The organism is Chitinophaga caseinilytica, from assembly GCF_038396765.1.
Lineage (GTDB): Bacteria > Bacteroidota > Bacteroidia > Chitinophagales > Chitinophagaceae > Chitinophaga > Chitinophaga caseinilytica.
Window position 1 is genome coordinate 5,066,834 of record NZ_CP150096.1, and the last position, 115,343, is coordinate 5,182,176.

Genomic DNA, 115,343 nt, shown 5'->3' on the forward strand with positions numbered 1-115,343 from the left:
GCCCAATCGGGCGAACTGAAGCTGGAAGACTGTTTCCGCATCGCCCGGCATAAAAACCTGGCCGTGGAGCAGGCCCGCCGCTCGCTGAATGCCCGGCAATATCAACTGGAAGCCGAACAGGCCACCTATTTCCCGAAAGTAGACCTGCTGGCGGGGTATAATTATCTCAGCAAACCGCTGGAAATCAATCTTCAGCAGGTAAAAGGCGGGATCGTGGAAGGCTCCTCGCGCCAAAGCGTCAACGCCGCCAATACGGTCTTCAAAGAGATCACCGGCAACGATCTGCCGCAAAATGTGCAGGACGTCATTTTCAAATCGTCCGAAAATATCATCAACGCCGTTTACCCCGACTACAACCCGGCCCTGGCCAAACAAAGCTATTTCGTGGCCGCGCTCGCGTTGCGCCAACCCATCTACCTCGGCGGCAAGCTCGCCACTGCCCGCAACATCGCCAAAGCGCAGTACGACGCCGGGATCGTGAACCTGGAACTGGTGGAAAAACAGATGGACTTCGCGCTGGCCGCGGCTTACCTCAAAATTCTCTGGGTCAACGGCATGATGGCTTCGCAGGAACGCATCGTGGCCGCCATGGAACGTAACGAACGGTTCGCCATTTCGCTGGTAAAAAACGAGATCATCCCGCCCTACCAGCGAAACTGGGCCACCGTGGCACTGACGTACGCCCGCAGCCGTATGCATAACCTGGAACTGGAAAAGATCAACGGCATGGTGGAACTGAAACGTTTGATGCAACTGCCGCAGGATACGGTCCTCATCCTCACCGACACCCTCCGCTACCAACGCCTCCCCGACCCTGCGCCGCCGCCGGGCTTCTGGCGCGGCAACCCGGCGTGGAAAGCCGTAGACACCAAAACCGCCCTCGCCGAAACCACCGTCAAAGCCAGCAAATCGCTGCAACTGCCCAATATTTTCGGCATCGCCAGCCTGAACCTCTATCAGCGCGACCTCCCCGTAACCACGCCGCCATGGCTCGTGGGCGTGGAAATGCAGTGGAACCTCTTCAGCGGGTTCTCCCGCGAAAAACGCGTGAAAGCCACCCGGCAACTCGTGGAAGAAGCCAAAATCGCGTCGGAGAACACACAGGCCCTCCTGGAAGCCGCCGCCACGGTAGTCCGCAATAAAGTCACCGTGCTGGAGCGCGACCTCCAAAGCCTCCTCCAGGCCCGCGACCAGGCGCAACTCACCACCACACAGGTCCAGGAGCGCCTGGCCGAACAGCTTTCCTCCGTCAAAGACGTGAACGAAGCCCTGCTGGTAGAAGAAGAGCTCGGGAAAGCCTATTACACCGCACTTTTCGGCTACATGCTCGCAGCCGCCGAATATTATAACATTCTTGGAACGCCTCAACAAATCTCCGCTTTGATACAATGAAAAAATTCATCACGCAATACTGGGCCCTCCTCATACCCGTGATCATCCTCCTGATCGCCGTACTGTTCCTCGTTCGCCAGTCGCCCGCGGCCGGCGATCAATTCCTCGGCATGGTAGACGCGAAGTATGTTGACGTAGCCGCAGAATTCCCCGGCCGGCTGGATTCGCTTTTCGTGGAACAGGGGGATACGGTGCGGGAAGGCCAGCTCCTCGGCGTACTGCGCACCACCGAGATCAACGCCATCCGCAATCAGGCCGAAGCGGCCATTGAAGCGGCGCAGTCGCAGGTGAAGCTCCTGGAAAAGGGCGCCCGGCCGGAGATCATCAAGAACGCCGGCAATTTGTACAAGATCGCGCAGGACCAGTACGACCTGGCCCGCAAAACCTACGAGCGGATGGAAAGGCTCTACAACGACAGCGTGGTTTCCGGCACCGAGCGCGACGTGATCCATTTCCGGTTCCAGGCCGCCAAGAAAGAAATGGAGATCGCCCGGCTGAACCAGCAGATGCTGGAAAAAGGCACCCAACCAGAGATCATCCAAACCGCCACCGCCATTCTCAAACAGGCGGAACAGGGTTATGAACTGACGAAAGCCCTGACCGACAATACCCGCATCCATGCACCGGCCGACGGCATCATTTCCAACCTGGTCATCCACCAGGGCGAGATCGTGAGCATCGGCTACCCCATGATGACGCTCCAGAAGAATATGTCGTATTTCATCCGGTTCAACATCCGGCAGGATAAGGCCGCGGCTTACCCGCTCGGCGCCAAAGCCAGGGTGAAAGTACCCGGCTGCGACCCGGAAACATTCGATGTGCAGGTGTCTGCCGTGGCGCCATCCCTCGAGTTCGCCAATTGGGTACCTACCAAGGAGAAAGGGGCGTTCGAACTGCGGACCTTCACCATCGAGATGAAACCCGTTACCGTCAACACCATACAGGGCCTGCGGCCGGGTATGACAGCCTCGCTCCTCACGCCATGATTCGCGCCACCGCACAGATAGCACTCCGGGAATGGAAACGCATCCTCACGCGGAAAGACCATTACATCGTTCTCCTCGTACTGCCAGCGTTCCTGTTCTTCTTCTACGCCTTCATCTTCGACAAGCAACAGGCGGAAGACCTTCCCGTGGCGATTTGGGACGACGACCGGTCGGCCGTGTCCCGCCAGATCACTTTCCTGCTCGAACAAACGGCCAGCATCCACATCACCGCTTCCGTTTCCAGCGAAACCGAATTGCGGCAGCTGATGCAGGAAAAGAAGATCATCGGCGCGGTGCATTTCCCGAAGAACATGGAGAAAGACATCAAGAGCCGTCACCCCGTGAAAGTGGCCGTGTACACGAATGCGTCGGCCCTCATCCCCAGCAAACTGGTGTACAAGGATGCCGCCGGGGTCATCATCACGGCGGGGTCGGGCGTCAACCTGCAGAAATTCATGAAAACCGGGATGACGGAAGGAAAGGCCATGGCGCTCATCATGCCCGTCAAACTGCAACTTTTCACCTTATACAATCCAACATACAACTATCAAAACTACCTCGTTCCCGGACTGGTGACCGTGGCCATGATGATGATGATCATTATGGTGACGGTGCTTATTTTCAACAAGGAATGGGAAGAAGGGACGGAACAGGAACTGGCTGAAATAGGGAGAGGCAATGCCGGCGTGGTTTTCACAGGAAAGGCACTCGCGCACCTCACTGCGTCGTGGATCAATTTCGCGCTGGTGTTCGGGATCATTTTCCCTATTTTTTCCATGTATCATGCCGGAACGTGGTGGAGCCTTTTCGTGATGTTCAACCTCATGTCGCTCGCCTGTATCGGGATCGGCGCGATGGTTTCGGTGATCATGCTGGATGTGATGCTGGCGCTGGATTTCGGGATATTCTATACCTCCCCGGCCTTTGTGTTCAGCGGGTTCACTTTTCCGAGATGGGGCATGCCGTGGTACGACCAGTATTACGCCGCCATCATGCCCTACACGCCTTTCCTGGACGCGTTCTTCAAACTGTATTTCATGGAGCTGCCGCTGCGGTACGCCGGCCCGGAAGCGTTGCGGCTCCTGCTGTTCATAGGGTTTACATTCTTCATCGCCGTGTTCTTCCTCCAGAAACGGCTGGATAAAACGCAAACGCATGCTGCTCCGGTTACTGCTTCGTGAAGTGAAAAGAATTGCGGCAGACCATAGCCTCGTGCTGACGCTGCTGCTCGCGCCGCTGGTGTACGTATTTTTCTACGGCAGTATTTACCAGTACAAAGCCGAAGAAGAAGTGCCCATCGCCGTGGTGGACGATGACCGTACGGGCCTTTCGCAAACGCTCATCACGCAGATCGACAATTCGCAGATGGTGAACGTAGCCCTCCGCACCACGCTCGAAGGCGCGAAGGAAAGCATGTACCAGGGCCACACACAGGGATTTTTGTACATCGAAAAAGGCATGGAACAAAAGGTGCTGTCGCTCCAGCAGGCGGATATGGTCCTGGCCGTGAATGCCGCGCGCTTCCTCCCTTCCAGCGAAGTGGCGGGCGCCATTACGCAGATCGGGCTCACGGTGGGCGCGGGCGTGCGGTTGCAGTACCTGCAGAAAAAGGGGATGAACACGGAGATGAGCATGCAGGAAGTGATGCCGGTCAACGTCGACTACAGGCCCATGTTCAACAGCCGGTCGGATTACGGCACGTTCCTGCTGCCGGGCCTCATCGCCATGATATTGCAGCAAACCCTGCTCATCGGCCTGGCCGGCGGTTCCGCGGCCGAAAGGCAGCGCGGCTCCATCTCCGAATGGATGCAGATGGCCGGCGGCAATGCTTCCGTGGCGCTGTGGGGAAAGGGGCTGTTTTACTTTCTGCTGTTCTGCGCCTATGCTTATTTCTTCCTGACCGTCAATTTCCGCGTGCTGGAGCTGGAGATCCTCGGCAGCGGCTGGGAACTGGCCATCATCACGGTGATCTTCCTGCTGTCGCTCATCCCCATGGGCATTTTCACCGGCCTGCTCTTCAAATCGCAATTGCTGGCCACGCAGCTCATGGTGTTTTCGACCTATCCCATCTTCCTCATTACCGGGTATAGCTGGCCGCTTTCGGAAATGCCGCCATTCGTCAAAGCCGTATCGTACCTGTTGCCCATCACGCCGTTTTTGGGATTGTACCAGGGCGTTGTGCAACAGGGCGCGCATATTACCGACAGGCTGCCCGACCTCTACCACCTCCTGGGGCTCTGGTGCTTCTATGCCGCCATCTGCCTCTGGAAAATGCGTTCCCTTTATAAACCCAACGCCGTAGCCCATGCGGTCTAAGGCCGGCATACTCGTTACCCTCATGCTGGGCACCATCATGGCTTCGCTGGACAGTTCCATCGTGAACATCTCCCTGCCCATCATGCAGGAGCAGTTCGGCAGCCGGATGGACGAAGTGCAATGGGTGGTAACGGCTTACATGATGGCTTTTTCCGTGTTCATGCCGCTGACCAACTGGTTGAAGAACCGCATCGGGTTCTTTAACTTATATGTGGCCAGTCTGAGTATTTTCACGATCGGGTCGTTGCTGTGCAGTTTATCGCATTCGCTGGAAGACCTGGTGGTGAGCCGGGTGATCCAGGCCATTGGCGGCGGCGCCCTGCAACCTACGGTGCTGGCCATGCTGACGTATATCTTCCCGCCGGAAATAAGGGGAAAGATGATGGGCTGGTGGGGATTCGGCGTCGTGATCGGGCCGGCGCTCGGGCCTACGCTGGGCGGCGTGCTCACGGAGCACCTGGGCTGGCCGTCTATCTTCTGGATCAACGTGCCCATCGGCATCCTCACCCTGGCGATGTGTTATGTGTATCTCGGTTTCATGCGGCACCAGGAAAAGGTGAAGCAGCGGTTCGATACGCCGGGATTCCTGTTGTTGACCACCTTCCTCGTGACGCTGCAGCTGGGGATTTCGCGGCTGGAAAAGGATAGTACCACGGTATACGGGTTCGTGCTGTATTTCGCGGTGGCGGTGCTGGCGCTGGTGTTTTTTATTTTGTGGGAAAAGGGCCGGCGGGACGGGATTTACGACATCCGTATTTTCCGCAACTGGACGTTCGTTTCCGCTTTGATGGTGACCGGCGTGCGATCGGCGGCGCTTTTCGGCGGGGTGTTCCTGTTGCCATTCCTGCTGCAGCGGCATATGCATTTTTCCGAAATGAACGCCGGGCTGCTGCTCCTCCCCGCCTCCCTCACGCTGGCGGCGATGATGCCCCTGGCCGGCAATTGGGTAGACCATCATAGTCCACGGGGCATTGCCATTGCAGGATTATTGCTTTTATCGCTGACGATGGTGCTTTTCGGGCGGATGGACGTGGGCAGCAGCGTAACGTTTATCGTGATCACGATGCTCATCCGCGGGATGGGGCTGGGCTGCCTGATGACGCCGGTGACGGTGGCCACGGTGAACGCGGTGCCGCGCCCCCTCATCACCCAGGCTTCTTCGCTGAACAACCTGGTGCTGCAGGTATCGGGCGCTATTGGCGTGGCGGTGCTGTCTGTTGTGCACCAGCAAGCCGGCGATCACTTCCTGGGCCGGGGGTATACCGAACCCGCGGCCGAGCATCTGGCGTTGCAATACAGTTTCAGCGTATCGGCTGCGTTGCTGATAGTTGCCATCATTCCCGCGCTTTTCATTTCCAACCGCCGGGCGCAGCACCATCCGCAGGCCGCAACGGCAAAAATTCCGTAAATTGGCGCATGCAGAAAAAACCAGGGCCCATCGGCGTTTTTGATTCGGGATATGGAGGATTGACCGTTCTGAAGGAGATCGTTAAATCATTGCCGGAATACGATTACATCTACCTGGGCGACAATGGGCGGGCGCCCTACGGCGGCCGGTCTTACGAAACCGTTTACCATTATACCCTCGAATGCGTGCAGCACCTGTTCCGGATGGGATGCCACCTGGTGGTGCTGGCCTGCAATACCGCGTCTGCCAAGGCGCTGCGCACCATCCAGCAGAACGATCTGCCGAAGATCGACCCGGAGCGCCGCGTGCTGGGCATTATCCGGCCTACCACCGAGATCGTGGGCGATTATTCCAAAAGCCGCAGCGTGGGGATCTTCGGGACGGCAGGCACCGTCAATTCCCAAAGCTATCCCATCGAGATCGAGAAATTCTTCCCCGATATCACCGTATTCCAGCAGGCCTGCCCCATGTGGGTGCCGCTGGTGGAAAATGCGGAGTACGAAAGCGAAGGGGCCGATTTCTTCATCAAAAAATACATCCGGCAGCTCATGGTGCAGTCGGAAGACATCGATACCATCGTACTGGGATGCACCCATTACCCGCTGCTGGCCGACAAGATCAGGAAGTACCTCCCGCCCGACGTGACCCTGCTTTCCCAGGGTACCATCGCCGCGGCGAGCCTGGCCGATTACCTGGCGCGGCACCCCGAAATCCGGGAGAAATGCAGTACTGGGGGAACGCGTGTGTTTTATACGACAGACGATACGCAGACCTTCGACCGCGCCGCCGGAATTTTTTTCGAGCAACCGGTGGAGAGCCGTCATCTCGCATTGTAGGGTTGTAAAAATTCCGTACATTGGAATCAGTACTTTTCATCTAAATTCACTTCACTATGCTAAGTAAAACCATTCAGGAAGCACTGAACAAACAAGTGACGCTGGAAGCGGCGTCTTCGCAGGCGTATCTGGCGATGGCTTCCTGGGCAGATATCCAGCCGGGGCTCCAGGGTGTGGCCGACTTTTTCTACCAGCAGTCCGACGAGGAAAGGGTGCATATGCTGAAGCTCCTCAAGTTCGTGAACGAGCGTGGCGGGTTCGGTGTGGTGCCGGAGTTGAAGCAGCCCATCATCACCTTCCTGTCGCTCAAGCGCGCGTTCGAAGAATTCCTGGCCCATGAGATCAAGGTGTCTGAAAGCATCAACGACCTGGTGCACCAGGCGCTGCAGGAAAAAGACTATGCCACCCATAACTTTCTGCAATGGTACGTTTCTGAACAGATCGAGGAAGAGCGCCTCGCCCGTACGCTGAACGATAAGCTAGAGCTCATCGGTGAAGACAAGAGCGGCCTCTACCTGTTCGACCGCGACATTATGAACTATCGCGCCCAGATTTCCAAGGGCTGATAAGGGAGCACATAAAATCATGTTGGGGCCGGCAATGCGACCGGCCCCTTTTTTATGTCTGGAGGTAAATGAAAAAACCACGCAGACGCGTGGTTTCGCTGTTCTACCCGGCGTAGAAGCTCGCCGGGGTAATGCTAACTATTTCGCGGTTAGCGTGCATTTTAGATGCAAGACGAATGATAAACGGCGGACAGAAGTGGATAAGCTGAAACGCGGAGTGGATGGGATGCTCCGCGGAATACCCGATTTCCCATGCAAACGTTTTCTTAATCTTCTTCCTCTTCTTCGACGGTTTCGGCGACTTCCCGGTTCTTTTGGGCGCGGATGGTTTTGAGGTGGCCGGTGGGTGTTTTTCCGAAGTGGCGGTTGAAGATGCGGGAGAAGTGCGTTTGGTCGGAGAAGCCCGTCATATAGGCGATTTCGGTGAGTGAATATTTTTCTTCTTCCATGAGCTCGAGTGCTTTTTCGATCCGTTTTTTGCGGATGTATTCGCCGAAGGTCATGTCTTCGAATTCGCGGGAGAACTCGTTGGACAGGTATTCGGGGTTGGCGTTGAGCTTGCGCGACAGTTCGGGCAGGCTCAGGGCGAGGTTGGTATCGATCTGGTCTTGCACGATGGCGGCGATTTCCTGTACCCACATGGGTTTGCGGACGCGGTCGGAATATTTCTGGGTGACGAATTTGTGGAACACTTCCATGAGCACGTGCTCGGAATATTCGGGCGGCTGGCTGATGCCGGGGAGCTGGGAGGCCCAGGCATGGAGGGCTTCGAAGAGGATGATGCCCTGGCGGGTAAGCTCATCGCCCGGAGGGATAGAGATCGCGAGGCCTTCGGCCACGGCGCGGAACCCGGCGGCGTACGGCGAGGGGTCGGGTTTATTGAGGGCCATGCTGCGGATGATGGGCGACATAACGGCCAGTGCGGGATCTGGCAGGCGGTGTTTGCGCAGGAATACATCGAAGAGACATTGTTCTCCCCAGGCGAAGTAATCGGAGCCGGACATGTCGAACGCGATGGCCCCTTCGTTCCTGGAAATGGGGATGACGCGGTGTTCGGGAACGTATTGTATATCTGCTTGTTGGTCGATCAGCTTACGGATGAGCCAGATACAGGCGATCCGGTCCAGCTTCGGATGTAATCGGGTGACCCATTTCATAATAAGACGCGGTTTATGATATGATTTGAATATGGTTGATGGGTAGAAAATGGAACTTTTCCTGCAGAATCCCTGTTAAGCGATTCCTAATCCAGGAAATTCTTCCCGGAAGCGGCCACGATGCAGGGGTTGGGCGACTTATTGTCTTTGGAACACAATCCCACACAGCTAATTTTCTGTAAAAAAAATTTGGGAATCCGGGATTAATTTTATTATTTGGCCTAAAATGCAAACGATTGCACTTTTTCCGTGCAAACGATTGCATCCTGAAAGGGGTCAACCAAAATTACACGTTATCTGAAAAGTTAAAAAAGCATCAGGACAGCTGAATTCCATACCAATGTTGTGACGATCTCCGACGTAGCGTTATGAAGAAGAGTTCCCGGTAAAATACACTTTCAGGAATCTATGAAATATACGCCGGTACCGCGTTCCGGCCCAACAAGCTATACAATGCAATCACAATCACCAGTCAAAACTGATTATTGATGAGAAAATTTCACGTTAGAAAGCTGCTGCTGCTACCCGGCGCAGGCTTCCTGGCTGCCGGCCTCTGGGCCTTCCCCGCAACGGCGGTCCCTAACAGCCCCGGCACCCCCTCTGGCTCCAGCGCCCGGTGGGCCGCCATCAAGGGCTCCGTTATCGACGACTTCGGTAAACCTGTAGCCGGCGTGCTCGTTCGCCGCAAATCCGGCGCAGGGAACGCCATCACAGACGCCAACGGGAATTTCTCCCTTTCCGCAGACCCGGGCGAAACGCTCGTGTTCTCCCATCCCGGGTTCCGCGCCGTAGAAGCCACCGCAGGTGAAGATCTCCGCGTCAGGATGCTCCCTTCCCTGCAAGACAGCGATTCCCTTTACCACATCCTTTACGGACAGCAACGGAAAGCCACATCGGTAGCCGCCATCGCCCAGATCGGGCAACGCAGCCTCAACCGCACCTTTTCCACCAGCCTCCACGGAATGATGGCCGGCAGGCTCGCCGGGTTCAACCTCAGTTATGTGCCCGGCATCCCGGGAGATGAATCCTTCTCCCCCGAAATGCGCGGCTCATCTCCCATGATCATGATCGACGGCGCACCGGCCCGGAACATGACCAACATCAACCCGGAACAGATCGAGTCCGTCACCCTGCTCAAAGACGCGCTTTCCACCGCCATGTACGGTATGCGCGCTTCCAACGGCATCCTGCTCATCACCACCCGCAAGGGCGAGCAAACTTCCGGCCAGCGCATCTCCTTCACCGCCGGCGTCGGCACGTCGCAGATGCTCAAAAGCTACAAAGAGCTCAGCGCCTACGATTACGCCAGGTTGTATAACGAAGCACAGGCCAACGACGGCATTCCAGCCACCTACTCCCAGCAGGACCTCGATCATTACCGCAACGGCACCGATCCCATCGGCCACCCGGACGTAGACTGGCGCAATGAAGTGCTGAAGAAAAACGCCCTCATGCAGCGGTACGACCTCAATATCTCGGGCGCCCGCGGCAATGCGCGCTATTTCGTAGACCTGAACTATACCAACCAGGCCGGCCCTTTCAAAACCGACGCCGTCAATAAATACAATACCAACGCCGACATGCAGCGTTACCTCGTACGCTCCAACGTAGACGTGCAGATCAACCGCAGCATTTCCGCCTCGCTGAACCTTTCCGGCCGTATCCAGAACAACAACGAGCCGGGCGGCTTCGGCCCCAATATCATGCAGGAGATCCGCAATACGCCGCGCAACGCGTACCCCGTGTTCAACCCCGACGGTTCCCTGGGCGGCAACAGCACCTACTCCGAAAACATCTACGGCATCACCATGAGAAGCGGCTACGCCAACCGGTATGCCCGTGAAGTGAACGCAGAACTGAACATCCGTGCAGACCTCAGCGATATCACCCCCGGCATGTGGTTCCGCGTGGGCGGTTCGTATTATACCAACTTCGCCGAGTACATCGTCCGCATCAAGCGGAACGCCGTGTACCAGCAGTACACCGATCCCGTGACCGGAGAAACTTCCTATCTCAAAACCGGTGAAGATACCGATATGAGCAACTCACGCGAATCCAGCAGCACCGAGCGCTTCTTCAATACAGACGCGCAACTGGGCTGGACGCGCGGCTTCGGGCAGCATCACTTCAACGCCATGCTGGGCCTCAATTACGACAACCGTATCCTCGGATCGCAACTGGCGCAGTTCTTCCTCGGAGGGGCCGCACGCCTGCAATACGATTACGCGGAAAAATATATGTTCGAAGCCGTCGTGGGCCGCAACGGCACCAACCGTTACCACCCCGACCGCCGCTATGGCACCTTCCCCGCGTTCGGCATCGGATGGAACCTCGCCAAAGAGGATTTCCTGTCCGCCGCCAACTGGCTCAATATGCTGAAACTGCGCGCCACCTACGGTCTTACCGGAGACGCGTTCAACTCCACCCGGACTTCCGGCTCCGGGGAATCGTACTTCGTGTATAACCAATACTACGTAGGCGGCACCGGATACAGCTTCGGCACATCGCACTCGGCCGTTTCCGGCGTTCGGGAAGGCACGCTCAACAATCCTTTCATTTCCTGGGAGAAAGCGCGCAAATTCAATGTAGGCCTGGATGTAGAGGCGCTCGACAATCGCGTTGCATTTACCGCCGACTTCTACAACGACCTCTACACCGATCTGCTGCTGACCCGCGGTACCGCCACCGCCCTGCTGGGCATCGGTTACCCGCAGGAGAACCTGGGCAAGTCGCGCGTGAAAGGCATGGAATTCACCGCCACCTACCGCGGAACGGCCGGCGCGCTGAGCTATTATGTAACCGGCGTACTGTCTGCGCAGCATGGCATCAACGTATATCTCGACGAAACCGCCCGTCCTTATCCCTGGCTCGTGCGCACCGGCAATTACGCCGGCATGCAGTACGGCTACCAGGCCGATGGTTTGTACCGGTCGGAAGATGAGATCGAGCGGGGCACCTGGATCGACGGGTACCGTCCCAAGCCCGGTGATATCCGGTATAAAGACCTGAACGGCGACGGTCGCATCAACCAGTTCGACCAGTCGCTCATCACGCCCGAGAAACCGCGTGTGAACTATGGCCTGAACCTGGGCTTCGGCTGGAAAGGGCTCGACCTTTCCATATTGTTCCAGGGAACGGGGAACCGTTACAGCAGCGTGGCCATTTACGAGTTCGCTGAAAACGGCAAGGGCAACGCCTTCGAGCACCACCTCGGCCGCTGGACGCCGGAAACGGCCGCTACCGCCACCTATCCCCGTCTCACCATCGGTTCCAACTTCAACAACTCGCAGGCATCCAGCTACTGGATCAGGAATACTTCCTACCTGCGGTTGCGGAATGCGGAGCTGGGGTACAATGTGCCGGAGCGCTTCGCCCGTCGGTTCCGCCTCGCATCCGCCCGCTTCTTCCTGAACGGCACCAACCTGCTGACATGGTCGAAGTTCAAGGATACCGATCCCGAGAACCTGAACGGCAACTACCCCGTATCCCGTGTCATGTACGCCGGTATCAACATCAAACTCTAACGCGCATCATCATGAAAAAACTCATCTATATCATACCCGCATTTGCACTGTTCGCCACAGTGGGATGCAACAAGAACATGGAAGAAGGGCCGCTGGAAAACCTCGACTCGTCTTTCATCTTCGACCCGGTAGACAAGAACGGTTCGTATGCCGACCAGTTCCTGAACGATATTTACGGCAACATGCCCAACGGCTGGAACCGGATCGGCAACTCCATGCTCGACGCCGCCACGGATGACGCGGTACCGTCTATGCGCGGCAGCTCCATCGAAGACCTCCGCTTCGGCCGCATCGACGCCTTCGGCAATCCGGACGATGTATGGACTTCCCGCTACACCGTTATCCGCAAGGTGAACGTGTTCCTCGCCAATGTAGACCGCGTGCCGATCGAGAACGAAGTGAAAGGATATTGGAAAGCGGAAGCCCGGTTCCTCCGCGCCTTTGCCTATTTCGAACTGATGAAACGCTACGGTGGCGTGCCTTTGATGGGTGAAAGGATCGGTACCCTGGCCGAAGACCTCCAGGTTCCCCGCAGCTCTTTCGAAGCCTGCGTGAACTACGTTTCCGGTGAACTGGACGCCATCAAACCCCTCCTGCGCACCGGCCCCGCCGCCGGCGGCGATTTCGGCCGCATCACCAATACCGCGGCGCTTGCCCTCCAGGCCAGGTTGCACCTCTACGCCGCCAGCCCCCTGTTCAACGCCGGCAACCTCGGCACGCAAAACAAGGAACTTACCGGCTACACGGACGTTTCCGCAGCCGCCGTGAAAGCCCGCTGGCAGAAAGCCGCAGACGTGGCCAAGGAGCTCATCGATCTGAACACCCACATCATCGAGCCCAATAACCGTTATATCAACATCTTCATCACGCGCGACAGCAAGGAGATCATCCTTTCCTACCTACGCGCCAACACGAGCGATGTGGAGCAGAACAACGGGCCCGTGGGCTTTACCAAGTTCAGCCACAGAGGGTATACCAGTCCTACCCAGGACCTCGCCGAAGCGTTCCTCATGACCAACGGCAAGCCCATCACCGATCCTACTTCCGGGTACGATCCGGACAAACCCAACGTGAACCGCGACGCCCGTTTCAACCTCGTGTTCTTCTTCAACGGCAGCAAATGGCTGAAAAGGACCGTGGAAACGTTTGATGGCGGCCTCGACCGGCCGGGCGGCAACATCACGCAGACGCAGACCGGCTATTACCTCCGGAAATTCATGTACAACGCCGAAACCGCCAGCTCGCTGGGCGCACAGCCGCACAACTTCCCCCTGTTCCGGTTTGCGGAAGTGTACCTCAATTACGCCGAAGCATTGACGGAAGCCAGCGATGCCACCCAGGCCGATGCCGTGGCGGCGCTCAACAAAATCCGTTCCCGCGGGGGCATGAAAACCGCCGTACCGAATTCCGTACCGAAAGATGAGCTGCTGACGCTGATCCGCAACGAGCGCCGTGTGGAACTGTGCTTCGAGGAGCACCGTTTCTGGGACATCCGCCGATGGATGATCGCCAAGCAACTGTTCACCGGCGACCTCCACGGACAGAAAATCGTTCGCGCAGACGACGGTTCGGTTTCATATACCAAAGTTGCCGTAGGAAAAGTAGCATTCAACGACCGGATGCACCTCTATCCTATCCCCCAGACTGAGTTATACAGAAACCGCAACCTGGTACAAAATCCCCTTTGGTAATCCGATAAAGCCTCCGTTATGAAAAAAATATTTTCCACCCTTATATTGATCTGCCTGCTGATCCCGGCCATGGCCCAGGAAGTGCGCAGAAACGTGAGGGGCACCGTCAGGGACGCCAACGGGGCGGTTCCCGGGGTAGTCATTTTCGAAAAAGACGTGCCGAGCAACGGCACCGTTTCCAACGAAACGGGCGGTTTCAACCTGACCGTCCGCGGGAAAGCCAATACACTCGTTTTCAAATTCGTGGGATACCTGCAACAGGAAGTGGTGGTTACCGGCAAAAGCGAGATCAACGTCATCATGCAGCAGGACGTGAAAGGCCTGGAAGAAGTGATGGTAGTGGGATACGGCCGCACCACCAAACTGAGCAACACCGTAGCAACCAGCTCCGTGACCGGAGATGAGATCCGCCGCGTGCCGACCGCCAGCCTGCAGAACGCCCTCGTGGGCAAACTGCCCGGCTTCCTCGCCATGCAGCGTAGCGGCCAGCCCGGTAAAGACGGGGCGGAATTCCTCATCCGCGGCGCTTCTACCTTTTCCAACAACCGGAACCTCACGCCGCTCATCATCGTGGACGACGTCGAATTTACCGGTAACTTTTCCGATATCGATCCCGAACAGGTGGCCAACGTGACCATCCTGAAAGATGCGGCTTCCGCCGCCGTGTACGGGATCAAGGGCGCCAACGGCGTAATCGTGGTAACCACCATCCGCGGCCAGAGCGGCAAGGCGCAGATCCGCCTCACGAGCAACTACGGCCGCCAGGGCAACAGCATCCGCCCGGAATTCCTCAGTGCATACGACCATGCCCGCCTCCGCAACGCCGCACTGGTGAGCGACGGCCTGCCGAAAGAATATTCTGATGAAGACCTCGAAGCCTGGCGAACCGGCAGCGATCCCTACGGCCATCCGGACATCGACTGGTGGGACGTGCTCATGCGCAAATCCACCACGCAGACCAAGAACAACCTCAGCATCACCGGCGGTTCCGACAAGATGAAATACTTCGTATCGGTAGGCCATCTGTTCCAGAACGGTATCCTGAAAGATTTCCGCGAGCCCGGCTCCTCCGTAAACCCGAACTACTACCTGAAACGCTATAACTACCGCTCCAACCTCGACTTCCAGGTGACGCCTTCGCTGGACCTGGGGCTCGACGTATCGGGGTATTTCGGGGAAGAAAATGAGCCCAACACCCGCGGCCGCGCCAACCGTAACCGGATCTGGTTCGAGCTGTACGATTACAAGGCATTGCCGCCCATGGCCTATCCCATCTACAACCCCGACGGTACTTTCGGCGCTGCGCCCGAAACCGTGGTGACCGGTAACGGTGCGGGGAACAACATCGTGGGCAGGCTCATGAAAGGTGGCTACCGCCGGGATTTCGAGAACGATATGCAGGTGAACATCCGCGCCTCTCAGAAACTGAACTTCATCGCCAGCGGCCTCAAACTCTCCGCCCTCGTGAGCTATTCCAGCAACCAGGGCTTCGGCCGCGACCTCGGCAGGACCAACTTCCTGTCGTTCATCTACAACAGCAAAACGCAAACCTACACCCCGCTGCTGCCCAATACTTACCGCGACGAAAAGTATACACTCGGCAGCACCACCACTACCGTTGAGAAACGACTCAACACGCAGTTGTCCCTCAACTACGACAGCACTTTCGGCCAAAAACACCACGTTTACGCCCTGGTGCTGCTGAACCAGTTCTCCGAAACGGAAGGCGCGGCATTGCCGGAAAACTTCCGCGGCTACACGTTCCGCCTCGGATACGACTACCGCAAGAAATACCTCATCGAGTTCAACGGCGCCTATAACGGGACGGACCGCTTCAAGGCCAGCAACCGCTACGGCTTCTTCCCCGCAGTGTCTGGCGGCTGGAACATCGCAGAGGAGCCGTTCTTCAAGGAAAATGTCAAATTCATGGACCTCCTCAAGATCAGGGGCTCCGTGGGTATGACCGGCACCGATGATATCGACAATACTTATCAATACCTCTACGAGCACGTATACCTGGAAGGCCTTGGTTATAATTTCGGCGAAAACCAGAAAGCGTTCTCCGGCATTTACGAAGGTATCCTCGGCAACGAGAACGTTAGCTGGGAAAAGGAGCTGCAATGGAACGTGGGAACGGACATGAACTTCTTCCGCAACAAACTTTCATTCACCGCGGAAGTCTTCAAAAGGAAAAGGACCGACATCCTGCTGCCGCGCCAGAGCCTCAGCGCCATCATCGGCATCGGCCTGCCGCCGTCTAACCTCGCGCAGGTTTCCAACCGCGGGTTCGAGATGAACCTCAATTACAGCAACAAGCTCAACAAGTTCAACTATCGCATCAACGCGAACATGTCTGTCGCCAAAAACCGGATCGAATATATGGACGAAGGGAATCCCCCTTACGCCTGGCTCCGCCAGACCGGCGGGCCTACCAACCGTGAACTGGGTTACGTGACGGAAGGTTTTTATTATGACGACGAAGATATCGCCAAAAGCCCCCTGCCCGTGGGCCCCAAACCGAAGCCCGGCGACCTGAAGTACAAAGACCTGAACGGTGACAACAAAATCGACCCGTACGACATGGCTTACAACAAATATTCTAACACGCCCACCACGCAATACGCCATGACCCTGGGCGGGGATTGGAAAGGACTGAGCTTCTCCATCACGTTCCAGTCGGCCACCAACTTCGTGCTCAGCCAGTTCGCCGAAGCGGTGACGCCGTTCTTCGGGAACCTCCGCCAGGTGCACCTGGACGCGTGGACGCCTGAAAACCGCGACAACGCCAAGTTCCCGCGGATTTCCACCATGGACAATATCAGCAACGCGCTCAGCAACCCGTCAGACTTCTGGACCGTGAAAGGCGATTACATCAAGCTGCGCAACGCCGAGATCGGCTATACGCTGCCCCGCCGGATGGTGAGCTCGCTGCACCTGCAACAGGTGCGCGTGTACCTGAACGGCTCCAACCTGCACACCTGGATGCTCGGCCCGAACCTGTACGACCTGGACCCCGAGGTAAGCTCGCGGACCGAAGGCGGGGTGTACCCGACACAGCGCGTATTCAACGTAGGCCTGAACGTTAACTTTTAAAACACCGGAAGCACATGAAAAGCATTTATAAATACTGTTTCGCCGCCGTGGCCAGCGCGGGCCTGCTTGCATCCTGCGCGAAGAAAGACCTGCTCGACCCCACGGTAGTGCGTTCCCTGAACGAAGAACTGACCTTCGGCGACAGCGTAAGGACGATGGCGTTCGTGACGTCTATCTACAGCGAGCTGGGCGCCAATTCCTTCAACAGCCGGTATGGCAACGGGGGAAGCCTCGCCGAGGGGTCTGACGAGTCCGTTTCCCGCCTCTTCGGCGCTACGCAGGCCTGGGTGCCGCTCATGATCGGCACGCTCAACGCCACGCGCACCACGCCTTACGAGAAAGTCTACAACAACGGATGGAACAACATCCGCCGCGTCAATACCTTCCTGAAGAATTTCGGCAAGCTGCCGCTGGCCGGAGAAACCAAAAACCAATTGCTCGGTGAAGTGAAATTCCTCCGCGCCTGGTACTTCTGGACGATGGTGCAACACTTCGGCGGCCTGCCGCTCATCGGCGACAAGCTCTATACCCTCGACGATACCATCCTGGAGCCCCGCGCTTCGTACGCAGACTGTATCGATTACCTGGTGAAAGAGCTGGATGAAGCGGCCGATCTCGTGGTAGCGCCCACCGAACAACGCCCGGAAGATTATGGCCGGGTGAACAAAGGCTTCTGCATGGGCCTCAAGGCCCGCATCCTCCTCAATGCGGCCAGCAAGCTGTATAACGGCGGACAGGAATCCATCGCCTCCGCAGCGCAGAAACCGCTGGTGGGTTATATGGACAACAAGCCCGAACGCTGGACGACCGCACGCGAAGCGGCCGAAGCGCTCATCAACACCGGATGGTATTCTCTGGTGGAAAACGGTACGGCAGGAAAGGGTTTCTACGACCTGTTCATCGAACGTAAAAACAGCGAATTCATTTTCCCTGCGATGGCCGGTCAGAACCGCACCATGGAAGCCAACTTCCTCCCCCGCTCCCGCAACGGCAACGTGAACGGATGCCCCAGCCTCAACGCCGCCAAGCGTTTCGGGATGAACAACGGTTTGCCCATCACCGATCAGAATTCCGGGTACGACCCCGCCAATCCTTTCAAAGACCGCGATCCCCGGTTCAAATACACGATCCTCAACAACGGCGATAAATGGCGCACCAACGCCAGCAGCACCGCCGTCCCCATCTGGACCCACATCGGCGCGGAAACCGATGGCGTAGACGCCAGCCTCGTGTACACCGGCATGTTCTTCCGCAAGTTCTGCAGCGAAGCCACCACCGGCAACGGCGGGTCGCAGACAGACCGCGTGATGCCCATCATCCGGTATGCAGACATCCTGCTCATGTATGCGGAAGCATCCATCGAAGAAGGACAGTTCGAGAAAGCCGCGGAAAAGATCATCATGGTCCGCAAACGCGCCGGCATCAAGCCCGGCGGCGATGGACGGTACGGCCTCAAAGCCTCGGGCGACAAAGCCTACTGGACCAGTGTGATCCAGAACGAGCGCGCAGTGGAACTTTGCCTGGAAGACTCCCGCTTCTGGGACGTGCGCCGCTGGAAAACGGCACCGGTAGACCTCAACACCACCATCTACCGCCTCATGATCACCAAGGTGGCAGACAATCAGTGGACGTATGCGGAGCTGCCTGTAGACAAGAACCCCATTCGGGTGTTCCAGTCGCTCCACTACTTCTTCCCGCTGCCCATGGCCGAAGTCATGAAAAACACCGCCATGGTCCAGAACCCGGGATACTAGCAGTTTCCCTTCCAACATAAAAAAAGACCGGCCTCCGAAAGGGAGCCGGTCTTTTTTCGTTATTCAGTTTCGTTATTTGGATTTTGATTGCAACCGCCTGTGCGCGAGGCCCCATGCTTCCAGGGCTTCCGTGATCGTTTTGAGCTGCTTTCCGATGGCCGTCATTTCGTATTCCACGCGCGGCGGCACTTCCGGATACACCTTCCGCGTCACCACCCCGTTTTCTTCCAACCGCCGCAGCTGGATGGTGAGCATCCGTTCGGTAATGCCTGGCATCTTCTTGCGGAGCTCGCTGAACCGCATCTTGCCGTTAATGAGGAAGCAGCAGATCGCCAGCGACCACTGATTGCCGATGATGCTCGCGGCATACACCTCCGGGCACCAGTCTTCCATCATTTTCTTGTTGGCGTAATTGGTCGAAGTTTCCTTGATCCTGGTCATTACTTACTTTTTTTATAGTACCGCACAATTGGATTGCAATATACATAATCATCGCTACCTGCTTTAGTTTTGTAATCACAAATCAACAGTAACATGAAAACACTCGTGATCGTAACCCACCCCACCATCGAAAAATCCGTCATCAACAAAAGATGGACCGCCGAACTGGAAAAACACCCGGAAAAATACCATGTGCATTCGCTGTACGAAGTGTACCCGGACGGCAAGATCGACGTCAACAAAGAACAGGAACTGCTCGAACGGTTCGACCATATCGTATTCCAGTTCCCTTTTTACTGGTTCAACTGTCCGCCGCTGCTGAAACAATGGCTGGACGAAGTGCTGACCTACGGCTGGGCCTATGGTAAATCCAGCGGGTACAAACTGGGCGGCAAGAAAATGGCGCTGGCCATCACGGCGGGCATCGGAGAAGAAGGCTATCGCCCGGAGGGCAAATACAAATACACCATGGAAACGCTCACCACCCCGTTCGAGCTCACCTTCCAGTACATCCACGCCGATTACAAGGGCATTTACGTGTACTACGACATGGAACAAAATGCGTCCGACGAATGGGTGGAAGCCAGTGTGGCGCCTTTCCTGGGGTTCCTGGAATCGCTGAAAGCAGAATGCCCGTCCCCGGCAGTGCAGGAACGGGCATGAAGATAAAATTACAGCCGGCTCAGGATGCGGGCGGAACTTTCACGGCCTGCCGGCCGATCAGTTTCCACTGCTTGCCGGATTTGGCCCACACCAGCATCACGTAGAGGTTCACTTTACCGGGCTTTCCGCCATCTGCCGTATCGCCCTGGAGCGTATGCCGAACGATAGCGGTATTGCCGTTCATGATGATGGTCTGGTTGGAAAGGTCTATCGTGACGAAGTCGCCTTTGCCGCTCACGAGGTAATCCACGAACTCGGCCTGGTTTTCGATCCGGCCGTTGGAATGGCCGTAGGTGAGCGTGGGCGCGGTGAGCGATTCCAGGGCCGACTTATCGGCCGAAACCATCGCTTCCCGCAGCTTCAGCACGGCAGCAGCTACGTCTTGTTCGTCTTTGGATTGCGCCTGGCTCAATTGGCTGAAAGCCACGAGCGCCAGCAGGGATACAATTTTTTTCATCGTTTTCATATTGGTGGAAGTCCCATCAAAATACGAATTCTCCGATTAAAAATTTACTGCGGCGGGAAGTTGTACGGCATCCATCCGGGGAGGGAAGCCAGTTCCTTTTCCACGTCGTCGCTGATGGGAATGCCCCATTTCTCGAAAAATGGTGCGATGTTGCGGCCGCTTACTTTCGAGAAGGTTTTGGCCCAGAGGTCGCGCTTCTTCTGATCGCCGCGCGCATATTCCCCGGAAGGGTCGGCGATGGCGAGGGCCTGGTATTCGCGGAAGAATTTTTTATATGTTTCCCATCCAAATGCTTCCTGCAGCTGGCGGAACATGATGAGCCCCAGGAAAGGGCTTTGCTGCCACTTCTGGTAAGCCGGCCCCTCCGCGAAATAATTTTTCATGGCTTTCTGGGTTTCGTCGTTCGAAACACCGGTATGCGCATCGTCGCGGCCACCGAGCAGGCGGTCGAACATATACAGCGAAAAGAAATTGCAGCTTACTTCGGTGGTGCCGCCGAATACCCAGTCGTTATTCTGCATGTTGTGCCCGATCTCGTGGAAGAAACCCCAGTTGGCGCCGCCTTTGCTGCCTTTCATGAGCTTCGCCGGATCGGCGATCACGTCGGCGGAAAGCATCCTGCTCGAAGGCGAATGATGGATCATGATCGGATATCCGCTGTGCATGAACCCTCCGCCAATGTGCTCGTCTATCACCATGCGCTGCGGCCGGTAATAGGGTTGCGGGATCTGCGCGAGCTCCATTTCGCCGCCCACGATCAGATCCCAGAGCTTCAGCACATTTTCAGGATCGTTCACCTGCCGGAGGATGGAATCGGGAATGGTGAGGATGACCTTATCGGTGGCCAGTTCTCCCCAGGGCGCCTTGCTGGCGGCGAGTTGCTGCTTCCACTGCTCCGCGGTCGTTTTTCCGGCGATGAAGAGCGGGGCTTTCACGGCCCGGGCGATTTTCACGTCGGCCGTCCACGAATCGGATTTGGGCGATGCGGTGATGTAAATGAGGCCGCCGAAAGGAGATGCGATGCGGGTCGTCTTTTTGCGGACCGTGTCTACCCGCACGATGTCGGGCATCCGGCGCCAGTCTTCCCCACCGGCCACCCAGCGCGTGAGGTTGTCTGAATGCGCGCCGATCTGGATGCTCACGTCTTTACCGATAAGCGATTCGGGAACGGTTACCTCGATGTATTCCCCCGCCACGGCGTATAATCCGGTGCTGTACATGTTGTTGCGCCAGGGTTGGGAATAATGCAGCGTGGCCACCACGGGCGCCAGCGCGTCGCTGATCCTGTTGTGCGTGATGGAAACGGTTTCCGTTACCCGCGCCGCGCTTTTGTCTACGCTACCGGGAAACACCGCAGCCGAAGGGTGCGCAACGATCTTCGCGTAGTTGGTGGAAGCGAGTTGCTCCCTGCTCCAGTCGCGGATCGCATTGCGCATGTCTTTGTCCTTTACGGAAAGCCGGTTTTCGGGTGTAATGAGGATGTTGCCGGGCGCGAGCTGTTGCGCCCCGGCCGTCAGCGCGGCCAGCATAAGGGCGCAGCTGATAGTGGATTGCCTGATCATAAGAGTAGTCATCTTTCAGGTAATATACATTGCCGGCCATTTCCATTCCGGATTTTCCGGATGAACGGCAAAAAAAAGCCGGCCACTTTTCGGCGGCCGGACTTTCCTTGTTTGTATTACAGCTAGATTTTTGCGAATGCCTGCGCCAGGTCGGCCTTGATATCGTCGATATGCTCGATACCGAGGGAAATGCGCAACAGGCCGGGCTCAACGCCTGCCTTGCGTTGTTCTTCCTCACTGAGCTGCTGGTGCGTGGTGGTGGAGGGATGGATGATGAGCGTTTTGCTGTCGCCCACATTGGCCAGGTGATAGATGAGCTCCAGGCTTTGCACGAGCGTGTCTGCCGCTTCCTTTCCGCCTTTCACCTTGAACGACAATACCCCGCCGGCGCCTCTTTTCAGGTATTTCTTCGCCAGCTCGTTGTATTTGTTGCCGGGCAGGCCGGGATAGTTCACGAATTCCACCTGGGGCTGCTGCTGGAGCCATTCCGCCAGCGCCTGGGTGTTCTGGATGGTGCGGTCTACCCGCAGGCTGAGGGATTCCAGGCCCTGCAGGAACAGCCAGGCGTTCTGCGGCGACAGCGAGGGTCCCCAGCTGCGGAGGCCCGTCACCCTTGCGCGGATGATGTAGGCGATGTTGCCGAAGCGGCTGTGCGAGCCGAACACTTCCCAGAACTTCATGCCGTGGTAGGCTTCGTCCGGCTCGGAGAACTGCTGGAATTTGCCGTTGCCCCAGTTGTAATTCCCGCCGTCTACGATCACGCCGCCGATGCTGTTGCCATGGCCGCCGATCCATTTGGTGGCGGCTTCCACCACGATGTTGGCACCATGCTCCAGGGGGCGGAAAAGGTATCCGCCTGCGCCGAAGGTATTGTCTACCACCAGCGGGAGGTCGTGTTTCTTCGCGATGGCGCTGATTTTTTCGAAATCGGGAATGGCAAAGCCGGGGTTGCCGATCGTTTCCACGTAAATGGCTTTGGTACGGCCGTCTATGAGGGCTTCGAAGCTGGAGGGATTGTCGAGGTCCGCGAAACGCGCTTCCACACCGATCCTTTTAAAGCTCACTTTGAACTGGTTATAGGTACCGCCGTAGAGGTACGAAGAGGTCACGAAGTTATCGCCCGGGAGCAGGATGTTGTGCAGGGCGATGAATTGCGCCGCCTGGCCGGAAGCCACCGCCAGCGCGCCCACACCACCTTCCAGCGCGGCGATGCGCTTCTCGAAGACGTCGGTGGTGGGGTTCATGATACGCGTATAGATATTGCCGAACTGTTTCAGCTGGAAGAGGTCTGCCGCATGGCCCGCATCTTCGAACGTATAGGAAGTAGTCTGGTAAATGGGAACGGCTGCCGAATGGGTAACGGGGTCTGGCTGGTAGCCTGCGTGGACTTGAAGCGTCTCAAATCGTAAGGAGTTGTTTGACATGATGTATGCTTTTTGTAGTCTACAAAGTAGCTAGACTATTTCTAATATCAAAATAAAACAACCATAAAAATAACGGTTCGTCAAGCCGATGGAACGGTACATCAAAGGCTTTTGCGCGACTGGCGTGGATTTGCGTGTTTTGGGGCAACGATATTTCCTCATTCTAAAATCCTACCCATGCAACACAAATTCCTGTTCAGCGCCCTTGCCACCCTGGCCGGCCTGTTTACCATCGCCTCGCTGTACGCCGGTGGCGGGTCAGATTCGTTCAAAGTGTATCTCAACAACAAGTTGATCGTTGAAAAGTGGCTCAGCGAGAAGATCACGATCGATGAATTACCGCTGGATGAAAGCAATCTGAACGATAAGCTGACATTCCATTACAGCCATTGCGGCCGTATCGGGACAGACCGTAAGGTGGTGGTGCGCGATGCGAAGGGGAAAACCCTGCGCGAGTGGGCCTTCGCCAATGCCGAAGGCAAGCAGTCGGGCATGGTGATCCCCGTGAAGGAGATCCTCCAGCTCCGCCAGCAGAACGTTTCATTCGTCTATTCCGCCAACGAGCTGCCGAAGGGGCAGCTGATGGCCTCCTTCCGCCTGCATGCGTCCACCACTTCCTGGGTCCCCGGGCAATCGGTTTTGACGTTATTGTGTTAGATTTACGGTATGTCGCGCACATACCGCATCCGTAAATCGCAATTATTACCGGTAAGCCTGGACGCCGCCTGGGATTTTTTCAGCGACCCGTCCAACCTCCGGCGCATCACGCCGCCCCAAATGGGGTTCACCGTCACCAGTGAGCCTCACCAGGGGCGGATTTATGCAGGGCAGATCATCGAATACCGCCTCAAACCCGTTCTCGGCATTCCCGTCTACTGGATGACCGAAATCACGCGGGTAGAACAGGGCCGCATGTTCATCGACGAGCAGCGTTTCGGCCCCTACAGTTTCTGGCACCACCAGCACCATTTCGAGCAACAGGGCAATGGCACGCTCATGACCGACATCGTACATTACCGCATTCCCCTCGGCTGGCTGGGCGACGTGGCCAATTCCCTCTTCGTGCAACGCCAGCTGGAAGGCCTTTTCCGCTTCAGGACCACCGCCGTGGACACGCTCTTCGGAAACAACGGGGCATAATGCTGGCATTTTCCCGAGATATTGCCTATTTTCATGGGTCTTAGTTCATGAAAACTGATCGTATGTTCCGTTCCCTACTGGCCTTGTCCCTCCTCGCCTGCTCCGCGGCCCGCGCCCAGGAGAAGGAATTGGTGCCGCAGATGCACACCCGCATTTTTATCATGGAAAATCCCCCCGTGCCCGAAGTCCACGCGTCCACCATCGTGGAGCTCGACAAAGGAAGGCTCATGGCAGCCTGGTTCGGCGGCACCGAGGAAGGTAAAAAAGACGTCGGCATTTGGACGTCCATCTATCAGCACGGCGAATGGAGCCAACCGAAAGAACTGGTGAACGGCGTGGTCGACGCATCTACCCGCTACCCTTCCTGGAACCCCGTGCTGTTCCGCACCAAAGCCGGAAAACTGTTCCTGTATTACAAAGTAGGCCCCAATCCGCGTGAATGGTGGGGAATGATGATGAGCTCGTCCAACAACGGAAAAACCTGGTCTGCACCGCAACGGCTGCCCGATGGCATGCTCGGCCCCATCAAAAACAAACCTTTCCAACTGGAGAACGGCGACATCCTCTACCCTACCAGTACCGAAAGCGTAGATAAAAACATCTGGAAAATACATCTCGAAAAATCGGATAAGAACGGCGGCAACTGGTCGCGCATCGAAATACCGAACGATACTTTCCAGGCGATACAGCCCAGTATTTTACGGTATCCGCACGATAGCCTGCAACTCCTCTGCCGCAGCAAAAACGATCATGTGGTGCAGAGCTGGTCGGCCGACAACGGTAAAACCTGGAGCCCCGTAACCGCCACGAAGCTGCCGAATCCCAATTCCGGGACGGATGCGCTGACGCTGGACAACGGGTACAAGCTCATCGTGTACAACCCCGCCGTGCGCGGCGGCAATTGGTCTGCAGGGCGCGCCAAACTGTATGTGGCCATCAGCCGCGACGGCATCAACTGGAAAGATGCGGCCGTGCTCGAAAACGGCGACAAAGGCGAATTCAGCTACCCCGCGGTGATCCAGGGGAAAGACGGGCTCATCCATATCACCTACACCGCCGACCGGAAAAACATCCGCTACTGCATGATGCGGATCGCCCCGCTCACTGCGGAATAAACCGGGCTTCACGTAAAAAAATGGCAGCGCCGGGAACGGCGCCGCCTTCGATATTCTGCTATATCAACTTTCAACTGTTAGTTATTTTCAGGCTGCGGTGCTTTTTTAATGCCCGCGGCCGCAACGATCGCGCCGGCGAAACTGATCACCGCCGCCACGAGGAACGCCGTTTGGAAACCGCCGTTCAATGCCGCAACATCCCCTTCTCCAGACAATTTCAGGCTGCCCGTTTTCGCAGAAGAAATGGCGACGATCACCGCCAGGCCCAATGCCGACCCGATCTGGTAACTGGTGTTGACCAGGCCGGATGCCAGGCCCGACTCCTCGGGCCGCGCGCCCGAAATCGATGCCACCGTTCCCGGAATATACGCCAGCGACATCCCGATGGCGCCCAGCAACGACGCCGGCAGCACATGCATAATAAAGCTCCCGTCCACCGGCGCCACGCTGAAAATGAGCAACGAAAGGCTCAATACCAGCAAACCCGCTACCAGATTCGGCTTGATCCCGAACCTGCCCATCAGTTTCCCGGTAATGACCATCATGAAAATCATGATCGTAACCGTCATGGGCAGCAATGCCAGTCCACTGTTGAACGCCGGCAACTGCAACACCTGCTGTAAATAAAGATTGAGGAAAAACCACAATGGGATCCAGGCCGCGGCCATCAACGCCATTACGATGTTGCCGGCCGAAAGGTTGAACGCTTTAAAAATGGACAGCGGCATGAGCGGTTCTTTCTTCGTTTTCTGCAAAACGATGAACGCGATCAGCAGCAGCACGGAAAACGCGAGCAGCCCCCAGGTTTTCGCGGAGCTCCAGCCATTCCCTTCCGCCGCCACGATGGCGTAAACCATGATAACGAACGCCGCCGTGGCCAGGATGGCGCCTGAAAAATCGATGCTCCCTTTGCGGTGGGCGCCTTTCAGCAACAGCGACGGACTTAATACCAGCACGATCAGCCCCACGGGAATGTTGATGAGGAACACCCATTCCCACGACAGCCATTGCGTGATGGCGCCACCCAGGAACACGCCCGCCGAGCCGCCCGCTGCGGCCGCTGCGCCCCAGAACCCCAGGGCCTTGTTCAGCTCTTTGGGATCGGTGAATTTGGTGAGCAATAATGTGAGCGCCGATGGCGCGATCAGCGCGGAACCCAGGCCCTGCAAAGCCCTGCCGATGTTCAGCGAAGCTTCCGACCAGGCCATGCCCGCCAGCAAGGACGCGGCAGACAGTACGGCGAATCCCCACATAAAAATCTTCCGCGCGCCGAACAGGTCAGACAGCCGGCCGCCCAGCAGCAGGAACCCACCGAACACGATCACGTACGCATTGAAGATCCATTGAAGGCCGGACTGCGAATAGCCCAGGTCGCTTTTGATGGCAGGCAACGCCACGCCGATGATCGAAGTGTCCATGATGACGATGAACTGGGCGGTGCAAAGCAATGCGAGGGCAGACCAGCGTTTTTTATAGGGAAGCGCCTGTTTGGGCGATTGTACGGTTTCAGTAAGCATATTTCGTATTTGAGTGGTAAAGGATTATTGTAATTGCAGCAGGCCCTGCGCGCGGCGCAGTTGTACCTGGACCACCTTGTGCCGGTAGATCGCCTGCAGGTAGTTGATTTTCGACTGTGTGAGGGCAAGCTCCGCGTCGGTGAGCTCCAGCCGCGTGCCGAGCCCGTTGCGGTAACGCTCGTCCATCATCGCATAACTGACTTCCGCCAGCTCCACCGTTCGCTGCTGTATGGCCAATTGCCGCACCGCTTCCTGCCGCTGCGAAACGAGCGCCGCGATTTCCGCCTTCACGGAACGATGCAGATCGTCGAGCCCGATGCTTTCCTGTTTGGCGCGGATGGCCGCCTGGCTGATCTGCGATTTGACGCGGTTGCCGTTGAATACCGGCACCGCTACCTGCACGCCGATGAACGACGTCCGCGGCCACACATATTGACCCAGTTTCACATTATCTGCCTGCGCCTGCAATTGGTATTGCCCGATCGCCATCACTTTGGGGATACGTTCCGATTTTGCGACGGCAAGCGCCACCTGGCTTTTTTCGACAGTCAGCTTACGGATGGCGATATCGTTGCGGCTTTGCGCGGCCGTTGCCTGCGCCTGCGCCAGTTCGGAAGCGCCCGCATCTTCACCGGAAATACCGAGATTGTCGGTAAGGGCGATGACGTCTGCCTCATCGAGCCCGATGAGCCGCTTCAGCCGGATGCCCGTTACTTCGACCTGATTATCGAGATAGGAAATGGAGGACCTGAGATTCTCAACGGAGATGAAAGCCCGCAGGGTATCGGCTTTCAGGCTTCTGCCCTGTGCATAGAGCGAGCGGGTATCAGCCAGCGCCTTCTCGTTCCTGGCGAGGCTTTGCCGCTGCAATCCGATCTGCGACTGCATGAACAGCATATCGAGATAAGTGATGGAAATCTGTTCGCCGAGGGCGCTTTGCAGTTCGGCGGATTTTTCCTGCTGGATGCGCTCGTCGTACAGCGCGGCTTTCGTTTGCCGCCTCGCTGTTTCGTTCAGCAAAGGCTGGCTGGCGGAAATGAGCCCGTTGACAGCGTTCTTCCCGCCAACGGCCACGTCCTGCACCGGTTTCGTCGTTCCGGCGAAATACCCCGGCAGAAAAATCACCTGCCGGTCGAAGTAATGCTGATACCCGGCGCCTGCATTCACGCTGGGCAGGAGCTGGCTGCGCACTTCGCGGGTCACGCTTTGCTGGCGCGCCTCTTCCAGCGTTTGTATCTGCACCTGCCGGTTGGCCGTTGCGGCGAGCGACAGGGCTTCGGAAAGACTCATCTTTCTTACCGCCTGTCCCCGGCTGCCAACCGCCAGCAGCAGCAAGGGTATGATGTATGTTATCAGTTTCATGATTGGATTATTTGGATATGATGGATCAGGCGTATATGGTTTCCGCTTCAACCGGCGCTTCTTCTTCAACCGGTTCTACCCTTCGTTTGCTGCCAGACAGGTAGGAATACACCGCCGGGATGATGAACAGGGTGAGGATCCCAGCGAAAATGAGCCCTCCCGCGATAACGATCCCCAGCGATTGCCGGCTGTTGTGCGTCATGGCGATGGGCAGCGCCCCGAATATCATGGCCAGCGAGGTCATCAGAATGGGCCTGAAGCGCTGCTCCGCGGCCTGAATGGCGGCTTCGTACTTCGAAAGGCCGGTGTCCTTCAGATGGTTGGCGAATTCGACGATGAGGATGCCGTTTTTGGTGATAAGCCCCACCAGCGTAATGATCCCGATCTGGCTGAATACGTTCAGGCTCTGGCCGAACCAGCTCAGGCTGAGAATGGCGCCGGTTACCGCCATGGGCACCGTGAGCATGATGATGAGCGGATCGCGCAGGCTTTCGAATTGCGCCGCGAGGATCATGTAAATGAGCAGGAGCGCCAGTATGAGCGTGAACCGGATGTTCCCCTGGCTTTCTTCATAATCCCTCGACTGCCCCGCCAGCGATGTCTTGAAATTGGCGCCGAGCACGGTTTGCTGGATGTGTTTCATCTCTTCGATCCCTTCGGCCAGGCTCACTCCGGGCGCCAGGCCTGCGGAAACGGTAGCGGAAGTGTATTGGTCGTAGCGGTAGATCGCCGCCGGACTGATGCTCTCCCGGATCGTTACCAGGTTATCCAGCGAAATCATGTCGCCGCTGGCGGAACGGACGTAGATGGAGCGAAGGTCCCCGGTCTTGCTGCGGTTTTCCTTCTCCAGCTGGCCGATCACTTCGTATTGACGGTCGTTCCGCAAAAAGTACCCGTACCGCTGGCCAGACAATGAAAGCTGCAGCGCCCTGCCCACTTCCTGGATGGAAACGCCCATGAGCGCTGCCTTCTGCCGGTCGATGCTGATTTGCAGTTCGGGTTTGTTGATCTTGAGGTCTGCATCCACGAACATGAGCTTTTTACTTTGCCGGGCCGCCTGCAGGAATTTGTTCAATGCGCCGGAAACCGTGTCGAGATTGGCGCCCTGCAGCACGAACTGCACCGGCATCCCGCCACCGTACCGCGTACCGATGGTCGGCGGTAAATATGGGAATAACAAAAGCCCCCGGAAATTACCGGATGCGGCCGCATATTGGTTATACAGGTCTTGCACGGAAGCCTTGCGGGCTTTGGGCTCTTTCAGGTAAATGCTCTGCACAGCGAAACTGGTGGGCGCCGGCGCCGGAATGAAGGAAACGGCCACCATGGAATAGGTTTGATACAGCCCGTCCGTAGAATCGTTGACGTATTTGCCCACGGCGGTCATCTGTTTTTTCATATAGTCGAACGAAACGCCTTCCGGGGCAATGGCGATCAGGCTCATGTTGGAACGGTCTTCCACCGGCGCCAATTCCGACGGCAGTTTTTTACCGACAAAATAAATCAGCACGCCGGCGCCAACGAGGAACACCCAGGCCAGCCAGCGCGCTTTCATAAAGCCTTTCAGCAAATGTGCATAGCCATTGTTGAGCCAGAGGAAGAACGGTTCCGTTTTACGGTGCAGCCAGTTGGGGCGGTCTTGCTTCTTCAGCAAATATGCGCTCAGCATGGGCGACAGCGTCAGCGCCACGAAAGCCGATACCAACACTGATCCGGATACCACGATAGCGAACTCCTTGAACAATTGTCCGCTGATACCGCCCATGAACACGATCGGCAGGAACACCGCGGCGAGCGTGATGGTGGTCGATATCACCGCGAAATAGATCTCCTTCGATCCCTTGAACGCCGCCTGAACGGGCGTCATCCCCTCTTCCACCTTTTTATAGATGTTTTCCAGCACCACGATCGCATCGTCGACCACCAGTCCGATGGCGAGCACCAGGCCCAGCAGCGTGAGCACGTTGATGGAAAACCCGGCCACGTACATGATGAAAAACGCAGACAGGATAGACACGGGAATGGCCAGCACGGGGATGATGGTAGAACGCCAGTCGCGGAGGAACAGGAAAATGATCAGCACCACGAGCCCGAAAGCGATGAAGAGCGTTTCTTCCACTTCCTTGATCGACTCGCGGACGGGTTTCGTGAAATCGAACCCTACGATGAGCCGGTAATCTTTCGGCACTTCTTTCCGCAACTGATCGAGCCGGCGGTAGAATTCATCTACCACTTCGATGGCATTGGCGCCCCGCTGGATCTGGATAGCGATGCCCACGCCCACGCGGTTGGCGTTCCCGGTTTCGTTGATGATGGCCGTACGTTCGTTCAGTTCGCCGAGCTCGGCGTAACCGATGTCTTTGAGGCGGATGACGGAAGCGCCGGTCTGTTTGACGATCATTTCGTTGAACTCGGCAGTGGTGGTGAGGCGGCCCATGGTGCGCACGCTCAGTTCTGTGCTGCTGCCTTCAATCTTTCCCGCCGGCAGGTCCATGTTCTCGCGCAGCAGCGCCTGGCGGATATCTTCCGGCGACAGTTTATATGCCGCAAGTTTTACGGGATCGAAGCGGAGGCGCATGGCGTATTTATGTTCGCCGACCACGGCCACGCGGTTGATGCCGGGGATGGATTGCATTCGGTCTTTGATCACCGTAGACGCGAGGTGGCTGACTTCTTTAATGTCTTTGGTATCGCTTTCCACTTCGAGGAAAGCCACGAGGTTATCGGGCGAGCTGGCTTTTTCCACGATGGGCGGATCTACGTCGGCGGGCAATTGGCTGCGCGATTTGGCGACTTTGTCGCGGACGTCGTTCAGCGCGTCTTCCAGGTCTACTTCCCGGTTAAATTCCACGGAGATGATGCTGGCCTGTTCGCGTGATTCGGAGGAAATGGTGCGCACGCCGCCGGCTTCCGCCAGCGATTCTTCGATGGGCCGGGTGATCTTGGAGGCGATCACGTCCGGACTGGCGCCGGGGTAAAAAGTGACGACCGAGATCACCGGGGCTTCCGTGAGGGGGAATTCGCGGATGCCGAGCTGTTTGAGGCCAACGAGCCCCAGGATGACGATGAGTAAGGAAAATACGCCTCCCAGCACCGGCTTTTTTATACTAAGCGATGGTAAATTCATAACAGAGATGATTAGAAATGATTATTTGGACGCAACCGCCACGGCCGCTGCGCCGTTGCCCAGCCGAAGCGTGTTCGACACGATGATGCTGTCGCCGTTTTGCAGGCCGGATGTAATAATGGCCTGTGATTCCGTTCTGTTACCGATGGAAACGGGGGTGATCTGTGCCGTTCCGCCTTTCAGCACGTACACGGCATAGCCATCTCCGCCGGGCAGCAAAGCCTCCGTGGGTATAGCGATCCCTTTCGTGCCGGCATCGGCGGTAGAGAAGAGGATTCTGGCGGAAAGGCCCGCCCGCAGCCGGTTCCCGGCGTTATTCGCAAGTGCCTGTACGAGCATGCTCCGGTTGGCGGCATCTACACCGGGCTCGGTGGCTTTGATGGTGGCTATGTGCTCATCCGGACCGAGCTCTGTCGTGAAACGCACCGTGGCGCTGGTTTTGATAAGGGGAAGATATTTCTCCGGCACGGAAAAATTGATCTTGACCTGCTGCTGGTCTTGCAGGCTGACGAGCTCCGTATTCGGCGCCACGTAAGCACCGGCCACTACTTTCGTGATACCGATCCTGCCGCTGAAAGGCGCGGTGACTAATGTTTTGGCGAGACCGGCCTTCAGTATTTCCTGCTGTGCTTCCAGCACCTGGAGGCGGGTGGCCACTTCGTCGTACTCCTGCTGGCGGACGGTCTCCGTTTTGAGGAGCGCGGCCAGGCGGCGTTCGGTCAGTTGCGCCATTTTCAGTTCGGCCGTCAATTGTTTAAGCCGCGCCTGCAGATCGGCGTCGTTCAGTTTATAGAGCACCTGCCCCGCAGATACCATCGAGCCGTCCTGGAAACCCACTTGCAGCACGCGTTCCGCCACTTCACTTTTGATCGTCACTTCCCGGAAAGGGACCGTGGTGCCGGTGATCACTTCATGCTGCGCGATGTCTTGCTCCTGCGCAACGATGACATCGACCGGGAGCGCCGGCGCGGCGGAAGGGCCGGCAGCAGCTTGCGCAGCGGCGGATTTGCCATCGCCGCAGGCGGTGAGCAGGGTCATGAGGGCTGCCGATGAAAATATGACCGGATAGATTATTTTTTGAAACATAACATTTGCGATTAACGTGATGATTTATGATCACAAATGTAGATGTCGGGAAAGCCCTTCCCATTACACAATAAAAGGTAAGGTTTATAAAATTTCCATGGCGAACGGTAAAAAGTGCTGCAACAGCAAACCCTTTACCACAGGCACTTACAGCAGATATAACAATAGCAGTACCGCGCCGATTTTTTAAATCAGCGCGGCGTGTTCGTCCGTCAATAATTACCGGTGTAAATTACCCCGCTTCGAAAAGCGGCGGTTGCATTATTATGGAAAAGACTTGCATAATTCGGGAAACCACGTCCCGTTACATAAATAATAAAGGCAAGGTTTTCGCCTTGCCTTTACTTCCGCGCATTTGCGGAATCGATCTTTTCATTCAGCCAACGGATCATCATTTGTCTGTCGCCGGGCGACAAATCCGCGGAATCGTGCATCCAGATATACGACCGCAGCGGCATCCCGCCGGTTTCCAGCTGTTCCCGGATCCTTTTCAGCTTGGTGCGCCGGCGCTTGGCGGAATAAGTTCCGTACTCGTGGAAGTTCAGGTCGTCCTTGCCTTCCCTGACGTGATGGTCGAGGAACCAGGTAACCGGCTGAACGCGGGCGTACCACGGGTAGCGGGTGTTATTGCTGTGGCAGTCGTAGCATGCGGCCTGTAAGATGGCGTGTATTTTCGGGGGAACTTCGTATACGTTCGTGAAATCGTCCGGAAAAGGTGGATTCGCCTTGTTGGGTGCCGGCTTGAAGAACTGGATGATCAAAAACGCGACCAGCACCCCTATTAATGATAGTTTCAATATGCGCATGCGTTGCCGTTTGCCATCGTCCCGGGTGGCTGTCTTCTGTTTGACAGCTCCCCGGGATGACGGATGATGGATTATTTGATCACTTCTTCTACGCTTCCGCAGGTCAACATTTTGCTGCCGAAGTACGGGTTCTTAATGTCTTTCACTTCGCTCAGCCAGCGTGCGCCTTTGTCTTCGTTAGCCATTGGGCAAAAATCGCGGTACAGCGGGCGGCCGCCGCCGAAGGCTTTCACGAGTGCGTATACGTCTTCGCTCATGTCAACGAAATGTTCGCGCTGGTGGTGGATGTTTCCGGCGTTTTCGCTGATATGTTCGGCGTGTTCTTTCAATTCGTCTTTATTCTCAGCGAATACAGGTTGCTGTGCGGTGGTGAGGAGCGATGCGTCTACCCCGGCCAGCGCCGCGGCCATGGCTTTGCCGGCTTTGGCGGTTTCTTCGGCGTTATCGGCGGCGAGCCCGTTCTTAATAGCCAGGTACTGATCGATCACGGTGTTCAGCGAAGCGGCAACTTTTGAGTCGATGTCTGTGAACTGCGGGGTGATCTCCGTTACGGCCTTTTCGTCTGTTGCGGCCGGTGTTTGAGCAGTGGCACCGGAGTCGGCGGTGCTTTGTCCTTCTTTAGAGGTTGTGCCGGAATTGTTACATGCGGCGAAAGTTAAACTGGCGATAGCCAGGGCACCGAAGATGCTTTTTTTCATTTTCTCTGGTTTGATGTTGAACAATTGTTGTTATGAAGAAGATTTGGGATGAAAAGCACGATGGAACACGCCATCATGAGCGCATGTTATTTGCGCGATGACAATTAGCAGGAAGGAACGCTTCCTGGGATTCGATCAATGATGTTTCGGGAATTACCGGCGCGGCGACAGTATGCCGCTACAACGAACGCGCGGTTGGTTTCGGGGAGAGTTTAAATCCGGAAAGTGCAGTGCAGCACGTGGGTAAGTACTTTTTGACTTCGTGGAGGGGCATGGCCGACGGGCACTACCCTATCCTGTAAAATGGGCCGAACGGTATGGGAAAAACAGGCCGGGAGCGCCGTAGCGGCTACATCCCAATGTAAAAAAGCGAAAGCGAACTCAACCCTTTTCTGGTCTTTCTCCAGTTTTACGGTTTTGTGGACATCCTTGCAGCAGTCTTTGCTGCAGGCGTCTCCCGGGGCGGATGCGCATTTGCTGCAAGGCCTGGCTTCATCATGCCAAAGCGCAACATCCACGAGCTCCCCCATACAATAATGCATGTGCAACGTAGCGCCGGTAGAGGTACCGACGTAGAGGACAGCCAATATCAGGGTGAGCAGCTTTTTCATCCGGAATAAAAGTAATGGGAATTCCTGAATGGATTGTTACATAATTTCGAAACGCTGGCTACGTTTCAAACACCAATAATTGTTTGAAAATTACCGGGCCGCGTGCTTCCACATATCCCGGACCGGCCACAGCGCCCGGAGGTACAGCACAAGGGCAAGAAGCAAAAATGCCATGATCGAAAACAGCATCAAATCCACACTGAAAATCAGGACCGCAGGCGCCAGCAGCACAACGTCGACCACGGAAACCACCAATGCTAGGCTGATGGCTCGGCGGGATCGAAGGAATAGTGCCACCGAGGCCACCATATTACATAATATTAACAGCAACAGGAAAACCAAAATCAGGTCTACCCACTCTAGTGAATGGGAAGGCCCGCCATTCTTATGTACCCAGCGGTTGAAAAAAAGCCCTTCGGCGATGGTCCATCCATGGTATCCTGCAGTTAACAGAATGATTCCTGCAATGAGATAAGCCCAGGGCGGCAGCAGGTTTCGCCGGCGCAGGTTATGCGATTCAGTCGGACAATCAGACATCATGCGTATTTTCATTTGTCGGGAACCTCGCTCTGCGGCGCAATATCCCAATCCCGGCGTATTTTCCAAAGACCGCGGAGGTATAGCAGGGTAATCGTCAACACGAACACATCGATCCCCACGAGCGTCCAGATTTTCATCCGGTAAAAAAACAAGTCGTATGCCAGTAGTGTGATAAAAACAAGAAAAACGCCGGCAGAAGTCAGCAACGACCACCATACAGCCCAATCAGATTCCATGAGGAGCCCTGCCGCGGCCACGCCACAACACACGCCCAGTATCGAACAGATCAACATCACACCTTCGTCGACCCCGAATGCAGACCTGAACAGCATACTAAGCCCTATGATGAGGAACAGCAGCGATAGCATAACGATAATAGTTGCGAGGCCTCGCATCCATTTCGGCAACAGGTCTGCCCGGCAATTGGAATCACCGAAAGAATTGGGCAGCAAATCGTCTGTATGCATGTAGTTGGTCATAGTCTGGGATATGCAGGGATGAGGGGAATCAGGTCATTTCCATGCTCCGGGCCGCCCGTTCCGCCAGCTTTTATGGATTCGAAAAACGTGGATCAGCCATGCGGAAACAGCCAGCGCCCAAAAGATCATTATAAATATAGTAAATAATTCATATACCCCAAAGCCTCCGATGATATTAAATAGCATGGCGATCACCAGCAGGGCTCCTGTTGCCATTCCCCAACGCGTCGCGGATTTTTGAAAAACGAAAAACAGGCATGCGGGAATGATGGGCAAAATATGGAATGCCTGTTGAAAAACGACATAGTACAACCAGTCATCCGGCAAATAGCGCAGAATAGGGTCCATATCCTGATCATGATAAATGATGCTCTGCTGGATGATCGTAAATATGCCGTGGATGCCTGAAAGGATGATTATAACATTGATAATCAGAAACCACCCCGGCATGAGTTGTCTGCGTATTGCGGGCGTGACCGTATTAATCGCAGAAAGCACTTCCACTTCCTTATTTACTTTCATACTTATCGCTTTTTGTACGTGGACGCAGTTTCCACTGCCCCTGGATGAGGAACAGGCGAACACTGAAGGCCAGTTGCAGTATGGTAAACGGAAGCACTACATAGATCGCACGCCACGAACCCTCGTCCGTAAAGCAAACAACGACGGACAATAACATGAGCAACGACACCACCACCGCAGGCGCTACCGTGAAATTGACAGCCTGCCGCCAACTGCACCAGATCAAAACACAACCCGCCACCAGGGCGGCAAACATGAAAACGACAAGCGACATGACAAACGAAAACCATTTTTTGTATATCGCATCTTCCTTTCCCTGCAATGTTTCCTGAATCGTAAAAATGCCGATGCACATGCACAGCACATACAATAAAACCAGGAGCCCCATCAGCAGGTGCATCCACAGCGGCACGAGCGTGGCGCGCGGCGGTACCTGGAGCCGTATACTGGCCAGGAGGTCGCGGGTCAACATACCTGTAGATTTACATTCTTCCATGATGTGAGATACTTGATGTCGTTCAACGGCTACGTTCCTTTCCTGCTTTTCAGCACATGAACAGCCGGCGTAAAAATTGGTTATCTAACAACGATCGCTTCGGCCCATTGCTTCCGGATACGGAAACAATGTACGACCGCAGCAGTAACGGCCACGAAGTGGAGCATAACGAATATCAACAGCCAGTCGCTGGTCACGGGAGCTAACATGCAACCCACTGCCGACAAAACCGCCACCAGCAGCACCGCGATCAGTACCGGAAGCCCAAGCTTCATGGCGTAAGCGGATTGCATGAAAAACAAAATGGATGCGGCAATCGTGGCCCCGGCGTATAGCATATACACCGCATATATGATCATCGTGACGTTGTAGTCGACATTGAACATCGACTGATTGCCACGCAAAGCCACCATGCCAAACAGCACTCCGAAAAACTGGAGCAGATATACAAAGCCGAGAAAACCCAGGCTGAGCTTAAACCAGCCGGGCATGAGCGTGGATCGGTAGGTAAAATCCAGGAGATCGTCTCCCTGGAGCAAGTCTTCGGTAGGATTCGTGTCCTGCATGTCTATTCGGTATAAGGGATAAAAATTCGTCGGGGGAAATTATACAATTACGACTTCGATGCCCATGTCTTCCAGCAATTTCACCATGTGCTCGGAAATTCCTTTGTCGGTAATGATCTGATCTACTTCTTCGAGACGGCAGATCCGGCCGAAACCGCGTTTCCCGAATTTGGAAGAGTCTGCCAGTACGATAGTTTTCTGCGCGGCGCGGATCATCTGCTGATTGAGATGCGCTTCCGCGATGCTGGTGGTGGTGAGGCCGAATTCCACGTCGATCCCGTCTACCCCCAAAAAGAGTTTGGAGCAGGAAAAGTCTTCGAGGATTTTTTCGGCATAGGGCCCGGCTACAGACGATGAATTATTGCGGATGACGCCGCCGAGCTGCACCACTTCGATCTCGTGGTAACGGTTCAGTTCCAGCGCCACGTTCAGGGCAGAAGTAATGATCATGAGCGGCCCCCTGGGCTGGATGTGCTTGGCCAGGGCCAGCACAGTAGTCCCCGATGCAATGATGATGGCATCGCCAGGAACAATAAGAGAAGCGGCCATTTTGCCGATGTTGTGCTTCTCCTCCCGCTGGATCTTTTCCTTTTCGTTAACGGGCTTGTCGTTCGTATAGGGATTCTGGATGGTGGCGCCGCCATGGGAACGGTAGAGGAGCGACTTATCTTCCAGCAGCTTCAGGTCCTTTCGGATAGTTACGCCCGAAACGTCCAGTTCCTTGCACAGTTCCACGACATTAACATATCCTTTTTCATACAATCTGCCCAAAATGAATTTGTGCCGCTCCGCGATATTAATTATAGACATTGGGTATTTTATTTCGGTTAAACGTAGAACATCCAGTTACGGTATATTGAATATCAATCTTTTCTCGTCTGATAGCTGGTTGAAGATGGCCCAAATTACGGCAGTTTTTCCGAATTACGGCCATGCCCTCCGCGGCGTAATATAACTTAATATTCGCTTAACCAGCAGGAATCAAGCACTTACGTTGCCCAATTTTTCCTGTGACCTCCCTTTCATACCGTCATCGTGATCTTCCCCCGGCTCCCGGGTTTATTTCGTAAAATACTTTCAATTTATTTACTTTTATTTTATTTTTACTAGTTTTGAAGCGAAACGAAAGCAACTAAAGCTAAAATCGAACTTATATACAATACCGGGTCACCGGTTGAGGGAAACGGGAATCATGCTTATGAGAGAATAATAATCAGTTTTTTTGTGAAGACCGACGCCCCGGGGCGAGCCTGGTGAACAGGCGGCGTGCAGATGCGCCCCCGGTTAAATTGTATCCGTTCTATTGATCATACATAGATTGGAGTAACGTGGAAAAAAGAAAAAGCGGAGTGTTCCCACTCCGCTTTTCGTGTTTTTACAGCGCCTGTTGCATGACGCCGACCAGTATTTTCTTTGCACCGTCGGTAAGGGAAGCGGGCGCCGTCAGCGAATCGCCCGGCACGAAGTGCCGCTTGAAGGCCTGGATGGCGGCTGTGGTATCCTGGAGATCGTACCCTATCAGGCGGAGCGCCTGTAAATGGCTGAAGTTCTCCGGCACTGCGATGCGCGCGGTATCGCCGTACCATAACCCGAATCCTTTATCCGCGAGCCGGTTCCAGGGGAACTGGGCGCTGGGGTCGTTTTTCCGGCGGGGCGCAATATCGCCATGACCGATGAAGTTGGCAGCAGGGATGTTGTAGCGATGCTTCAGGGTATCGAGCACCACCAGCAGGCTGCGTACCTGCAGACTGTCGAACGGTTCGAACCCGTTATTGTCCAGCTCGATGCCGATGGAAATGGAATTAATGTCGGTGATGCTGCCCCATTTCGATAATCCGCCGTGCCATGCGCGGAGATAATCGTTGAGCATGTGATGCACGGTGCCGTCCCTGCAAATCACGTAATGCGCGCTTACCTGCGTGCGCTCGAGCGTGAACGTGCGCAGCGTTTGCTCGCAGGAATTCTGCGCCGTATGATGGATGATAACGTAATTGGGTTTGCGCAGGTTGAAGTTGACGGTGCCCGCCCATACTGGCGGTGCAACGGCCGATACGGCGATATTGTCTGGCTGGGCTTTCACTACGCCCGACCAGCGTTTCGCTTCCGTGCGGTATACTTTATTGGTGGCTTTGTAAGGCTGCGGCGAACAGGCACCTATAGCCGTTACTGTTGTTACGATCAGTAGTTTTTTCCACATCCCTAAATCTACGAAAATTAACAGAGAACCGTTGTTAACTATGGCCCCGGGTATTGTCCGGATGGCGATAATTTCCGTTCTTTGAGGCCTCTATGAGAACTTTTACTTTGTATACCCTGAAAATCTGGCTCATTGCTGCGCTACCCCCATCTTTGTATGTCTGCTGGTATTATGGTGCATTTACGATCGCGCTGGAGCAGCAGGACAAATTCCTTTTCAACACCTTTACGTATATGGGGCCGGCTGCCGTATTCGCGGGCTTTTGCATGAAACAATTGTATGCTGCCCACATCGGCGAATATCAGCGCAAGGCTATGATCTGGCTTTGCAATGTGATGGGCCTCGTTCCGGTAACGGTGCTCGCGGGCAATTCGGAGCCCGGTATGGTGACCATTTTCCTGTTGTACCTTTCCTCTACCGTTGCCATACTGGCCGTAAAAGCCCCCTCGGCCCGGCAAACCCCGCTCCAGCTGCCGCTCCACGGCCGCCACATCACCCTCAGGCCCGATCACGAGATCAATCCCTGGCGCGGGATGGTCGTTTCCGGCATCCACACCCTTCCCATCCGCCTCAAGCTCGACCGGAACGCCCCCTACCCCCAGCTCGAATGCCATTCCCTCGAAAAAGAAGATATTTTCCACCTCATCGCAGATTTTGTACCCGTCAGGGTCAGCGCCTGCCTGCCGGGAAAAAGCGAGCCCCTCTTCTCGGCCATCCTTGAAATCGACCATTCCCTCAACTAAGCGGCGCATTTTTTGCGGCATACGGCTGCCAGACGCCGGTCCCACCGAATTTTTCTGTAATTTCCGGGGTCTGATCGTCTTGATAAACAGCTGAATATGTCTCACCTACTGTCGCCCCTTCGCACCGTGCTCATCTATTTTGCAGCCGGCGTACTTTGGATTTTGCTGACGGATTCCCTCCTGCAATGGCTTGCGGAGCATTCGCCCGCGCTCTTGCTGGGCGGTCAGTATGCCAAGGGCTTCCTTTTCGTGCTCCTTTCTTCCATCATGCTGTTCTGGCTCCTGTCCAAATCGCGCGGCTCGGTGCGCCGGCTGGAAATGGCCTACATCCGCGTGTTCCGCGAAAGCCCCCAGCCCATGTGGATCTACGACCGTAAAACGCTCGAATACGTGGATGTGAACGACGCCGCCATTCACCTGTACGGCTATACGCTGGAAGAATTCCTGAATATGACCATCCTCCAGGTACGCCCGAAGGAAGAAATCCAGAAAGTGCTCGACGCCACGCGTTTCGCCACTACCGGCTTCCAGAACTTCGGCACCTGGAAGCACCTGAAAAAAGACGGCACCCTCATTTTCGTAGACATCCGCACCTTCGGCACGCACTACAAAGGCCGCGAAGTGGAGATCGTTTCCATTTCAGACGTTACCGACAAACACATCGCCTTCGAAGCCCTTTCGCGCCAGGAGCTGCTGCTCAATTCCATCATGAACAGCACCGACGATCTCATCTGGGCGGTAGACGACCGCAAGACCTACACCGCTTTCAACAATTCTTTCCGCGACATCATCCACCAATACACCGGGCACGAAGTACATGTGGGCGACCCGCTCCTTCCCGGCGCCAATGAAGCCGAAGCCCTCCGCTGGCAACAGTATTACGATCGCGGCCTCCAGGGCGAGGCGCACACCGTGGAGGAAACGCGCGAACTGAATGGGATCGGCGTGTCCGTCGCGGAAATCCATTTCCGGCCCATGCGCAAACAGCAGCGCGTGGTGGGCGTATCGTGCTTCGCGCGGGACATTACCGAGCGCAAACAACAGGAACTGAGCCTGCAAAAGGCGCTCGACCGCTACGACATGGTTTCCTTTGCCACCAGCAACGTGATCTGGGATTACGATCTGGTCACAAACTCCATGCACTGGAACAACAACCTCGCCACCAAGTTCGGCCACCGGAAGGCGGATGAAACGGAAGACTGGTGGGAACGGCATGTGCATCCGGAAGACGCGCCCATGATCATCAGCGGCCTGAAACTGGCCATCGCGGAGAAACGCACGACGTACGCGGCGGAGTACCGCTTCCTTTGTGCCGACGGGCAATACCGGCACGTTTTCGACCGGGTGTACATCAGCTATGGCGAAGAAGGCCATCCCATCCGAATGATCGGCGCGATGGAAGATATCGAAGACAAAAAACTGTACGTGGAAGAGCTCCAGAAAGTGGCACATATGAGCTCGCACAGCCTGCGCCGGCCCGTGGCGTCGATGCTGGGCGTGGTAGGCCTCATCAATAAAGACAACCTCACCGATCCCGCCAACCTCCCGCTGCTGGCGGGTATCGAAAAAATAGCGAAAGAGATGGACGAGATCATCCATACCGTGGCGGATAAATGCAACCGTATTTTCCAGGGCGTGGAAGATAAATGAAAAAAGCCCCCGCACGGGAGCCTCGTTCACTTGTACGATTAGCCGGCCATCAGGATTAAAGAAAGAATTGGTTAAAATCGTACAATTGTGGGATGCCGCGGCGCCGGCCGAATGGTTAATTTCCGGCTGCAAAACTTCCACTATGCGTAATTGCAGTTTCCTGTGCCTGATCGTCGCATTTTGCAGCCTGGGATGCAACAGCGGCACAACTCCGGCCAATTTTCAGCAAGAAATATTGATCAATGATCCGGGAATGCACCTGTCGGCAGTCTACCCCGATTCCACCCAATTCCATTTCGAATATCAGGCGGGCGGGATTTCCGGCAGATCACAATCGCTTACATTGTTACCGGCGATTATGCGTGTAAGCTGGTATGATCGCGATTTTGCGTTCGTGACCGTCAGCTGCGGCACTTCCTGCGTTCTTGGGTACCTTCAGCCGTTGAACGGCAGGGATAGCGCACAGCTTTATTTCCAGCCATTGTTTACCGACCGGGAAAAGCAACTGATCGTGAACACGGATGATGGAAAACTGCAGGTCGAGAACTACAGGACACGCCGTCGTGTCTTTTACAAGCATGAACTACCGCCACCTTATGACATGGCATTCATCGACAGCATCCGGCTGGAAGGCCCCTACGCCGTGGTTTATTACAATATCGAGGGGGAACACCGGAAAACTGTCCGTATCAACGTATCGGCGCTCCTGGCCCCTCATTAGCTGGCGGGGGTGTGGGCGGTCAGCCGTTCGCTGCGCCAGTTGCGGTCGTAATACACGAAAAAGTACAGCCAGATGGTGCGGCTCAGGCGCATGAGGAGCGGTTGCATGAATACCAGCAGCACGGCGTTGACGCCCAGCCAGTAGAGCACGCTGTTATCGTGGAGACTAAACCCCAGCAAAACCCACCAGGCCACAAAGGTGGCTACGGACAGGGCGATGGACAGCGCATAGCTGACGTAGCCCGTTCCGAAAAAGAAGCCGGTTTCCGGTTCACTGAGCTGGCCGCATTCGGGGCAGCGTTCGTTCATTTTCATGAAAGCGCCCAGTTTGTAGGGGTTGGATTCTACGAAGAGCCGGCCCCTGCGGCAGCGGGGGCATTTGTTCTGCAGGGCGCTGAGGATTACGTTCGGTTTATGGTCGTTTCTTTCGGCACACATATTTTTCAGTTTAGACTTTTTCTGAATTCTTCCGGCGATTGCCCGGTGTATTTTCTGAAGAACCGCGAGAAGTAGCTGTTATCGGGGAAATTGAGCTCCCCGGCTATTTCGGAGACGGACTTCTGTTCGTTGGTGAGGAGGCGTTTGGCTTCCAGCAGTACGCGTTCGCGGATCACGTCTCCGGCCGTTTTGCCGAGGAGGTCCTGACAGAGGGCGTTGAGGTGGTTGGGTGTGATGTAGAGCTGTTCGGCATACTCGCGGGGCAGGCGCATGGAGCGGTAATGGCGGTTGATGAGCGCCATGAAGTTCCGCAATACGAGCTGTTTTTGCTGGGGAACGCCGGGCTCGCCGTCGCGGGCGATGTGGCGGTCTGTTTCCAGGAACAGTTGGAGCAGCAGGGCGCGCACGAGATCGGGCTCGTTATCGTCTCCCGCCTGCAGCACCTGTTCGAATACCGAACGGATGGCGGGGCGGAGCTTTTCGGGGATGGCCATTACCTGGTCTGCGCTTTGTCCGGAAAAGAACGGGAAGCGGTCGAGGTAATCCGGGTTGGCGAGGAAAGAGCGGAAGAACGCGGTCGAAAAATGGACGACAAACCCGTCGGTTTCCGGGCCAAAGTGCCAGGAATGGACCTGGCCTGGGGCCATGAAGTACATTTGCCAGGGCTCTACGGGATAGCGGGTGAAATCCAGTGTATGGGAGCCGCTGCCGCCGGTAAAAAGCACCAGGTGGTAAAACGAGTGGCCGTGCTGCTGGTGAACGCGCTGGTAGTTCTTCTTCAGGTAGGAACCGAGGCGCTCCGTGAGCAGGTCCGGGTGGCTGTGACCGTCTGAAACGGTGCAAATATCGTATACCGGGATGGAAGGTTTCATGACATCACAAAGGTACGGCACAGTCGTTAGCGGTACTTTTCACATTTGGGGCTTTTATGGTACTTTTTACCGGAAGCGGAGAAATTACCCGTTTGGTAGCGGGGAAATGGTATCATTGCGGCCTAAATCCGTTACCTGCATGAATGCATATAAAGAAGTTACCATATACTTTGGGCTTACCGATGAAAAAGACATTTCCCTGGCCGATATCCTGACTTGCATCCCATTGGGGGAGCGGCGGGAATGGGCGTTGCTGCATATGGAGGCATTGGGGCACCCGGAGGATCTGGATGTACTGAAGTTCCAGTCGGAGGCCGAGATCCATGGGATCGTTTATGGGTGGGATGCGTTGCAGCAGATGCAGGACCGTTTTGCGCAGGTGATTGAAATGATGGTTGTGGGCGGGGAACGGGTGAGCCATTTGAGGAAGGCGATGCCTTTCGAAGAGATATTGGAGGCGGCCGAATATGTGGTGGAGTTGGTGGACGGAGGGTTCTGGGTGGTTCATACCCGGAATGAGCAGGTTGTCAACAATATCTGTGGGAGGTTCCCGCGCGTGGAGGTGGTGGAGATCTAGTGGCTATGGGAGTTGGGGACGGAGGGTTCTCGCTGGTTCATACCAGGAGTGAGCAGGTTGTCAATAATAACTGTGGGAGATTCCCGCGCGGAGGTGGTGAAGCTTTGATGCCCAGGGCCTTAGTTGCTATAGAAATCGAAGGGATAGAGGGTTCAGCCTGGTTCATTTCTGAAACAAAACGGCGATCGGAAATTTTTGTGGGAGATTGTTATTATAGGAAGACTTAGGGTTTGATATATGAGACACTTACCTTTCTATGGAAATTGGAGTTCAGGAAAGGGCTGGTCAATTCATTTCCGAATCGAACCAGCGCTCGGAAATTTCAGGGGAAGATTACCAAAGGCGGAGATCTTGGGAGTTTGATACAAGCGGAACTTACCTTTCTATGGAAATTAGAGTATAGAAAGGGACTGATCAATTCATTTCCGAATCGAACCGGTGATCAGCAATTTCAGAGGGAGATTGCATCGAGCGGAGGTCTTGGGAAATTGAAATTCGAGGAACCTGGATGTCTAATTCCATGAAAACTGAACGAATGGATGGAAATAGCTTGACTCCTACCTTTGAAGACGGTGTTAACCCAATATCCAACGGGCCCATTTTTCCAACTCCGCGGGAATTCGCTAAATTCACGGTAGTTATGGATATTAAAGAACAGCTCCGCCAGCATTTTTTACAGATCGTCAGCCTCACGGATGAGGAGTTCGAATACGTATGGACACACTTCACTTTTAAAAAGTACAGGAAAAGGCAGTTTCTCATCCAGGAAGGCGATACCGTCAAGTACCATTACTGGGTGGCGAAGGGCCTGATCAAGTCCAGCTATACCGATGAATCGGGTAAGGAACACATTCTCCAGTTTGCCATGGAAGATTGGTGGATATCCGACTACCAGGCGCTTTACAACCATTCTCCCGCTTCTTTGACGGTAGATTGTATTGAGGACAGCGAGGTGCTGGCGCTTTCCGACGAAGACCGTCAAAAACTAACCCGGGAAATACATGCTTTCTCGAATTTCTTCTTACAGAAGAAAAACGGCGGATATGTCGGTCTCCAGCAACGGATATTGCTGCTGCTATTCAAAAATCCCCGCGAACGATACGAGCGATTGCAGCAATTACAGCCGCGCCTGTTGCAAAGGGTTCCGAAGGTATTGCTGGCTTCTTATCTGGGTGTTTCCAGGGAAAGCCTTAGCAGATTGTATCAGGGCGAGTTGTGAGCTAATTGACTTCAAATCATGTCTTCTATGACCCATCAAGCTAATCTATAACGATAGGAATCAGCTAAGCGCAAAATACAATCACCCCTGGTGATTGGCGATTTTCGCCCTAAAAGAAGCACCAAACACAGGACATTTTTCACACATTAAGCTGTTCCCCTGATTGCTGGAAGCAGCGAAGCACGAAACTCGACCACATCTCGTTCTTGCGCAATCTCTTGGCAAGAAACTCCGGACACGGTACGATTCTCCCCTCTCCTGATGCAGAAAGCAGCCAACCTTGAAAGCCTATCGTGCAGCCTGTCGTTCCCAAAATTACAGGAAGCAGCGAAGCATGAAATCCCACCATACCAAACTACAAACCTCCTTTCCTACTGCTGGAAACATCAAGCCGGGGGCACCAATCAACTAACACCCTCGCACACCAAACCAATCCATTAATTAAAGAATGCCGCGAAGTTGAAAAACGACCGCCACTACATCCCCTACTCTGCAGGAAGTAACAAATACCCAAATACTACGCGCACCAAGCCATTCCCATAACTATTGGAAACTGCGCAGCTTGAAATACGGCCACACCTTACTAAAATACCCTTCCGTCTTACAGAAAACTCCAAACACCGAACTTCTACCGCACACCAAGCCGTTTCCACAATTAATGGAAGCGGGGCAGCATGAAACATGTCCATACCTAACTATAAGGTCATTCTTTCTCACTGGGAGCACCAAACACCGAAATGCTATTGCACACCAATCCGTTTCCGTCAATAATGGAAGCTGGGCAACATGTAATACGTCTACACCTTTCTATAAGGTCGCTCCTTCTCACAGGAAGCACCCAAACACCGAACCTCTACCGCATACCAAGCCGTTTCTATAATTAATGGAAGCTGGGCAGCATGAAACGCGGCCACACCTTCCTATAAGCCCCTTCCGACTTACAGGATCCACCAATAACCGAATTTCTACCACACACCACACCGTTTCCATAATTAATGGAAGCTGGGCAGTCTGAAACATGTCCACACCTTCCCATAAAACCCTTCCGACCTACAGGAAGTACCAATCACCGAACTTCTACCGCACGCCAAGCCGTTTCCATAATTAATGGAAGCTTTGCAGCATGAAACACGTCCATACCTTACTATCAGTTCACTCCTTCTCACAGGAAGCCCCCAAACACCGAACTTCTACCGCACACCAAGCCGTTTCCATAATTAATGGAAGCTAGGCTGCATGAAACACGTCCACACCCTCCTATAAGACCCTTCCGACCTACAGGAAGCACCAAACACCGAACTTCTACCGCACGCCAATCCGTTTCCATAATTAATGGGAGCTTTGCAGCATGAAACACGTCCATACCTTACTATCAGTTCACTCCTTCTCACCGGAAGCCCCCCAAACACCGAACTTCTACCGCACACCAAGCCGTTTCCATAATTAATGGAAGCTAGGCTGCATGAAACACACCCATACCTTACTATAACGCCCTTCCTTCTCACAGGAAGCCCCCCAATCACCGAACTTCTACCGCACACCAAGCCGTTTCCATACTTAATGGAATCTAGGCTGCATGAAACACGTCCATACCTTACTATCAGTTCACTCCTTCTCACAGGAAGCCCCCAAACACCGAACTTCTACCGCACACCAAGCCGTTTCCATAATTAATGGAAACTGGACAGCATATAACATGCCCACACCTTACTATCAGTTCGCTCCTTCTCACAGGATGCCCCCAAACACCGAACTTCTACCGCATACCAAGCCGCTTCCATAATCAATGGAATCTGGGCAACATGAAACTTGTCCAAACCTACTAATCGCCCTCCTGACCTCACTGTATGCACTCCAATTTTAACTGCCGGGCATTCATCGCGCGACATAGCATTCCCAGTGGCAGCAGCATCGTAGGGCAAACATTACAACATTACGTTTCACGCCAACGATCGCCCTCGCCTCATAGTGCAACCCCGGGTTGTGAGCCAGATCACAGCTTTTTAGTGCGTCACCGCAACTATTGCCTTTTAGCGCTGTTCTATTTTTGTGTAGCCACAACGGCCAAACCAAACACCCTAATTCAGCAAAAAACAAAATCATGAACGTCCTCAAAATTCTCATCGTACTAACTTCCCATAGCCAGCTCGGCGATACGGGCCATAAAACCGGGTTCTGGGTTGAAGAATTCGCCGCGCCCTATTATGCACTGGCTGATGCAGGCGCACAAATCACCATTGCCTCCCCGCAAGGAGGTCAGCCACCAATTGACCCGAAAAGCGAATCGCCTGAATCGCAGACCGATGCCACCCGCAGGTTTTTCGCTGACAAAGCGCTCCAGGAGAAACTCGCCTCCTCCATTCCTTTGACACAGATCAACCCGGCAGAATATGATGCCATATTCTACCCCGGGGGCCACGGGCCGCTTTGGGATTTAACAAACAATAGGACTTCCATCGCGCTAATTGAGCAATTCTACAACAACGGGAAGCCTGTAGCCGCTGTGTGCCACGCTCCCGCCGTGCTCCTGCACGCTAAGAAAGCCAACGGCGAACCGCTGGTGAAAGGCCTTACAGTAACCGGCTTCTCCAATAACGAAGAAGAAGCCGTACAACTAACGAAAGTTGTTCCCTTCCTGCTGGAAGACGAACTCAAGAAAAACGGCGGTGTTTATAGCAAAGGTCCCGACTGGAGCAGCTATGTCCTGAAAGACGGGCTACTCATTACCGGCCAAAACCCGGCATCTTCAGAGGAAGCTGCAAAGCAATTACTTGAACTATTGAAAAAATAATTAAACCCAATGGGTTTCATACTCGGTAGTATATGCCCGGAGACATTCGCCTCCGGGCTTTTGCATTACCAGCATCAACCCACATCTATCACGCATCACTAACCACTTTGCATTGATAGTAACTACCAATAGCGTCAGTATTCCTCTTCGCTCAGAAAATCCAGGCACCAGCCAGCGCTCCCACAAAAAACCGAACCTATAATCTATTCAGGTTTACGCAACCTGTAAAAACCAGCAACACGCACCAATATTGAATGAGACACCCTGATACGGGCCCATTTCACAAATCAAGCACCATAATCCATCTGCAACAATATGAGTGTCAATCCCTTTCAGGAAGCATAATCAAGCGACCAACACAAACATTACCACCAACGAATACATACTTAAATATAACCCATCACAGCCCTTATGATCAGTCATTCGCATCATCAGCGAAACATGAATTGCGACAGAACGTCAGGGATTGCTAACATCCGTGTTATCTTAACACGACTAAGCCCTATCTCCTTCGGCGCCCCTGCCTGCAATAGGCAAATGCCTTCCTCCACCACTCCACAGCTCCTTTTTGATCCAGTCAGACACCATTTTCCGTCCCATTGGCGTGGAAAGCAATGATAATGGTGATAAATACCCCATGGATGCCCGCTCCTGCCGCATCCACATATTAAACAAACCTGGCATTCCACGACGCGAATATCCCATTCCATAAATGGCCAACACTTCCAGGAGTTGCTGATGCACTTTGTCTTCCAAATCGACCGAGGCCAGGTATTTCGGCACCTGCAACGCATCGAGCCGAAACACATAGCTCAGCTCCAGCCAGGAAATTTCCGACATCTTTACAAATTCACGGAACTGCTCAGTAGTCAGTTTCTTTTTACCCAGTGCACGCTTTGGGTTAATAGCTTTGGTGGCGAGATCAATCACTGAATCCACACAAACATGGTAACAGGAGTTCTCGTCTAAAGGCTTCTGTGGCATTTAGCTTTCTTTTTGATTGTTAATAAAAGTGTATTCGAACTTAAATGAAAGGGAATTATGAAAAACCGGGATTACAAAGTTTCAACCCAATACGCATAGGCACAATCACGCCTTTAATAGCGTTAATTCGTAAAATGCAACAGATTAACATGATAGTTACATTCTACCTCTTCCCCAATTCGGGCCTTACTACATCATCTCAATTATCACTCCCACAAGTATGAGAAGTTACGCCATTGCTCTTTGATCTAAACCGTCTACAATTACGTAGGCAGTAATGATATTCTAATATTAAATCCTATCAACTTCCATGCTTTACTTTAAGTATCGCTTCCAGAATACTCAAGTACGCATGTAAATCTTATATCTTCTAAAATAGTGCCTCCACATACATGCTTGCGAAATAGTTTTTATCCGGGATTAACATGAAACAAAATTAAGCAAATGGAAAATACGAATGACATTTTTAGTGAAATATTTCACCGATAATTTCTCGCTTTTTCGGAGAATTCAAACTTGTTAGTGATCCTGCCATTTTTTCTTCAATATTCCTTTACCAACACCTCAATAACCATAACTATAAAGAATACTACAAAAACAGATAAATAATTCAATAGTCAATGTTCAACAAAAAAGCACCTGTTATTTTCATTTTTTTTGTGTTTAAAAAACTGATCCCAATTTCCACACTATTTTTCTCATCTACTTTCTACTTACTTTTATGTCGTCACGAATTCAAGACAACGTTTTTTACATCAAATTCATTTATAAAAAATGATAAAACTACTTAGTCAAGAGACAACTATTTTAGCTACAACTGGTTTTAAATAGTTCCCCAAATTCCGCCAATCGCTATCATATCAAATCTCTCAACACAGCGCTGTAGTGAAGCTTTCTAATGTCAGGAAAATTCACTTTCGCATTGTTGTTAACCAATCCAATCTAATAATATCATCCATTGCCCTTAAAAACATTATTATGAGATTACGATTCTTTGTTAACCTGTTACTTTTCACTTCGGCCGCTTTTAGTCAGCAGCCAGACAATAGCATGCCTCCAGCAAAAACGGCACGCGCCATTCCGCAACCATTGCCTTCTGGCGCGAAAGTGAATTTTGTTCGTACCTGGTCACCCAACCAGCCAACTACCGACCGCGCGATTGCATACCGCGCTACTGACATCGGAGCCACTCCCGAGTCTACCGACTACTTCGACGGCCTGGGGCGCTTATTACAAACGGTCAACAGGGGCGTTGCTCCGCTCGCAAAAAAGGATCTTGTAACACCGGTACTATACGATGCGTACGGCCGGGTTGCTTTCCAATACCTGCCATATATAAGTCCCTCGGCCGATGGAGCCCTTAAGAAAAATGCGTTTGCAGAACAGAAAGCATGCTTTGACGCGTTGCTTACCACCGCCGACAACAACAAGGAAGACATCTATTATGGCAAAACGGATTTTGAAAACTCGCCGTTAAATCGCGTCGTCAAAGCCATGTCGCCGGGCAATAATTGGGCAGGCTCCGGCCGCGGAATTTCCAAAAGATACCTGGTAAACGCCGCCAGCGATGAAGTAAGGCGATGGAATGTAACTACTATAATTACTGGTAACGTGCCCTTTTCAAATGTCGCCTCGCCGGGAATTTATCCCGCCGAAGAACTACAGAAGAACATAACGATTGATGAGCTAGGCAAGCAAACGGTTGAATATCTTGACAAAGATGGCCAAATGATCCTGAAAAAAATTCAGATCGCGCCTGCACCAGGTGCCAACCATACCGGGTGGCTTTGCACCTATTACGTGCACGACACCCAGGGAAACCTGCATTTCGTAATACCACCCAAAGCAGTTGAAATGCTACCATCTGCAGGTTGGACGATCAGCCCTGCATTAAGCAAATCCCTCTGTTTCCGGTATGAATATGACAGCCGAAACAGAATGATCATCAAAAAAATACCGGGTGCGGATTCCATAGAAATGGTATACGATCAACGGGACCGACTCGTATTGCTGCGCGACGGCAACCTCCGCGCCGTGGGCGGCAAGTGGCTGGCAACGCTCTACGACAACCTGAACCGGCCGATTATGACCGGCATATATGCCAGTACAAACACTCATGGCCAACTGATCATTGCCCAAAGTACATCACCCGGTACCAATTCCATCCTGCCAGCCCATCTCGACCCGCTGACCTACACCTTCTACGACAACTACACTTATCCGGGAGCCAAGGCCGCCCAATCCAGCTATTTCACCAAGCCCCAACCGGGTACCAACCCGTATCCGGAAGCCATTACCGTTAATTCACAGGCCAAGGGGCTAGTTACCGGCACGAAAGTCCGCGTGCTGGAAACGTCCCAATTCCTCATGACCACCCAATACTATGACCCCAAAGGCCGGCTGATCCAGACAATCAGCGACAATCATAATAACGGGGTGGACATTACGACCAACCTTTATGACTTCTCCGGGAAGCTGCTCAGCACCTACCAATATCTAAATAATCCTTCTGCCGGCGCTGCTGGCGTCATCCGTCTGCTGACAAACCGAACATACGATCATGCCGGTCGCCTTATCAAAGTGACCAAACAACTCAACGATAACGCTGCCTTTAGACGGGACATCGCTACGAATTACTACGACGCCCTCGGCCAGCTACAGCGGAAGGAATTCAGGCGCGCTTCAGGCAACATTGTAGAAAGCATGACCTACACGTACAATATCCGTGGATGGCTCAAAGGAATTAACCGCAACTATGTGAAAGGCGCTGAAACCCGGTATTTTGGACAGGAACTGCATTACGATGCAGGGTTCACCAACAGGGAATACACCGGCAATATCGCGGGAACCACCTGGAGGGGCACCAAAATCAGTACCCCCAATGCCTATGGCTATCTTTATGATGCGGCGGGCCGGCTCCTCAGGGCGAACTTTACACAATCCACCAGCACAAATACATGGGGAAAAACCCTCCATAATTACGATTCGTGGATGGGCGATGGCACCAATTACACCACCGCTTATGATGCCAATGGAAACATCCGGCGGATGCAGCAATGGGGCGCGAAAGGAACCAGCACCAATTCCAAGATTGATGATCTAACCTACACAATTTATGATTCGACGGGATTGACAGCCTCAAACAAACTGTATAAAGTTGTGGATGCCGTCAACGATCCAAAGTCGACACTGGGTGATTTTACCGACCAGCAACCTGCCGCTGCCTTCGATTATGCTTATGACAGGAACGGGAACCTGACACGGGATGAAAACAAGAAAATCTCAGCGATTCGCTACAACCACCTAAACCTGCCGAAATCCATCACTTTAACAAGCAAAGGCTCCATTAGTTACATGTATGACGCCAATGGTCGCAAACTTGCCAAAATAGTCACCGACAATACCGTTACGCCTGCGCGCATCACACGGACCGACTACCTCGGGCCCGCGGTATTCGGAAACAACATCCTGCAGCTGATCACCCATGAAGAGGGCCGCATAAGACCGCTTGCCAGCGGGGGCTTTACTTACGACTATTTCCTCAAAGATCACCTCGGCAATGTACGCATGGTATTGGCGGAAGATAATCCGTCGAAGCAAGCCTACGTCGCCAGCATGGAACCTAAGCAGGCCGTTGTTGAAAACTCCCTCTTCAGTAATATCGATGACTCCAGGTCAAACAAGCCCCCGGCTATCCGGACGATCCGCAATCCAGCACCAATACCGCCGTGGCACGGCTCAACGGCAACGATCCCCGCAGGAGGATCGGCCCCAGCCTTGTCCTGAAAGTGCAGACCGGAGATACGATAAACCTGGGCGCAAGGGCATTTTATAAATCCGCAGCGATCGGAAAACAGCAAAATACCTCCGTAACCGCCGCCGACATGGCCACGGCGCTACTGAGTGCCTTTGGGAAGACGACCATCCCGGCTCCGGGGACCCATGGTTCCGGCGGTGGTCCACAAAGCCCTCCATTCGGGAATGATTTCGTCAGCAACAGTTGGCAACGGCTCCGGGACAAAGAGCCACAAAGTCCCCCCAATACCAACCGCCCGAAAGCATATCTCAATTTTGTGCTGTTCGACGAACAGTTTAAACTGGTAGAAGGATCCAGTGGCGTTCGGCAGGTTGCAGCCAGTCCCGACCAATTGCAGACGCTGGCTGTAAATAACCTGGTCATGAAACAATCTGGCTTCTTGTATGTTTATACCAGCAATGAAGCGCCCCAGGATATATTCTTTGATAATATTATCCTAGTATTGGCAGGTACCCCCGTGCTGGAAGAAACACATTATTATCCGTTTGGGCTCGTCATGGAGGGCTTAAGCGAGAAAGTCTTGTATAACCCAGTAAATAAAGAACAAAAATTCCAGGGGCAACCATTTGACGATGATCTGGGGCTAAATTGGTATGGATTTAAATTCAGGAATCACGATCCGCAAATTGGTAGATTTATCCAGGCAGATCCTTTATCTGACAAGTACGTGTATAACTCCACGTACGCTTTTTCCGAAAATCATGTGACGGCACATGTTGAGTTGGAAGGATTGGAGAAAATAAGTATACAGGGGTTGTGGCAAAAGGCAGGAATTTCAAGCAACACAGATGTAAAAGAATTTGCAAAAGGAGTCGGTAAAGCGCTAAAAGACTCGGACAATCTTTCTAAGGCTAGCATTTTGTTGGGACAATTTTCCGTACTCACTATTGTCGGAGTTGCAACGAGTGGAATAGGTTCTGGAACTTTGTTCTCACGGGGATTACAAGGCATGAGAAACGCGTCTTTTAGAATAGGCCGCATGCCTCTTACTATAAATAGTGACGTATCGGGCACAGCAATTAGTACTAACACCGAAATTGCAATAGGGATTGAAACTAGTACTGCTAAGACCAGTAGTACTACGATGGCATTAACAAACTATTGGCCGAGAAATGGAGGTGCGTTAAATGAATGGAGCAATGAGTTCTTGACACCTGGGGCTCAAATAGATCGATTTGGATCAGGATTTGGAAAATACTTGTCTCCAAGGTACACACCTATTGAAATGAGGGCTTTACCTCCAGATAATACAGGAGTTTACAATGCCTTTAAAGTTGTCAAACCATTTGAAGTTCAATCGTCGACCATAGCGCCAGCATTTAACCAAATAGGCTTAGGGAAGCAATATTTATCCCCTGTTAATGTCAACACGCTGCTAAAAAAAGGTATTATTATTCCAGTTCAATAAATTTATTATGACATTGTTAGAATTAGATTTGAAATTGCGGGATTTAAAAATTAATCCTAAAAACTACTCCTTGAACGGCGACTTAAAAAGTGATGCAATTATCTTATTTCACAATTTTGAAAATTGGAACGTATTCTATTTGGATGATCGTGGTGGTAGAAGCGAAGAGAAGATATTTGCAACAGAAGGAGAAGCTTGCTTGCATATCTATAAACACTTTTTAATAGAAAAAGATATTGCCGATAAATTCAACTTGAATACGTAGGAGAAGCAGCATAAAAGTAAGGTCATAAAGCAAATTTGAAAAACATCATAAAAATTTCAACATGCGTGTGTGTGTGTGTGTGTGTGCGTGAAGATCCTAAACAAACACAAAACAATGTACTTCTGACAAAAAACTAGAAGTAATTAGTAGAATTATCTCCATTAGAGTTATCATTCATTGCCCAACATAAGCTTATTAAGGCAAAACGGCACCAATCCCTATTTTCACGGGGCCGATTCGGCTATTTGATAGTCTCCAAATATTGGACTCCTATGTTTTTCCCGAAAATCAACAACTAACCCCAATGAAACAACCACCCTTTCATTTTAAACGCCTACCCAAGTTCCAAAGTTGTTTCTTAATTTAGATTTCCGAAAAGTAAAATAACACTGTCAGAAAAGGAGCTTCCGGCTCTCTTAGCTATTTGACAACAATAGAACAACTATTTAAAAGCGAATTTAAAACTGGAGATCATCATATACCCATGAAATTAAAAATTATCAACATTTATCTGCTACTCGCAAACGCCGCCAGTCTTTTCTTCATATTAAGAACCTTGATGGACAGCATAAGCGCAGTAAGCCCGGCCCAGCTATTCCTCACCATACTTGTCATTGCTGCGATCCTGTACAGCGCCTATGCAAGCCACATGCTACTGATGAAAAGAAGGGAAATGAAACAGCTTCATTTTATCCGTTACAATTTTTGGTACAACATCGTTCAAATCCCCAGTATTTCGTTGTATGGGTTTATATACATGTCTAAGCTGGGCGTAATGTTTATCGCCACGCTCGCTAACAAAAACAGTATAATCAATCTTGACTTAAAACTCGACCTGTTTCAAGTGGAAGTGAATTTCCTATACAATCCGGAAGCGCACATCTACTTCCTTGGGATCAACATCGTACCCCTGGTAATCGCAATTTTGCTGAACGGTAGTATCGAAAAGATCGAAAAGGAGAAACAGGATGACGAAGTACGTGCATTCGCATCACAGATAAACTAACAATGACGCCGGTCAACATTTACAACAGCTCGCCATGCACCTGGATTTACCATTGATCGAAGCAAGGAATACCCTGCTCATCCGCTGGCTGATCTTAGCTGGGATAGCCATTCTGGTCCTCACTGCATTAGATCTGATGTTCTTCTCCGGAAACCTTGCCATTTGGGCAATTGCCGCCTCCATCTGTTTCGGGATAGCAGTTTCCATGAAGGATTATCGTATTACAGGCAGCATTACCCTTTCGGCAAATGAGATCATTCTTAATGCCCCGTCCGGCAGCGCCAGTTTTCCGGTAACCCAATTGGAAAACCTCGAATTACAGCTGGCAGGACGTAAAGGAAAAGCATTCGCTTTTAATAGCTTGGCCACACAACAAGGGTCTGGCAATTCGATAGACTTTCGATATAAAGGTGAAAATGTAAAAATCAGCTTCCTGCTGGAACGGGAAACCCAGGCAGCACTAACAGCTGTAATTCACGAATGGTCGCAAATCACCACCATCAAATGTTTTAACCCCGGATAAAATAAAACGGGCGCCTCAAAAGGCGCCCGTTATTGTAAATTCCAATTAGAGCTATCAGTCTTGTTCGTTAAACACTTCTTTAATCGTAAACTTTTTCTTCCCGCCGGGCACCTGCCACATCACTTCCTGGCCTTTTCCAAAACCAATGAGGGCAACGCCCACGGGCGCCATAACGGATATTTTTCTTTGTTTGATATCGGCTTGTTCAGGTAAAACAACGGTCACTTCCATTTCCTTGGGCTTATCCGTTTCCTGGATAACCACCCGGGAATTGAGCCGCACTACGTCTGCGGGGAACGCTTCCTTGCTCACCAGCCTGCCTTTCTTGAAATCCGCCAGCAGCGATTCCACGACTGCCGGACCGAAAGTACTCTCTCTCGCGCCTTCCTGCAGGCAGGTCTGGATCACTTCATAGTCATCCTTCCTGAAAATAGGTTGCTGTTTCTTTTGCATGGTAAAAGATTTAAATAAAATAAAATAAAATGAATGATAATGGCCTTCCGGCGCGGTTCTTATGGCTTCGCACCGGGCTTTCGGAACATTCCGACAATAACTATCAGCAGCAATGGCAGGGATATGTATAAAGCCCGGTACCAGCCCGCGTTAGTGGTCAACGCAGTGCGCAGTATCAGCGCGTTGGCGATCACCAAAACGAGCAAAATCATGCCGCCGATGGAAACCTTTTCTCGATTTCGCATCTGAGCAATTCAATTTAGCATCGAAATAAAAGCTGTAAGAAAAACCCCTGAACCCGGAGACACATTTTTTAGCGGTTCAGGGCAAGCGTATTGAAGTCCTTAAAATTTGAGAAGTAATACAACTTCTTGCAAAATGTTCGGAATGATACGCTGTTGCAGGCATACGTCGGCCCTGCAACCGGTGTAGCGTACCGGGCGATGCGGAGAATGGGCTGTATGATCAATCCTGACATTCAGCAAATATAGTAAAAATACCGGGAAAGAAAAACCGGCGGCCCAACGAACCGCTTGCGCCGCCGGCAAAATCATCAGAATTTGATGCGAACACCCGCATTCAAGCCCAAACCTCCTATATTAATGTACGACTTCAGGTCGTTGGCAGGGGCATTATCGTTCTTATAAGTCGTTTTGGAGCCGGATGTGCCCGTAGGCGTATTGGAACCTTCATCCAGCACGGTCACGTATTTGGTTTCGCGCTCGGCCGTACTGAGGTCGCTGATCGACCGGCCCGGAAGCTGGCTTAATTCCTGGCCCGACTGCAAATTCACCACTTTGTTGGTTTCGTTGTATTCGGTAACCTCCTTGCTCTTGCTCCTGACCGGCACATTGCGGTATTCCGCCTCGGCAAACACGTCTATCCGGCGGGAAACGTTGTAGTTAAAGCCCATCGCCCCCTGGAAACCAATGGTAGGGTTCGGCTTGATCTCCTCTTTCCGGGAAATATCCGTGCGCACCATGGCGCCCGCAGGCAGCGGCAGCCCCGCAGGACGGCTTATCCGCATGGCTTCCGTTTCGATGAACAACCGGCCCCACAGCGGCACCACGAACCCGAAGCGCACATAAGGGTTAAATTTCTCATAACCCGGGCTCAACACGAGGCTCGGCGCAAAATCGACCGCATTCACGTGTCCGTCCGACTCAATGCGGGCCGCGTCATTGTTCAGCCCCTCGAACACGCTGACGTTCCGCGTCATGAGGTTGTTCTTACTGTGGTAATAGTTGAACGTACCCTCGATGGCCACATTCTTGTTAAAATTATACCCAATGGAAATGCCGCCGCGCACCCCTTCGCCGTAAGACCCCGTCAACACCTTCTCGAATACTTCCGTAACCGCGCCCGTAGCCGGGTTCACGTTGTTACGGATGTCTCTGGGAGGATATGGACCAACATCCGGGAACTGGCCGGGCGAAACACTGAAAAAGTAACCGCCGGCTACCTTGAGATACATCTTTTGGGGGATATTCTGGGCTTGTGCGCCCTGGGCCAACAATAACGCTGTCAACCCCAGGATTGCATGGTTTATCCGGTTCATATGCGTGGTTGTTTTGGTGACAGTCTAAGCGTACTCCTCCTAAGTTAAGGATTTTCAGTCGATTATCTGTCATTCCACACGCATATAACAACCCTTCTAACGGTCCGTCAAACTTTCGAGGAAGCGCACGAGATCCTGCTTTTCCAAAGGCGTGAGCCGCAGCGAATCGGGCGGCAGGGTCTGGTTGGGAAGCGATATTCCGATGCCGGCAGCACCACCCGTATCGTAAAAATCCACCACTTCCGCCAACGTACGATAAGCCCCGTTATGCATGTAAGGTGCCGTTTTCGCGATGTTGCGCAGCGTAGGGGTTTTGAAAGCGAAAAGCAATGGCTCCAGCGGCACATGCACATAGCGGCCGCTGTCGCCGTCGAGCCGGCGGATGTTGGGCGATGTCAGCACACCCAATACTTCGGATTCCGTGGAAGTGAACGCCGGCGCCGCCGTTCCGTTGAAAAGCGGCAAAAAGTGACAGGTGGCGCATTTCGCTTTGCCCATGAATACGTTGAACCCTCGGCGCTCCTCCTCCCCGATCTCCCCATCGCCCCGCATGAACGCATCGAACGGCGAAGAGAACGGCTGCAACGAACGGATGTAAGCCGCTATGGCCGCCATCACGAAACGCGGCCGCACGGAATCCCCCATTTCCGGGAACGCCTGTACGAACATCCTGCGCATCACCGGATCGCGGGAAATCCATTGCGCTACGTTTGCGGCGGAAGATCGCATTTCATGGGGATTCTGCAGCACATCCATCACCTGGTTCTCCAGCGTGGGCGAGCGCATATCGTAAAACTGGCCCTGTTGCAGGCCCGCATACATCACCGTCGGCGTATTCCGCGCAATGGGCATACCGCCGTGCAGCGATACGTTCCTGGCCAGGCCGTCCGTAAACGCTTTTTCCGGGTTGTGGCACGATGCGCAGCTGCGGTTTCCGGTGCCGGCGAGTTTCGGGTCGTGGAATAGCAGCTTTCCCAGCGCGATCTTTTCCGGTGTAGGGATAGCATCCGGCTGATGGACGAAAAACGCCGCCCGGATTGCGCCGCTGTCAAACAACGAGCCCGCCAGCGGATCGATGGCCAGTAATTCCTTCACCTGCGTATGCCCGGAAACGTTATACCAATTCGTCATCGCGCGCGACAACGGATGCAGCTGCGTGGCATAATATCCCGCGAAATCGAACGCATCCGGCGAGCCCGTCGCAGTGGCAGTCACTGTCTCGAAGCGGCGAAGTAACGTATCCGGCGCGCCGATCATCCCCATGAGGAATTTCACGGACAACAGCGTTTCCCGCGCTTCGGCGATGCCCTGCCGGCTGAGGGGTGTATCGAACCCGCTCAAACCCAGCGCCGCCAGGCGGAACATCGCCATGCGCGCCGCGTCGAACACGTGGGCGGTATCGAAAAGGGTATTATTGGCCGTCCGCCGAAGGGCGATGATAGACGCCGCGAAAGAACGGACCGCAGGCGCGAGGGATTCCCTTTCCAGCGGGTACAAAGCTTCTTCCACCACTTGCAACCCGGCAGGATCGGACATTTTCGTTTCTTCCGTTTCCACTTCCGGCAACGGCGGCCCGTTCAGCAACCGCGACGTGCCGGGCGCGTAGTATTCACTGAACCACTCGAGCTGCTTGTACGCCCGCCGGCAATCCAGGAAAGCCGCCTGCAGCGCCGTTTCGCTTTCGCCCCGCTCGGCCATGGCCAGCAAACTGTCTGTCCGCCGCTGCAAAGTATCTGTCTGCACCAGCAGCATCGTACGGATGCGCGCGTCGAAGGTCTCCGGCTTCCGGCCGCAGGCCGCCCAGCAGATCATCCATCCCGCGCAAAGCGCCAGAATAAGAGTTACGGATTGTTTCATTTTCTTTCATTTACGAAAAAAGTTCCCCTGGAAACAGGGGAACCCTTCGTGCTTATGATGCTAAGAATAAAAGGGGGACTATTCGATCATAGGTTTAACGAGGTACGCCGGTCACGATAACGGTCTGCCCGCCTTCCCTGTTGGTGGTAATGCCGGAGCCGTCTGCGTTGCGGAATTTATCGTCTACCCAGGTATGGGGATGAATATTTACGATGAACGTGTTGGGCCGGCCGGTAAGGTCGGAGATATCGTACATGGCGCCGTATTCCCAGCTGCTGAGGCGGAGATCGTTCCCGGGATTGTATTTGCCGTTGAACGTGGCATCATCCCTGCGATGGTTCATTTCCAGGAAAGGCTTCAGCTCTTTGGTGGTCAGGTTATACTGCCAGATACGGCCGTCGTGCTTGTTGGCTTTGTAGTAGGAGTCGCCGTCTTCCTGGATGTACACGAAGTTCTGCGTTACGCACAGGTTGTCCGGGTTCACGATGCTGTTGCCGGGGTCTGAATTCCCGTCTACCATAGCGGTGAGCTTGCCTTTCAGGGGATCGGCGGCATCCAGCTCCAGCTGGTACACGCGGCCCCACATGGTGAGCCCTTCTACCGGCGTGGTTTTGTCGGCCTGGCTTACACCGGTTGCCGTGAAATACAGCTTGCGGTTGTTGGCGGCGCTGCCTTTGCCGTAATCCAGGTCTTCCACACGGGCAAACTGGATGGCTTTCTTATCGACCGTTTGCGCGGCGAGCTGCGCGCCGGTGCTGGCGGCCACGTTTTCGTAGGGTACAAATTCCACATCGTAGGTTTTGCCGACTTCCATATCGGTTTCTACGGTTTTGAGGTCTTTACGGCGCAGCATGTACAGCGTGCCGTTGGTCATGTTACCAGTGGAAGCGGTTACGTAGATATTCACCTGGCCCAGGCCCTGGCGGGAGCTTTCGTCTTCGCCGATGAAGATGACGGTTTTACCGGGATAAACAGTCTTGGGCAAAGGCACGGCGTTTTCGGCGCTGCATTTGCCCAGTGCGGGCAGGGTACGGTCGGTTTGTTTGTCGCCCGCCGGAGCGAACGGCGGAATGCCGTGGATCATGGATTCCCCGTCGGTTTCACCGGCGGTGAGGAACAGGGGGCCGAAGCCATGTTCTTCAGGTGTGGCCATGGTGGCCGAGCAGAGGCGCATCTTGCCGCCTTTTGCGTCTACGATATATTCGCCGCGGAGCGGTTTGAGGTTATTGTCGAGATACACGCGGGATACGGAGAACAGGATCTCATGGTTCTGTACCATGACAAAACCCTTGCCGGAAGGGTCTTTCAACATGCCGCCACCGTCGGGCTGCGCGCCGTACACGAAATTGGGAGTGCCTTCCAGTTTATCGTCGGAGCTGATGAGGGGAATGATCTTCACGTCGCCGAAACCCGGCATCGTTTTCACGAGCGAGGGCGTTACGGAGTAAGATTTCAGCTCGGGAAGCTGGGGCTGTTCGTTAGGATTGTCGTTGTTGTTACAGGCGCCCAGCATGGATGCGAAGGCTAAAGGAAACAGGGGAAGCTTCCGGCGGTTCAGATACATAATTTGCAATTTTGATGCAATATCCCCGCCGGATGTTTCCCCTGTGTTACTACAAGATGAAATTAATGTGAAAACTGCGTTCCCGGTTCCGGCCAGCGCAGGAACTTCCGCGAAAGCACCTGGTACACGATGAGCAGCCACAAAATAAGACTGGGCATCGCTTTTGCCGCGTAAGGCACTACCAGGTTGCGTTTCACCCAGGCCGTCACCAGGTCGGAATGCGAGAAACTGGTGCCGATGAGCAGGTACACGAAGAATATATTCGCCGCCGTGCTCCGCGGTTGCAGCATGAACCAGATGCAGGCCGCGGGGAATGCGATGATGTAGGTGGGCGATTCGGAGCTGCTGGAATACAGTACCGTGAACAGCAGCGTGGAGCAGAGGATCAGCAGCTGGTAGCGCACGTCATGGCAGTATTTCAGCCAGATGTACTGCGCGGCGAAGAGCACCAGCGCCGGGCCCATCACTACGATGTTCGGCAAATAAGGCAGGCGGAACGTGCGCTTGATGAAGCCCATAGCGGAAATATCCTGCAACACCACGCCATGGTCGATCTGCGCGTTCTTGTCGTTCTTCAGCACCAGCGCCTCGTACCACTCGCGGTAACTGCGGAGCACAAATTCCGGCGAAGAGATCGCCATGGGCAACACGAGCCATATCGCGCTCCAGAGTATTAAACTGCCGATTAATTTGAGCTTGTGGCGGGAAAAGAAGAAGAACGCCAGCCCCACGATCCCGTAGAGCTTCGTAAATGCGGCGAACATGATGAAGCACGCGGCCCAGAAATCCTTTTCCTTCCGCATCAGCGTATAGCCGAAAATGATACACGCGGCCACGATGGGGTTGAACTGGAAATAACTGCTCGCCGCCATCAGCTCATGGCTCGCGAAGATCATGATGAGGTTCTGCTGGATACGCCCCAGCGGCAGGGTCCGGATGGCCAGCATCAGCACCGCCGCGTTGGTGAGCACCCACAGCACGCTCCCCAGCCAGTCGGGCATGAGGGCAAACGGCGCGATCAGCACACTGAACAGCACACCGTAGTTGTTCACGTCAAAATAAACGTCGGGATAAGGCCCATAGATCGTTTGACCGTTGATGGTATGCAGGTATACGTGCTTGAAGATCGTATAGTTGTTATAATTATGGACAGCGAATTCCTTGATGCCCACCACCATAGACAACCCGAACCAGAGCAGCATCGCCAGCCACTCCTTCTCGCCCAGCCAGGCCAGTGTGAACCGTTTTTTAGACATGATAATTTTTTAGATACGGGCGCAAATTAGTAAAAGCCCCGCTATTTTTTATCCGTCGCGATCTTGATGACGATCTTCCGCACGGGAACGGACTTCCCGGAGATCAGATTGGGCATGTGCAGATCGGTAGGATAGAATATCGCGAAATCGCCTGCGGCGAGCTTGGTGTAGAAAGAAGGACGGTCGGCGTACAACATGAAATCGTCGTTATCGTCGTAAGGCCGGCTCACCTGCTGGCTGCGGAGCATATCGTGCCCTACCTGCTCTTCCCCCGAAACGATGTATTGCACATCGATATGTTTACGGTGGGATTCCATTTGTTCGCCTTCGGCGGGAATGGTATCGTATTCGTTGACGATGGCGAAGATACGGTCGCCCTCGATGCTGTGTTTCCCTTTTTCCAGGCTGGCGAGGTCGGTTTCCCGGAGCCAGCGGAAGGCGGTTTGAAAACGGTCGCCCAACCCGGCGTATAATTCTGCGTTCGCTAATGTGTCGATGATCATGAATATATAATTGGCGGGCAAGATACACCGTTTCCCCGTTCCGCAAAACCCCGTTTCAGCCGCCGCGCCGCAAACGATATTGCTGGGGCGCCACGCCCATGAGCTTGCTGAACATCCGCGAGAAATAATACGGGTCTTCCACTCCCACCGCCCAGGCGATCTCCTTGATTCGCATATCCGTGAAAAGCAGGTATTGACACGCTTTCTGCACTTTCAGGTGATGGAAATACTCCAGCGGCGAATACCCCGTGCGCTTGCGGAACACAGCGGAATAATGGCTGGCCGACAGGTTGACGGCCCCCGCCAGGTCGGCCAGGGTGAGCGTGGCCGACAGATTTTCGCGCATATGGCTGATGGATTGCTCCACGGCGTCGCGGCTGGTGCGGTTTTCGGAAAGACTGAACGGCTCTTCGTACAGGAAGCCCGACAGGTAATGCCAGAGGCACATGTTGGCATAGCCGAGGTTATCGCTTCCGTACCCGCGCTCCAGGCTGGCGTACATATCTTCGAACAGGGCGAGGCGCTTCTGCTGAAAAGTAACGCGGCCCATATGGCCGCCGAACCGGCGCGTGAGGGCGGAAACGGCGTCTGTGGCGCGCGGCCCTTTAAAATGGACCCAGTAGATCGTCCACGCGTCGGCATCGTCGGAGGCGTAGTGATGGGCGCTGCCGGCGGGGATGAGGATGAAATCGTCTGGCCCCAGGGCGTATTCCCGCCCGTCTACGGTAGCCGTTCCCCGGCCTTCGCGGCAATAGATGAGGATATGCTGGTCTACCCCATTGTTCCGCTGCCGGAAATGGTACCGCGCTTTGGGATAATACCCTATGTCGGTGATGTAGAGCCCATTCACGAGGGGGTCGGCCGCACAGGGCCCGGCAATGATCTTCCGCGGCAACACAACGGCCCGCTGGCCATCGAACCCCTCCTTCTTCCGTATCACAAGCTGGCAATTTTCATCATAATAAAATCCATGTTAAAAGTAATAAATACGGCTTTCTACAAAAATAGCAAAATATCGAAATCGTAATATTGTCCATCATAACCATAAGAAAGGCCATTGAACCCCAGCGCAGCAAATCCAATATTTGTATCCTGCGTTCCGCAGTTCCACAACGCTTAGAATACCGGTTATGAAAAAAGGGATCCGCCGTTTTACCGAACTTGTTCTTTGGCGCCGCATGGCCGCCGGGTCAGCGGTATGGGCGGAAACTGCGGCCGGAAGATGCGATAATTTAAAATCCGGGCTATTTTTAAGACCATGATCCTAAAAATAATCAACATACTCGGCATTACCGTCCTTTCCGCCTTCCATTCCGGAAGCGGTGGCAGCCCCGTGCCGGGCCCGTTCCCCGGAAACGATCCCATTTCCAAATCCCCGCAAACCGTCACCATCCTACCCGGCGAAAAACGCCAGGTCATCCATTCTTTCGGCGCGTCTGACTGCTGGACGGCCAAATTCATCGGCACATGGGCCAACGCATCCAAAAAGGAACAGGTGGCAGATTATCTTTTCAGCCTCGACACCGCGCAAGACGGTTCCCCCAAAGGCATCGGCCTTTCACTCTGGCGGTTCAACATCGGTGCGGGCAGCTTCGAACAGGGCGCCGGCAGCCATATCGGCGACGAATGGCGGCGGGAAGAATGTTTCCAGTCGGCCGACGGGTCATACGACTGGTCGAAATCCCGGGGGCAGCAATGGTTCCTCCGCGCCGCAAAGCAGCGCGGCGTCCGATATACCCTCGGCTTCTCGATTTCGCCGCAGGTGCATCTTACCAACAACGGCAAAGCATTCAACGGCACCACATCGCCGGGCATGAATATTCAACCGGGGAAAATGGCCGCCTATGCGGAATTCCTCGCGGAAGTGACGAAACATTTCGGGTTCGATTACCTCAGCCCGGTGAATGAACCGCAATGGAACTGGGGGAAGAATGACCAGTCGAGCCAGGAAGGCACCCAGGCCACGAACGGCCAGATCACCGAACTGTCGAAACTGACAGCGCAACGGTTATCCGGCACGCATGCGCAGGTAGTGATCGGTGAAGCCGGGACGCTGGAGTTCCTCTACGGTAAAAACCACGACCAGCGCGGCGACCAGATCTGCCAGTTCTTTTCCCCTTCCTCCCCCAACTTCCTCGGCAATACACCCAACATCGCAAAAATCATTTCCGGCCACAGTTATTTTACGACCTGCCCGGATACGAACCTCATCAACGTCCGGCAGAAAGTAGCGGAGCGCGCTGCGCAAACCGATGCGGGCCTCCAGATCTGGCAAACCGAATTCGGTATCCTGGGCGACATCTGCGGGCAATACAACGGCGCGCCGCGCAATACCGGTATCGATTACGGGCTGTATGTGGCGAAGGTGCTGCATCACGACCTCGCCGTGATGGGCGTTTCCAGCTGGCAATGGTGGCTCGCGGTGAGCCCGTACGATTACAGCGACGCGCTGGTTTATATCAGCGACGTGAACGGAAAGATGGACCCGGCCAACTGCAAAACGGACGGGATCGTGCAGGACTCCAAGCAACTGTGGGCTTTCGGGCAATACGCGCGGTTCGTGCGGCCGGGGATGCAGCGGGTGGAAACGGCGGTTTCCGGGACCGGCGGGCCGTATGCCGACGCCTCCACGCTCATGGTATCTGCGTATACGAACGAAGCTACCAAAGAACTGACGACCGTGTTCATCAACTTTGAACCTACGGAAAAACACATCCGGCTCAATGGCGTAAAAGTGAAAGGCCGGCTGAATCAATATATTACCGACGGAGCGCGCAACTGCAAACGCGCCTGGGCCAACCCGGCAGACGTGGTGCTGCCGGCGCGGTCTATCGTTACGCTCACCGGAAAATATCAATAAAACTGAACTGGATACAACAATAAAGCAACATGCAGACAACGACTTTCCATCATCGCTACATCCTCGGCATTTCCTTCATCTCCGCGCTGGGCGGCTACCTGTTCGGCTTCGACTTCGCCGTGATCTCCGGTGCGCTGCCGTTCCTCCGTGAGACTTTCGGGCTGAACGCCTGGTGGGAAGGCTTCCTCACTGGCTCCCTCGCGCTGGGGTGCATGGCCGGATGCGCGATGGCCGGGGCGCTGGCGGAGCGGTTCGGCCGCAAACCCGGGCTGTTGCTGGCGGCGCTGATATTCACGCTGTCGTCTCTCGGGATGGCGTTTTCCAATTCCTTCACCGTGTTCACCGCCATGCGCTTCGCTGCGGGGATCGGCGTGGGCATGGCTTCCATCCTCAGTCCGCTGTACATCGCCGAAATTTCGCCGGCGCATTTACGGGGAAGGAACGTATCCATCAACCAGCTCACCATCGTTATCGGCATCCTCATCACCAACCTCGTCAACTATTTCCTTGCCGGCAAGGGCGTGGATGCCTGGCGCTGGATGTTCGGGTTGGGCGCTGTGCCATCGTTCATCTTTTTGCTGGGCGTGAGCCGGCTGCCGGAAAGTCCGCGCTGGCTCGCAGCGCAGGGCCGCCTGGAAGAGGCTTCCCGCATCCTGGCGCGCATCGGCGCGGGAGATTTCGCGGCCAACACCCTGCGCGACATTTCCGCTTCACTCTCCGGCGAAAGCCGTCCCAACCTGAAAATGGTATTCAGCAAGGCCGTGCGGCCGGCGGTGATGGTGGGCATCGTGCTGGCGGTGTTCCAGCAATTATGCGGCATCAATATCGTGTTCAATTACACCTCCACCATATTCGCGTCTGTGGGGGCCGACCTTAACAGCCAGCTTTTCGAGACCATCTCCATCGGGATCGTGAACCTCGTTTTCACGCTGGTGGCGATGTGGCAGGTGGATAAACTGGGGCGGAGACCTTTGATGCTGGCGGGATCGCTGGGTTTGTCGGTCGTTTATATCGTGCTGGCGCTGTTGCTGAAGCAGCAGGCGGCCGTGGGGCTCGTGTCTGTATTCGTACTGGCGGCCATTGCGCTGTATGCTACATCCCTGGCGCCGGTGACCTGGGTCCTCATCTCGGAGATTTTCCCCAACAAGGTGCGCGGCCTGGCGTCGTCCGTAGCCATCGTGGCGCTTTGGGGCGCCTATTTCGTACTCGTGTTCACATTCCCCATACTGGCCGAAAAACTGGGCACTTACGGGCCTTTCTATCTCTATGCAGGCATCTGTTTCCTGGGCTTCCTCTTCGTTCGCCGGAAAGTGCCGGAAACGAAAGGTAAAACGCTGGAACAACTGGAACATCAAATAACTGGACATTAATTAAACCATAAAAGGCAATGAGCAACAACGCTGTGAAGGTTTGGGAAGAAAGTATCATCATCCCGACCTACGGGGTCGGCCGTCCCGACAGGAACCCCATGTTCTTCGAAAAACGGGTATACCAGGGCTCCAGCGGGGCGGTGTATCCCAATCCGGTGATCGAAAAAATCCTCGATGACAAGGAAGACGTGAGCTGGAAGGCGGTATTCCTGGAAAACAGGTACCTGAAGATCATGATACTCCCGGAACTGGGTGGGCGCGTGCAAATGGCGTTCGACAAGATCGGCAACAGGCATTTCATTTATTATAACCAGGTCATCAAACCGGCGCTGGTAGGGCTCTGCGGACCGTGGATCTCCGGCGGCATCGAGTTCAACTGGCCGCAGCATCACCGGCCCAGCACTTACGAAGCGGTAGACCATGCCATAGAAACGAATGCAGATGGCAGCGTGACCGTTTGGGTGAACGAGATCGAAAAAATGTTCCGGACCAAAGGCATGGCCGGATTTACATTGCACCCAGACAAGGCGTACCTCGAGATCAAAGGCAAATTATACAACCGCACTCCCCTGCCCCAGACCTTCCTCTGGTGGGCGAACCCCGCCGTGAAAGTGAACGATCATTACCAATCCGTTTTTCCGCCAGACGTTCATGCGGTATTCGATCACGGCAAGCGCGACGTATCCTCCTTCCCCATCGCCACCGGCACGTACTACAAAGTAGATTATGCGCCGGGAACGGATATTTCGAGATATAAAAATATTCCCGTCCCTACGTCTTACATGGCGATCCGTTCGGATTACGATTTTGTGGGGGGATACGAGCACGATACGGAAGCGGGCGTGCTGCACGTGGCCAACCATCACATCTCGCCCGGCAAAAAACAGTGGACCTGGGGGCATAGCGATTTCGGGGTGGCGTGGGACAAAAACCTCACCGATGAAGACGGGCCGTACATCGAGCTGATGACCGGTGTCTATACCGATAACCAGCCCGATTTCAGCTGGCTGATGCCTTATGAAGAGAAATCCTTCACCCAGTATTTCCTTCCATACCGGCAACTGGGCCTCATCCAGAACGCCAGCAAAGACCTCCTCCTCCACAGCTCGCTGGACAAAGGCGCGCTCCTCGTGAAAGTGTTCGCCACCGGCGCGGAAACGCTGCAATCGCTGGAAGTGAAACTGAACGGCGAAGTTGTCTTTAAAGACGTATTCAACGTGTCGCCGGAACAGGTGTTCGAACAGCGGGTGCCCCTGCCCGCGGGAACCCCGGAATCCGCCATCGAAACGCTCATCCGCGGAACGGACGGGAACGTTCGCCTGCGATACCAGGCTTCCGCAAAAACGGAAACCGAAATCCCCACGCCCGCACAAGCCGCCAAATCGCCCGCGGACACCGAAAACAACGAACAGCTTTTCCTCACGGGGCTCCATCTTGAACAATACCGCCACGCCACGTATTCGCCCGTGGATTATTATACCGAGGCGCTGCGCCGCGACCCGAAAGACGTGCGCTGCAACAATGCGCTCGGCGCCTGGTACCTCCGCCGCGGACAATTCGCCAAAGCCGAGCCATTCCTCCGCAAAGCCGTGGAAACTCTCACCCAACGCAACCCCAACCCTTACGACGGCGAACCGCTCTACAACCTGGGGCTGTGCCTGCAAATGCAGGGCCGCCACGACGAAGCTTACGAGCAGTACCACAAGGCGGTTTGGAACAGCGCCTGGCAAGACAGCGGGTATTTTGCCCTCGCACAGCTCAGCACCGCGCGTGGTGAGTTTGAAACGGCGCTGGAGCAGATCGATTGGTCGATCGACAGGAACGGGCGCAACAACAAAGCCCGTGTGCTGAAAGCGGCGGTCCTCCGCAAAATGGGGCGATACGACGAAGCGTTGGCCGTTTGCACGGAAGGCCTCCACCGAGATCTTTTCAATCTCGGCCTATACCACGAACAGCTGCTCTCTTTCCATATTACCGGCAAATCCCGCGAAGCGGAAACCACCCAAAACACCTTGCAGCGCCTGGCCCGGGGCCACGCGCCCAACTATCTCGAAAATGCCCTCGACATGATGGCCGCCGGGCTTTTCGAAGAAGCCATCGCCTGGCTGGGCCTCCTGCCCGATGATGCCTCGCCGCTGAAATTTTATTACCTGGCCTGGAGCCACCACCGCTCCGGCGATGCACAAGCCACCAAGGCAGCCCTTCAACAAGCCGCGGCAACGGATCCCTACCTCTGCTTCCCCAACCGGATGGAAGACGTGAACATCCTGCAGTTCGCCATCGCGCAAAACCCTGCAGACGGGAAAGCGCCGTATTACCTCGGTTGCCTGTGGTACGATAAAAAGCAATACGACGAAGCGATCGCCATGTGGCAGGAATCCATCCGCAGAAACGATTCCTTCCCCACCGTTCACCGCAACCTCGGCATCGCGCTGTATAACAAGCGCAACGACGCCGCCGGCGCGCTGCAACATTTCGAAAAAGCGTTCTCGCTGGATACGGAAGATGCGCGCGTGCTCATGGAGCTCGACCAGCTGCATAAACGGCTGGGCTCCCCGGCCCGGGAGCGGCTCAGTCGCCTGGAACGCTACCCCGCGGCCGTGCAGTGGCGCGATGACCTTTACCTCGAACACGCCGCGCTGTACAATTACCTCGGCGAGCACGAAACCGCCCTGCAACGCATCCTCCAAAGAAAATTCCATCCCTGGGAAGGCGGAGAAGGCAAAGTGAGCGGCCAATACGTCTACGCCCTCATCGCGCTGGCCCGAAAAGACCTGGCCAACGGCATGCCCGAAGCCGCGGTGGCAAAGCTCCAAAGTGCGCAACAGTGGCCCGATTCCCTGGGAGAAGGCAAACTGTTCGGCATCCGAGAAAACGATATTCATTATTGGATGGGCAAAGCCCTCGAAGCCATGGGCAAAAGCACCGAAGCCGTACAATATTTCACGCGGGCCACGGAAGGCACTTCCGAGCCAACGGCCGCCATGTATTACAACGACGCGCCGCCCGAGAAGATCTTCTACCAGGGCCTCGCATGGGCCGCCCTCGGCCGGAAAGACAATGCAGACGCCATTTTCAGCAAGCTGCTCGATTATGGCACCTTGCATGCGGAAGACGAAGTGCGCATCGAATATTTCGCGGTATCGCTGCCCGACCTGCTCATTTTCGAAGACGATCTCACCGAAAGAAACCGCCTGCATTGCGTGTTTCTGAAAGGACTGGGCTATCTTGGCCTCGGCGAATCCACTGCCGCGTCGGCCGCTTTCCACGAAGTATTGGGGAAAGACATGCACTTCGCCGCTAAAGCACATTTGTCCATCATCCAGGAAACAACGAAGACGGCTTCCGCAAAAACCAACGCAGATCATGCATAGACTTATTTTCATACCGCTTTTCATCCTCTTTTCCGTAACGGCTGCGGCGCAAAACCTTTCGCTGGCGGGCACCTGGCAGTTTGCCACCGACTCGCTGGACAAAGGGATTTCCGAAGGCTGGCAAAACAAAACCTTCACGCAAACGCTCCGCCTGCCCGGCACGCTCGACGATGCCGGCGTGGGCGCGAAGCCTTCGCTGTCGGCCGATTCGCTTACCCGCAGCGTGATGCTCATGCTGTCCAGGAAGCACCGCTACATCGGCCCGGCCTGGTATGCGCGCGAGATCGTTGTTCCCCAAAACTGGAAAGGGAACGAGGTATCTCTTTTCCTCGAGCGCGTGCTCTGGACCACCCACGTCTGGATCGACGGCAGGGAAATCGGTACGCGGGAACTGCTCAGCACGCCGCACCGGTACGATCTCGGCAAATCGCTCACGCCCGGCAAACACCGCATCGTTGTCCGGGTGGATAACCGCCGGCAGTACGACATGAGCTCCAACAACATGGCGCACGCCTATACAGACGGCACGCAGATCATGTGGAACGGGCTCCTGGGCAAGCTGGAACTGCAATCCCGGCCAGCGGCGCACATTACCAATGTGCAAACCTGGCCCGACCTGCAACACCGCATACTTCGCATCACTATAAACGTTATGAACGCGGGCCCCGTTTCGTCCGGGACCCTGCTTTTACAAACCGCCCGTTTGAAGAAAGCGGTGCCGGTCCAACTGAAAGAAGGGGAAAACAAAGTGGAAACGGAATTGACGGTGCCGGAGGGATTTGCGGAGTGGGACGAGTTCAAACCCGTGCTGCACACACTTTCCGCCGAGCTGAAAACGCCCGTTTCGGCGCACCGCCAACAGCTGCGTTTCGGCTGGCGCGAAATCACCAACAAGAATGCGCAATTGCAGATCAACGGCAAGCGCATGTTCCTCCGCGGCACGCTGGAATGCGCCATTTTCCCACTCACCGGCCACCCGCCGATGGACCGTAAAGGCTGGGCGAAAGTGTTTTCTTCCGCCAAAGCTTACGGCCTCAACCATTTGCGCTTCCATTCGTGGTGCCCGCCGGAAGCGGCTTTCGCCGTGGCGGACTCGATGGGGTTCTATTTGCAGGCGGAGCTTCCGTTCTGGAACAATAACGCCGGGAAAGATACCGCCATGAACCGCTGGCTGGCGCTGGAAGCGGAACACATCAGCCGCGAATACGGCCACCATCCCTCGTTCGCGTTCTGGAGCATGGGCAATGAGCTGGAAGGAAATTTCGACTGGCTGGAAACGATGGTGGCGCAGCTGAAGAAAGCCGATCCCCGTCACCTCTATACCACCACCAGCTTCACGTTCCAGAAAGATCACGGCGGCTGGCCCGAACCGGGCGACGAGTTCTTCATCACCCAATGGACGAAAAAAGGATGGGTGCGCGGACAAGGCATCTTCAATACCATCGCCCCATCTTTCAACAACGACTATACCAAAGAAACGGAAGGCCTGCCCGTGCCGATCATCACGCATGAGATCGGGCAATATTCCGTGTTCCCGAATATGGAGGAGATCAAAAAGTACACCGGCGTCCTCGACCCGCTGAACTTCAAAGCCGTCCGGAACGATCTGCAAAGAAAGGGTTTGCTGCACCTGGCGCCCGCTTTCCTCCAATCGAGCGGGAAATTCGCGGCGCTGTTATATAAGGAAGAGATCGAACGGGCGATGAAGACGAAGTACTTCAGCGGTTTCCAGCTGCTGGACCTGCACGACTTCCCCGGCCAGGGCACCGCCCTCATCGGCATCCTCGACGCGTTCTGGGACAGTAAGGGCCTCGTAACGCCCGCGGAGCACCGGATGTACTGTCAACCTGCGGTACCGCTCCTCCGGTTCGAAAAAGCCAGCTACCGCAACAGGGAAACTTTCTCCGCAGCTGCGGAAGCGGCCAATTTCAGCGGCGGCATCCTCCACAACGTTACGCCCGAATGGATCGTTTCCGGGAAAGACGGGAAAGTGCTGTTCCGCGGAAAGCTCCGCCAGCAGAATATCCCCGAAGGTACGGGGCAGCAACTGGGTGAATTCGGTTTCCCCCTGGCAGGGATCGCCAAAGCCACGGCGCTGACCATCGAACTGCGGATCGGTGAAAGGCACAACCGCTGGAACATCTGGGTGTATCCCGAAAAACAAACCGACGAATTCTCCGGCGTTCACTATACCCGTTCCGCCACCGAAGCCATGACGCTCCTCGCCGAAGGCAAAAAAGTGCTCCTCAACCCCGACACCGCGAACATCCGCGGCGTGGCGGGCCGCTTTGCACCGGTGTTCTGGAGCCCGGTCCATTTCCCCGACCAGCCTGGTACCATGGGCGTGCTCTGCGACCCGAAGCACCCTGCCCTGGCGGATTTCCCGACAGAAGCATGGTCAGACTGGCAGTGGTGGCACATCATCACCGCCTCCAAAACCATGGTGCTCGATGAGCTTCCGCCCATCGACCCGGTTGTGCGCGTGATCGACAACTTCTTCAAAAACCGTAAAATGGCGAATGTCATCGAAGCAAAGGTTGGCAGCGGCAAACTGATGCTCGTGTCCGCCAACCTGACCAACGACCCCGGTGCGCAGCAGCTCAAACGTAGTTTGATGGCTTATATGCACGGGGGGCGCTTCCAACCGAAAACTACCCTGACGGTTGAACAGGTGCAATCGTTATTGAAATAGGCACGCGTCTTTTTTACATATGGCTCATGAAACGTACCGACGGTAACTTTTTACCGTCGGTACCTGGGCCAAATCCTACCCTACCCAATTCATATCACTTCACCAACCATAAACTGATCATCCGCCACACTGCCACGAGTAGGAGCAGCACGTACACCCAACTTATTGCCTGCTTATACCTGCGCGCCACGAAAAATCCGACCATCAACAATGGCGTCAGCGCGCCATACACAAACCACAAAAAAACGACGGAATCCTCGTCAAGCTGCTTCAATTCCGGCTCCCATTCGTATTTGTAAGGGGATATGACAAGTGTTATGAAAAACAAAAAACCGGCTGCGACGATCAAAAAAATATGCGTTGCGACTTTCATGACGGATAGCGTATGTATGATTGGAGTAATATAATTACACATTAAATTTAGCCTGCGCAAATAAAAAAAGCCACCGCGAAGGTGGCTTTCGATCCATTCCGACAAGTTTTAAGGCCGGGAGGCACTTACTTCCCGGGGCCTTATGCCCTGTCTGCCGATTGGCCTGAGCCGCCAGACCGGCTTGCTATTGTCTGCTCTTTCAACGTTTGCTTATTAAGGTTTATCTGCCCGGATGGCCTCCCCGATCACGTGCCCGATGTTTCCGCTCGGCACCTGGATGTTGAGCAGGGCGGCTACCGTGGGCGCGATGTCGGTCATGCCCATTGTCCGGAAGCTGCGGCCGCCGCTGTTGATGCCCCAGCCCATCCATACGAGCGGAATGTGGGCGTCGTACGGGTACCAGAGGCCGTGCGTGGCGCCTTTGCGGCTGCCGTTCTTCACGCCGGAATTCATGATGATGATGATATCGCCGCCGCGTTTGCGGTTATAGCCGTTTTGCAGCATCGTTTGAAGGGGCTCGTGCAGACCGGCGGTACCGATTTCCGGGAGCCAGACAGCATCGGCGATCTCCGGCACTTCACGGAGGCGGCGGATGATGAAGTCCGACACGGCTTTCATGTCTGCGTTCTTCGCCGCGAAAGCGGGCCGGTCGAGGTACAACTGATCGGCCGCCGTAGCCATGATGGCGTTTTTCACACCGTATATTTTTTCCAGATCGGTATTGAGCGATGCGATAACGCCTTTTCCGTCCAGCGTTCCCGTAGGCAGACGATGTTCTTCGAGATATCCGGGGGAATGGGACACACCATGGTCGGCCGTGATGAAATACAACCAGTTCCCTTTCCCGAAACGACCGTCGAGATACCCGAAGAAATCGGCGAGGTCTTTATCGAGCCGTAGGTACACATCTTCCGTTTCGATGGAATTCGGGCCGAATTGATGGCCCACCGCATCGGGCGAGGAAAAGCTCACGGCCAGGAAATCCGTCGCCTTACCGCTTCCCAGCCCATACCCCTCGATGGCCGCTTTGGCGAATTCGAAAGTGAGCGTGTTGCCGAAAGGCGTGGAACGGATGGAACCGCTTTCCATGCCGGTGAAGCTGTGCGGAAAAACCGGCGCCTGCTCATGTTTGAAAGTGTTTTCGTAGTTTTTGTCGTCTGCCTCGCTGAGATGGTAAGTGGAAATGGGATAGAGCGTTTCCCATCCTTTAGCCAGCAACGCCTGCGGACGCCTCGCCGCGTTGTATTGCTTTGCCCAGCCGGGCAGTTCCTGCATGTAATACGTGCTCGTGATCCAGTTGCCGGAACCGCCGTCGTACCAGAAAGCCGCGTTGGCCGCATGGCCCGCGGGGAGGATGGAGCCCCTGTCCTTCAGCGCCACGCCGACTACTTTGCTTTCGTAGTTCGTGGCCATGCGCAGCTCGTCGGTCACGGTGGTGGTAAGCATGTTCCGGGGCGACATACCGCCTTTGGTGGCCGAAATCCCGACCGGCATTACCGAGCTGTCTTCCGTGCAATACACGCCCCTGCCCTTTTCCCGGCTGAACCAGTCGTTATCCATAATCCCATGTACGGCGGGCACGCTGCCGGTGTAAACGGATGTATGTCCACAGGCGGTAACGGTAGGCGCGTAATTGATGTAAGTCTGTTCGCATCGGAACCCTTCGCGCAGGAGCCTTTTAAACCCGCCATCGCCGTAGCGTTCAGCGTACCGGTACAGGAAATCCCAGCGCATCTGGTCTACCATCATCCCCACTACTATTTTCGGGCGGCCCGCTCGCCGCTGCTGCGTCTGGGCCTGCGCGGCTTCTGTTAGCAGCAGTGTCATGGCCAATACGGGCATGGCCCGGCGGATAAAAGTCTGTATCATGGTTTCGTTGATTTCGGTTTATTCGATCACCTTCAGGTAACGGGCCATCCAGTATGGCAGCAGGTATTCATCGCCCGCGAGCTCCGTTCTGCCGCCATTGCCGCCATCGAGGTTGAAAGCGTTGGCATTGTGGCGGTGAAGCGGCTGTTCGTCAAGCGGGATGAGCGTTTCGGTGGTTTGGCCACGGAAATTCTCGGGAATAAAGGTCAGATCCTGCCGGTGAGAATTTTTGATCTTCCAGCTGATCATATCCATGGGGAAAGTGCGCAGCCACCAGATCGTCGCTTCCTCGTCGAAATCGCCGATAAGGCCTTTGGTGATGAGGTTCCACACCGCGTTCTTCTCGGGCCGTTCTACTTCCCAGTGGTTGCGGATGGCGCCGGCGTACTGGCGTTTCAGGTCGTCGTTGTACGCGTATCGGTACAGCACCCAGTACGTCAGGAAAGCCATTTCATCGTCCGAATGGTTCCAGGGGCCGGTGCCCATATCGATGCCATCGTGGAAATAGCCTTTCGTGGGCGCGATCTTCCGGTAATCGATCTGGATATTCTGAAGATAATGATGTTTGTTGAGCAATTTCATCCCTTCGGTCTTGTATTTTTCCTTGCCGGTGAGCGCATAGGCCAGTTGCAGCCCGGCGATGATGGTGGTGCTGCCGAGGCGGCGGTCGCCGATGGTTTCGGGGTACCAGTTGATGTATTCCGGGTTCCAGCGGCCCCAAAGGGTGGGTTTGTTATCGATGTCTACGAGGTACCATTTGTTGTCGATGATATGGGTCATGATCTTGTCCATAAAATCGGCCACGCGCCGTTTTTCGTCGGTCGTTTCGGCGACCATTTCATTGAGTACCGCGGCGATCCAGATGTAGGCCACGAATTCGTCGGAGCTGGTGTGCCCTTTCCATTCCCATTCCGGATCGGGGGAATCGCGCCAGCGCTCGGGATCGGAGTTTTTGTAGCCTTTCCGCTCGAACGTGCGGCTGGGGAAACCTTTGAGCTGGTTGATGGACAATATCCTTTCGAACGCCTCGAACGCTTCCCAGGCGAAGCGCTTGGCTTCGGGCTCGCGGGTGGTGGCGTACCGGAATGCCTGGCTGCCGAGGTAGAAGCTGCTCCACAGCCCGTCGTTGTCCGTATCGGCCATTTCGGCGGTGCGGACGTCGCCCGGGGTAAGGAGATGGATGTTGGCGATGAAACCGTAACGGATATGCCGGGTGCGGATTTTCCGCTGGAAGTAGTCCGTCTTTTCCGCGAGCGACTGCCGCCTGAACGCGATCCTGTTGAGCCCGGAGGGAGTGAGGATCCAGATATTGCCGTCTTTATCGGTCGCCATATCTTTCACCTCATCCTGGTCGAGCCAGCGCCCGGAAGCAAAGTAACGGTATCCCCCCGATCCATTCTCCGTATAGGCGCCTTCGTTGGTGCCGGCCCAGATTTTCCCGTCGGCAACCATGAGGCGGCCAACAGCAGGTACCGGTACTTTACGCTGCAGTGTCATGGCCGTATCGCCGTTCTCGCGGCGGATGGCGTAATATCCCGCAGGCGTTCCCAACAAAATATCGTTCCCGCGGAAAGCCACGGTGCGCACGTCTTTCCCGGCATGCAGCCGTTGCAGCGCTTTGCCGGCCAAGCGGTACAGCGCTTTCGGCGTCAGTGCGTAAAAAATGCCGTCGTTCACGAACAGTTCGCGCACGCCTTCTTCGGGCGCGTCGAGCATTTGGATGTTTTTCCCTTCGGCCACGGCCAGTTTCCCTTTGCCGGAAAGCAACGCGTTGCCGGCAGCGTTCACGACCGCGCGGTCGTAGGTGCCGGCCGGGAACGTCACGTAGGGGACGCCGGCGTAGCCGTTGGTAATGAGTTTATCGCCGAGCAGGTAGTACAGATGCCCGTGGGTTTCCTGGGCGGTCACGTCTACCGGGATTTTATCGGCCAGCGGCCGGAAGCGCACATCGCGCACCACGTCGTTTTCCGTGAAGTAATACAATCCCTCTTTGGCGAGCACGTGCACATTGTTATTGTAATCCGTCACCAGTTTGAGGGGATGGATGCCCTTGGGCAGCGGGTATTTGCTGGATACGGCCTGCGCGAAAGGCTCGTCTGGCCCGGAAGCCCATGCGGGTGCGGAAATTGCCAACAGGCAAAATAGGATTCTATGCATTTTGGTTGCTTTTTTTATCGTTTGATGAGCCACACCTCGGCTACGCGGGAATGCTGTCGCCAGTTGAGGTGCTCTTCGTCGATGGCGTCCCAGGTTAATAAGAGACTGCCGGTTTTCGTCAATTCCTGCGGAACGGGGAATTCCTTGATCTCCCCGATCCCTTTGCCATACACGGTCGCTTTCAATCGCTGGCCGTTGGCGCGCACGAGGCTTTCGCCGTACCCGGAAATCCGCACGGTGTATTGCGCCGAGGTGTCGAGCCGGTCGTACCGCATGGCCGTGGGCCAGCGCATGCTCGTCATCCACGACAGCCGTTTGCGGCTCATCCCGCCGTCCCACCAGTCGAAGCCCGGGTTATCGCTCCGGCGCATGAGGGGGTCGGTGTTGAGGTCTTCTCCGCGCACCACGTGCTGGCTTTTTCCCACATGCCCGACGTCATCATAGAAACTCCCCGGCCCGGGATCTTCCCACCGGGCGATGGTGTCTATGGCCAGGCGCTGTTCCGCCGGGGGCAGTTGCCGGATGCGTTTGAATTCGTCTTCGAGCCACCAGCGGTTGTTGAGCGGGCGGTCCACGAAATCCAGCACAGCACCTCGTTCCGGCCCGGAAGCCTTGTATTTCTTCACGCTCGTCTGCAAAGCCACCGAGCGGAAAAGCGCCTCGCACAATTCCACGATCCGGTTCCGCCAGGCCGGCATCACACAGGAATCGGCCCGGGAAAGTATGTTTTCGGCTTCGCGCATCGCCTGCGGACCAGCCAGCAAAGCCTTACAGGCCGCGGTTTCCAGTTCGCTTTCCCGGATCTGGCGAAGCCGGGTATATGCATCATAATAAGCGCGGAGCAGCATCATCTGCCAGCGCCAGTCGCCCTTGAGCGCGGGCGCCGCAGCTTCCAGGCGCTGCCAGTGGCTCAGCGTAGCGGCGATGCCGCCGTTCTCCACGATTGGGCCTACCCAATTCCGCTCCAGCGCCAGGATGCCGTCTGCCGCCGCATCGCGGACGTCCGGCCCCCAGAAAAAGGAAGCGTACTGGCGGACGGTTTCCCGCGGATCGGCGTTCGCGTTCCAGCCCAGTTGGTTCCAGACCATTTTGTTCAGATCGTCGTGCGCCCCGTCGGAATAACCGATGAAGCCGTCGATGAAAGGCTCAATGGCGCGGTAAGCCATGGAATAGTAGTATGGTTGCGGGTTCACGGGCTCACGGCCCAGTGTGAACGCGAAAGCGGGATCGAACCAGGCTACGGGGAAATCGGCCCGCACGGTATGCGTGATGTCCGGGTAATGCCGCAGTTTGTATGGCGCAGATATGGCCGAACGGGTATCTTCCGGCGAAGGGCTCCCCGGGCCTACGACCAGCCCTGCCAGCCAGCGCGGCTTTTTATCGCGGATGTAATCGTACACGAATTTGCACTGGGCCGGCTCGAAACCTTGCAGCGACAGCCATATCATCGCTTTCGGATGGAATTTCTTCAGGGGAACGGACAGTTCTTCCAACAGCGGGATTACCAGCTCCGGCGGATTGTTGCCGGGATCGCCCCCGGGAAAGAAAACCGCGTCGAGGCGGGGACTTTCACGGAAGAGCGTATCGAACTGGCGAAGGAAGTAGTTGCGTTTGGAAGTGTCGTTCAAATCGAACGTAGCCGGCGTCCACACCCAATAATCGGCGTCATAACGCTGGCAGATTTCCGACATCCGGCGCGTCATCTCCCGCGACGACACGGTGAAATGCGGGGAAGCCGGCATGAAGGGAATGGCTTCGATGCTGTTGGCACCAAAAATGATTTGCTCGCGGATGTAGCGGTCGTATTGCGCCGGCGTCCATCCGTCGTAAGAATTCGCGAGGTTGCGGTAACCGATCTGGTGCCCGCGGATGGCCTTTTGCGGCGCGGCTTCCACATCCACCGAAACCGGCATTGTCACCGATCCTTTCCGCATCTCCATCAACCGCAACAATCGTCCTGCCCCGTATAGCAACCCTCTTTGCGGCGAGCCGGTGATCCGGAGCACCCTCCTCCCATTCCGATCGCCAGAAAGGATGGCGAAAGCCTCCGCGGCCAGCGGCCCTTCTTCCATCACTACCGCATCTCCGGCAGCAGGTAAAGTAGCCACCAGCGGCCACCGCAGCCCCGTTCTCCGGAAAACTTCCTCCTGCAGAACGGTGCCGGCGATATGGCCGGGCTTGCAAACGATCGATACCTGCCTCCACAGTCCACCCGGCGTATTACGGATAGCCAGGCAGACGTGCGGAAACAGTAAGAGGGTCAAAAGGATTCGTCTCATGGTTTCTTTACATTCTTCAGCAAATTCTGGCGGCCGGGCTGCTTCGTCAGCTCGAAAGCATCGTGCACTTCACCGTCCACCGTATAGGCAGTGTAACGTATGGCTTTGTCATCCACGCGGATGATCTGGTAAAATTGTTCGTGCGATCCCGTAACCGCCATCCATGGCGCGGGGTCGATCTCGTACATCTTCGGCCCGCTCACGGAAACGGCGTATACAGGGCCCTGGTTGCCATCGCGGCCACGGGCGTAGGTATGGTCGTGCCCGGTAAGCACGAGGTCTACCTTATACTTGTCCAGCAAGGGTTTGATGTATTCGCGGATGAACTTGTTGTCGCGGGTCTTTTTCGTGGAAAGCACCGGGTGATGGAAGGTCACGATCGTCCATCGCTGTTTGTTTTCCTGCAATACTTTTTCCAGCCAGTCGCGCTGCAGATGGAGGAGCCTTTCATTGATCTCGATCTCCTGCGAATTGAGGGAAATGAACCTTGCGCCCTGCACATCGGTGTAGTAGCAGGTTTCCTCCAGTCCGGCGGGCCCGTTTTCCGGCAACGCGAACTGCGGCCGCCAGAACACGGATACCTGCCCGCTGTCTTTCGGGTAATGGTATTCGTGGTTCCCGGGCGACATGAGTCCGGGAACGGACGCATGGATAAAGCTTCCCGCTTCGAACCACTGTTGCCATTCGTCGTAATTGTTGCCGCGGTTGACGAGGTCGCCCGCATGGATGATGAGCCTGGCGTCCGGCGCGGCCGACCATGCTTTGCGGATCGCGCGGGACCACAGGGAGCGGAGGTTGGTTTGCGCGTCTCCCAGGTAAATGAAGGAGAACGGCTGGCCGGGGAGGCCGGCGGTGCGGAACTGGAACCATTCGCTCCAGTCGTTGCCCTTCCCTACCCTGTACGCATATTCGGTGTTGGGCTGCAGGTCGTTGAACACGACGGAGTGGTACCGCGCGGCGATCGTATCGGAAATAATCCCGCTGGTGGCGGCCGGCACGCGGACGGCTTTGGCCGTGAACGCGGGATCCGGCGATGCCGGCGCGATCTCGGCGTAGCTGGAGTCGGTAACGGCGTTGGTTCGCCAGTTTACCGCTGCGGAACGCGAGGGATCGGCGGTTACGTTCAGTACGATGTTATCCGGCCTGGCCTGTTGCGCCCGGGCCTGTGGTAAGAAAAAGCAGGTGGCGAGGAGCCACCTGCCTGCATAGTGTATGTTCATAGATAGTTTACTTGAGATACCACATCAGCGTGGTTTGTTTGTCTTGTCCGAACACAGCCACGGCACGGTTGTACGCATCGAGGTTGGTGCGGGTTTCGCTGTCGGGGTACATATACCGTTTCGGCAGCGTTGTGGACGAAGACAGCGGGCCGAGCACGAATTTCGGGAAGCCGGTGCGGCGATGGTCGAACCAGCCTTCGCTGCCTTTCAGGAACATGGCGATCCATTTCTGGTTGATGAGCTGTTCCAGTGTGCCGTTGTATTTCACGACCGGCTGATCGAAGTAATTTGCGGTTTCCGCTTCGTCGAGCACGCCGTAAAACAGCATATTGGCGCGGATGCCGTCGTAATACAGCGATTCGGCGGTTTTGCCCGTCACGGTGATCTTGCCGGCCTGTGCGGCCTCGGCGAGGATGAAGCATACTTCGGAATAGGTCATGAGCGAAGCGGGGATCATGGCGCCCTTATCGCCGTTGAACATGGGCGCGAGGCGGGAGATGTAATCGTAGCCGCCGTTGTAGTCGTACGGTGCCTGGATGGCGTTGGGAACGCCCACGTAATCCCGCGTGTCTACGGTGCCGTGGGTTTTTACTTTTTCGAACCAGGCTTCCAGCCGCGGATCGTTCCGGGCGTAGAGCGCGTCGATGATTTCCTTGCTGGGCTTGCGTTTGTCGAATTCCTCGTAGGAAGTGGCCATGGTGCCGCCGGGCCAGCTGTTGTCTTTCTGCGTGCCCGCATACTGAACTTCGGCATTATCGGCATTGGATTCGAAGATGGGATTTTTCGTTTTGTCCGAAACGATGGCCTGCATTTCCGTGAAGGCAGCCGGGAAGTTTTTGGACATGCGCAGCAGGAGGCGGAGGCGGAGCGAATTGGCGAATTTGCGCCATTTCAGCGGGTCGGCTTTATACAGGCCGTCCTGGCTTTTGTTGATCTCGCGTGTTTGCGCCGCCAGTTGATCGTTGGCTTCGCGGAGCTCTTTCACCAGGTCGGGGTAAATCGCTTCCTGGCGGTCGTATTCCGGGCGGATGTTGCCTTCCGATTTGGACAGCAGCGCCTTGGAATAGGGCACATCGCCGAAAAGATCGGTGGCATAGGCGAAGTTGAACGCGCGAATGATCCTTGCATAAGGGAGATATTCCGGCTGACCGAAGTGCTCGATCATCTCGAACAGGCTTTTGTTGTACGACAGGCGGCTGTAGATACCGTCCCAGCTCTGCGGGCCCCAGTTGAACTTGTCGTTCCCCTCGTTACGCACCATGGTGATGTACCGGCCGGCGGATGCGGGTTTGTCCATATAGGCCTCCCGCTGGTAATCGGATGCGGTAGACAGAATGACGGACGACAGCAGGTATTCCGGATTGATGAATTCCGCGCCGTTCTTGTCTTCGTTGTATTTTTCGATGTCTTTCCCGCAGGCGCCGAGCATCAGCAAAGCGGCAAAAGCCAGGTATTTAAAACGTATGCGTTGCATAACCGTTGATTTGCAGTTTAGAAATTGAATCCAAGTTTGGCACCGAAGGAGCGGGTGTATGGCAGCGACCAGCTACCAACGCCCTGCCCGATCCCGCTGCCGGAAATCGTCATCGCCGTTTCCGGATCGTAGCCCATGTCGGCGGCGGTCCAGGTAAAGAGGTTCCGCGCGATGAGCGAGATGTTCAGGTTGCCGATTGGCAGGCGGCCCAGCATCTTTTTCGGGAAATTATACGTGAGCGATGCTTCGCGCAGTTTCACATAAGATGCGTCGAAAGTGGAACGGCTCAGGAAATCCCAGTAGTAAGCGCCGTAATAGGCTTCGGGCTCGAGGATTTTGTCGTTGAGCTTGTATTCGCCGGTAGCGTCGTCCAGGTAATACCCATACAGGATGCTGCCGTCGTTACGCTTTTCACCGGAACCATCCGTCCAGGGCAAGCCGCCGGTAGCCTGGTCGCGGCCGGGCAGGGTGGTTTTGGTGCGGCCGTCGCTGAGGAGGTTCTTGGCCACGTAGCTGTGGAACTGTCCGCCCTGGCGCCAGTCTACCAGCACGTTCAGCGCAAATCCTTTATAGCTGAAGGTATTGGAGAAGCCCACCATGAAATCGGGGTTGAAGTTGCCGATTTTGGTCCAGACGCTCACGCGTTCGTATTCGCCGCCATCGGTAATGAGCGGTTCGCCTTTATGGGGCCCGTCGGGAACGGTGGCCCAGCTGCGGGCGTACATATTGCCCAGTTCCTCGCCCACGCGTGCTTCGTAGTTCACGCCTTCGGAGCTGCCGAGCTGGTAAGCCGTCATCCCTTCGTCGAGCTCCAGTACTTTATTCTTGTTCCGGGTGAAGTTGGCGGTTACGTCCCACTGGAACGTTCCTTTCACGGGCGTACCGGTGATGGAGGCTTCGATCCCGCGGTTCTGGATCCGTCCGCCGTTGATCACTTTGTTGCTGTATCCGGAAGCCATGGTGGTCCCGATCCGCAGGATCTGGTTAGACGTTACGGAGTTGTACCAGCTGAAATCCACGCCCAGCCTGCCATTGAAGAATCGCAGGTCGGCGCCGATCTCGGTGGAAGTGGAGATGAACGGCTTGAGGCGGTTGTTCTTGAGCGTCCCGTCCTGCAGTGCGCGTTTGTAATCGGCCCAGTCCGCACCGAAATTATAGGTGTTATACAGCTGGAGCGGCCCCGGTTCGCCACCTACCTGCGCCCAGTTGGCACGCAGTTTCATGAAGGAGATCGGGCCGGATTTGATCTGGAGCATGTCGCTCAACACCCAACCGAGGGAAACGGAAGGATAGAAATAGGAATTGTTTTCGGGGGGAAGGGTGCTGGCCCAGTCGTTGCGCGCCGTCACGTCCAGGAAGAGATAGTTCCGGTAAGCGAGCTGGCCCATGCCATACACGCTGTTGATGCGCTGTTCCCATTCGAACATATCGTTGGTAACGGAACCCGCCGCAGCGTTCTTGATGCTGAAAATTCCCGGTACCGATAATGCGTTCGCGCTCTGGAAGGCAGACTTGAACTTCCGGTGCATCCGGTTCATACCGGCGGAAACGTTGAAATTGAAGTCCTGGTTGATATCCTTGCGGTACGACAATAAGAAGTCGGCATTGATTTCCTGCAGCCTTTCCGTTTCATAAGAGTAAGCGCCTCTTTTAGTGCGGATGGCGCCGAAGGGCCGTTTGCTTTCGCGGGCTTCGTTGTAATTGTCCATCGCGGTGCGGCCCATGAGGGTGAGCCCTTTCGCCAGGTCGATGTTCACTTCCACGTTACCCATGATGCGGTCGCGGTTATAGCCGTTGATGAATTCGTAGGCTACGAAGAAGGGATTGTCTACGCTGCCGGGCACGTGCGAGAATTGCTCGAGGCCTTCCTTGCCGGGTACCCAGTAGTTGCGCAGTTTGTTCACGTCCACGTTGGGCGTGGTGGTGTAGATGATATTGCTGGGGCTTTCGCGGTTGAACGTGGGCCTGTTGTTGCTGTGGTTCTTCGTATAGCCGACGTTGGTGCTCACCCGTACCTTCGGGCTCAGCTTGTAGCCGGCTGCGAGGTTGATGGTGTTACGGTCGAGGTCGGTATTGGGAACGATGCCGCCGTTCTTGAGATTGGTGAACGACAGCCGGAAATCACCGTCGTTGTTGGCACCGGTGATGGCGATGTTATTGGTGAGCGTGTAGCCGGTCTCGAAGAAATCCTTGTGGCGGTTGGGATAGGAAACCCAATCGGTCGGGACGCGGTTGCCGCTGCCGTCGAGCGGACTGTCCCACTGGATGTGCTTCGTACCGATATCGAGGCGCGGGCCCCATGATGAGGTGGAAATCGTTTCGTTGGAACCGGGGCGGTTGCCGGAGCCGAATTCGTTCTGGAACTGGGGGAACAGCCAGGCTTTGTCGAACATGGCGGAAGAGTTCACGGAAACGCCGAGGCCTTTTTTGGCGCCGCTGCCCGATTTTGTGGTGATGAGGATCACGCCGTTGAGGGCGCGGGTGCCGTAGAGTGCGGAGGCGCTGGCGCCTTTGAGCACGGTTACGGTAGCGATATCGTCAGGGTTGATGTCGGAGATCGGGCTGCCGTAGTCTACCACGCCGCGGCCTACAGGCTCTTTCGGACTGCGGACGCCGCCAGCTACGGGCACACCGTCTACCACATACAGCGGGGAGTTATCGCCGGTGAGGGTGCGCTGGCCGCGGATGTTCACGAACACCGAAGCGCCGGGGTCGGAGGAAACGGAGCGCACGTTCACCCCGGCTACTTTACCGGAGAGCGCGTTGGCTACGTTCACTTCCTTCACGGTAGCCACCTGGTCGCCTTTGAGCGTGGCGATGGAATAGCCGAGGGCTTTTTCTTCCCTTTTGATACCGAGGGCGGTTACCACTACGCTGTTCAGTTCCTTTACATCCGGCACCATGCTGATGTTCAGGTCTCCCCTGCCCGCGGGCTTTTCCTGGGTGGCGAAGCCTACGGAGCGGAACACGAGCACAGCCGATGATCCGGCCACGCGGATGGTGTAGCGGCCCTGTGCGTTGGTGGCCGTGCCGTTGGAGGTGCCTTTTTCATGCACGCTCACGCCGGGCAGCGGCTCGTTTTTGTCGTCCGTTACCACACCGCTTACCTGGAGGTCAACGGTTTTGGCGGCGGCGGGAACGGCGATGGTGCGGATGGCGTAATCGCGCGCGGAAATCCGCACGGCCTGGAGGCCTGCGGGGGCAAGTACTTTAGCCAGCTGTGTTTCCAGCTGGGCGGCAGGGATACGGGCATAGCGGTCGGCCACCAGTTTGCCCTCCACCTGCGCGGCGGAATAGCTGAAGGCCACCTGCAGACTGTTTTCAAGGGCGGTGAACATCTCCTTCATGGAGATCATGCCGGCATGGCGTCGGGCATCGGTGCCGCGCACCATGGCGTCCTGCGCACGCGATTCCGCGCAAGCGAGCAGGATGCATAGCACCGCGCAAAGCTTCGTAAAGCTCTTTTGCATAAGTGTAAGTTTTAAAGATCTTATTCGAGAATGATGAAATCTTTTTCTTCCCGCATTTTCAGTCCGTGCACCGTACACACCGCTTTCAGGAGCACTTCCGGCTGGCCCATGGGGGCAGACCCCGTGAAGGGCAGCGCTTCCATGCCGGGGCGTTTAAAGCGGACGTGCTTGCCGTAAAGGTCCTCCATGCGCAGGGCCACCGTTGCCAGCGTACCATCCCTTATCACCACGCGTTTTTCCATCCAGGCCGTGAACCCGCCTGCGGGCGCCTGCGTGAGCGAGATGCCCAGGGCGCTTTGCTGGAGGAGGTCTCCGGGCTTCATCTTCCGTCCGGATGCCGTTACGCTGCCTTCCAGGAGCGCGATGGCGGCGGAATCGTGCCGGTGGTAAACGTTGAACGCGGTGCCGGTCACCTCCACATCGGTCATGTTTGTATGCACCACAAACCGGGGATGCAATCCCTGCGGCGCGCGCTTCACCTTGAAATATGCTTCGCCCTGCAGTGTCACGGTGCGAACGTCTTTGCCGTTAAAAGCGGATGGGTAACGGATGGATGAATTGGCGTTGAGCCAGACTTCGGTGCCGTCTTGCAATGTGACGGTCGTGGTTTCACCGAAAGTGGTGCTGAGCGTGAGCATTTGCGCGGCCGGAGCCGGTAACCGCATCACGAGGAATGCTGCGATGGCCGCTGCGGTGGCGGTGGCGCCAATGATGAGCCTTCTGATGGGAAAGCGCCGGTTTTTTTACGGTCTTCCGCATCCAGCACGCCGTCTATGGCGGCTTTCAGGGCATCCATTTCGGCAGGGTCAACTTCAGTGGCATGAAATCTGAACGAACGCACCATCCATTGCGCCTCGCGCAGTGCCTCCCGCTTCTCCGGGTGCGCCGCGGCCCATTGTTCCCAGAACCGGGCAGCCGCATCGTCTGTGCGCTGCACCCAGGCCTGGAAGGAAGCTTCCGCCGCAAAATCCGCCGCTTCGTAATCTTGATATGACATAAGTAAGCCTTGTACGTAATAAGGAGGCATACAAGTGAGGAAATACCCTCAGGAAAAAGGAAGTTTTTTGGAATAATTTTTTCCCGGCATTAATAAATTGACAATCAACCCATAAAACATTTACCATCTACTATTTGGGATGAATGGTAGACACGATTTCAGGAAAATATTATCTAACAGGAAATCAGATTTTATGCAGACAGTCCGATCGGAACGAATCGGGCAACTTTCCCGCGGCGCTCCTAGCGGGTGTACAGCAGCGCTTCCGCGCCCGCCAGCAAAGGTTTCAGCTCGGTGAGGGCGCGGTACACGAGCGTGCGGGCGTATTTCACGGCTTTGAGCTGCATGACTTCCGCGATCTCTTCATACGAAAGACTTTCATAAAACCGGAGATACACCGCTTCCTTCTGGCGCAGCGTGAGCCGGCCGATGGTTTGCTGCACGTGGCGCTCCGCCATCGCGGCGTTTTGCCGGCTGATGAGGTAACTTTCGGGCGATAATTCCAGGAAAAATGCGGGCGCTTCGGCGTCTGTCAATTCGTGGGACCGCGGCGTTTTCCCCAATACTCTCACAAGTTTGCGGCGTACGGACACCAGCAGGTAGCTTTTGGGCTTTTCCGGCGTTTGAAGGGATTGGCGGCGGAGGTATAGGTCGGTGAAAAAATCCTGCAAGGTGTCTTTCACCAAACCGGCATCCTGCGTAAAACGGCTGCAGTAGCTGAAAAGAGGCGGGAAATACCGGCGGTAGATTTCGCCGAAAGCTTCCCGGTCCCCTTCCCGGAGGCGATCCCAAAGGACCTTATCGTCTTGCTGCGGATAAAAGGCGCCGGTGTTCATAAAGCGAAATTTAGGAATAAGGATCAAGAATGCAATCTACATCACCCTTCGCTGCCGTTTCAACCTATCATCGTAAAATAACCATTTTTTAATTTGTTACAGCGCGTGCGACGTTGCCGCTTCGCGGATGCCGAGCCGTTCGCACCACCCTTTGAAATCGCGGTGGATGCCTTGCAGCACTTCTTTCTGCTGGGGCGTAAGCTCCAGCACGTGCGCGCGGCTGATCGTGCGTACCGGTATGCCCCGCAGCTGCAGGAAATACTTCGCGCTCATGGGGTACGCGATGTGGATGAGCGGATCTACCCGGCGAAGCTCTTCCTGGATCCAGGCCACGTCTTCCGCCTTCGAGGGGTCGGCCGCGTTATTGCAAAGCCACACGAGGATTTCAGGATAGAAATTCCCGGAGATGGACGACATGCCCGCCGCTCCCATGCGCAGGGAATCCACGGCATTGGGCGTATGCGCATCGTAGAACTCGAATTTCGGATTGTTGATCGCCGCCAGTTTCTCCCGAACGCTTTCCACCTGGCAGCTCGTGTCTTTATGATAGATCAGCCGGTTGGAATCGAGCAGTGTTTTCAGGACTTCGGCGCTCAACACTCTTTTATACGGCGCAGGGCATTCGTAGAGTCCCAGCGGAATATCGCCGGTAAGGTCGAACATCTGATGGAAACGGTCTATCAGCACGGCATCCGGTTCGTCTACGTTCGCGAAATGCCCCGTGATCATGATCACCGCATCCACCCCCGTATCATGGATATTCCGGATGAATTGCGCCTTGTCGGGGATCGTGAGCCCGAACGAACCGGTGGCCACCACCGGCACGCGGCCGTTCACATAATTGACCACGTGGCGCGTCAGCTCCAACCGCTCATCTTCACTGATACTGTACATTTCGGAAGAAAGACAGTTGGCGAAGAAGCCCTTCACCCCGGCTTCCAGGTAAAAATCGATCAGTTGCTCCACCATGCCCAGGTCGATGCGCGCTTTCAGATTGAAGGGCGTGATCATCACCGGTACGAATTTCTTTTGCATAACAAACAGGGTTTTAAGATTGGGAATGAAGACGGCGCTGCATCCGTGAGAAAAGCAGTCCCGCCAGGAAGATCGCCAGCGTGCCCACCACGATCACCATGTGGATGTGAAGCGGGCTTTTGAACCGTTGCAGATCTTCCGGAAAATATTTCGACAGGCTCATCCAGAGGATCACGAGGATGCCGATGACGGTGGCGGCCACGGCCGCGGCGTTCTTCGCTTTGGAGATGATCCCCAGGAGGAAGAGGCCGAGCATGCCGCCGGCGAAAATGCCGGAAAGCTCCCACCAGATGTCCAGTATACTTTTAACACCGATCATGGCGATACCGAAGAAGATGGCCATGATGCCAGACACTACGGTGGCCAGGTGCAGGACTTTCATTTCCTCCTTCGGCGAAGGGTTGGGACGTACGTACCGCTGCCAGATATCTTTCAGGAAAACCGTGGCTGAACTGTTCATGCCGCTGCTGAGGGTGCTCATGGCGGCGGAAAGGATCGCTGCGATGATGAGCCCCAGCAATCCTGCCGGTACTTTCTTCACCATGAAATACGGCAGGATCTTGTCGCCGTAATCGGCCGGCGCGAGCGAGGAAGCCGCTACGCCCCTTTCCAGCGCCGCCTGCTCCCGCACAGCGTTGAGCATTTCCGGATGTTGCAGGAAATATGCATATAGTGCGGTGCCGATGAAAAAGAAAACCGCGCTCACGGGGAGGTACCAGTACACGCAGAGCCACACGCTTCTGGCGGCCTCTTTCTGGCTGCGGGCGGCATGATAGCGTTGTACATAGTTCTGGTCCATTCCGAAGTTGTTGAGATTGATGAAAAATCCGTACAGGAAAACCACCCAGGCGGTCGACGTGCTGAAATTGGTGAGGCTGAGGCTGCCGAGGGAAAATTTCCCTTCCGCCGAGCCCACGCTGAAAATATCGCTCACGCCGCCTTTCATCCCGTCTATCACCAGCCAGAGGATGATGATGGCGCCCGCCGTTTTGATGAGGCCCTGCAGCACTTCCGTCCAGATCACGGCTTCCATGCCGCCGAGCACGGTGTAGATAATGATGCAGACGCCGGTTACGGCCATGATGGTGCGCATGTCGAGGCCGGTGAGGGCTTGCAGCGCCAGGGCTACGCCGAAGAAGATGGAGCCCATCCGCGCCAGTTGGGTGAGGACGAAACAGATCATGGCGTAGGTACGGGCCCAGGGGCCGAAGCGGTGCTCGAGGTGCGTATAAGCGCTCACTTCGCCGCTGTTGCGGTAGAAGGGAACGAAATATTTTGCCGAAATCCAGGCGGCGGGGACCATCGACAGGCTGAACACGAAAGCGTTCCAGTTGCCGCCGAACGATTTTCCGGGAACGCCCAGGAAAGTGTTGCTGCTCAAAAAAGTTGCGTACAGCGAAAGGCCGAGCGCCCATCCGGGGATGGTGCCAGAAGCTGTCGTGAATTGTGCCGCATTTTTATTCTTTCTCGAAAAATATACGCCGATCAGGATCATTCCGAGCAAATACGCTCCGATTACCGCCAGGTCTGTAATAGGCAGTTGCTGCATGTCTTAAAATGCTATCTCATGGTTGATATTGCCATTCCTCACGTGGATTTGTTTTGTACCGGCTCTTCGTCCGATCCTTTGGCAAGTTGCGGAGATTTTTCTGGCTAAACAATGTTGAATGTTATGAAAAGAATAGCTTAAATTACTGCCGTGAAGAGCCAATCCAACGCCAACATTTCCACTGCATGGACCTTGCCCGAACAGCTGCAACGCAAGCTGGACGAACATCCGCTGGGCCGCAATCTATACATCACCGCTATCCGTTTTTATCCTGAAAATGACGCGAAGGAATGGGGCGAGCCGAAAGGCGCTCCGGTGTACAGCCTGTTGTATTCCGCACATGGAAGCGGCTGGTACGAAGTTTCGGGCGAGCGCCACGCCGTGAAAGCCAATCAATATGTATTGCTGGCGAAAAACACGCCGTTCCGGTGCGGCCCCGATCCCCGCAATCCCTGGCGGCTCTACACCGCCCAGTTCACGGGGCTCCTGGCCGACGAGCTCTGCGATTACCTCACCAACGGCAAGCCCATCCATACCACGCCGCCGCTCGTGGGCCGCATCGCGCAGTTCTGGGACATCCTCCACCATCTCGATCTCATGAACAATATCGAGAACCTGCTGTACGCCAACTTCCGGTTCTACAGCTTCCTCGGTACCTTCCGGCTGTCTGTCTTTAATTATATGAAACAGGGGTCAGACAATCAGATCGAGCAATGCATCCAGATCATGAAGCAGCAGCTCGACAAAAACCTCACCCTGGCCGATCTCGCGGCGCAGGCACATTTGTCGGCCTCTTATCTTTCCGCGCTGTTCAAGGAGAAAACGCGCTACTCTCCCATCCAGCTGTTTACGTCGTTGCGGATGCAAAAGGCCAGTCAGCTTTTGAAAGAAACGAACCTGACGGTGAAGGAGATCGCGCAGGAAATGGGGTACCCGGATCAGTACACGTTCTCACGGACTTTCAAGCTGATCATGGGTGTTTCGCCTAAGGGGTTTCGGGAGAGGAGTTAAATTGTAATTTTGCTTATTTGGCACCTATCATTATAAATATTATTTTTTAATCATATATTTGGTAGCATTTAATAGCATCCCTACATTATGATTAAATGGACTTTTGCAGTCATGACAGGTGTTTCAATATTTTTGGCTTCATGCGCCACATCAATGACTCCATCTCAAATAAACCGTCAACTACCTAACCTTACGACATCTACGTATCTGACCCAAACACAGGCGCAGGAAAAAATAAAAAGTGGTAAATGCAAATATTTGGTTAAAAACAGGGAATACGTTGCGCCAATCGGACTGACAACGAAGCAAGATTTAAAATATGGCGCCAAAGGAATTGATGAATGGGTGATACTTGATGGCGGCAACGCATATGTTTTGAAGAATTTCAAATGGGTGACCGTGGATAATAACGGCAGCACACAATTGCATATCGATTTTGATACAATGCTTTGTGATTGATCGAAATTGCAAATCCGCGCGGCGATTCAAATATTCTGATCACTTATCAAACTCAATCATCTCCACCCTATTCCCAAAAGGATCGCGGAAAAACGCGCGCTCCCGGCCTTCGATTTTCGATGTATAGGCGATGGCAACGCCGTTGGATTGGAGATAGGCTTTCGCCGCTTCGAGGCTTTCCACTTCGAAAGCAGGGTGCCGGCCGCTGGGGAGCTCGGTGGTCTTTTCCTCTTCCACCAGGTGCAATTGAATATCTGCGATTTCGTACCAGATGGCGTTGCGCGGATGCTGGCCGGGAATTTCCTTCAGTTGTAAAAGTTGCCCGTAGAATTGCCGGGCCGCGGTTTGCTGGCCGGTCGGGATCATGACTGCCACATGGTCGATCTTCGTAAAACGTATCATCCTCTGCGGGGATTTTATCGGTTTCCCCGCGCAAATATCCGTTAATCCGTACAAATTCCAGCTAAATATTTAGCACCCGTTGCCCCAATGGCCGGTTTCCCTGACGCGGGATCGTTGCGACCCTACCAAAAAATAGCCGTCCGGAAAACCGGACGGCCTTTTCCACACGTCTTTACGTTACAGTCAAAGGTATGATTTGACAGCTTCTTATGTAAACATGCGTTTATAAAATGCAGCGCCTTCGGTGGCCATTTCGTCTGTACTACCCGCCAGCGGCCGCCAGATGCAGGCGGCGCGGGCCAGTTCTTCGGACGGCTCGCCGAAAGTTTCGAGTACCACCGCGCCGCGGTACCCTATCTCGTCCAGCGCCTCCCGGATCGCGGGCCAGGGCAGGTGCCCCGTTCCGGGCGTTCCCCGGTCGCTTTCGTTGGCCTGCACATGCAACAGCAGGTTACCGGCTTTGCGGATGGCCGCCGGAATATCCTTTTCCTCAATGTTGGCGTGGAATGTATCCAGGGACAACCGCAGCGATGGATGGCCTGCCTCCGCGATGAGCGCCAGCGCCTGGTCTACCGTATTGATCATGTCCGTCTCGAAACGGTTCAGCGGTTCCACGCCCAGCAAAATCCCATGGTCTGCCGCTGCTGTGGCGGCAATGCGCAGGTTCTCCAGGCACCAGGCCCGCTCCTGCTGCTTCTGCTCCGCCAGCACGATGCGCGTTTTGCCCACGGCCGAATACAGCGGCCCGCCAAACAGCGGGCTCCCCGTTTTCTCCGCCAGCCGGATACATGCCAGGATGTAATCCAGCCCTTCCTTGCGGAACGCGGCATTGTCCGACGAAATATCGCGCCGCGGCCCGAATGCACCGCTGAGCGTGATATCGAGGTCCAGATCGGCCGTCATGGAAACGAGCAGATCCCAATCGATGAGGCCCGCCTGCTCCACTGCCACTTCCACGATGTCGTACCCCGCGGATTTGATTTTCGGCAACAGATGGAAATCCGCCGTTTTGAACGGCGACGCGTACACGAACGTACTGATGCCGGCTTGGATAGTAGTTTGCTTCCTCATTCGAAATCAGGTATTTGGATGCGTTTACCACCGTTCATGGCCGATTCATGCGCGCAGATGCCCGCGCAGGTGTAGTTGGCGGCGAGATGCGCGTCTACCGCGGATTCGCGCCCTTCTATGATGGCCGCCACGAATTCCTGCACCAGGTGCGGATGCGAGCCGCCATGGCCCGCGCCCTGGAGGAACGATACGTGGTTCGGATCGTCGATCTTCTCCCGTTTGGTGAAATGCGCGATCTCGGGGATGAGCATCTCGTCGGTATCGGGGCATTCCATCCGCCGGGCGTTCTCACCGCCGTCGAACACGGAATGACCTTCATCCTGCAGCTGCTCCCATTCGAAAGACATCTTCGTCCCGTACACATCGTAACTCTCGCGGTATTGCCTTACCACATCGAACAGCGAGCGGGTGGCCTCGGCCGCCACGTCGGAATTCTTCAGGGTGAAAGTGGCGGTTTCCACGGCAAATGGACTACCATAGCGGGATGCGAGGTCGTCGCTCAACCGGCCGGAACCATGGCAAACCACGGATTCCGCTTTTGTATTATTGATGCGCAGCAGCGGCGAAATGGCATGGGTACCGTTGAGCATGGGCGGATATCCTTTCCAGTATTCATCCCAGCCCGGCATGCTCATGTCCTGGATATGCGAACCGCGAACGAACTGGATGCGGCCCAGCTGGCCGGTTTCCGCCAGTTTCAGGCCGTACAGGAATTCGCGGGTATAAAGCGCGGTTTCCATCATCATATACACTTTCCCGGATTTGCGGCGCGCTTCCACGATAGCGGTACAATCTTCCACCGTCATGGCCATGGGGATGGTACAGGCGGTATGTTTGCCGGCGTTGAGGCTCGCGAGGGTCATGCGGGCATGCTCGGGAACGGGCGTCACGATGTGGATGGCGTCTACATCAGCGCGTTTGGGCACGTCTTCGAAGTGGGTGAAGATAAGATCGTCGTCGAGGTTGAAGCGCTCCTTCAGTTCCTTCAGCGTAGCGGGATTCCGCGTGCAAATGCCTACCCGCTTGATGTTGGGGTGTTTCTGGTAAATGGGAATAAATTCCTTTCCGAATCCCATCCCAACGATTACAACCGTGATCTGTTTCATGATATCCTGATTTTTTTGATGAGTGATAAATTAACGGCGGCCCGCCCATTTCACGGCGTTCCGCAACAGCGCCTGGTACGCCGCCAGCTCGTGCGATTTGGCGTCGTGCCCCAGCGCCAGGCCTACGATGCGCGCATCCGGATGTTCCACCACGAATACGGCGGGATGCGTCACGCCCTTGTCGTTGGTACTTTGCGCCAGCACGGTGATCTTCGCGGCGGCGGGGTCGGCGTTGAAGTGATACAGCTCATCGTCGAGCGTGAAAGACTTCGGCACTTTGCGCGTAACCGGATGTTTGCCTTTGAGCGCCACGGTGAAAGGACCGTATTGCTCGTGCGATCGGCTGCCGCCGCCAACAAGACGGGCGTTGTATTCCGGCCAGTCTTTCCAATTGTACCAGATGGCGGCGTGCGCCAGCACCAAACCCTTCCCGGCGGCGGCATGCGCGAAGATGGCGCTGCGGGTGGCGGGGTCGTTGATGGGCTGGTTGTTGGCCAGCAGGAGCACGTCCGTTTCGGGGAGCTGTGCGGCGATGGTAGCCGGATCGCTGGTGTAGGTGACTTTGGCGAGACCGTCGCGCTCCAGCGTGGCGGCGTCTTCCTGTTTGTACCAGCGCTCGAAATCATGCGAGCCGCCGCCGCCCAAGATGAGCACGCGCAGCGGGGCTTTCTGCGCAGCCAGCGGCAATGCGGCCAGCAGCAACACGAAAGCGAAAATCTGACGGAGAAAATGTTTGCTGTTCATACCATTTATTTAACAACTTGAAGAATTCCGTTCATCCCACGCCAGTGGCCGGGAAAGGTGCATACGAAAGGATAATCCCCCGGCAGGGCGGGCGCCGTGAACGTGAGGCTCACCGTTTCCCCCGGATTGAGCAGCCGCGTGGCATGCAGCACTTCCGGCACTTTGGGCACATATTGCATTTTGGAAGCGTTCGGATCGCGGACCATGGCATCGGCAGCGGCGCCTACTTTCGCGAGGGTACCGGGTTTGAGGATGAGCAGGTTATGCTGCATCCCGTCCGGGTTTTCGAGGCGGATCGTTACCTTCTGTCCGGCTTTCACGCTGAGTTTTTTCTTGTCGTACTGCATGATGTCTTTCACGACCTTCAGATCGATCACCAGTGCAGGCGCCGCTTCGGATGCGGGTTTGGGGGCAGAACGGTCGAGCGTGAGGGTCACGTTGCGCAGCTGTCCCGCGAAGCGGTCTTCCGTCCGCCAGCCATCTGTTTTTACATTGAACAGCCCCGGCGCCTTGCCGCTTCCTGCCGCTTCTCCGTTAATCTTCAGGCGGATGTTCCCGTTCTTGCCCAATTGCGCTTCCACGTCGGCCTTTTCGGGCAATTCATCTGTAGAAACGGCCCTGTAGGTTTTTCCGGCCTGCACCACATCCATTTGCAGTTTGCCGTTGCGAACGGCGAGCGTGTAGCCGTTAGCGGCATCGCCCTGCGAAAGGATCGTGCCGGAAGGCGTTTTCACTTCCCGGGAAGCACCCACCGCGGCCCTGATCGTTATTTCCTTACCATTTACGTCGGGCGCGGCGGGCATGAATCCGCGGGGATCTAAAGCATAGTCTTCGTGGTATAACGCTTCCGTTAATTGCTTCGTGAATGCGCCCGCGGGCGTTGTGGCTTTGCCTGCGGCGGACAAAAACCCTTTCTCATGGCGTACCGCCGCCGCCAGCAAGGCTTTGGCGAGGAAGGGGTCTTTCCCGTTCTGCGCCACCGCGCTCATGCGGTAAACGGCCCCACCGGCGGCTTCCGACTCGGGATATTCCACCAGTTGCTTGATGGCGGCCAATCGCACCTGTAAATCCCTGTCCTGCAAAATCCCGCTGGCGATGAGCGCCGCCTGGCCTTTCGCGGTTTTCGGCAGCACTTCCACTGCCGCTTTCCGTACGCCAGACGCCGGATGTTTCAATGCCGCCACGAACACCTGGAACGTGGCCGCGTCTTCGAGGCCCAGGCCGTGGAGCGTCCAGAGGGCGTGTACGACAGGACTGTTCAATCCTACCGCATCTACCGCCCTGCCGGCAGCTATTTTGCGCAGCACAGGCGCCATGTCCGTGTGTTTTTCTTCTACGATGAGGCGCTGTGCCGTCATCCGCCAGAACATGTTTTCGTTCATTATTCCCTTGCGGAGCGAAGCCGTGTCGTTTCTTGAAAGGCGCACCGGCGCGTAGGGTTTCGCGTTTTTGTACACTACCCGGTAAATACGGCCGTGCGATACGTCGCGATGCTCGCTCTCGAAAGCATTGCCTTTGCCATGGGGCTGTTCGGTGAAGGGAAGGATGGTTTCCCGGGGCGCCTGTTCCTTCACGAACACGTTATGCTGGATGATGAAATTATACCAGTCGGCCACCCAAACCGCGCCATCGGGGCCGGTTTCCGCGTGAACGGGGCCAAACCATTCGTCGGAGCTCGCCATGAGGTTCCAGCCGTCTTTCTCCTTGAACCCGGCCCCATCTTTTTCGATGATGGCGCTATGCACGAGGCGGACGGTCGGTTCGTTTACGAAAGCCACCCGGTTCCAGTATTCCTTCGGGAAACTGCGGGCCGTATAGAAATGGTGGCCGGTGGCGGAGGTGAACCCGCCCATAACGTCTACCTGGCGGAGGTTCGGCGTCATGGCATGCACGTCGTAGTGCCCGTCGATCTTTTGCACGGGATCGGCGGGGCCCACGTCCAGTTTGCGCTGCATGTACCAGAACGGCATGGAGAACCAGGCGCTGTGGGTATTGTTGGCGGTGGAAATGAAAACGTGATTGTCTTCCGTGAAGCCCAGGCCCCAGGTGTTGTTGGACGTCCGGCCGAGGAACTTGAAATCCGACCCGTCGGGCTTGAAATGATACACGCCCTGCGGGAATTTCTGCCGTTCCCCGTTGATGGTGCCATCAAACCCGGAATACCCCGTCACGCCCCATATTTTGTTATCGAAGCCGTACTGGAGGTTCGACGGACCGGCGTGCGTATCCTGCTTTCCCCAACCGGTAAAAATCACCTTGCGCACATCGGCCTTATCGTCTCCATCCGTATCCTGCAGAAAGAGGAAATTCGGGGCCATGGACACGATGACGCCGCCGTTGGCGAAAGCGATGCTGGTGGGGATGTTGAGGCTGTCGGCGAAGACGGTGAATTTATCCGCCCGGCCGTCGCCATCGGTATCTTCGCAGATCTTGATGCGGTCGTTGGCCGTGGAGTCCGTTTCCACGAAATCATTGGGATAGTCCACCGTTTCCACGATCCAGAGCCTGCCGCGCTCATCCCAGGCCATGGCAATGGGTTTGGTGATGTCGGGCTCCTGCGCGAAGAGTTGTATTTCGAATCCCGTTGGTACCTGCGTAAGCTTGTTGGACTCCCCGGGCGGCAGGGCTTCCTGGAATTTGGGAACGTTGTAGCGTTTGGTGTAATCCGCGATGGTATCGGAGTTGTAGATATCGACATCAGGGATTTTCGCTGCCGCGATGCGGCCCCTCGCTTCCTCCCCGATCGCTTCCAAGACGGCATTGCGGATGCGGTCGAGGAAAGCGACGTGCTTCCAGGCTTCGTCGTTTTTACCATCAGGGAACACGACCACGCGCCCTTTGCCGGGGTTGCCGGATGGCTTCGTCCAGGCCAGGGCGCGGAGGCCTTCTGCGCCCTGATGCAGTACCAGCAATCCTTTCCCGCCGTCAACGAAAGCGCGGAGCGCGGCCTGTGCAGCGGCGGATGGCGGATTGGCGGTGCAATAGATCACGGCGTCGAACGCGGCGAGTTTTGCGGGCTGGAGATCGTCCTGCCGTTCGGTGTAAGTAATATTGACGCCGCTTTTGAACAGCTTCGTAGCCAGCCAGGTGGCCTGCACGTTGCTGCTGCTGCCTACGAACAGGGCTTCCGCTCTTCTCCCCGCATCGCTTCGGGGCGCGGGCGCCCATGCACAGATAATTCCTGTCAGTAATATAGCCAGTATTCGTTTCATGTCGTCAGTTGTTTGATGATGGATGGGATTCCGCAGGCGCCAGCAGCACCGGTTTGTACCCGCCTCTCCTGCTGAACCAGAAAATCAGGCCCAGGTAGCAGAGGAGCATGATGACGGGGAATATGGAAACGGTGCGGAGCGCGTCTTTCTTCGCGCCTTCACGGACATCCCGGATGGTTTCCTTCGCAGCCACGGGTGCGGTTTCCAGCCTTGCATTATCGAGCACGCGGTATTCGCCGAAGAGGCTTTTGCGTTCCTGGGTGAGATAGGTGGCGTGAAGGGCGGTCTGGTTTTCGGCGTCGTAGCGGACGAGGTTCTTGTCCAGCTGCTTATCCTGCACGAATCCCAGGATCACCGCACCGATAACGCCTACGCCCACCTGCCCCACGGCCCCCGTGAAATTGAGGGCGAGCACGCCGCCCCGGGGGAAGCGTTCGGCCACAACGCCCAGCATCGTTCCCCACAAAAACGTCTTGCCCAATGCGTAGACCGTAGCCGCCACGAGGATCATGGCGCCGGTAGACCACGACAGGAAATTCAATCCCGCGAAGGCGACGGCGGCGCTCACGGCCAGCAGGCCCAATGGGGAAAAACGATGGACGATCGGCCCGGCATAAAATCGCAATACCGCCATGATAAGCGAAGTATAAATCAGGACCCACCCGCCCTGGAGGCCCATTTTAGCCATTTCGGGCGTCATGAGGTCGGTGATCCAGCTGTCTGTCCCCAGCTCGGTGGTGGCCAGTAAAACCATGACGAGCAACAGGAGAATGAACATCGGCCGCCCCCACGATTTTACCACGAGCCCCGCGGCCGCGGTGATGCCCAGCGTTACGGCGATCTTTCCCGCCAGCGACCAGTTCAGCAGGCTGCCGGCCTGGAACACGCACAGCGACACGATGAGCAGAATGCCGAGGATGCCCACTTCGCGCACCATGTCCAGATACGACACGCCCGCCTGCACCCTTTCACTCACCGGGAATTTCTTCCCCATGATCATCCATCCGTAGGCTATTACCGGCAACAAAATGCAACCGATCATGATCTCCCATCTCACCTGAAAATGTATCAGCGCAATGCCCAGCAAGCCGGCCAGCACCATTCCCGCCGGCCATCCGGCATGGAGGATGTTGAGCCATTTCGTTTTTTCGCGCGGGTACATGGTGGCCACTACCGGGTTCACCACCGCTTCGGCCGCGCCGTTGCCCAGCGCGAAAAGCAGCGTTCCGAAATAGAGCATCCAGTAACCCGTGGCCATAACGGTGAGCAGCACGGAGGCGCAATGGCAGGCGAAAGCGAAGATCATGGCCGATTTGTAGCCCACTTTATCGATGACGAGACTGAACAGCACGATGCTGATCCCGAAGGGCCAGAAGCTCACGCCGAAAATTTCGCCCTGCTGGGTTTTGCTGAGCCCGAACTGCATGCCCCATCCGTCCATGAGAAAAGAACGGAAAACGAACCCGAACGCCGAGGCCACCAGCACCGTAAAACAGCCCCAGAAGAGCAAACGGCGGTCTCTGCCGCCGAGGTCCGCCGCAGCCATGGCGGCGTGCGGCGGGGCGGTTGTAATCATATCCATACTTGAATTTTTTTAGTGTCTGCCTGCTATCTGCCCAGCGTCAACCGGCGGATGAGCGCCGTTTCCGATGCATCGTAAGGGCGCCCGTCGGGCCGGAAGATATCGTGGAACCACACCTTCGGCTCGGCGCCGTCTTTCATGGGCGTGTCCCAGGCGTAAATAGTGTTCGATTTGCCCTGCACCAGGCCCCAGTTCACTGCAATGATGCCCCGCTCTTTCAGTCCGGGCAAGGTATTGGCGAAATGACTGTTGCGCGTGCGGGCCATGTATTCCGTGCACACCAGCGGCTTGCCGGTGGCCTTCAACAGGGAATCCGCAACGATGAGGTGCCTGTCTGTGTAGTCGTGGTAAGTGATCACGTCGGATTGCTCCAATTGGAATTTTGTGAGATTTTTCAGGTTGAAATTCCATACGCCCGCGCTCAGGGGCTGGCTCGGGTTCACGGTACGGCCCCAGATGAACACGTTTTTCAGCAAGGGCATGGATTTATCGCCCCATCCGGAATTGCCGGGCTCATTGTAAAGGTCCCACAGCAGGATGCGGCGGTCTTTGGCGAAAGTTTTGAGCACGTCTTTCACGTAAGTTTCCAGGGTGGCCATGAGCGAGGGATCGTCGTGGAGAAGGCGCCCCGGGTCCTGCACCCAGCCCGAGTTGTGGATGCCCGGTTTGGGTGCAGGCTGCGTTCCCGCGGCGTATGTAGTGTTCCAGCAGTCGTCGAAAATGGTGAAGATCGTGCGGATGCCATGGCGGTTTGCGATGGTGAGGTACGTGTTCATGCGCTGCTTGAAGCCGGCTTTGTCTTCTTTCCAGGCCAGGTGATGGAGGTACACGCGCATCACTTTCATCCCGATACCCGCGGCATAGCCGAGATCCCGGGAAATGGTGGCCGTGTCGAACGATCCCGCCTGCCACATCTCCAGCTGGTTGATGGCCGAAGCCGGGTAAAAATTGGCGCCCGCCATCCATGGGGTGGACTTATGCCATTTCCATGCTTGCTCTTTAGACCATACCGGCCTTTCGTTTTGCGCTTTCGCCGGCATCACGAACGCCAGGCAAAACAGCCATACATGCACAATCTTTCTTTTCATAATACTCGTTTAAACTATTGTCAAAGGTTAATCTTGGTGACAGGAGAAAATATCATGTCTTCCACACCCTGCAACTTCAATCCTACCCTTGCGAAGATGTAAGACTGGGCCGGTACCAGCGCGGGAACGGTCACTTCCATCGACACGCTCGCCGGATCGGTAATGGCGCCCGCGTTCTTCTGCGACGATGCGATGCTGTAATCGCCGCCGCTGGATACGAAAGCCGTTTTGTTGATGTACAGGTTCACGCGCTCCACGTTCTTGCCGTCTGCCCCGTTCACGATCTTTTCCAGCGCGAAAGTGGCCGTTACCTTTCCGGAAGCCGCGCTCATGTTCACGTTGCGGATCATGTAGAAAGGCGTCACTTCCAGGTCGAGCTGCTGGTCGCCGCTGATTTTGATGGCGATGGAATCCGGCCGCCCGTCGGGCAGTTTCTTCCAGAGGAAAGGTCCCTGGCCGTTGGGCACGGTGAGCTTGTAATCGCCTTCGAACAGCAGCACGGAGAAAGTGCCTTCCTGCGTGAAGGTGGTGTTGGACACGGGCCCCACTTTCCCGAAACCGAACTGGTACAGCTGGAACGGTACCTGGTTGTATTCTACCGGGATGCCCTGGCCCTGGTACACGAGCCGGCCATGAAGGCGCGCCTGCGGCGGATCGTAGTTGTCTTTCTTGCACGAAGCCGCCAGCAAGGCCAGCAGGGGAAGTATATATGCAAAACGTTTTTTCATGATCGGAGGATTTTTGGTTTAGTCCTGGTTCGGGTTGGGAACGATCTTCGGGTTGTTGGACCGGATATCGTTGTTGATGAACGAATAGTAATTGCCGAGCCGGAACCGGTTGGTGCCCGTCACCAGCGGCGATTTGATGATCCGGTAAATCCATTTCCCGTGGGTCGGGCTGCCGGGATGATGGATTTTATACGGCCAGAGCGAGTACGGCTGCGTGTTGTGCTTGGCCGGCGAACCGATGTTCGACAGCAGGTCTGCCTCGTTCATGGGCACGCCATCCCACAGCACATGCGCGTTGCGCCATCTTTTCTGGTCGAACACGATATGCCCTTCGAAGGAAAGCTCCGCGCGGCGCTCGTGCATGATGCGGCCGAGGTTGATGTCTCCCGCGCCGAGGGGAACAATGAGCCCTGCGCGCTCGCGCACCTGGTTCATGTAGCCCGCCGCCACCCCGGTCTGCCCCAGTTCAAAGGCGGCTTCGGCAGCGTTCAGCAACACTTCCGCATAACGGTACCGGATAAACGGCACTTCGCTCCCCGTGCCCCGCGAGCCCGATCCCACGGTGGGGTCGAGGTACTTGCGGAGATAGAAACCGGATTGCGCGGTAAATTCCTTGCCGTGGATGGGCCCGTCGAACCCGACTACCTGCACCGGCTGCGTTTGCCCCGGCAGGGTTTTCTGGGAACCGCGGTCGTCTCCCGTGATTACGGAACCGTCTGCCAGCACGTATCCTGCCCAGATATCCACCTGGCGGCGCTTGAAGCTGGTGCCCGGCAGCATCACCGTGCCGGCGAGCCGTGCATCGCGGCCGGCGAAAATATCCGTCTGGTTGTTGTAATAGATCGGGTTGCCCGCGCCATCCTTGATCGGCAGCGGCCCGAACGTGTTATCGAGTTTTTCGAAAGCCTGCACCAGGTTCAGGGAAGGATTGATCCTCCCGCCTTCTTCCTCTTCGGCCCCGAAGCGCGGCTGGTTCACCTGCGTAAACCCGTGCACTTTCCCGCTTTTCAGTTTGAAATCCTCGATGAAAATGCTTTCGGGATTGCTCACCTTGTCGTAAAACAGCGCCGCGAAATTCTCGGAAAGGTCGGCGTTGCGCTTGTACAGCCCGTAAGTTCCTGCCGTACCGGTGATGAGGAGCTGCGCCGCGGCGAGGGATTTGGTGTAGTAATCCTGCGCTTTCGCGACGGGGATGCCCACTTCGCCGCCCGGCAAAGACACCGAAGGCGTGAGCCCGCCGTATTTGGCGATGGAGCCCGCATACAGCGCCGCCCGGCACTCCATGGCCAGGGCCGCACCGCGACTGGCGCGCGATTTCACGTTCACATCGGCCGGCAGATCGTTGCGGATGGCTTGCATTTCGGCGATCACGAAGTCGTACATGGCCGCTTCGGTAGTACGCGCATGCTGGAGATACGTGGGGTCGCCCTTGTAGTCCCAGGTCATGGGCTCGAGGACCAGCGGTACGCCGCCCATCCTTTTCACCATTTCGAAATAGTAATAAGCGCGGAGGAAGCGCCCTTCGGCCGCGAAACGCTTTTTCTCGTCGTCTTTTAACTTGGTGGCCGCGCTCAGCCTTTGCAGGAAGAGGTTCAGTTCGCGGATGAGGGTATAGTCCCAGGTGCTCCAGGCCCCGAAATCCCACTGGTTGCGCTCCACGATCGACTTCGGCCCGCCGTTCTGCGACGGAAAGCTTTCGCTGAAATCCGCCATCGATTCCCAGTTTTTTACGGTGGAGAAATCGGACTGCCGGTTGTAGAAATTCGCGAGCATCGACAGCACCAGCGCGGGATCGTTGAACGCCTGCTCGTTATTGAGAATGTTCGTCGGGTCTACGGTGAGGAATTCGCTTTCGGGCTTGCATCCCCCCGCAAACATCGACGCCAGTAATATGATGGAAAAAATCTTTTTCATAACGGATGATTGAAGGATTAGAATGAAAGACTGCAGCCAACGTTAAACACCTTGCTCTGCGGATATTGCAACCCGTTCGTTTCCGTGATCTCCGGATCGGTGCTGTAGGCTTTCATGTTGTCGAGGATGAAGAGGTTGTACGCATTCACGTAGAAGCGCGCTTTCTGGATTTTCGCACGGTTCACCAGCGGCGTGGGCAAAGTATACCCCAGCTCTATCGTCCTGGCGCGGAAATACGTGATGTTGTGGTTCCAGAAAGTAGACGCGCGGTTGTTGCTATGCCCCTGGTCGTTGTAGCGCAGCGCGGGATACTTGCCGGATTGCCATGCACTGTTGCGATCGTAAATATCTTCCCTGTGCCAGCGGTCGGTGAATATCTTGTTCAGGTTGCCGTCGTTAATGAAAGGCACTTTCATCTCCCATTCCTGGATCCAGGTGAAATGCGAGGCGCCGGAGAAATCGGCCGTGAAATCGAACCCTTCATATCCCAGCCCGATCTGCAGGCCGAAGTTCATGTTGGGTTGCTGGCCGGAAGCCCAGCCCATGGGCCGGCGGTCGTTATCGGTGATCCGCCCGTCGCCGTCCACGTCTTTGTAGATAATATCCCCGGGCAGGAGGCTCCTGTTGCCCTTTCCGTCGATGTTGACGGGATAGTTGTCGATCTCTTCCTGCGTTTTAAACTGCCCCACGGCTTCCCATCCCCAGGTAAAGCCCTGCAAACGGCCTTCGCCGGAATTGAAGTAGCGGTCTACCGAGTTGAAGAACAGGGGATTGTAGGAAGAAATGAACTGGCCGCGGGAATAGGAGATGTTTCCACCGATGCGGTACGACAATTTCCCCGACTTATCGCTGTAACTGAGCGAGAAATCCTGTCCGAAACGCTTGTCTTTATTGATGTTTTCATCCGGCAGCGCATACCCGAGCTCGGAAGGCAGCAGGATGTCCTGCTTGCGGCCGCGGAGCCCGTTCCGTTTGCGCACGAAGTAATCGAAAGCGCCGTTCAGCCGTCCGCCGAGCATACTGAAATCGAAGCCCACGTTGGTGATGGAGCTTTCCAGCCAGCTGATGTTCGTGATGGGAACGCCCCGGTCGCGCGAGCCCACTACGGCCACGCCGTCCAGTATCGCGATACCGTCGTTGTAGTTATAGCCTTCGTAGTAGGCGAATTCCGCCAGGCCGAGCGCCTCTCCGTCATCGCCCAAAATCCCGTACGAACCGCGGACTTTGAAATCTGTCAGGATGCTCCCATTGCCCACGAGGTTTTTCATGAACCCTTCTTCCGTGACGCGCCATGCGGCCGACACACTGGGAAAGTAGCCCACGCGTTTGCCGGGCGCGAAGAGGAACGAGGCATCGCGGCGCATGAGGCCCTCGATGAAGTATTTGTTGCCGTATTCGTAGTTCAGGCGGCCGGCGATACCGGTACGCGTCTGGCGGTTGTCCTGGTCGGTGTAGGTATCCGAAGTATTGAAATAGATGAGCGGCAGCTGGTTCGAGATGGGCACGGCGTGGATCCAGTTGCGGAGGCGCTGGTTGTTGATGCGCTCGCTCACCACCATGGCGTTGATCTTGTGGTCGCCGAACTTCCTTTCATACCCGATCCGTATCTGCGAGCTCTGATTGATCTGCTTTTCCTGGTTGCGCTCCCGCCAGGGGTTGGTGGAACCGCCCGTACGGGTGTAGGTATCGGTGGAAGGATTGTAGGTGTAGGTATCGTAAGTGTACTCGTGGTTGTTGAGGATGTTGTCCGCCATGTAATACGAGTACAGTCCGCTGATCTTGAGGCCTTCCACGAAGGGGACGTCCCATTCCGCGTCGAGGTTCATCTGGAGCTGGCGCCAGTCGTTCTTGAACTTGCCGGCGTAGCGGGTGTTGAGGTAGCCCCAGTTGGTTTCGTTATGCTTGATATCGTTCAGGTAAGCCGGATTGTCGTTGGCGAAAGGGCGCTCCATGGGCGTGTTCCGCAAAATGGCGAAGCGCGCCTGCCAGTAGTCGTCCACTCCGGGAACACCGGGATTGTCGCGGGTTTCCACGCGGCCGTTGATGCTCGTTCCCACGCGCAGGCCGTTGGCTACTTTCGCGGAAATATTGCTCTGGATGTTGGTACGGGTGAATTTGTATTCGCGCCCCAGCACAGAGTTCTGGAACGTCCGCGTAGCGGAAACATAATACGTTACGCGATCGGTACCGCCGGTAAAGTTGAGATTGTACTGGTTGAGCGGGGTATTTTCCTTGACGATATAATCCCGCCAGTTGAAACTTTTATAGCCGTAATCCGTGCCCAGCCGGTACTTCTCCAGTTCTTCGGGCGTGATGTTGGTGGTGATGGGATTGTCGCCGATATTGGGGAACCGGTTCATTTCGGCTTCGGCTTTCAGTTTCATGTACTCGTGGGAATTGTCGAGCACGTCGATGAAGCGCGTCCAGCTCTGGAAGCCCCAGTTGGCGTCGAGGTTAATGGAACTGCGGCTGCCGATGCGGCCCCTTTTGGTTTGCACCACCACTACCCCGTTGGCCGCGCGCACGCCGTAAATGGCGGCAGACGCGTCTTTGAGGAAAGAAATGCTTTCGATGTCGTTAGGTGAAATGTTGTTGAACTGTCCTTCGTCCTGCTGCACCCCGTCGATCACGTAAAGCGGCCGGCCGAGGTTGCGGATCTGGATGGATGCGGAAGCGCCGGGCCGCCCGTCGGCCATCCGGAACGATACGCCGGGCACTTTCCCCGCGAGCGTGGTGCTCACGGTGGCGCCGCCGCGCACATTGCCGATGTCTTGTGCGGAAACGCTGGAGATGGCATTGGTGAGGGATTTTTTCCGTGCCGCGCCATATCCTACTACCACTACGTCCGTCAACTCAGTGGCGGAACTGAGCAGGGCCACGTTCATGGCCGTTCCCGGCGTGGCGGCCAACTCCTGGGTACGGAAGCCTACCATGGTAAAAACGAGAATGGCATTGGGTTTCACCTGGATGGTGAATTGCCCGTCGGCCCCGGAAAGCGTACCATTACGGGTACCTTTTTCATAAATGGTAACCTGTGGGAGCGGCGATCCGGCGCTGTCGCGCACGAAACCCGAAACCTTTTGCGGGCCTGTCTGCGCAAAGGCCCCTGCCAGTGGCAGGCAGAGCAACAGCAGTAGGAGTATCTTCGGGATACCCGCCGTCGCTGCTTTTTGTAGTGCAGTGTCGTTCATACGTGAAATGATTTTGGGTGATTAAAGGATGCTGTCTTCAATCCCCGGCTGGGCCGGTCTTTTTCATACCATGAATTCGACGAACCATTAGACGTGTGATGTTCCTACCTTCGCATACGCAATAGAAGCCCTGTCCGGCCGTGGGACCGGTTTTCGCGGGGAGCTGTCATATTACTGGCTGATATCAGTTTTTCTTCAACGCAGATCAAAGAAAGAAAAAACATTCGGCAAGCATTGGCCGATTCATTTCAATTTTTCGCCATTTCGTTTCAATCCCTCGCCATCCTCCCGGATATTTTTATATTTACGTAGCCTTATAATTCCACCACGTTGCAGTCGATCGTTTCCATACTGACTTTGCTATGCCTTTCCTTCGCTACGCCCGTAGCGGCGCAGCAATTCTATTTCAGGGATTACCAGGTGGAAGACGGCCTGTCCCACAACACCGTGTTCTGCGTGGTGCAAGACAAGCAGGGGTTCATCTGGGCGGGCACCAAAGACGGGCTCAACCGGTTCGACGGGCGAGAGTTCCGCGTGTTCCGTGAAAAGGCGGGAGACAGTACGGCCATCGGCGACAATTTTATTTTCTCTTTGTGTGTGGACGATAACGGCCAGTTGTACGTAGGTACCGGGAACGGACTGTTCCGATACCTCGCGGCCACGGAAAGCTTCGAACGGGCGCCGTCTCCGGCTGGCCAGGATGCGAACGCGCTCAGGGCAGACCGGCAGGGGAATATCTGGTTCGTGAGCTGGGGGCGCCCCTGGCGGTACGACCCCAACAAAAATATCTGTGCGCCCGTTTCGGGTAGCGGCGTTCCACCGGCTGTCAGCAATATCCATATCGCCAAAGATGGGAAAGTATGGTTCGCCACGCCAGGCGGAGACATCCGGCTGCTCGGCGACTCCCTGGGCCGGTGGGACGTATGGCATCATTCCCCCAAACCCCACACCCACCTCATCACGCATCTGCATGCATTGCCAGACGGAAGATTGCTGGTAGGCACGGCCAACCAGGGCCTCAAACTCCTCGATCCCGCGAAAAATACGTATGAAGATATCATCACCTGGTCAGACGGCGACGTGGGTGTCTATGTGCGGTACATCGCCCATCACGGCGGAGACGACTATTGGATCGCCACGGAATCGGGGATCTACATCGTCAACGTAACCTCCAAACATTGCATCAATCTGCGGAAGCAGTACAATAATCCGTACAGTCTTACCGACAATGCCATTTACTGCCTCCACAAAGACCGGGAAGGCGGCATGTGGGCGGGGAGCTATTTCGGGGGCATCAATTACTACCCAAAACAATACACGTATTTCGAAAAATACTGGCCAGACAATACCGCGCATACTCTCAGCGGCAACGCCGTCCGCGAAATATGCGAAGACATGTACGGGAACATCTGGGCGGGAACGGAAGACAATGGCGTGAACCGCGTGGATGTGAAAACCGGCCGCATCCGGCAGTACACGCCCCGCAACAACGGCAGCAAAGCCCTCTCCCACACCAATATCCACGGATTGTACGCAGACGGGAACCGCCTCTGGATCGGCACGCTGGACAACGGCGTGGATGTGATGGACATCCGGACGGGCAATACCGTCGCCCATTTCGCCGCCGGCCCCGAATCGTTTTCCAGCAACTTCATTTTGTATTTCTACCGCACGCGCGACGGCGATATGCTCGTAGGCACCGGCCGCGAACTGGCGCGCTACGACTCCGCGGCGGGGCGTTTCCGGAAAGTGGAAGAAGTGCCGGTCAGCAGCCAGCGCAGCATCGCCGAAGCGGCAGACGGAACGCTGTGGATGGCCACTTCCGACAACGGCGTGCAATGGTACCGCAAGCGGACCGGCGAGCATGGCGGATATCATCACGACCCGAAAGATTCGTTCTCCCTGGCCGGGAACAATGTCAATACCATTTTGATCGACCGGTCGCAGCGGATCTGGGCGGGCACGGAAGGACGGGGGATTTCGCGGCTGGACGGCAGCGGCCGCTGGCGGCATTATACCATGGCCGAAGGGCTCCCGAGCGATTACATTTTCCGGTTGCTGGAAGACCGCAGGGGCAGGATATGGGCCACCACATCGCGGGGGCTCGTGCAGCTGGAGCCGGAATCCGGCGCGGTGAAGATATTTACCACGAGCCATGGCCTGCTCAACAACCAGTTCAACTACAATTCCGGGTACCAGGATAAAGAAGGCAACATGTACATCGGCTCCGTAAAGGGCATGATCCGCTTCAATCCCGATAAATTCCTGCCCGATACTTCCGCCGCGCCGGTGTATATTACGGGGATGGACGTGCGCAACATGACCATGGGGCCAGACGAAAAGCGGAACATCCATTATTCGAAGAAGATCACGCTGCCGTACGACAAAGCGAATTTCAACATCGCCTTCGCCGCGCTCAGCTTCACGGCGCCCGACCTTATTTCGTACGCTTACCGGATGGAGGGGCTGGACAACGATTGGATATGGCTGAAAAACAACCGTACCGTATATTTCACCGATCTCAAACCGGGCCATTACACGTTTTACGTCACCACAACGGATGCGAACGGGAAGCGCCGCCCCGGCGCGGCGATGCTGCAGATCGAGATCACGCCGCCTTTCTGGGCCACGTCGTGGGCGTATTTGTTGTATGCCCTGGCGTTCGTTTCCACGGGTTATTACGCCATTGCGCGATACCACCGGCAGCAAACGTTCAAGCAGAAGCGGCGGATGGAAGCATTGCAGTTGAAGAAGGAAAAGGAACTGTACCAGGCGAAGGTGGACTTCCTCACCAACGTGGCCCACGAGATCAATACGCCGCTCACGCTCATCAAAGGGCCGCTGGAAGAGATCATGGAGCACCCGGGCGCGCTCGCCGAAAACAAGCATCACCTGGCCATTATGGAACGGAACACGAACCGGCTCGTCCAGCTCACGAACCAGCTGCTGGATTTCAGGCAGACCGAAGCATCGGGGTTCCGGCTGGATTTCGAACTGCTGGATTTGCGGAAGATTTTGCAGGATACGTACGATAACTTCCGCCTTCCCGCGCAGCAACGCAAACTCCAGTTCCATGTGGAATTGCCGGAAAACGAACTGAACGCCTGGGCCGACGAGGAAAGCGTCAACAAAATATTCAGCAACCTCTTCAGCAACGCCATCAAATACGGGCAAACGAAGGTGGAAGCCAGGCTGGAAACCGCCGGCGGACAGGTGCGCCTGACCGTGGCCAACGACGGGCCGCTCATCCCGGAAGACATGCGCGAGCGCATCTTTGCGCCCTTCGTGCGCCTGCGGGAAAACGAAAAACAGAAAGGCACGGGCATCGGGCTGAGCATCTGCCGGTCACTGACGGCGCTTCACAAGGGAGAATTGTACGTTACCGCCGAAAGCGGCCTCAATATTTTCACCTGGACCATCCCCGAAGGAGCGTCCATCAACCTGGTAAATTAACACCTATGCAACCTGTTATACTGCTGGCAGACGATAACGAAGAGATCCTGGACTTCGTTTCCTCCATCCTTCAACCCGAATACCAGGTCATCCGCACCGAAAACGGCCGCGATGCCGTAACGCTGCTGCACCAGGAAAACGTAGACCTCGTTATTTCCGACGTCATGATGCCGTTCATGGACGGTTTCGAGCTGTGCAAAACCATCAAGACCACGTTCGCCATCAGCCATATCCCCGTCATCCTCCTCACGGCCAAAAACACGCTGCGTTCCAAGATCGAAGGGCTGGAAACGGGGGCCGATGCGTATATCGAAAAACCCTTTTCCACGGCTTTCCTCAAAGTCCAGATCGCCAACCTGCTCAGCAACCGCAATAAAATCCGCCAGTACTTCGCCAGCACGCCGCAGGCGCCCATCCAGGCGATGGCGCACACGAGCGAAGACGCGGCGTTCCTCCATTCCATCCACCAGTTCATTTTGCAGGAGCTGGAAAATACCGAGCTGGACGTGGAGCACCTTTCCCGCCATGTGAACATGAGCCGGGTAAGCCTCTACCGCAAAATCAAGGCGATCTCCGACCTCACGCCCCACGAGCTCATCAATGTTACCCGCCTCAAGAAAGCCGCGGAACTCCTCGCCTCCCGGAACCTCCGGATTTATGAAGTGGCCATGATGACCGGGTTCAAATCCCAAACCCATTTCGGCAAGAATTTCATCAAACAATTCGGCGTATCCCCCAGCCAATACGTGCAGCAACAACGCGGCATCACCGCGGAATGATCATCCTTTTTCAGCTATTATTTATTGTTTTTCGATAAATTTATTTTGATTTTCGAGAAACACGGTTTAGCTTTGTCCTAACAAAAAAGAATTACCGATGCAAGGACAAAGAACTTTTACCGCCGTCAGGGCTTTTGTCAACGTCATCTATTATGCAGTGGCGCTGCTGGCGCTCGTTGTCGTGATATTAAAATCCATGGCGTTCGTGATGGGCAGTAGTGAACTGACAGATACCACCCGGCAATTGACCGTCAATTTCGACGTGAAGGCGTTCCCTCCCAAAGACACCCTGCCTCCCCAACTCATTTACGGCAGTTTGAAAAATGCGGCACTGGAGAAAAAGCAGGATATGTTTACGCTCCGCACCACTGCCCGTTCCCCATTGGGCATTTACAGTTTCATCATCACGGTACTGGGCGCCATCGCGGTGGTGACGGGCATGGGATGGTTGCGGAAGATTTTCAGGGATACTTCGGAGAAAGTGCCTTTCCTGGCCATCAACGCCATTCGCATCCGCAATATCGGGCTGCTGCTCATTGCGGCAGACGCGGCGCGCCTGATCGGGTATTTTATATTCAACAGGATGACGAATCCCTATTTCACGCCTTATTTCCAGCAGTTGGTGGACGTGGGGAACAGCTTCTGGATGGGCCTGTTATTGCTGGCGCTCGCCGTGGTGTATAAACGCGGTGTGGAAATTTATCAGGAAAACCAGTTAACGATCTAAGTATGCCTATCATCGTCAATCTAGATGTCATGCTCGCCAAGCGAAAGATGCAGCTGACGGAGCTTTCGGACCGGATGGGCATTACCCTCTCCAATCTGTCCATTCTAAAAACCGGAAAGGCGAAAGCCATCCGGTTCTCTTCTTTGGAAATGATATGTGAAATATTGCAATGCCAGCCGGGCGACATACTCGAGTACGTGCCCGACCGGCCCGATAAAAAAGTTTAAGGCTTCGCCATGGCTTTGCGGAGCATGTCCACGCTTTTGCGGACGCCCGTTTCAGCGGCTTCCTTGCCTTCGAATTCGATGGAGATATAGCCTTTGTAATTCGCTTCGCGGAAGATTTTTATGATGCGCTCGTAATCGAGATCCAGCGTGTACCATTCGCCACCGCCGTAGTAGGTTTTGGCCTGCACGAAATCCGCATGGGGCGCTACCATTTTCAGTTTGTCGTACGGGTTTTCGAGGAAGTTGCCGGTATCGAGCAACAATCCCATCCACGGCGAATCGATGGCTTTGCGGATGCGCAGCAATCCTTCGGGCGAAGACGTGAGGCCCCAGTGGTTCTCGATCGCCAGCATCACGCCGCATTCCGCCGCTTTGGCGAGGCATTGCTGAATACTGTCGATACACCATTTGAACGCATCGTCTTCGGTATATCCGGGAATGGCGGGCTCCACGCCTCGGGCGGCCATGAGATCGTCGAACGATTTGATGGTGCCCCATCGCCCGGAGTTCAGGCGGATGCAGGGAATGCCCATTTTATAGGCCAGCTCGATGCATTTGATGGTATGGTCGATATCTTTTTGCCGCTCGGCTGCGTCGGGCGACACGAAATCCTGGTGGATCGACAGCGAAACGAGGTCTACACCGTTGCGGAACGCATGGCGTTTCAGCTTTTGCAGATAGGCGTTGTCTTCGCTTTCCATCTGGCGGTGGAGGATGTCGACCCCTTCCACATCGAGCGCGGCGGCTTCGTCGATCACTTTTTCGATGGGCACTTTCGGTGTTTTGAAATGCCAGTAGGAGTAGGTGGAAATCGCCAGTTTGAAGGGATTTACGCGAGCAGCGGGGCTCGTGGCGGCCGCTATGGCCGATCCTGCGGGGATGCCCAGCAGCGCGGCGCTGCCCAGGCCGTTCCGCATGAATTCGCGACGGGAGATAGACATATTCACTGTTATTTAAAGGGTTCCCTTCAAAATACACAAAATCTTCCACGCCGCTTGCGGCATTTTTTTTGCTGATAAACTGGTATGGACGTCATCCTCCACGAAATCGAAAAATTTACCGACCAGGCGCACGGCAGTCAAACCCGGAAATACTCGCCAGACCGATACATCGTGCATCCCATGCGCGTCATGCGGATATGTGAAGGCTATACGCAGGCAACTCCCGTGCTCGCCGCCGCCATCCTGCACGATGTGCTGGAAGATACGCCCATCCACAAAAACGAGCTGGCGCGCTTCCTGCACGGCATCATGGCCCCGCGCGAAGCCGAGCGCACGATGCACCTGGTCGTGGAATTGACGGACGTGTTCACCAAACAAGCCTACCCCACCTGGAACCGCCGCAAGCGCAAGGCCGCCGAAGCGAAGCGCATCGCTGCAAACAGCCCGGAAGCGCAAACCATCAAATATGCCGATATCCTCGACAATTGCATGGGCATTTCCGGCCACGACGCCGAATTCGCTCCCGTTTTCCTCCACGAATGCCGGCAATTGCTCAACATGATGGACAAAGGCGACGCCGCGCTCAAAAAGCGCACGGAATCCGTGATCGCGGAAGAACTGAACGCATTGTCCCAAAAACGCTAATCCACAAAACTTTCCAGGAACGCCCGCGCGAAATCGGAGGCCTCCACCTTGTTGGCCAGGTTCTTTTTGAAAGGAACGCGCCTGGCCGGGAGGAATTTCGCGGGTTGCACGATGTGGTAAAACGGACGGGAAACGTCCTGCGAATTGCCGAGAATAATGAAGGTGAGCTTGCGGCCCGGCACCATGAGGAACAGGGCCGAATACCCGTACCACCAACCAGTATGCCACACCACTTTTTCCCCTTTGTATTTCGTTGTAAACCAGCCTTGTCCGTATTGGATGGACTTCCCTTTCGGGGTCACGAACGGCGTCCACATCGTGTCCCACTGCGCCGGGGTGAGGAACTGCCGTTCGTCTATCGCCACGGCGTACCTGGCGAGATCGGCCACATTGCTCACCAATCCCGCCGCCGGCCCGAAACCGTAATGGAAGTTGACCACCTTTACCAGTTTGCGTTCCTTTTTGTTCCAGTCGTACGGTACGGCCATGGTGCTGATGAACGCCGCGCTATCGAGCCCAGCCAGCCGGAAACTGGCGGGATCGTCGGGGCTCGGGGCGGTTTGCGACATACCCAACGGCCGGATGATCCTTTCCATGAGCAATTCCCCGAACGGCCGGCCAGACGCCTGTTCGATCGGCAATCTCAACTGGTTGTACCAGCCGCCGTTGTAGATAAATTTCCGCCCGGGCCTGAAGCCGTTGAAATCGTTGCCCGCGGCGGTATGGGTGAGCAAATGCTTCAGTTTGATGCGGGGATCGCTGC

General features: G+C 55.3%; 90 protein-coding genes (2 of these 90 running past the window's edge). 37 read left to right on the top strand and 53 right to left on the bottom strand.

Annotated elements, in window-relative coordinates:
* The 7 genes in view from WJU22_RS20860 to WJU22_RS20890 are tightly spaced (at most 56 nt apart) and all read left to right on the top strand, a layout consistent with a single transcriptional unit that may run on beyond the window.
* Positions 1-1,392, top strand: partial view of a TolC family protein gene (locus WJU22_RS20860; protein ID WP_341840104.1) — the 3' portion only. Its footprint begins 66 nt before the window's first position; the window shows 1,392 of its 1,458 coding nt (coding positions 67-1,458); its start codon lies beyond the left edge, outside the window; its stop codon occupies positions 1,390-1,392.
* Complete coding sequence (locus WJU22_RS20865) at positions 1,389-2,378, top strand: HlyD family secretion protein (protein WP_341840105.1); 990 nt, start codon at positions 1,389-1,391, stop codon at positions 2,376-2,378. Before WJU22_RS20860 ends, WJU22_RS20865 begins: the two co-directional genes overlap by 4 nt.
* Positions 2,375-3,559, top strand: a complete 1,185-nt coding sequence (locus WJU22_RS20870) for an ABC transporter permease (RefSeq protein WP_341840106.1) — start codon at positions 2,375-2,377, stop codon at positions 3,557-3,559. Before WJU22_RS20865 ends, WJU22_RS20870 begins: the two co-directional genes overlap by 4 nt.
* Positions 3,534-4,694, top strand: a complete 1,161-nt coding sequence (locus WJU22_RS20875; RefSeq protein ID WP_341840107.1) for an ABC transporter permease — start codon at positions 3,534-3,536, stop codon at positions 4,692-4,694. Before WJU22_RS20870 ends, WJU22_RS20875 begins: the two co-directional genes overlap by 26 nt.
* Positions 4,684-6,102, top strand: coding sequence for a DHA2 family efflux MFS transporter permease subunit (locus WJU22_RS20880; protein ID WP_341840108.1), 1,419 nt, complete (start codon positions 4,684-4,686; stop codon positions 6,100-6,102). The genes WJU22_RS20875 and WJU22_RS20880 overlap by 11 nt, the downstream gene beginning before the upstream one ends.
* Before the next feature lie 8 nt (positions 6,103-6,110).
* Positions 6,111-6,938, top strand: a complete 828-nt coding sequence (murI, locus tag WJU22_RS20885; protein ID WP_341840109.1) for a glutamate racemase — start codon at positions 6,111-6,113, stop codon at positions 6,936-6,938.
* 56 nt (positions 6,939-6,994) lie between these two features.
* Entirely contained in the window at positions 6,995-7,504 is a 510-nt protein-coding gene (locus WJU22_RS20890) for a ferritin (protein WP_341840110.1), read from the top strand.
* 266 nt (positions 7,505-7,770) lie between these two features.
* On the opposite strand, the gene WJU22_RS20895 is transcribed toward WJU22_RS20890, so the two are convergent.
* Complete coding sequence (locus WJU22_RS20895) at positions 7,771-8,661, bottom strand: chromate resistance protein ChrB domain-containing protein (RefSeq protein WP_341840111.1); 891 nt, start codon at positions 8,659-8,661, stop codon at positions 7,771-7,773.
* 488 nt (positions 8,662-9,149) lie between these two features.
* Between WJU22_RS20895 and WJU22_RS20900 the strand changes: the two genes are divergently transcribed.
* The 4 genes from WJU22_RS20900 to WJU22_RS20915 are packed head-to-tail and all read left to right on the top strand — an operon-like array spanning position 9,150 to position 18,723.
* Positions 9,150-12,185, top strand: coding sequence for a SusC/RagA family TonB-linked outer membrane protein (locus WJU22_RS20900; protein WP_341840112.1), 3,036 nt, complete (start codon positions 9,150-9,152; stop codon positions 12,183-12,185).
* A gap of 11 nt (positions 12,186-12,196) precedes the next feature.
* Positions 12,197-13,876 (top strand): RagB/SusD family nutrient uptake outer membrane protein, encoded by a 1,680-nt coding sequence (locus tag WJU22_RS20905; RefSeq protein ID WP_341840113.1) that lies wholly within the window; start codon positions 12,197-12,199, stop codon positions 13,874-13,876.
* Between the two features lie 18 nt (positions 13,877-13,894).
* A complete protein-coding gene (locus WJU22_RS20910; RefSeq protein WP_341840114.1) occupies positions 13,895-16,969 on the top strand; it encodes a TonB-dependent receptor in 3,075 nt (1,024 codons plus the stop codon).
* A gap of 14 nt (positions 16,970-16,983) precedes the next feature.
* Positions 16,984-18,723: a RagB/SusD family nutrient uptake outer membrane protein gene (locus WJU22_RS20915; protein ID WP_341840115.1), complete on the top strand. Its 1,740-nt coding sequence runs from the start codon at positions 16,984-16,986 to the stop codon at positions 18,721-18,723.
* A 72-nt stretch (positions 18,724-18,795) separates the two neighbouring features.
* Here the strand turns inward: WJU22_RS20915 and WJU22_RS20920 are convergent, their stop codons facing one another.
* Positions 18,796-19,164 carry a winged helix-turn-helix transcriptional regulator gene (locus WJU22_RS20920; protein WP_341840116.1) on the bottom strand — a complete coding sequence of 123 codons (369 nt, stop codon included), beginning with the start codon at positions 19,162-19,164 and terminating at the stop codon, positions 18,796-18,798.
* 93 nt (positions 19,165-19,257) lie between these two features.
* Between WJU22_RS20920 and WJU22_RS20925 the strand changes: the two genes are divergently transcribed.
* Positions 19,258-19,827 carry an NAD(P)H-dependent oxidoreductase gene (locus WJU22_RS20925; RefSeq protein WP_341840117.1) on the top strand — a complete coding sequence of 190 codons (570 nt, stop codon included), beginning with the start codon at positions 19,258-19,260 and terminating at the stop codon, positions 19,825-19,827.
* A 19-nt stretch (positions 19,828-19,846) separates the two neighbouring features.
* Here WJU22_RS20925 and WJU22_RS20930 read toward each other — a convergent pair whose 3' ends face one another.
* The 3 genes from WJU22_RS20930 to WJU22_RS20940 form a co-directional block, all read right to left on the bottom strand.
* Positions 19,847-20,284, bottom strand: coding sequence for a nuclear transport factor 2 family protein (locus WJU22_RS20930; protein WP_341840118.1), 438 nt, complete (start codon positions 20,282-20,284; stop codon positions 19,847-19,849).
* 53 nt (positions 20,285-20,337) lie between these two features.
* Entirely contained in the window at positions 20,338-21,867 is a 1,530-nt protein-coding gene (locus WJU22_RS20935; RefSeq protein WP_341840119.1) for a M60 family metallopeptidase, read from the bottom strand.
* A gap of 110 nt (positions 21,868-21,977) precedes the next feature.
* Entirely contained in the window at positions 21,978-23,279 is a 1,302-nt protein-coding gene (locus WJU22_RS20940; protein ID WP_341840120.1) for an O-acetylhomoserine aminocarboxypropyltransferase/cysteine synthase, read from the bottom strand.
* 177 nt (positions 23,280-23,456) lie between these two features.
* On the opposite strand from WJU22_RS20940, the gene WJU22_RS20945 reads away from it, so the two are divergent.
* The 3 genes from WJU22_RS20945 to WJU22_RS20955 all read left to right on the top strand — a co-directional run bounded on the left by WJU22_RS20945 (position 23,457) and on the right by WJU22_RS20955 (position 25,534).
* Complete coding sequence (locus WJU22_RS20945) at positions 23,457-23,936, top strand: hypothetical protein (protein ID WP_341840121.1); 480 nt, start codon at positions 23,457-23,459, stop codon at positions 23,934-23,936.
* 9 nt (positions 23,937-23,945) lie between these two features.
* The gene (locus tag WJU22_RS20950; protein ID WP_341840122.1) at positions 23,946-24,419 is read left to right on the top strand and encodes an SRPBCC family protein; all 474 of its coding nucleotides are present in this window, start codon (positions 23,946-23,948) and stop codon (positions 24,417-24,419) included.
* A 62-nt stretch (positions 24,420-24,481) separates the two neighbouring features.
* Positions 24,482-25,534, top strand: a complete 1,053-nt coding sequence (locus tag WJU22_RS20955; protein WP_341840123.1) for a sialidase family protein — start codon at positions 24,482-24,484, stop codon at positions 25,532-25,534.
* 77 nt (positions 25,535-25,611) lie between these two features.
* Here WJU22_RS20955 and WJU22_RS20960 read toward each other — a convergent pair whose 3' ends face one another.
* The 14 genes from WJU22_RS20960 to WJU22_RS21025 all read right to left on the bottom strand — a co-directional run bounded on the left by WJU22_RS20960 (position 25,612) and on the right by WJU22_RS21025 (position 39,541).
* Positions 25,612-27,051, bottom strand: coding sequence for an MFS transporter (locus tag WJU22_RS20960; protein ID WP_341840124.1), 1,440 nt, complete (start codon positions 27,049-27,051; stop codon positions 25,612-25,614).
* A gap of 24 nt (positions 27,052-27,075) precedes the next feature.
* Positions 27,076-28,413 (bottom strand): TolC family protein, encoded by a 1,338-nt coding sequence (locus WJU22_RS20965; RefSeq protein WP_341840125.1) that lies wholly within the window; start codon positions 28,411-28,413, stop codon positions 27,076-27,078.
* Positions 28,414-28,438: 25 nt separating this feature from the next.
* The gene (locus WJU22_RS20970; protein ID WP_341840126.1) at positions 28,439-31,540 is read right to left on the bottom strand and encodes an efflux RND transporter permease subunit; all 3,102 of its coding nucleotides are present in this window, start codon (positions 31,538-31,540) and stop codon (positions 28,439-28,441) included.
* A gap of 21 nt (positions 31,541-31,561) precedes the next feature.
* The gene (locus tag WJU22_RS20975) at positions 31,562-32,626 is read right to left on the bottom strand and encodes an efflux RND transporter periplasmic adaptor subunit (RefSeq protein WP_341840127.1); all 1,065 of its coding nucleotides are present in this window, start codon (positions 32,624-32,626) and stop codon (positions 31,562-31,564) included.
* Positions 32,627-32,967: 341 nt separating this feature from the next.
* On the bottom strand, positions 32,968-33,432 hold the full coding sequence (locus WJU22_RS20980; RefSeq protein WP_341840128.1) for a heme-binding domain-containing protein: 465 nt from the start codon (positions 33,430-33,432) through the stop codon (positions 32,968-32,970).
* A gap of 71 nt (positions 33,433-33,503) precedes the next feature.
* Positions 33,504-34,130 (bottom strand): DUF3347 domain-containing protein, encoded by a 627-nt coding sequence (locus WJU22_RS20985; protein ID WP_341840129.1) that lies wholly within the window; start codon positions 34,128-34,130, stop codon positions 33,504-33,506.
* Between the two features lie 212 nt (positions 34,131-34,342).
* Positions 34,343-34,741: an HYC_CC_PP family protein gene (locus WJU22_RS20990; protein ID WP_341840130.1), complete on the bottom strand. Its 399-nt coding sequence runs from the start codon at positions 34,739-34,741 to the stop codon at positions 34,343-34,345.
* A 90-nt stretch (positions 34,742-34,831) separates the two neighbouring features.
* Positions 34,832-35,281: a hypothetical protein gene (locus tag WJU22_RS20995; RefSeq protein ID WP_341840131.1), complete on the bottom strand. Its 450-nt coding sequence runs from the start codon at positions 35,279-35,281 to the stop codon at positions 34,832-34,834.
* A gap of 8 nt (positions 35,282-35,289) precedes the next feature.
* Positions 35,290-35,760, bottom strand: coding sequence for a hypothetical protein (locus WJU22_RS21000; protein WP_341840132.1), 471 nt, complete (start codon positions 35,758-35,760; stop codon positions 35,290-35,292).
* Positions 35,761-35,793: 33 nt separating this feature from the next.
* On the bottom strand, positions 35,794-36,282 hold the full coding sequence (locus tag WJU22_RS21005; RefSeq protein ID WP_341840133.1) for a hypothetical protein: 489 nt from the start codon (positions 36,280-36,282) through the stop codon (positions 35,794-35,796).
* Positions 36,269-36,754: a hypothetical protein gene (locus WJU22_RS21010; protein WP_341840134.1), complete on the bottom strand. Its 486-nt coding sequence runs from the start codon at positions 36,752-36,754 to the stop codon at positions 36,269-36,271. Before WJU22_RS21010 ends, WJU22_RS21005 begins: the two co-directional genes overlap by 14 nt.
* A gap of 104 nt (positions 36,755-36,858) precedes the next feature.
* Positions 36,859-37,344: a hypothetical protein gene (locus WJU22_RS21015; protein WP_341840135.1), complete on the bottom strand. Its 486-nt coding sequence runs from the start codon at positions 37,342-37,344 to the stop codon at positions 36,859-36,861.
* A gap of 39 nt (positions 37,345-37,383) precedes the next feature.
* On the bottom strand, positions 37,384-38,154 hold the full coding sequence (locus WJU22_RS21020; protein WP_341840136.1) for a DeoR/GlpR family DNA-binding transcription regulator: 771 nt from the start codon (positions 38,152-38,154) through the stop codon (positions 37,384-37,386).
* Between the two features lie 565 nt (positions 38,155-38,719).
* Positions 38,720-39,541, bottom strand: coding sequence for an N-acetylmuramoyl-L-alanine amidase (locus tag WJU22_RS21025; protein ID WP_341840137.1), 822 nt, complete (start codon positions 39,539-39,541; stop codon positions 38,720-38,722).
* Positions 39,542-39,633: 92 nt separating this feature from the next.
* On the opposite strand from WJU22_RS21025, the gene WJU22_RS21030 reads away from it, so the two are divergent.
* From WJU22_RS21030 to WJU22_RS21040, 3 genes are all read left to right on the top strand, one after another.
* Positions 39,634-40,284 (top strand): hypothetical protein, encoded by a 651-nt coding sequence (locus WJU22_RS21030; protein WP_341840138.1) that lies wholly within the window; start codon positions 39,634-39,636, stop codon positions 40,282-40,284.
* Between the two features lie 96 nt (positions 40,285-40,380).
* Positions 40,381-41,934, top strand: a complete 1,554-nt coding sequence (locus WJU22_RS21035; protein ID WP_341840139.1) for a PAS domain S-box protein — start codon at positions 40,381-40,383, stop codon at positions 41,932-41,934.
* Positions 41,935-42,019: 85 nt separating this feature from the next.
* Entirely contained in the window at positions 42,020-42,655 is a 636-nt protein-coding gene (locus WJU22_RS21040) for a hypothetical protein (protein ID WP_341840140.1), read from the top strand.
* On the opposite strand, the gene WJU22_RS21045 is transcribed toward WJU22_RS21040, so the two are convergent.
* The gene (locus tag WJU22_RS21045; RefSeq protein WP_341840141.1) at positions 42,652-43,092 is read right to left on the bottom strand and encodes a DUF983 domain-containing protein; all 441 of its coding nucleotides are present in this window, start codon (positions 43,090-43,092) and stop codon (positions 42,652-42,654) included. The two genes, WJU22_RS21040 and WJU22_RS21045, sit on opposite strands and share 4 nt — an antisense overlap.
* 5 nt (positions 43,093-43,097) lie before the next feature.
* Positions 43,098-43,964 (bottom strand): helix-turn-helix domain-containing protein, encoded by an 867-nt coding sequence (locus tag WJU22_RS21050; protein WP_341840142.1) that lies wholly within the window; start codon positions 43,962-43,964, stop codon positions 43,098-43,100.
* A 139-nt stretch (positions 43,965-44,103) separates the two neighbouring features.
* Here WJU22_RS21050 and WJU22_RS21055 point away from each other — a divergent pair, with 139 nt between their 5' ends.
* The 3 genes from WJU22_RS21055 to WJU22_RS21065 all read left to right on the top strand — a co-directional run bounded on the left by WJU22_RS21055 (position 44,104) and on the right by WJU22_RS21065 (position 48,551).
* Positions 44,104-44,541: a hypothetical protein gene (locus tag WJU22_RS21055; protein WP_341840143.1), complete on the top strand. Its 438-nt coding sequence runs from the start codon at positions 44,104-44,106 to the stop codon at positions 44,539-44,541.
* 640 nt (positions 44,542-45,181) lie between these two features.
* A complete protein-coding gene (locus WJU22_RS21060; protein ID WP_341840144.1) occupies positions 45,182-45,760 on the top strand; it encodes a Crp/Fnr family transcriptional regulator in 579 nt (192 codons plus the stop codon).
* 2,101 nt (positions 45,761-47,861) lie between these two features.
* On the top strand, positions 47,862-48,551 hold the full coding sequence (locus WJU22_RS21065) for a type 1 glutamine amidotransferase domain-containing protein (RefSeq protein WP_341840145.1): 690 nt from the start codon (positions 47,862-47,864) through the stop codon (positions 48,549-48,551).
* 495 nt (positions 48,552-49,046) lie between these two features.
* Here the strand turns inward: WJU22_RS21065 and WJU22_RS21070 are convergent, their stop codons facing one another.
* Positions 49,047-49,535, bottom strand: a complete 489-nt coding sequence (locus WJU22_RS21070) for a hypothetical protein (protein WP_341840146.1) — start codon at positions 49,533-49,535, stop codon at positions 49,047-49,049.
* 978 nt (positions 49,536-50,513) lie between these two features.
* On the opposite strand from WJU22_RS21070, the gene WJU22_RS21075 reads away from it, so the two are divergent.
* The 5 genes from WJU22_RS21075 to WJU22_RS21095 all read left to right on the top strand — a co-directional run bounded on the left by WJU22_RS21075 (position 50,514) and on the right by WJU22_RS21095 (position 56,554).
* Positions 50,514-53,321 carry a DUF6443 domain-containing protein gene (locus tag WJU22_RS21075; protein WP_341840147.1) on the top strand — a complete coding sequence of 936 codons (2,808 nt, stop codon included), beginning with the start codon at positions 50,514-50,516 and terminating at the stop codon, positions 53,319-53,321.
* Complete coding sequence (locus WJU22_RS21080; RefSeq protein ID WP_341840148.1) at positions 53,264-54,760, top strand: glycohydrolase toxin TNT-related protein; 1,497 nt, start codon at positions 53,264-53,266, stop codon at positions 54,758-54,760. The genes WJU22_RS21075 and WJU22_RS21080 overlap by 58 nt, the downstream gene beginning before the upstream one ends.
* A gap of 7 nt (positions 54,761-54,767) precedes the next feature.
* Complete coding sequence (locus WJU22_RS21085; RefSeq protein WP_341840149.1) at positions 54,768-55,025, top strand: hypothetical protein; 258 nt, start codon at positions 54,768-54,770, stop codon at positions 55,023-55,025.
* A 484-nt stretch (positions 55,026-55,509) separates the two neighbouring features.
* The gene (locus tag WJU22_RS21090) at positions 55,510-56,031 is read left to right on the top strand and encodes a hypothetical protein (protein ID WP_341840150.1); all 522 of its coding nucleotides are present in this window, start codon (positions 55,510-55,512) and stop codon (positions 56,029-56,031) included.
* A gap of 34 nt (positions 56,032-56,065) precedes the next feature.
* Entirely contained in the window at positions 56,066-56,554 is a 489-nt protein-coding gene (locus WJU22_RS21095) for a hypothetical protein (protein ID WP_341840151.1), read from the top strand.
* Between the two features lie 54 nt (positions 56,555-56,608).
* Here the strand turns inward: WJU22_RS21095 and WJU22_RS21100 are convergent, their stop codons facing one another.
* From WJU22_RS21100 to WJU22_RS21130, 7 genes are all read right to left on the bottom strand, one after another.
* Positions 56,609-57,007 (bottom strand): GreA/GreB family elongation factor, encoded by a 399-nt coding sequence (locus tag WJU22_RS21100; RefSeq protein WP_341840152.1) that lies wholly within the window; start codon positions 57,005-57,007, stop codon positions 56,609-56,611.
* A 553-nt stretch (positions 57,008-57,560) separates the two neighbouring features.
* Positions 57,561-58,565: an outer membrane beta-barrel protein gene (locus tag WJU22_RS21105; protein WP_341840153.1), complete on the bottom strand. Its 1,005-nt coding sequence runs from the start codon at positions 58,563-58,565 to the stop codon at positions 57,561-57,563.
* A gap of 96 nt (positions 58,566-58,661) precedes the next feature.
* The gene (locus tag WJU22_RS21110) at positions 58,662-60,422 is read right to left on the bottom strand and encodes a cytochrome-c peroxidase (protein WP_341840154.1); all 1,761 of its coding nucleotides are present in this window, start codon (positions 60,420-60,422) and stop codon (positions 58,662-58,664) included.
* A gap of 94 nt (positions 60,423-60,516) precedes the next feature.
* Complete coding sequence (locus WJU22_RS21115) at positions 60,517-61,986, bottom strand: hypothetical protein (protein WP_341840155.1); 1,470 nt, start codon at positions 61,984-61,986, stop codon at positions 60,517-60,519.
* A gap of 62 nt (positions 61,987-62,048) precedes the next feature.
* On the bottom strand, positions 62,049-63,242 hold the full coding sequence (locus WJU22_RS21120) for a glycosyltransferase family 87 protein (RefSeq protein ID WP_341840156.1): 1,194 nt from the start codon (positions 63,240-63,242) through the stop codon (positions 62,049-62,051).
* Positions 63,243-63,283: 41 nt separating this feature from the next.
* Positions 63,284-63,745, bottom strand: coding sequence for a YhcH/YjgK/YiaL family protein (locus WJU22_RS21125; RefSeq protein ID WP_341840157.1), 462 nt, complete (start codon positions 63,743-63,745; stop codon positions 63,284-63,286).
* A 55-nt stretch (positions 63,746-63,800) separates the two neighbouring features.
* Positions 63,801-64,685, bottom strand: coding sequence for a helix-turn-helix domain-containing protein (locus tag WJU22_RS21130; RefSeq protein WP_341840158.1), 885 nt, complete (start codon positions 64,683-64,685; stop codon positions 63,801-63,803).
* Positions 64,686-65,003: 318 nt separating this feature from the next.
* On the opposite strand from WJU22_RS21130, the gene WJU22_RS21135 reads away from it, so the two are divergent.
* The 4 genes from WJU22_RS21135 to WJU22_RS21150 are packed head-to-tail and all read left to right on the top strand — an operon-like array spanning position 65,004 to position 74,041.
* A complete protein-coding gene (locus WJU22_RS21135; RefSeq protein WP_341840159.1) occupies positions 65,004-66,605 on the top strand; it encodes a glycoside hydrolase in 1,602 nt (533 codons plus the stop codon).
* Between the two features lie 29 nt (positions 66,606-66,634).
* On the top strand, positions 66,635-67,975 hold the full coding sequence (locus WJU22_RS21140) for a sugar porter family MFS transporter (RefSeq protein ID WP_341840160.1): 1,341 nt from the start codon (positions 66,635-66,637) through the stop codon (positions 67,973-67,975).
* A 17-nt stretch (positions 67,976-67,992) separates the two neighbouring features.
* Positions 67,993-71,349 carry a DUF5107 domain-containing protein gene (locus WJU22_RS21145; RefSeq protein ID WP_341840161.1) on the top strand — a complete coding sequence of 1,119 codons (3,357 nt, stop codon included), beginning with the start codon at positions 67,993-67,995 and terminating at the stop codon, positions 71,347-71,349.
* Entirely contained in the window at positions 71,342-74,041 is a 2,700-nt protein-coding gene (locus WJU22_RS21150; protein WP_341840162.1) for a sugar-binding domain-containing protein, read from the top strand. The genes WJU22_RS21145 and WJU22_RS21150 overlap by 8 nt, the downstream gene beginning before the upstream one ends.
* 94 nt (positions 74,042-74,135) lie before the next feature.
* Here the strand turns inward: WJU22_RS21150 and WJU22_RS21155 are convergent, their stop codons facing one another.
* The 12 genes from WJU22_RS21155 to WJU22_RS21210 all read right to left on the bottom strand — a co-directional run bounded on the left by WJU22_RS21155 (position 74,136) and on the right by WJU22_RS21210 (position 91,300).
* Positions 74,136-74,414 carry a hypothetical protein gene (locus WJU22_RS21155; RefSeq protein WP_341840163.1) on the bottom strand — a complete coding sequence of 93 codons (279 nt, stop codon included), beginning with the start codon at positions 74,412-74,414 and terminating at the stop codon, positions 74,136-74,138.
* A 213-nt stretch (positions 74,415-74,627) separates the two neighbouring features.
* Positions 74,628-76,283 (bottom strand): alkaline phosphatase PafA, encoded by a 1,656-nt coding sequence (gene pafA / locus WJU22_RS21160; protein ID WP_341840164.1) that lies wholly within the window; start codon positions 76,281-76,283, stop codon positions 74,628-74,630.
* Positions 76,284-76,301: 18 nt separating this feature from the next.
* Positions 76,302-78,440 carry a hypothetical protein gene (locus tag WJU22_RS21165; protein ID WP_341840165.1) on the bottom strand — a complete coding sequence of 713 codons (2,139 nt, stop codon included), beginning with the start codon at positions 78,438-78,440 and terminating at the stop codon, positions 76,302-76,304.
* A 14-nt stretch (positions 78,441-78,454) separates the two neighbouring features.
* A complete protein-coding gene (locus WJU22_RS21170) occupies positions 78,455-80,719 on the bottom strand; it encodes a hypothetical protein (RefSeq protein WP_341840166.1) in 2,265 nt (754 codons plus the stop codon).
* The gene (locus tag WJU22_RS21175) at positions 80,716-81,939 is read right to left on the bottom strand and encodes a metallophosphoesterase family protein (RefSeq protein WP_341840167.1); all 1,224 of its coding nucleotides are present in this window, start codon (positions 81,937-81,939) and stop codon (positions 80,716-80,718) included. Before WJU22_RS21175 ends, WJU22_RS21170 begins: the two co-directional genes overlap by 4 nt.
* A 7-nt stretch (positions 81,940-81,946) precedes the next feature.
* On the bottom strand, positions 81,947-83,413 hold the full coding sequence (locus WJU22_RS21180) for a SusD/RagB family nutrient-binding outer membrane lipoprotein (RefSeq protein ID WP_341840168.1): 1,467 nt from the start codon (positions 83,411-83,413) through the stop codon (positions 81,947-81,949).
* Positions 83,414-83,430: 17 nt separating this feature from the next.
* Positions 83,431-86,883: a SusC/RagA family TonB-linked outer membrane protein gene (locus WJU22_RS21185; RefSeq protein ID WP_341840169.1), complete on the bottom strand. Its 3,453-nt coding sequence runs from the start codon at positions 86,881-86,883 to the stop codon at positions 83,431-83,433.
* A gap of 20 nt (positions 86,884-86,903) precedes the next feature.
* Positions 86,904-87,548 carry a FecR family protein gene (locus WJU22_RS21190; protein WP_341840170.1) on the bottom strand — a complete coding sequence of 215 codons (645 nt, stop codon included), beginning with the start codon at positions 87,546-87,548 and terminating at the stop codon, positions 86,904-86,906.
* The gene (locus WJU22_RS21195) at positions 87,548-87,880 is read right to left on the bottom strand and encodes a hypothetical protein (RefSeq protein ID WP_341840171.1); all 333 of its coding nucleotides are present in this window, start codon (positions 87,878-87,880) and stop codon (positions 87,548-87,550) included. Before WJU22_RS21195 ends, WJU22_RS21190 begins: the two co-directional genes overlap by 1 nt.
* Positions 87,881-88,122: 242 nt before the next feature.
* A complete protein-coding gene (locus WJU22_RS21200; protein WP_341840172.1) occupies positions 88,123-88,716 on the bottom strand; it encodes an RNA polymerase sigma factor in 594 nt (197 codons plus the stop codon).
* Between the two features lie 96 nt (positions 88,717-88,812).
* On the bottom strand, positions 88,813-89,751 hold the full coding sequence (locus WJU22_RS21205) for a dihydrodipicolinate synthase family protein (RefSeq protein ID WP_341840173.1): 939 nt from the start codon (positions 89,749-89,751) through the stop codon (positions 88,813-88,815).
* A 13-nt stretch (positions 89,752-89,764) separates the two neighbouring features.
* Positions 89,765-91,300, bottom strand: a complete 1,536-nt coding sequence (locus WJU22_RS21210; RefSeq protein ID WP_341840174.1) for a sodium:solute symporter — start codon at positions 91,298-91,300, stop codon at positions 89,765-89,767.
* 150 nt (positions 91,301-91,450) lie between these two features.
* Here WJU22_RS21210 and WJU22_RS21215 point away from each other — a divergent pair, with 150 nt between their 5' ends.
* Positions 91,451-92,311 carry an AraC family transcriptional regulator gene (locus WJU22_RS21215; protein ID WP_341840175.1) on the top strand — a complete coding sequence of 287 codons (861 nt, stop codon included), beginning with the start codon at positions 91,451-91,453 and terminating at the stop codon, positions 92,309-92,311.
* Between the two features lie 87 nt (positions 92,312-92,398).
* Positions 92,399-92,770 (top strand): hypothetical protein, encoded by a 372-nt coding sequence (locus WJU22_RS21220; RefSeq protein ID WP_341840176.1) that lies wholly within the window; start codon positions 92,399-92,401, stop codon positions 92,768-92,770.
* Between the two features lie 39 nt (positions 92,771-92,809).
* Here WJU22_RS21220 and WJU22_RS21225 read toward each other — a convergent pair whose 3' ends face one another.
* The 10 genes from WJU22_RS21225 to WJU22_RS21270 all read right to left on the bottom strand — a co-directional run bounded on the left by WJU22_RS21225 (position 92,810) and on the right by WJU22_RS21270 (position 107,808).
* Positions 92,810-93,172 (bottom strand): VOC family protein, encoded by a 363-nt coding sequence (locus WJU22_RS21225; RefSeq protein ID WP_341840177.1) that lies wholly within the window; start codon positions 93,170-93,172, stop codon positions 92,810-92,812.
* Positions 93,173-93,379: 207 nt separating this feature from the next.
* A complete protein-coding gene (locus tag WJU22_RS21230; RefSeq protein ID WP_341840178.1) occupies positions 93,380-94,243 on the bottom strand; it encodes a sugar phosphate isomerase/epimerase family protein in 864 nt (287 codons plus the stop codon).
* Positions 94,240-95,349 (bottom strand): Gfo/Idh/MocA family oxidoreductase, encoded by a 1,110-nt coding sequence (locus WJU22_RS21235; RefSeq protein ID WP_341840179.1) that lies wholly within the window; start codon positions 95,347-95,349, stop codon positions 94,240-94,242. Before WJU22_RS21235 ends, WJU22_RS21230 begins: the two co-directional genes overlap by 4 nt.
* Positions 95,350-95,379: 30 nt before the next feature.
* Entirely contained in the window at positions 95,380-96,093 is a 714-nt protein-coding gene (locus tag WJU22_RS21240; protein ID WP_341840180.1) for a ThuA domain-containing protein, read from the bottom strand.
* 5 nt (positions 96,094-96,098) lie between these two features.
* Positions 96,099-99,305, bottom strand: a complete 3,207-nt coding sequence (locus WJU22_RS21245) for a PVC-type heme-binding CxxCH protein (RefSeq protein ID WP_341840181.1) — start codon at positions 99,303-99,305, stop codon at positions 96,099-96,101.
* A 4-nt stretch (positions 99,306-99,309) separates the two neighbouring features.
* On the bottom strand, positions 99,310-100,887 hold the full coding sequence (locus WJU22_RS21250; protein ID WP_341840182.1) for an MFS transporter: 1,578 nt from the start codon (positions 100,885-100,887) through the stop codon (positions 99,310-99,312).
* Between the two features lie 26 nt (positions 100,888-100,913).
* Positions 100,914-101,975 carry a 1,4-beta-xylanase gene (locus WJU22_RS21255; protein WP_341840183.1) on the bottom strand — a complete coding sequence of 354 codons (1,062 nt, stop codon included), beginning with the start codon at positions 101,973-101,975 and terminating at the stop codon, positions 100,914-100,916.
* Positions 101,976-101,995: 20 nt separating this feature from the next.
* Positions 101,996-102,703: a DUF3823 domain-containing protein gene (locus WJU22_RS21260; protein WP_341840184.1), complete on the bottom strand. Its 708-nt coding sequence runs from the start codon at positions 102,701-102,703 to the stop codon at positions 101,996-101,998.
* An 18-nt stretch (positions 102,704-102,721) separates the two neighbouring features.
* Complete coding sequence (locus tag WJU22_RS21265) at positions 102,722-104,617, bottom strand: RagB/SusD family nutrient uptake outer membrane protein (protein ID WP_341840185.1); 1,896 nt, start codon at positions 104,615-104,617, stop codon at positions 102,722-102,724.
* 17 nt (positions 104,618-104,634) lie between these two features.
* A complete protein-coding gene (locus tag WJU22_RS21270) occupies positions 104,635-107,808 on the bottom strand; it encodes a TonB-dependent receptor (RefSeq protein WP_341840186.1) in 3,174 nt (1,057 codons plus the stop codon).
* A 330-nt stretch (positions 107,809-108,138) separates the two neighbouring features.
* On the opposite strand from WJU22_RS21270, the gene WJU22_RS21275 reads away from it, so the two are divergent.
* The 4 genes from WJU22_RS21275 to WJU22_RS21290 all read left to right on the top strand — a co-directional run bounded on the left by WJU22_RS21275 (position 108,139) and on the right by WJU22_RS21290 (position 112,994).
* Complete coding sequence (locus tag WJU22_RS21275; RefSeq protein ID WP_341840187.1) at positions 108,139-111,261, top strand: ligand-binding sensor domain-containing protein; 3,123 nt, start codon at positions 108,139-108,141, stop codon at positions 111,259-111,261.
* 5 nt (positions 111,262-111,266) lie between these two features.
* On the top strand, positions 111,267-112,040 hold the full coding sequence (locus WJU22_RS21280; RefSeq protein WP_341840188.1) for a response regulator transcription factor: 774 nt from the start codon (positions 111,267-111,269) through the stop codon (positions 112,038-112,040).
* Positions 112,041-112,137: 97 nt separating this feature from the next.
* Positions 112,138-112,767, top strand: coding sequence for a DUF2975 domain-containing protein (locus WJU22_RS21285; protein ID WP_341840189.1), 630 nt, complete (start codon positions 112,138-112,140; stop codon positions 112,765-112,767).
* A gap of 2 nt (positions 112,768-112,769) precedes the next feature.
* Entirely contained in the window at positions 112,770-112,994 is a 225-nt protein-coding gene (locus tag WJU22_RS21290) for a helix-turn-helix domain-containing protein (protein ID WP_425165374.1), read from the top strand.
* Here WJU22_RS21290 and WJU22_RS21295 read toward each other — a convergent pair.
* The gene (locus tag WJU22_RS21295; RefSeq protein WP_341840191.1) at positions 112,991-113,935 is read right to left on the bottom strand and encodes a sugar phosphate isomerase/epimerase family protein; all 945 of its coding nucleotides are present in this window, start codon (positions 113,933-113,935) and stop codon (positions 112,991-112,993) included. The two genes, WJU22_RS21290 and WJU22_RS21295, sit on opposite strands and share 4 nt — an antisense overlap.
* An 84-nt stretch (positions 113,936-114,019) precedes the next feature.
* On the opposite strand from WJU22_RS21295, the gene WJU22_RS21300 reads away from it, so the two are divergent.
* Positions 114,020-114,580, top strand: coding sequence for an HD domain-containing protein (locus WJU22_RS21300; protein ID WP_341840192.1), 561 nt, complete (start codon positions 114,020-114,022; stop codon positions 114,578-114,580).
* Here WJU22_RS21300 and WJU22_RS21305 read toward each other — a convergent pair.
* Positions 114,577-115,343 carry the 3' portion of a serine hydrolase domain-containing protein gene (locus WJU22_RS21305; protein ID WP_341840193.1) on the bottom strand. It continues 391 nt past the right edge of the window, so the window shows 767 of its 1,158 coding nt (coding positions 392-1,158); its start codon lies off the right edge, out of view; it ends in the stop codon at positions 114,577-114,579. The two genes, WJU22_RS21300 and WJU22_RS21305, sit on opposite strands and share 4 nt — an antisense overlap.

Bases quoted from the DNA above. Each gene is read 5' to 3' on its own strand.
- WJU22_RS21085 (WP_341840149.1), top strand. From the start codon at position 54,768: ATGACATTGTTAGAATTAGATTTGAAATTGCGGGATTTAAAAATTAAT.
- WJU22_RS21280 (WP_341840188.1), top strand. From the start codon at position 111,267: ATGCAACCTGTTATACTGCTGGCAGACGATAACGAAGAGATCCTGGAC.
- WJU22_RS21195 (WP_341840171.1), bottom strand. From the start codon at position 87,880: ATGTCATATCAAGATTACGAAGCGGCGGATTTTGCGGCGGAAGCTTCC.
- WJU22_RS20905 (WP_341840113.1), top strand. From the start codon at position 12,197: ATGAAAAAACTCATCTATATCATACCCGCATTTGCACTGTTCGCCACA.
- WJU22_RS21185 (WP_341840169.1), bottom strand. From the start codon at position 86,883: ATGCAAAAGAGCTTTACGAAGCTTTGCGCGGTGCTATGCATCCTGCTC.
- WJU22_RS21235 (WP_341840179.1), bottom strand. From the start codon at position 95,349: ATGAAACAGATCACGGTTGTAATCGTTGGGATGGGATTCGGAAAGGAA.
- WJU22_RS20990 (WP_341840130.1), bottom strand. From the start codon at position 34,741: ATGAAAAAGCTGCTCACCCTGATATTGGCTGTCCTCTACGTCGGTACC.
- WJU22_RS21145 (WP_341840161.1), top strand. From the start codon at position 67,993: ATGAGCAACAACGCTGTGAAGGTTTGGGAAGAAAGTATCATCATCCCG.
- WJU22_RS21175 (WP_341840167.1), bottom strand. From the start codon at position 81,939: ATGAACATACACTATGCAGGCAGGTGGCTCCTCGCCACCTGCTTTTTC.
- WJU22_RS20935 (WP_341840119.1), bottom strand. From the start codon at position 21,867: ATGACTACTCTTATGATCAGGCAATCCACTATCAGCTGCGCCCTTATG.
- WJU22_RS21240 (WP_341840180.1), bottom strand. From the start codon at position 96,093: ATGAACAGCAAACATTTTCTCCGTCAGATTTTCGCTTTCGTGTTGCTG.
- WJU22_RS21020 (WP_341840136.1), bottom strand. From the start codon at position 38,154: ATGTCTATAATTAATATCGCGGAGCGGCACAAATTCATTTTGGGCAGA.
- WJU22_RS21105 (WP_341840153.1), bottom strand. From the start codon at position 58,565: ATGAACCGGATAAACCATGCAATCCTGGGGTTGACAGCGTTATTGTTG.
- WJU22_RS21060 (WP_341840144.1), top strand. From the start codon at position 45,182: ATGGATATTAAAGAACAGCTCCGCCAGCATTTTTTACAGATCGTCAGC.
- WJU22_RS21070 (WP_341840146.1), bottom strand. From the start codon at position 49,535: ATGCCACAGAAGCCTTTAGACGAGAACTCCTGTTACCATGTTTGTGTG.
- WJU22_RS21100 (WP_341840152.1), bottom strand. From the start codon at position 57,007: ATGCAAAAGAAACAGCAACCTATTTTCAGGAAGGATGACTATGAAGTG.
- WJU22_RS20880 (WP_341840108.1), top strand. From the start codon at position 4,684: ATGCGGTCTAAGGCCGGCATACTCGTTACCCTCATGCTGGGCACCATC.
- WJU22_RS21265 (WP_341840185.1), bottom strand. From the start codon at position 104,617: ATGAAAAAGATTTTTTCCATCATATTACTGGCGTCGATGTTTGCGGGG.
- WJU22_RS21210 (WP_341840174.1), bottom strand. From the start codon at position 91,300: ATGCAGCAACTGCCTATTACAGACCTGGCGGTAATCGGAGCGTATTTG.
- WJU22_RS21120 (WP_341840156.1), bottom strand. From the start codon at position 63,242: ATGTCTAAAAAACGGTTCACACTGGCCTGGCTGGGCGAGAAGGAGTGG.
- murI (WP_341840109.1), top strand. From the start codon at position 6,111: ATGCAGAAAAAACCAGGGCCCATCGGCGTTTTTGATTCGGGATATGGA.
- WJU22_RS20975 (WP_341840127.1), bottom strand. From the start codon at position 32,626: ATGTTTCAAAAAATAATCTATCCGGTCATATTTTCATCGGCAGCCCTC.
- WJU22_RS21245 (WP_341840181.1), bottom strand. From the start codon at position 99,305: ATGAAACGAATACTGGCTATATTACTGACAGGAATTATCTGTGCATGG.
- WJU22_RS21225 (WP_341840177.1), bottom strand. From the start codon at position 93,172: ATGATACGTTTTACGAAGATCGACCATGTGGCAGTCATGATCCCGACC.
- WJU22_RS21220 (WP_341840176.1), top strand. From the start codon at position 92,399: ATGATTAAATGGACTTTTGCAGTCATGACAGGTGTTTCAATATTTTTG.
- WJU22_RS20900 (WP_341840112.1), top strand. From the start codon at position 9,150: ATGAGAAAATTTCACGTTAGAAAGCTGCTGCTGCTACCCGGCGCAGGC.
- WJU22_RS21260 (WP_341840184.1), bottom strand. From the start codon at position 102,703: ATGAAAAAACGTTTTGCATATATACTTCCCCTGCTGGCCTTGCTGGCG.
- WJU22_RS20985 (WP_341840129.1), bottom strand. From the start codon at position 34,130: ATGAAAAAAAGCATCTTCGGTGCCCTGGCTATCGCCAGTTTAACTTTC.
- WJU22_RS21005 (WP_341840133.1), bottom strand. From the start codon at position 36,282: ATGAAAGTAAATAAGGAAGTGGAAGTGCTTTCTGCGATTAATACGGTC.
- WJU22_RS21115 (WP_341840155.1), bottom strand. From the start codon at position 61,986: ATGTATCTGAACCGCCGGAAGCTTCCCCTGTTTCCTTTAGCCTTCGCA.
- WJU22_RS21055 (WP_341840143.1), top strand. From the start codon at position 44,104: ATGAATGCATATAAAGAAGTTACCATATACTTTGGGCTTACCGATGAA.
- WJU22_RS21065 (WP_341840145.1), top strand. From the start codon at position 47,862: ATGAACGTCCTCAAAATTCTCATCGTACTAACTTCCCATAGCCAGCTC.
- WJU22_RS21140 (WP_341840160.1), top strand. From the start codon at position 66,635: ATGCAGACAACGACTTTCCATCATCGCTACATCCTCGGCATTTCCTTC.
- WJU22_RS21255 (WP_341840183.1), bottom strand. From the start codon at position 101,975: ATGAAAAGAAAGATTGTGCATGTATGGCTGTTTTGCCTGGCGTTCGTG.
- WJU22_RS21200 (WP_341840172.1), bottom strand. From the start codon at position 88,716: ATGAACACCGGCGCCTTTTATCCGCAGCAAGACGATAAGGTCCTTTGG.
- WJU22_RS21010 (WP_341840134.1), bottom strand. From the start codon at position 36,754: ATGTTGACCCGCGACCTCCTGGCCAGTATACGGCTCCAGGTACCGCCG.
- WJU22_RS21150 (WP_341840162.1), top strand. From the start codon at position 71,342: ATGCATAGACTTATTTTCATACCGCTTTTCATCCTCTTTTCCGTAACG.
- WJU22_RS21030 (WP_341840138.1), top strand. From the start codon at position 39,634: ATGAGAACTTTTACTTTGTATACCCTGAAAATCTGGCTCATTGCTGCG.
- WJU22_RS20965 (WP_341840125.1), bottom strand. From the start codon at position 28,413: ATGAAACTGATAACATACATCATACCCTTGCTGCTGCTGGCGGTTGGC.
- WJU22_RS21015 (WP_341840135.1), bottom strand. From the start codon at position 37,344: ATGCAGGACACGAATCCTACCGAAGACTTGCTCCAGGGAGACGATCTC.
- WJU22_RS21170 (WP_341840166.1), bottom strand. From the start codon at position 80,719: ATGAGACGAATCCTTTTGACCCTCTTACTGTTTCCGCACGTCTGCCTG.
- WJU22_RS20920 (WP_341840116.1), bottom strand. From the start codon at position 19,164: ATGACCAGGATCAAGGAAACTTCGACCAATTACGCCAACAAGAAAATG.
- WJU22_RS20865 (WP_341840105.1), top strand. From the start codon at position 1,389: ATGAAAAAATTCATCACGCAATACTGGGCCCTCCTCATACCCGTGATC.
- WJU22_RS20980 (WP_341840128.1), bottom strand. From the start codon at position 33,432: ATGCGCATATTGAAACTATCATTAATAGGGGTGCTGGTCGCGTTTTTG.
- WJU22_RS21135 (WP_341840159.1), top strand. From the start codon at position 65,004: ATGATCCTAAAAATAATCAACATACTCGGCATTACCGTCCTTTCCGCC.
- WJU22_RS20970 (WP_341840126.1), bottom strand. From the start codon at position 31,540: ATGAATTTACCATCGCTTAGTATAAAAAAGCCGGTGCTGGGAGGCGTA.
- WJU22_RS21230 (WP_341840178.1), bottom strand. From the start codon at position 94,243: ATGAGGAAGCAAACTACTATCCAAGCCGGCATCAGTACGTTCGTGTAC.
- WJU22_RS21250 (WP_341840182.1), bottom strand. From the start codon at position 100,887: ATGGATATGATTACAACCGCCCCGCCGCACGCCGCCATGGCTGCGGCG.
- WJU22_RS21205 (WP_341840173.1), bottom strand. From the start codon at position 89,751: ATGCAAAAGAAATTCGTACCGGTGATGATCACGCCCTTCAATCTGAAA.
- WJU22_RS20915 (WP_341840115.1), top strand. From the start codon at position 16,984: ATGAAAAGCATTTATAAATACTGTTTCGCCGCCGTGGCCAGCGCGGGC.
- WJU22_RS20995 (WP_341840131.1), bottom strand. From the start codon at position 35,281: ATGATGTCTGATTGTCCGACTGAATCGCATAACCTGCGCCGGCGAAAC.
- WJU22_RS21125 (WP_341840157.1), bottom strand. From the start codon at position 63,745: ATGATCATCGACACATTAGCGAACGCAGAATTATACGCCGGGTTGGGC.
- WJU22_RS21035 (WP_341840139.1), top strand. From the start codon at position 40,381: ATGTCTCACCTACTGTCGCCCCTTCGCACCGTGCTCATCTATTTTGCA.
- WJU22_RS20930 (WP_341840118.1), bottom strand. From the start codon at position 20,284: ATGAAAAAAATTGTATCCCTGCTGGCGCTCGTGGCTTTCAGCCAATTG.
- pafA (WP_341840164.1), bottom strand. From the start codon at position 76,283: ATGATACAGACTTTTATCCGCCGGGCCATGCCCGTATTGGCCATGACA.
- WJU22_RS21075 (WP_341840147.1), top strand. From the start codon at position 50,514: ATGAGATTACGATTCTTTGTTAACCTGTTACTTTTCACTTCGGCCGCT.
- WJU22_RS20910 (WP_341840114.1), top strand. From the start codon at position 13,895: ATGAAAAAAATATTTTCCACCCTTATATTGATCTGCCTGCTGATCCCG.
- WJU22_RS20960 (WP_341840124.1), bottom strand. From the start codon at position 27,051: ATGCTTACTGAAACCGTACAATCGCCCAAACAGGCGCTTCCCTATAAA.
- WJU22_RS20870 (WP_341840106.1), top strand. From the start codon at position 2,375: ATGATTCGCGCCACCGCACAGATAGCACTCCGGGAATGGAAACGCATC.
- WJU22_RS21285 (WP_341840189.1), top strand. From the start codon at position 112,138: ATGCAAGGACAAAGAACTTTTACCGCCGTCAGGGCTTTTGTCAACGTC.
- WJU22_RS21095 (WP_341840151.1), top strand. From the start codon at position 56,066: ATGCACCTGGATTTACCATTGATCGAAGCAAGGAATACCCTGCTCATC.
- WJU22_RS20940 (WP_341840120.1), bottom strand. From the start codon at position 23,279: ATGTCAAACAACTCCTTACGATTTGAGACGCTTCAAGTCCACGCAGGC.
- WJU22_RS21155 (WP_341840163.1), bottom strand. From the start codon at position 74,414: ATGAAAGTCGCAACGCATATTTTTTTGATCGTCGCAGCCGGTTTTTTG.
- WJU22_RS21090 (WP_341840150.1), top strand. From the start codon at position 55,510: ATGAAATTAAAAATTATCAACATTTATCTGCTACTCGCAAACGCCGCC.
- WJU22_RS21000 (WP_341840132.1), bottom strand. From the start codon at position 35,760: ATGACCAACTACATGCATACAGACGATTTGCTGCCCAATTCTTTCGGT.
- WJU22_RS21050 (WP_341840142.1), bottom strand. From the start codon at position 43,964: ATGAAACCTTCCATCCCGGTATACGATATTTGCACCGTTTCAGACGGT.
- WJU22_RS21300 (WP_341840192.1), top strand. From the start codon at position 114,020: ATGGACGTCATCCTCCACGAAATCGAAAAATTTACCGACCAGGCGCAC.
- WJU22_RS20925 (WP_341840117.1), top strand. From the start codon at position 19,258: ATGAAAACACTCGTGATCGTAACCCACCCCACCATCGAAAAATCCGTC.
- WJU22_RS20875 (WP_341840107.1), top strand. From the start codon at position 3,534: ATGCTGCTCCGGTTACTGCTTCGTGAAGTGAAAAGAATTGCGGCAGAC.
- WJU22_RS21025 (WP_341840137.1), bottom strand. From the start codon at position 39,541: ATGTGGAAAAAACTACTGATCGTAACAACAGTAACGGCTATAGGTGCC.
- WJU22_RS21290 (WP_425165374.1), top strand. From the start codon at position 112,770: ATGCCTATCATCGTCAATCTAGATGTCATGCTCGCCAAGCGAAAGATG.
- WJU22_RS20890 (WP_341840110.1), top strand. From the start codon at position 6,995: ATGCTAAGTAAAACCATTCAGGAAGCACTGAACAAACAAGTGACGCTG.
- WJU22_RS21045 (WP_341840141.1), bottom strand. From the start codon at position 43,092: ATGTGTGCCGAAAGAAACGACCATAAACCGAACGTAATCCTCAGCGCC.
- WJU22_RS20950 (WP_341840122.1), top strand. From the start codon at position 23,946: ATGTCGCGCACATACCGCATCCGTAAATCGCAATTATTACCGGTAAGC.
- WJU22_RS20955 (WP_341840123.1), top strand. From the start codon at position 24,482: ATGTTCCGTTCCCTACTGGCCTTGTCCCTCCTCGCCTGCTCCGCGGCC.
- WJU22_RS21295 (WP_341840191.1), bottom strand. From the start codon at position 113,935: ATGTCTATCTCCCGTCGCGAATTCATGCGGAACGGCCTGGGCAGCGCC.
- WJU22_RS20945 (WP_341840121.1), top strand. From the start codon at position 23,457: ATGCAACACAAATTCCTGTTCAGCGCCCTTGCCACCCTGGCCGGCCTG.
- WJU22_RS21190 (WP_341840170.1), bottom strand. From the start codon at position 87,548: ATGCGGTTACCGGCTCCGGCCGCGCAAATGCTCACGCTCAGCACCACT.
- WJU22_RS21110 (WP_341840154.1), bottom strand. From the start codon at position 60,422: ATGAAACAATCCGTAACTCTTATTCTGGCGCTTTGCGCGGGATGGATG.
- WJU22_RS21165 (WP_341840165.1), bottom strand. From the start codon at position 78,440: ATGCATAGAATCCTATTTTGCCTGTTGGCAATTTCCGCACCCGCATGG.
- WJU22_RS20895 (WP_341840111.1), bottom strand. From the start codon at position 8,661: ATGAAATGGGTCACCCGATTACATCCGAAGCTGGACCGGATCGCCTGT.
- WJU22_RS21180 (WP_341840168.1), bottom strand. From the start codon at position 83,413: ATGCAACGCATACGTTTTAAATACCTGGCTTTTGCCGCTTTGCTGATG.
- WJU22_RS21270 (WP_341840186.1), bottom strand. From the start codon at position 107,808: ATGAACGACACTGCACTACAAAAAGCAGCGACGGCGGGTATCCCGAAG.